Genomic DNA, 90,781 nt, shown 5'->3' with positions numbered 1-90,781 from the left:
TACATCCTCACTGTCAGGCGCTGACCGCCCGTTCGCAACCTGTCAGCTGGCCATGTCCACGAACCGGCTGTAGTGGCCCTGGAAGGCGACGGTGACGTTGGCGGTAGGACCGTTGCGGTGCTTGACCAGCATGATGTCGGCCTCTCCAGCTCGCGGAGATTCCTTCTCGTACATGTCCTCGCGGTGGATCATCATCACCATGTCAGCGTCCTGCTCGATGCTGTTGTGGACGACGATTCCGTCGGCCACGAAGTTGTGGCCGCCGAGCACCGTCGCGTCGTAGACCTCCTCGACCACTCCCTGCTCGATCGAGACGATCTCGTCCCAGAGCAGGTCGTTGACCGCCTGCATCTCCAGCTCGGCGTCACCGAGGATCTCCGCCACCCGGCCGAGCCTCTCCCGACTGGGGCCGTGCTTCCACATGGCGCTGCCGCAGAACGCCGAACCCATCGCCGCCGCGAACGCCCGATGGCTCATCCCGCGCTCGGCGAGGACGTCGCGGACGCGCTCCCAGACCTGTGTGGGGATCGTGTCGACGTTGGTGTTGCCGGACTGCTCTCGGACGATCTCCAGCAGTCGCTCGGCGGCCTCGCCGCGGGCGCCGTGGACGCCGATCTCCCCGAGGAAGCGGCGCTGGTCGTCGCAGCCGCTGATGTCCAGCGTCCAGCCATCGCGGTAGCCGCTCTTCTTGACCCGGCGGATGCGGCTCGAGATGCCGAAGCGGAGCAGCAGTCGAGAGGCGTCATCGACGAGTGCTCGGCTGGTGGATGCGTAGTAGACGCGGCCGCCACGGCCGTTCTCGTTCAACGTCACCGACCCGTCGGTGGCCCACAGGTGACGCAGGAACATCGCGATCTGCTTCTTGGGCAGGCAGAACACCGGCTCCGGAACGAACTTCTCGTGGCTGCGGAGGCCGAACAGCCCGAGATCGTCCAACCACTCGGCGATCGGGTTGCGCCTGCCATGCGTGAGCGGGAACGGCGCACGCAAGCGCAGGGTCGTGCAGCGAGCGGCCGCGTAGTCGTCTCGGACGGCGACCACGCCGAAGTGCAGCGCGGCGTGGGTGACCGCCCGCAGGTTCTCCTCGTCGATCGAGGCGTAGCGCAGTGGCTGGCGCTTCACGAAGCTGCCGTCACCGATCAGGTGGGCAAGCAGCGTGACCTTCTCCTCCTCCCACACCGTCATGCGGTCCGGTGCCGGTACGTGCCTGGGAACGGCGATGCGGTCACCGGGCGCCAACTCACCGAGCGGGCGGAACCCGTCGTAGGTCAGGAATGGGTGGTTGGCGGTGGCCCGGATCGTCTTGCCCGAGGACGTGGTCAGCTGGAAGACCTGCTTCCGCCCTGTCGAGAAGGCGTGGGTGAGGTGCCTGCGCACGTAGCGCAGGTTGTCGTCGAGGGACCACACGGGGACGTCCTTCTCCCCGCGCTCGAACAATTCACCGATCGTCACCTCCGCGCCCGTGTCAGCGCGCAGGATCCGCGTGTCCGCGGTCAGACACCCCGACTCGCGGAGGTCGGAGAGCATCGGCTTCTTGTCCTGGCGCTGCTCCGAGCCACGGTTGAGCTGCGACATCGCGATGACCGGCACCTCTAGCTCCTTCGCGAGCAGCTTCAGGGCGCGGGAGAACTCCGAGACCTCCTGCTGCCGGCTCTCGACGCGCTTGCCCGACGTCATCAGCTGCAGGTAGTCGATGACCACGAGCTTGAGGTCGTTGCGCTGCTTGAGCCGCCGCGCCTTGGCCCGGATCTCCATCATCGTCATGTTCGGAGAGTCGTCGATGAACAGCGGCGCATCGGCGATCTCACCCATCCGCCGGGCGAGCTTCGACCAGTCCTCGTCGCTCAACGTGCCCGCGCGCATGTGGTGCAGCGGCACCTTCGCCTCGGCCGAGAGCAGACGCATCGTGATCTCGTGCTTGCTCATCTCCAGGCTGAAGATGGCGGCAGGCAGGTGGTGCTTTACGGAAGCGGATCGTGCGATATCTAGGCCCAACGTGGATTTGCCCACGCCAGGCCTGGCCGCGATGACGATCATCTGACCGGCCTGGAGACCGTTGGTCAGCTCGTCCAGGTCACGGATGCCGGTGGGCACGCCGCGGCTCACGCCGCCGCGGGACGCGATCGCGTCCAGCTCGTCCATCGTCGGCTGGAGGATGTCCTCGAGGCGCGAGTAGTCCTCGCTCATGCGCTTCTCGGTGACGTCGTAGATCTCCTGCTGGGCGCGGTCGACGATGTCGTCGACGTCGCCCCGCCCACCCGCCGCGCCGTACCCGAGCTGGACCACGCGGGTGCCGGCCTCCACCAGCCGCCGCAGCACGGCCTGCTCGGCCACGATCGCGGCGTAGTAGCCCGCGTTGGCCGCCGTGGGCGTGGAGGCGATGAGGGTGTGCAGGTAGACCGCGCCGCCCATCTTGGACAGCTGGTCGGTCCGGTTGAGCTCGGCGGCGACGGTGATGGCGTCGGCCGGCTCACCGCGGCCGTACAGGTCGAGGATGCAGTCGAAGATCACCTGGTGCGCGGGCCGGTAGAAGTCGTTCCCGTGCAGCACCTCGACGACGTCGGCGATCGCGTCCTTGCTCAGCAGCATCCCGCCGAGCACCGACTGCTCGGCCTGGACGTCCTGAGGGGGCTGCCGGTCGTACTCCGGCGCCGTCGCCGACGGCCGGCTGTACTCGTCGGCCACCGCCACGGGGATACCTCCATCTCCTGCAGGCGCGCCCGCAACCACCACTCACCGTGAGGAAGCCGGGAGTTCGGCGGGCGCCGCCGGTCCGAACGCGTGTTCGGAGCATTGCTACCGCCGGGCACTGACATTTCGCGCCCGGCGGCAGCTGAGGAGGACGTTAGGAAGCCGGACCGTGGCCGTCCAACACCTCGATCTGCACAACATGTGGACAAGTCGGTGGACGGAGGCGTGTCGACATGTGGAGACGGCCGGGGACATCGTGCGGGCGATCCACACCGCTGGGCGGTCCACCTGCGAGAACGCCGTCCTCAGGCTGTGGACGGGAAGTTCTCGGAAACTTTCTTCGCGAGCTGCCACGCGTGTTGCCGACGGGACGGACGGGGGTCGCGCCGCCAGTCCGGAGGACGACGAAGCCGGTGCCGTCCGGCTGGCACATGACGCCCGTCGAGGTCCCGCAGCCGCCCGCTCGGCCTCGCCCCCGCCGACCCACCCCCGTACGCCCGGAGGCGGTTTCCGACGGCGCGACGGCGACTACCGTGCGCATCCGGGCGGCCTCTGGCCTCCCGGAGACCGTCAGAGGCCGGCAGAGGCCGCAGACGCCGCGAGGGGCGCCGGACCGGAGTCCGACGCCCCTCGGGGACGAGTGAGAGCCACAGCCGGCCCTCAGGGGGTTCAGCCCGCGACGACGTCGATCGTCAACGAGCTGCTCACCTCGGGGTGCACTCGCACGGTGACGGTGTGCTGGCCCGTGGTCTTGATGCTGCTGGGCAGCTCGATCCGGCGACGGTCGAGCTCCGGGCCGCCGGCCGCGGTCACCGCAGCGGCGACGTCGGCGGTGGTGACGCGACCGAACAGCCGGCCACCCTCGCCTGCCCGGGCCGGCACCCGCACGGTGAGACCGGCCAGCCGGCCGGCCACGGCCTGCGCCTCTTCCAGCGAGGCCACCTCGCGGGCGGCACGCGCCCGGCGCAGCGACTCGACCTGCTTCTCCGCACCCCGGGTGGCCTTGATGGCCAGCCCGCGGGGCAGGAGGTAGTTGCGGCCGTAGCCGCCCTTGACCTCGACGGTGTCGCCGGAGGACCCGAGACCGGTGACCTCCTGCGTGAGGATCAGCTTCATCGTGCTCATGGTCAGCGCGCCGTCGAGGTGTAGGGCAGCAGAGCCATCTCGCGGCTGTTCTTCACGGCCACGGCGACGTCCCGCTGGTGCTGGCTGCAGTTGCCGCTGACGCGGCGGGCACGGATCTTGCCGCGGTCGGAGATGAACTTCCGCAGCAGGGTCGTGTCCTTGTAGTCGATGTAGGTCGCCTTGTCCTTGCAGAACTGGCAGACCTTCTTCTTGGGCTTGCGAACAGGGGGCTTGGCCACTGTCTCTCTCCAGGGAAAGTGAGCGAACTCAGGAAATCAGGATCAGAAGGGGGGCTCGTCGGACGGGCCGGCGGGCGTCGACCACGGGTCGCTCGCGCCGCCACCACCGCCACCGGAGGAGCCGAAGCCGCCTCCGCCGCCACCGAAACCGCCGCCTCCGTCACCGCGGGAGGCCTTGGTGACCTTCGCGGTGGCGTAGCGCAGCGAGGGGCCGATCTCGTCGACCTCCAGCTCGATGACGGTGCGCTTCTCGCCTTCCTTGGTGTCGAACGAGCGCTGCTTGAGCCGCCCGCTGACGATGACCCGCGAGCCGCGGGTGAGGGACTCGGCGACGTTCTCGGCCACCTGCCGCCAGACGTTGCACCGGAGGAACAGCGCTTCGCCGTCCTTCCACTCCTGCGTCTGGCGGTCGAAGGTGCGCGGCGTCGAGGCCACCGTGAAATTGGCGACGGCGGCACCGGACGGGGTGAACCGGAGCTCCGGGTCTGCCGTCAGGTTGCCCACGACGGTGATGACGGTCTCGCCGGCCATGGTCAGTGAGCCTCGGGGCGCATCAGCTTCGTGCGGAGCACCGACTCGTTCAGGTTCAGCTGGCGGTCCAGCTCCTGGACGGCAGCGGGCTCGGCCTGGATGTCGATGACGGCGTAGATGCCCTCGGCCTGCTTGTTGATCTCGTAGGCCATCCGGCGACGGCCCCAGATCTCGGTCTTGACGGTGCCACCGGACTTGGTGACGACGGTCAGGAACCTGTCGAGCGAGGGCGCGATGGTGCGCTCCTCGAGATCGGGGTCGAGGATGACCATCAGTTCGTAATTGCGCACGGAGAACCCCACCTCCTCTGGTCTCAGCGGCCGCAGCGGATCTGCAGCAGGAGGGTCATGCATGCGTCGCGCGCCCCGGCGAACTCGTTCGTGAGCCGGAACGCGCTCGACCAGGCTACCAGCGGCCGGCCGGCGGGTCCCCCGCCGTCCACAGCCGGAGCGGGTCGGGCCACCGCCCGGGTGGCCCCCACAGCACGCGGCCGCCGTCCCGGGAGGAGGACGGCGGCCGCGAATGACTACCGGGTCACCGCGTGGCGCGTGAGGCCTGGTGGGTGCGGACCAGGGCGGCGGTCACGGCGGCCAGTGCCACGACCGCGGCGAGGGCCGCGGCCGGCAGCGGCGTCGCGGTGGTGGCCGCGGCGTTCTCGGCCGCGGCGGCCTGCGCGGCGCTCTCCTCGTCGAGGGACGTGCCGTTCAGCCCGGCCAGCTTGCCGAACACCGGCACCGTCGCGCCGTCGTAGGTGCCCGGCAGGCCACCACCACCGGAGCGGGTGCCCCGGGCCTCGGCGGACCCGGCGCCGTCGGCACCGGGTGCGAAGAAGCGCTCGGGGTCGAAGGCCGGCGTGGCGCCGCCGTTGCGCGGGTCGAGCTGACCGGCGCCACCCAGTCCATAGGCGTACGGGGTGCCCGTCGGGACCATCTGCTGCGGCAGCGCGGCCTCCGGCGCGGCGCCGAGCCGGTCTGGGGCAGCGGGGCGCCGGGCGTCTGCGGCGGCGCGGGCAGGGCGCCGGACAGCGGCGGCAGCGGAACCGTCACCTGGGGCAGGGGCGGCAGGCCGATGCTAGGCAGGTTCGGCACCGCCGGGGCGATCGTCTGCACGACGTAGGGGATCGGGGCGGGGAGCGGAGGCAGGCTGGCCAGCGTCCGGTTGACGACGTCGTTGACGGTGATGCCCAGCGGGAGGTTCGCCTGCGGGACGACCCGGTAGGTGTAGGTGATCGTCCCGGCCGTGGCGGGGGCGGAGAACTTCCACGACGTGCTCTGCTCGGGCTGCAGCGCCCGCTGCTCGCCGAAGAAGCTCACCGTCACGTCGGTGTAGATCGTGGCGGAGACGCTGAGGATCCCGAGGTCGATCCCGCCGCGGTTCTCCGCCGGGATCTTGTTCACGAACGTCACCGTGCCGCCGGGGTCGACGCTCGCGACGGGCGGCGTCAGGTTCCTGATCTCGATCGTCGCGGACGGCGCAGCACCGGCCGGGGTAGCCAGCACGACGGCGAGGGCGGCGACGGAGAGCCACCCGAGGACCGCCGCGGCGACACCGCGCCGCGCGGTCCGGCGAATACGACCGGTAGCCATGGTGCGAAGTACCTCCGACTCGACCTACTGCTCGGTAACCCCCGTCACGCTGCAAGAACGAACATGTGTGAGCGCGGTTACGGCTAAACCTGGATCGACGGACGAACTAGGGTCGGTGGGCGTGGCTGAACACCCGATCGGCGTACACGTCGGTCCCGGTCTGACCGACGACGGCGAGCTGCTCGAGGGCGGGCCGCTGGCCCGGGCGGCGGAGATGGACGCCGACGGCGTCCAGGTCTTCCTGACCGATCCGCAGAGCTACAAGAACCCGAAGCCGCGCCCCGACCAGGACGCCCTGCTGGCCTCCGACGTCATGGTCGTCGTGCACGCCCCGTACATGCTCAACGTGGCGACGACCAACAACCGCATCCGGGTGCCGGGGCGCAAGCTGCTGGCCGCGCACGCCTCCGCTGCGGCGGCGATCGGCGCGGCGGGACTGGTGGTGCACGGCGGTCACGTGCTCGCCGAGGACGACCCGGCGGTCGGCATCGACAACTGGCGCAAGACTTTCGCCTACCAGGAGAAGGACGGCGGGTTCCCCCTGCCGGTGCTCATCGAGAACACCGCGGGCGGCGGCAACGCGATGGCCCGCGATCTCGACGCGATCGACCAGCTGTTCGACGCCGTCGGCCCGCTCGGCGCCGGCTTCGTGCTCGACACCTGCCACGCGTGGGCGGCGGGCTGGGACCTGGCGACCGTCGTCGACGACGTCCGCGCCCGCACCGGCCGGATCGACCTGGTCCACCTGAACAACAGCCGTGACCCGCACGGCTCCAGCCGCGACCGGCACGCGCCGCTGACCGGCGGTGAGATCCCGACGGAGTTGCTGGTCGAGGTCGCGCGGGCGGCGGACTGCCCGATCGTGCTGGAGACGCCCGGTGACGCGGCGAGTCACGCCGAGGAGATCGCCCTCCTGCGCGAGGCCCTGGGCGGCTGAGGCACTCCTACCTCACCGTTCGGCGTCCTCCCTCGCCGTCGACCACGAGGGAGGACCCCGGACGATCAGCTCTCCTGATCACCATCCGGTGGTCGGGGGCGTGGTCGAGCGGGCCGCCCGCCGGATCGTCCACACCCGGCCAGCTCGTGCGGACGACGTCGCCGTCGGGCCGGAGCACGTCCCGCACCACCAGCGCCATGAGGACGACGACGGCGACGTCCCGCAGCCCCACCGCGAGGAAGAACCACTCGACGTCGATGCCGCCGTTCTCGGTGCCCAGGTACCAGAGCATCCGCGGCACCCAGAGCAGCGCCTCGGTGGCCTGCCAGGCCAGCAGCGAGCGCCAGGCGGGCCGGGCGAGGACGGCGAGCGGCAGCAGCCACAGCGAGTACTGCGGGCTCCAGACCTTGTTCAGCAGCAGGAAGCCCGCGACGAGCAGGAAGGCCACCTGCGGCACGCGCGGACGCACCGGCGCGGCCAGGGTCAGCCAGCCGACCCCCAGGACGAGCAGGAGCATGGCCGCGGCGACGACGGCGTTGAGCACCACCGGCGTCTGCCCCTCGGCGAGGGAGCCGTCGAACAGCTCGCCGTCGCGCACGTGCCGCACGATGTTCCACACCGAGTCCGGATCGGCCGGCCGCACGCTGTTGAGCCTGAAGAACCGGCCCCAGTTCTCGAAGGACGCGAGCGCGACCGGCAGGTTGACCAGGAGCCAGGCGCCGGCCGCGCCGAGCGCCGCGCGCAGCCACGTCCGCAGCAGCCCGGCGCGCAGGCAGAGCAGGAACAGCGCGCCGAGGACGAGGACCGGGTACAGCTTGGCCGCCACCCCGAGGCCGAGCAGGACGCCGGCGAGCACCGGCATGCGGCGGGCCCAGGCCCACATGCCCAGCGTCGTGAGGGCGACCGCGAACAGGTCCCAGTTGGTGAAGGCGTGCACGACCAGGAGGGGCGACAGGCCGATCATCGCCGCGTCCCACGGCCGCCGGCCGGACAGCCCCAGCACGGCGCGCACCGTCACCAGGGCGCAGCACGACAGCAGCAGGCAGGTGACCAGGTAGTAGGCGTGCACCGGCGCCAGTTCGGGCAGCAGGGCGGTCGCCCCGGCGAGCCCGTCGTAGGCCCGGGCCAGCAGGGCGGCCAGCGCCATGAAGGCGCCGGTGAGCACCGGGTACTCGACCGAGGCGTCGAGGTAGGGGAGCGCGCCGCCGTCCAGGCCGTACAGCGAGAACAGCGGCACCGTGTCGGAGTAGCAGAGGTGGGTGTACTGGACGCCGTCCGCCCAGCGCCCGTCGGCGCAGGGCTCCTGCTTGATCCAGGCGAGGCTGAGCCCGAGGACGGCGTACAGCAGGCAGACCCGCAGCGGCGTCCAGAACGGCGCCCGGCCGGTCACCGCGTGCCGGCCCCACGGTCCGCCGACGGCCTCGCTGGCCTGCGCGACGACCGGGTCGGTCCGGGAGGGCACGACCCGGTCCGGGAACGCCTCGGGCCCGTCCGCGGGTGCGGACGGGCCCGAGGGTGTGCTGTTCACCGGGTCAGTGTGCTGGATCCGGTCAGTCGTCCCCGGGAACCCCGGGAAGCGGCCCGCTCCCCGGCTGCGGACCCGGTGCCGGTGTCCCGCCGCCACCGGTCGTGGGGGACGTCGGGGTCGGCGTCGGTGTCGGCGTGGGGGTGGGCGTCGGCGTCGGGGTGGGCGTGGGGGTGGGCGTGGGGGTCTGCGTCGGCTCCGGCGTCGCGGGCGTCTCCTCCGCTGGGGCCTCGGTCGGCTCCGGAGTCGGTTCCAGCACGCCCTCGCCGGTGTCGCCCTTGATGGTCGGCGAGCTGGGCAGCTTCTCCTTGGGGGTGTCCTGCAGAACGCTGTCCATGAACGTCTTCCAGATCTGACCGGGCAGACCGGCGCCGTAGATGATCCGCCCGCGCGCATCCCTGATCGGCTCGTAGGCGTCGGAGCCGATCCACACCGCGGTCGAGATCGACGGCGTGTAGCCGACCATCCAGGCGTCGGCGTTCTCGTCGTCCGACGAACCGACGGTGCCCGTCTTGCTGGCGCTCTCCCGGCCGCCGGCCAGCGCCCGCTTCGAGTACGAGGCGACCCCGCGCAGGGCGTACGTGACGTCGTTCGCCACCCGCGGGTCGATCACCTGCTCACCGGCCTGACCGGTGTTCTCCATCAGCAGGGTGCCCTCGCTGTCGGTCACCGTGGCGACGAAGTACGCGTCGCGGTGGATACCCCCGCTCGCGAACGTGCCGAACCCGACCGCCAGGTCGATGGGCCGCATGTCGTACTGGCCGATGCCCAGCCCGGGGCTCACGCCCGCCGTGGTGGGGTCGGCCAGCGTCCGCGTGTTCACGAACGACCTGTTGCCGCTCTCCCACGTCTCCGGGAGACCGGTGGTCGACAGGATCGTCTCGCGCACGTTCTCCGGGCCCACCTCGTAGGTGAGGCCGTAGAACGTGGTGTTCAGCGAGCGGGTGATCGCCTCTTCCAGGGTGCACGCCGGGCAGGAGGCGCCACCGGCGTTGCGGACCGGCTTGTCCGGCCGGTCGGGGAAGGTCTTCGACGCGCTGCCGTCCCGCCGTGCGGTGACGCTGATGCCGTCGTCCAGCGCGGTGGCCAGCACGAACGGCTTCACCGCGGAGCCCGGCTGCCGCTGGTTCATCGCGTAGTCGATGCCGGTGCCCGAGGCGCCGCCGTAGTAGGCCTGCACCGCGCCGCTGCGCGGGTCGACGGCCACCAGCGCCTCGCGCAGCACCTCGCGGGGTTCGCCCTCCATGACCTCGTTGATCGCCTGGACGGCGAGATCCTGGGAGCGCTTGTCGACGGTCGTGGTGATCTTCAGGCCGCCGCCGTAGATCTGGTCGTCTGTGTAGCCCTTCGCGCGCAGCTCGGCGAGCGCCCGCGTGACGATCAGCCCCTCGGGGCCCGGGGGGATCCCCATCGACGGTGCGACCTTGGGCAGCACCGGGGGGTACACCGACTGGGCCCGCTCCTCCTCGGTGAGCCAGCCCTCCTGCACCATCGCGTCCAGCACCCGGCCCCAGCGGTCCTGCGCGCCCTCGGGGTTGCTCTCCGGGTCGTAGGCGCTGGGGCTCCGGATGAGCACCGCGAGCACGGCCGCCTGCTGGGCGGTCAGCTCGGCGGCCGGCACGCCGAAGTAGGTCTTCGCCGCGGACTCGATGCCGTAGGCGCCGCGCCCGTAGTAGATGGTGTTCAGGTAGTTCTCGAGGATCTGCTCCTTCGAGTAGTTGTTGTCCAGCTTGATGGCCAGGAAGAGCTCCTGGAACTTGCGGCTGAACGTCTGCTCGGAGTTCTGCAGGATCGCGTTCTTCACGTACTGCTGGGTGATCGTCGAGCCGCCCTGCGTGGCGCCGCCGGTGACGTTGTTCCACGCGGCGCGGACGATGCCCGTCGCCGAGATGCCGGGGTCGGTGTAGAAGTCGCGGTTCTCCGCGGCCAGGACGGCGTGCTGCGCGGGCAGGCTCACCTGGTCCAGGCGGACGTTCGTGCGGTTCTCGTCGCCGAGCCGCGCCAGTTCGGTGGTGCCGTCCGCGTAGTAGACGACCGTGGTCTGGGCGTTGGTGATCGAGTCGGGGCTGGGCACGTCCGTGCTGGCGTAGACGACGCCCACGAAGACGCCGAGCAGCACGAACAGCCCACCGAGGACGCCGAAGCCGATCTTCAGCCTGCGTCTGCGGCGCTGCTTCGTGGTCCGCGCCGGGCGCTTGCCGTTGCCGCCAGCGGGGCGTCCACCGGCGGGCGGGCGGCCCGAACCGGGGGGACGGCCACCGGAACCGGGCGGCCGGCCACCTCCGCCGCCACCGGGCGGTCGGCCCCCTCCGGAGGCAGGAGGTCGCCCGCCACCGGCGCCCGAACGGCTCGCGGTCATGCGGCCCCGGCCGCTGGAAGCGGTGGGACGGCGGGCGCCACCACCGCCACCCGTGCTGCGGGTGCGGGAGGGAGCGGGACGGCGCACCGAACCGGAGCGCGGTCCGACGGGGGAGGTCTCGTCGTGGATCGGCACGCGGACGTTCTCCCTTCCTTGCTGTGGTCGGCGACGGGGGGTGCCCGGTCGCAGCGTGGCGTGTTCAGGTGTGGACATGGGTGAGGCGGGGGTCCGGCGGCACCCGCCAGGGACTGCTGTGCCGGGAGGGGCTCGGCGGGACGGCGCCGGCGGGCGGCGCTAGTCGGTCGCGGCGCGGCGTCGCCCCCGTCGGGGCTGCTGCCCCGGGATCGGCTCGACACCGAGGACGTACGAGCACTCGAGGTGGTTCCAGCCGCAGCTCCGGCAGACTTCGACGGCGTACACGGTGAACTCCTCCTGGGCGGCGTCCATCCGGGCCAGCTCGACCGGCGTCTTCGCCTGGCCCGCCACGTGACCCAGGTGGTCGCCGTACACGTAGTTCACCCGGGTGAGCCGCTCCTTGCGGCACACCGGGCACGGGGTGTCGAGTGCCTCGCCGTGGTACTTGGCCGCCCGCGACAGGTAAGGGCTGGCGTCGCAGACCTCGAACAGACCGGTGCGCCCGGACTGCACGCCGGCGAGGACGGCTCGCCGCTGCAGCGAGTAGTCCACGACGGATCGACGTCCGGGCACCGCGCCAGAGTACGTGCCCGACCGGGGTGACCGGGGACTCAGCGATCTGTGCCACACGGTGTCGCGAGCAGAGGGCGGTTCGGAGAACCGCGATCTCGTTGTATCGTCGCGATACATCGGTCGTAGGAGCGAGGGGGCGTGGTGCTCGAGTTCGCCATCCTCGGTCTGCTGCACCAGGCCCCGATGCACGGGTACGAGCTGCGCAAGCAGCTCGCGCAGGTGCTCGGGGGCCTGCGCAGCATCTCCTACGGCTCGCTCTACCCCGCGCTCAAGCGGATGCGGGCGGCCGGGCTCATCAGCACTGACGACCCGGAGCCGCACGCGCTGCTGCCGGCGGACGCTCCGCCGCTCACCGGCCGGCGCGGGAAGGTGGTCTACACGATCACCGCCGAAGGCAAGGAGCGCTTCCACGACCTGGTCAGCCAGACCGGGCCGGAGGCGTACGACGACGGCGGGCTCTTCGGCGTCCGTCTCGCCTTCTTCCGGCACACGGCTGCCGACGTGCGACTGCGGATCCTCGAGGGCCGCCGTCGCACGGTCGAACGGCAGCGGGAAGGGTTGCGGTCCTCACTGTCGCGGACCCGTGAGCGGCTCGACCGCTACACCCTCGAGCTGCAGCGCCACGGCCTGGAGTCGGTGGACCGCGAGGTCCGCTGGCTCTCGGAGCTGATCGATTCCGAGCGCCGCGAGGCGTCGGAGAACACCGCAGGGCGCGAGGAGCCGGACGCCGCACAGGCGCCCTGAGCCGCCGAACGTCAACCGCGGACCGCATCCGGTCCGCGTCCATCGGGCCCACAGGGGGTCCAGGGGAAGGAGAGTCATGGGGTCCGTGAAGGTCGCCATCGTCGGGGTGGGCAACTGCGCCGCCTCACTGGTGCAGGGCGTGCACTACTACCGCGACGCGGACGAGACCTCGTCCGTGCCCGGACTCATGCACGTCCGCTTCGGCGAGTACCACGTCTCGGACGTCGAGTTCGTCGCCGCGTTCGACGTCGACGCCAAGAAGGTCGGCCGTGACCTCTCCGAGGCCATCGTCGCCAGCGAGAACAACACCATCAAGATCTGCGACGTCCCGCCGCTGGGCGTGACCGTGCAGCGCGGCACCACCCTCGACGGGCTGGGCCGGTACTACCGCGAGATGGTCGAGGAGTCCGACGAGCAGCCGGTCGACGTCGTCGCCGCCCTGCGCGAGTCCGGCGCCGACGTCCTCGTCTGCTACCTCCCCGTGGGTTCGCAGGAGGCCGCCGAGTTCTATGCCCAGGCCGCGATCGACGCCGGGGTCGGGTTCGTCAACGCCCTCCCGGTCTTCATCGCCGGCACCAAGGAGTGGGCGGACAAGTTCACCGCCGCCGGTGTGCCGATCGTCGGTGACGACATCAAGAGCCAGGTGGGCGCGACCATCACCCACCGCGTGCTGGCCAAGCTGTTCGAGGACCGCGGCGTGCAGCTCGACCGCACGATGCAGCTCAACGTCGGCGGCAACATGGACTTCAAGAACATGCTCGAGCGCGAGCGCCTGGAGTCCAAGAAGATCTCCAAGACCCAGGCCGTCACCAGCCAGGTCGACCGCGACATGGGCGTCGGCAACGTGCACATCGGTCCCTCGGACCACGTTCCGTGGCTGAGCGACCGCAAGTGGGCCTACGTGCGCCTCGAAGGCCGCGCGTTCGGCGACGTCCCGCTGAACCTGGAGTACAAGCTCGAGGTCTGGGACTCCCCGAACTCGGCCGGCATCATCATCGACGCCGTCCGCGCGGCCAAGATCGCCAAGGACCGCGGCATCGGTGGACCGATCCTCTCGGCGTCCTCGTACTTCATGAAGTCGCCGCCGGTGCAGTACGACGACAGCCAGGCGCGCGACGCCGTGGAGGCGTTCATCCGCGGCGACATCGAGCGCTGAAAGAGGACCTCTCAGCCCCCCACGCCTCGCACGCTCGGCGCGGGACCCTGCTGAGAGGCCGTTCCATCAGGTTCCGGGCCCGCACTCCCGTCACGGGGGTGCGGGCCCTGCCGCGTCGCGCCACGGTCGGCGGTCCGTCGCTGCCTACGCTCGGCGCATGCTCTCCCGGGTGCTCCCCGCCGCCGCGCTGGCGCTGGCCCTGCTGGCCGGCTGCGCGGACGGGGACGGCCGTCGGGAGGCCGGGTCGGCCGTCACCGAGGAGGAGGCCGATCTCCTGGCCGGACTGCTCCACCGCAACCACACCGACGGCGGAGCGGACTTCGTGGTCACCGCCCCCTACGGCCCGGGATCGGTCCTGACGCTGACGGGGGAGGTCGACTTCCGGGAAGGCCTCGGGCGCGCGCAGGCGGTCGTCGACGTCGAGGACGTCGCCCACGCCCGCAGCCTCTTCTTCACCCGCGAGGACCTCTGGATCGGCGATCTGCCCGACGACGAGAGCCTCCCGGCCGACGTGGCCTACCTGCACCGTCCCCTGGCCGGCGCGGACGAGCCCACCCGACCGCTGGTCGACGTCCTGGTCACCGTCCTGCTCGGGCTCTCGGCCGAGGCCGACGACGAGCCGGCCGCCTTCCTCGACGGCGGCTACACGTGGGAGGGGCGGCGCTCGATCGACGGGCGGCCGACGGCCCTGTTCGGACTGCCCGGGGACCGCACCGTCGCCGTCTCGTCGACCGACGACGTCCTCGTGCAGTTCACGACGCCCGTGCCCGCGGAGACCGGTGATCTCGAGGTGACGACGACGCTGGCCGAGCACGGTCGGCGGGCGCTGGACCTACCGGCCGAGACGCAGACGGCGTCGGCGGGCGACCATCCGGAGCTCGCGGCCTCGCTGGGGCTGTAGCGCCCGCACAGCGGCTGGAGACAGTGGGAGGGGGCGGCCTCTTCCCCAGACCGCCCCCACCCGCGTCCTTCCTACCAGACGAGCGCCGTTCTGGCTCGCCTTTCGGTCAGTTCTGCGTCGGGTCGTCCGGCGCGGTGCGCAGGACCGCGAGGCGGCCGGCCTGCCGTGCCATCACCCGCCGCCACAGCTGCGGGCCGGACTCGCCGAGCAGGACGTCGTCCGGATGGCCGGGCACGCAGGCCCACGCTCCCTCGGCGATCTCCTCGGCCAGCTGCCCCGGCGACCAGCCGGCGTACCCCGCGAAGACCCGCAGGCCCTCGACCTGTCCGGTCAGCAGCTCCGGGTCGGCGTCCAGGTCGACGAGGTGCACGTCCCCGACCACCGGGCGCAGCCCGGGCACCGGCGATGCGCAGCGCGCCAGGCACAGCGCGGTGTCGGTCTCGCAGGGCCCGCCCACGTGGAACACGGCCGGGGCGACGGCGAGGTCGCACCACCCCGGCAGGACGTCGCGGATCTCCACCTGGCTGGGCTTGCCGAGCACGACGCCCAGGGTGCCGGTGGCGGAGTGGTCCAGGACGTAGACCACCGCCCCGGCGAAGGTGGGATCGGTGAGCGACGGCATCGCCACGAGCAGTGCTCCGGGACGGACGTCCTCGATCCCGCCGACGGAGAGCGTCGGCACGGCCGGACGGCGGCCACCGGTGACGGGCCGCGCAGGGGGTCCGGAGTCGGGATCGGGCAACGCGGGCGGCGGGCTCATCTCCTCCAGTGTGCCCCACTCCGGCGTCGGTGGCCGGGTCGTCGGAGGGCCGTCCGATCGGCCGTATGGTGACCGCGTGGAGGAGGCGGGGGCTCCGGTGCGCTCCGTCCTGGCCCGGCCGGACTTCCGCCGGCTGCTCGCCACCCGCCTGTCCTCGCAGTTCGGGGACGGCGTCTTCCAGGCGGCGTTGGCCGGCACGGTGCTGTTCAACCCCCAGCGGGCCGCCGACCCCCTCGACGTGGCCGCCGGGTTCGCCATCCTGCTGCTGCCGTACTCGTTCGTCGGTCCCTTCGCCGGCGTGTGGCTCGACCGGTGGAGCCGACGCTCGGTGCTGCAACTGGCCAACGTGACGCGGGCCGGGCTGGTCGCCGTCGTCGCCGCCGTCATCCTGGCCGGCATCGAGGGGGTCGGGCTGTACGTCGCCGGACTCGCCGTCTTCTCGGTGAACAGGTTCATCCTGGCGGCGCTGTCCGCGGGGCTGCCGCACACCACCGACGACCTCGTCCCGGCGAACGCGATCTCCACGACGTCCGGCGCGGTCGCCGCCGTCGTCGGGGGTGGCGCCGCCCTCCTGCTGCTGCCGCTCGTCGGGGCCGGTGACCCTGGCTACGCCGCGATCGCCCTGGCCGCCGCCCTGCCCTACCTCGCCGCCGCGCTGGTGGTGTCGGGGTTCGACCGGGGCTACCTGGGGCCGGACGCGAGCACCCGGCGCGCGGCGCCGTCGGCCCGGAGCGTCCTCGACGGCATGGTCGCCGGTGTCCGGCACGTCTGGGCCCGCCCGCCCGCGGCCGCGGCGCTGGCCGCCATCGGCGTGCAGCGCCTTTCCTTCGGGCTGCTCACGCTGATGACGCTGCTGCTGTACCGCGGCCCCTTCGAGGGCGAGGGCGGGCTCTTCCCCGGGGGGCTGGCCGGCCTCGGCCAGCTGGTCGCGGCGATGGCGATCGGGTCGCTGCTGGCCGCCGTCGTCACGCCACCGGCGGTGCGGCGCCTCGGCCGGGTCCGCTGGATCGTCGTCCTGCTCCTGTGCGGCGCGGTGGTGCAGGTGCTGCTCGGGCTGCCGTTCCGCCCCGCGCCGCTGGTCGTCGGCGGGTTCGTCCTCGGGCTGGTCGGCCAGGGCGTGAAGATCTGCGTCGACGCGACGCTGCAGGACTGCATCGAGGACGACGTCCGCGGTCGGGTCTTCTCCGTCTACGACACCCTGTTCAACGTCGCGTTCGTGGCCGCGATCGCGGCCGGTGCGTTCCTGCTGCCCGAGACCGGCCGCTCGGTGCCGGCCATGCTCACCGTGGGCGCGGGTTACCTGCTCGCCGCGGTCGTCTTCCTCCGCATCCGGCGCCGCCGCACGGTCCCGGCGGGCTGAGCGGACCGGCTCACAGCTCCGGCACGCACGGCCCCGACCCGAGCCGCGCGAGGCCGGTGAGGTCGCCGCCGGCGAGGTAGCCGGGCGCGTTCTCCACCTTCGGGAACATCAGCTGCGCCGCGTCGTCGACGTGGGTGAGCCCGACGAGGTGCCCGAGCTCGTGCAGCACGACCCCGCGCACGATCCCCCGGCCGTCCCGGCGCTCGAGGACGGGGCCCAGCTGCGGCGCGTCGAGGGCCACCGTACCGGTCACGTACACCCGTGGTCCCTCCCCGAGGGAGACGGCCGCGCTCCCGGCCTGCCCGACCACGTCCCCGGCGAGCGCGGGCACCTCCTGCTCGGTCGCCCACCCGATGAGGACCGGCGGCCAGCGGTCGCCGTAGCGCTCCGGCTGGAAGACCGGCCGGTCGACCACCAGCGGCTCGTCGCTGTACCCGTCGTGGACGAACCGCAGCCCGGTCACCTCGGCGATGCGGGCCACCGCCTCGTGGACGATCTCCTCGGCTCCCGGCGGCGCGCCCTGGGGCCGGAGGACGTAGTGCACCGGCCGGCACGGGTCGTACGCCACCGGGGTGACGCCGTCGTCCTGGAAGCTCGTGAAGGCGTGCGTCCCGCCGCCCGGCGGCGGCGGGAGGGGCGTGCCGAGCGGCGTGGCGCTGCGGTCCGCGGCGGGGGTGGGCCGGTCCCGGGGCCGTTCCGGGACCGGGGGCGGGGCTTCCGGGACGGCGGCCGGCGCGCCGACGGGGACCACCCACGGGATCCCGCCGGGGCCGGAGAGGGCGCCGGCGGCGAGGACGGCGGCCACGACGCTGAGCACGGCCAGCACGTCGCGCAGGAGCCGCCGCAGGAACCGCACGGAACCCTTCTCGGCAGCGCGCGCGGGCTCCGCGACCGAGGACATCAGTCCTGCTGCCGGGACCACCACTCGCGCAGGGCCGCCTCGGCCTCGTCCCGCTCCAGCGGACCCCGCTCGAGCCGCAGCTCCTTGAGGTAGCGCCACGCCCGCCCGACGTCGGGGCCCGGCGGCAGGTCGAGCAGCTCCATGATCGCGTTGCCGTCCAGATCGGGGCGCACCCGCGCGAGGTCCTCGGCGGCCGACAGCTCCGCGATCCGCGCCTCCAGCGAGTCGTACGTCTCCGCCAGTGCGGCGGCCCGCCGGCGGTTGCGCGTCGTGCAGTCCGACCGCACCAGCTTGTGCAGCCGGGGCAGTAGCTCACCGGCGTCGGTCACGTAGCGCCGCACCGCCGAGTCGGTCCACTCGCCGCGGCCGTAGCCGTGGAACCGCAGGTGCAGGAAGGTCAGCCGGGAGACCGCCTCCACGACGTCCTTGGGGTACTTCAGCGCCTGCAGCCGCTTGCGCACCAGCTTCGCGCCCACCACCTCGTGGTGGTGGAAGGAGACCCGGCCGCGCGGCTCGTGCCGACGGGTCGCCGGCTTGCCGATGTCGTGCAGGAGGGCGGCCAGGCGCAGCACCAGGTCCGGCGACTCGTGCTCCGGATCGGCCAGCTCCAGGGCGATGGCCTGGTCCAGCACGGTGAGCGAGTGGCTGTAGACGTCCTTGTGCTGGTGGTGCTCGTCGATCTCCATCCGCAGCGCCGAGAGCTCGGGCAGCACGACGTCGGCCAGCCCGGTCTCGACGAACAGCTCGAGTGCCGTGCGCGGGGAGTCCTGCAGCAGCGTCTTCGTCAGCTCCGCCTGCACGCGCTCGGCGGTGATCCGGCTCAGCTCGCCGGACATCGCGGTCATCGCGGCGACGACGTCGTCCTCGGGCTGCAGGCCCAGCTGGGCGACGAAACGGACCGCGCGCAGCATCCGCAGCGGATCGTCGGCGAAGGAGTCCTCCGGCGGGCCGGGCGTGCGCAGCCGCCGGCGCATGAGGTCGCCGAGCCCGCCGAAGGGGTCGGTGACGGTGCGGTCGGGACCGAGGGAGACGGCCATGGCGTTGACGGTGAAGTCGCGGCGGGCGAGGTCGTCGACGAGCGAGCTGCCCCAGGCCACCTCGGGGTTGCGCGACTCGCGGTCGTAGCGGTCGGCGCGGAAGGTGGTGATCTCCAGTCGGGCGCCGCGGACCTCCGCCCCGACGGTGCCGAACGCGATGCCGGTGTTCCACGTGGAACCGGCCCAGCCGTGCAGCAGCTCGAGCACCTGCTCCGGCCGGGCGTCGGTGGTCAGGTCCAGGTCACCGGTGTGCACCGAGAGCAAGGCGTCGCGCACCGATCCGCCGACCAGGTGCACCTGGAACCCGGCCGCGGTGAACCGCCGCCCCACCTCGTCGAGGACGGGGGAGAGGTCGACCAGCTGGCGCACGGTCTCCTGCACGGCGGCCGGAACCGGCTGCGGCTGGGGGCGGGGCGCACCGGTGCTGGCCGGACGACTCGGCGGCGGGGCGGACACGACCAGCCAGAGTAGTGCGACCTCTCGCGCTACCCTCCTGGCATGGCTGGGACGGGCGGACGAGGGCGCCCCGGCCGCCGGCTGCGTCGGGTCGACGAGACGTCCGCCGGGGGCCTGGTGGTCGCCGACGACGGCGTGGAGGGCCCGCGGGCGGCGCTGATTGGCCGCACCGATCGCCGCGGCCGCCTCCTCTGGTCGCTGCCCAAGGGGCACATCGAGGAGGGCGAGACCCCCGAGGACACCGCCGTCCGCGAGGTCGCCGAGGAGACCGGCATCATCGGCGAGATCGTCGCCCCGCTCGGCATCATCGACTTCTGGTTCGTCGCGGACGGGCGCCGCGTGCACAAGACCGTCCACCACTTCCTCCTCCGGGCCGTCGGGGGCGCGCTGTCCGACGCCGACGTCGAGGTGACCGAGGTGGCCTGGGTCCCCCTCGACGAGCTGGGCGGCCGGCTGGCCTACGCCGACGAACGGGCGCTCGTCGAGCGGGCACCCGGACTGCTGGCCGACACCGCGTGAGCCGGTCGGCTGCCGGTGGCGCCGGTGGCCGCCGCCCCGCCCACGGCCCCGTCCGGCTCGGCACCGCCTCGCTGCGTGCCGCGCTGGTCGCGCTCCTGGTGGGTTCGGTCGGTCTGCTCGCCCCCTCCGCCCAGGCGGCACCGGCCCCGCCCCAGCCCCCCGTCCTCGCCGCACCGGCCCCCGACGACACCTCCGCCGACCGCACCTCCGCCGACGACACCTCCGCCGACCGGCCCGTCCGCATCGAGGTCCGGCGGTTCGACCCCCGGACCGTCACCCCGGGGTCCCTGGTCACCGTGACCGGCGTGCTGGTCAACACCGGCAGCTCGCCCGTCACCGACCTCACCGTGCGCCTGCAGCGCGGAGAGGTGCTGGTCACCCGGGCGGAGCTCGCCGCCGCCGACGAGGACCCCGATCCCGCCACCACCGTCGTGCCGGGGTTCCAGCAGATCGAGGGCACCATCGAGCCCGGCGGGTCGCTCGAGTTCACCTACGTCGTCGACTCCGCCGAGCTGCGGCTCGACCGCGACGGCGTCTACCCGGTCCTGCTCAACGTCAACGGCACGGTGGACGGCGACACCCGACGGGTGGGTGAGCTGTCCACCTTCGTCGTCCAGCAGCCGCTCCTGCCCGTCTCCCGCACCGCGGTGGCCTGGCTGTGGCCGCTGACGGAGCGCACGCACCGCACGGCCTCGGGCGGCTTCGCCGACGACGGTCTCGCCCGCTCGATCGCGACCGACGGGCGGCTCGACCGTGCGCTCGCCGTCGTGGAGCGGCTGCCCAGCGGTACGGTCCCGACCCCGGCGGTCACCCTCGCGATCGACCCCGCGCTGGTCGAGGGGCTCCAGCTCCTGGCCTCCGGTGACGTCGACGTCCCCGGCGGCGACGGATCGGAGCGCGCGGACGCCGAGGACTTCCTCGAGCGGCTGCGCGGGGTCGCCGCCGTGCACCCCGTCGTGGCGCTCCCGTACGGCGACGTCGACCTCGACTCGCTCGACGCCGCCGGCCTGGGCGAGGTCGTCACGCGCAGCCTCCCGGGCACGCCGGCCGGGACGGCGCAGGACCCGCCCGGCTCGCCGGCGGACCCCGCCGCGGGGACCAGCGTGCCGCCGGCCGGGCAGTCCGACGCGCCGCCGAGCGACGACGCCCCCGCGCACGACGACGGCGCGGGAGCGCGCATCCTCGCCGAGGCGCTCGACGTCGATCCCCGCACCGACCTGGCCTGGGCTCCCGGCGGCGCCCTGCGCCCGGAGACGTTGTCCCGGCTGCTCGACGGCGGCGTCCAGCAGCTCGTGCTCTCCGCGGGCGGGGTCAGCACCGGCGACTCCGCGGTCGGCCTCGACGACGCCACCGCCGCCGCGGCCACCACGGTCGAGGCAGCGGGACGCTCGGTCGAGGTCCTGGTCGCCGATCCGCGGCTGACCGACGTCGTGGGGCGCAGCGAGCACACCCCCGGCGGCGCGCGCCTCGCCGAGCAGCGGTACCTGGCCGAGCTCGCCGTCCTGACCGCCCAGGCGCCCGAGGCGACCGAGCAGACGGTCCTGGTCACCGCGCCCCGCGACGTCGACGCCGGACCCGACGGGGCCGGCGCCATGATGGCGGCCACCACCTCCCTGCCGTGGCTGCGCCCGGCCGGGCTGGCCGAGCTCACCACCGGGCCCCGGACACCCGCGGGGGAGCTGATCGGACCGATCGACGAGGTCCGGCTCGACATCGCCGGCCTGACCACCGTCAGCACCGTGGTGGCCGGCCGGAACGACCTCGCCGGCGCCGTGGCCGGCGATCCGGGCACCGCCCTCCAGGAGTTCGACGCCGCGGTGGCCCGCGCCACCTCGGTCGCCTGGCACGCGGACCCGGAAGGGTTCCGCGACGCCGCCGGCGATCTCGCCGGGACCCTGCAGCGGCTCCGCGGCCAGGTCACCGTCCTGGCTCCCGCCGACGGCACCTACACGCTGGCGTCCAGCGACGCCCCGCTCGTGCTCACCGTCCGCAACGACCTGCCCTTCGCCGTCCGCGTCCTGCTGGACGTCGGCGTCCGGGGCAGCCGGGGGCTGTCCGTCGGGGACATCGGGCCCCAGGTGCTCGCCCCCGGTCAGCGGGCGACGCTGCAGGTGCCCACGTCCCTCCGCCAGTCCGGCACCTTCGCGGTGAACGCCGGCCTGACCACCCCCGCCGGCAGTCCCCTCGGCGAGCGGGTGCACATGCAGGTCCGCAGCGGCGCCTACGGCCCCATCTCGCTGATCATCACCATCGGGGCGGCCACCCTGCTCGCGCTGCTCTTCCTCCGCCGGCTGGTGAACTACCTGCTGCGCCGGCGCGCCCGCCAGAACGGCCCGCAGCCCGTCGGGCACGACACCGTGGGCCCGCCGACGCGGAGCCCGGTGTGAGCACTCCGCCCGACGACGAGCGGATCGATCCGGACCGGGAGTCCCCGGCGCCCCGGCCGCTGCCTCCGCCGCCCTACCGTGCGACGCCCCCGGCCGGCGCGCCGTTCGCCGCACCCGACGACGGCCGGCCGCCGCTGCCGCCCGTGCCGCCGCCCGTCCCGCGGACGGCGCGGCCCACCCCGCCGTCCCAGGAGCCCTCCCGGCGACCCGCGCCCGGGCCCCTGCCGCCGATGCCACCGCTGCGGCACCGCTGGGTGCCGGCCGCCGACGACACGCAGGTCCTGCCCATGCCGGTGCTGCCGCCGGTCCCGCGGGCGGCGCACGTCAGCGACGCGGAGGCCGAGGAGCGCGAGGGCGCTCCCGGCGCGAGCGGCGGCATCCTGCGCGCCGCGGGCACCATGGCCGTGGCCACGCTGGTGTCCCGGATCACCGGGCTGCTGCGGACGATGGTGCTGGCGGCCGCGCTCGGCGTCGGGCTGGTCAACGACGCCTACAACACCGCGAACACCCTGCCCAACATCGTCTACGAGCTGCTGCTCGGCGGCGTGCTGACGTCCGTCGTCGTCCCGCTGCTGGTCCACGCGCAGGAGCGCGACCGCGACGGCGGGGTCGGCTACGCCCAGCGGCTGGCGACGATCGCCGTGGCCGGGCTGGTGGTCGTCACCGCGGTGGCGGTCCTGGCGGCGCCGCTGCTGACCGCCCTCTACGGGATCACCGACGACCCCGAGCAGGTCCGGCTGGCGAACTGGCTGGCGCGGATCCTGCTGCTGGAGATCGTCTTCTACGGCATCGGCGCGCTGGCCCAGGCCATCCTCAACAGCCGCGGCGTCTTCGGGCCGCCGGCCTGGGCGCCGGTGCTGAACAACCTCGTGGTCATCGCGACCGGCGGTCTGTTCATCGCCGCCAGCGGCCCCGGCGACCTCACCCCCGTCACGATCACCTCCGGCCAGGTGTGGCTCCTCGGCATCGGCACCACGCTCGGCATCGCCGTGCAGGCGCTGGTCCTCCTGCCGCTCCTCGGTCGGGCCGGCGTCCCGGTCCGTTTCCGCTGGGGGCTGCGGGACACCGGCCTGCGCGAGGCGGGCACCCTCGGGCTGTGGGTGATCGGTTACGTGGCGATCAGCCAGGTGGGCGTCGTCGTCGCGACCCGCATCGCCAACGCGGCCGGCCGCGACGGCGGCCTCGGCTCCAGCGCCTTCGCGATCGCGAACCTGCTGTTCCAGATGCCGTACGGGATCATCGGCGTCGCGCTGCTCACGGCGCTGGTCCCCCGCATGAGCCGGGCGGCCGCCCGGTCCGACGTCGACGGCGTCGTCCGGGACCTGTCCCTGGGCACGCGGCTCTCCGCGCTCGGTCTGCTGCCGGTCACCGCGCTGCTCGTCGTCCTCGGCCCGCCCCTGGCCGTCGTCGTGTTCGGCCGTGGCAACACCTCGCTGGCCGAGGCCGAGGGGATCGGCACCGCGCTGGCCATCGGTGCGTTCGGGCTGCTGCCCATGGCGGTGACCCTGCTGCAGCTCCGGGTCTTCTACGCGATGAAGGACGCGCGCACGCCGACGCTGATCCAGCTCGGGATGGTCGCGGTCCGGGTCCCGCTGCTGCTGCTCGTCCCGGCCCTCGTCGACGCCGAGCAGGTGGTGGCCGGGCTCATGCTGGTGACCAGCCTCACCTACGTGGCCGGCTGGGTCCTGGGCGACCTCGCGCTGCGCCGGCGGCTCGGCGCGCTGAGCACCGGCGACACGCTCGCGCAGGTCGCGCGGGTGGCCGCCGTCTCCCTGGTCGCCGGTCTGGTCGGCCACCTTGTCCTGATCGTGACCGACGACCTGCTCGGATCGTCGACGGCAGGCTCGCTCGGCAAGGTCCTGCTCGGTACCGTGGTCATCGGCGCCGCGACCCTCGCAGGTCTCGTGGTCGCCCGCGTCCCGGAGATCCGCGAGCCCCTGGCAGCCGTCAGGGCGCGCGTCCGGCGCGGATGACCCGCTTCCTCCCGGGACGCGGTGCTCCTTCGGTGCGGTCGCACCGGACTCGAGAGCAGGACAGGGGGTCGACAGTGTCGATGACGTCCACGGTCGCCGGCCTCCCGGAGCGCTACCGGCCACTGGACCAGGTCGGCCCCGACGAGCACACCGCGACCGGCGTCATCCAGACCTGGCGCGCCAAGGACCGGATCCTCAACCGCGACGTCGCCGTCCGCGTGCACACCCCCGCCGGGCCGGCAGCGCACGCGTGGATCACCCGCGCGCTCACCGCGGGCGGCCTCGCCACCCCCGCGCTGGCGATGGTCTACGACGCCTCCGAGGGCAGCGGTGACCCGCAGGCGCCCGGGGGCGCCGCCTACGTCGTCAACGAGTGGATCGACGGCGAGTCCCTCTCCGACCGGCTGCTCCAGGGCCCGCTGCCCGAGCGCGAGATCCGCACCGTGCTGCGCCGGCTGGCCGAGGGCGTCGCCGAGGCGCACCGCGTCGGCCTGGCCGTCGGGGGGCTCACCCCCGAGAACGTGGTGCTGCGACCCAACGGGCTGGTCGGTCTGCGCGGCGTCCCCGCGGCCGACGGCACCGTGGACGGCGACGTCTCCGCGCTCGGCGAACTGCTGCACGTCTGCCTCACCGGGCTGCGGCCCGGCGAGCCCGAGCCGCGACCGCTGCACGGCCCCTCCGACCTCGTCGCGCTGGCCCGGCGGGCCCGCTCCACGGAGGCCGGGCAGGGCCTGTCCAGCGTGGCCGCGATGGCGGCCATCCTGGCCGAGCGCCCGCGCACCCGGCCCGCGAGCGGCGGCAGGGCCGAGCCGGGCCGTGCTGAGGAGGCCGACAACGGCTGGCTGGGCCGGCTCCGCGACCGGCGCGTGGACGAGGGCGCGGCCACGGTGAACGGCTCCGACGAGCCGAACCGGGTCGACCCGACCACCCTCCCCCCGGTGCCACCGCTGCGCTCGGCGCAGTCCGGGGACACCGTCCTGGTGGGCGGGCTGGGCGGCGACACCGTCGACGCGAGCTCGGTCGCCCCGCCCCCCGGCGCGATGCGGCCCTGGGACGGCCGGGACGGCGACGCGGGCGCCACGGTCTTCGGCGACGACCTCTATACCGGGCCCTACACCGGTCCGTACACGGACTCCACCGACGTCGCCGACGACGAGGACGGCGCCCGCCGCCGCAAGCTCGTCGTCCTGGGGCTGCCGCTGCTCGCGCTGCTGGTCGTCGTCGGCCTCGCCTGGTGGGTCGGCACCAGCCTGCTGTCGGTGGCCGGCTCCGTCGACGAGGGGTCGACGCCCACCCTCCCCGTGCCGACGCAGAGCGCGCAGGAGGAGGGCGACGCCCCGGCGGCCGGCGGCCCGGTCGAGCCGCAGAGCGCCGAGGTCTTCGACCCCGAGGGCGACGGCGAGCCGGAGAACGACCGCGACGTCCCGCTGACGTTCGACGGCGACCCCTCGACCACCTGGTCGACGCTGACCTACCGGGGCTCGCCGGCCTTCGGCAACCTCAAGCCCGGCGTCGGCGTCCTTTACGACCTGGGGGCGGTGCAGGCGCTCTCCGGCGTCACCATCGAGAGCCCGACCCCCGGCGTGACCGTGGAGATCCGGACCGGGGAGACGCCGGCCGGCAGCCTGTCGGGCTTCGACGTCGCGGCTGACGGCACCCTGGAGGGCACCACCGAGCTGCAGTTCGACGAGCCGGTCGAGGCGCAGTACGTGCTGCTGTGGATCACCGGGCTGGTGGACGGCGGCGAGGGCTTCGTCGCGCGCATCGGCGAGCTCACGGTCCAGTCGGCCGGCTGAGGGACGAGCCGCAGCCGGCCGGAATAGCCCCCCTACGATCCCGGTTGTGGCAGCCGTGAGCGACGTACCGACCCCTGGCCCCGCCGTGACGACGGGTGAGATCACCGATCCGGTCATCCCCCCTGCCGAGCAGGACGGTGTCCGCGACCTGATCATCATCGGCTCCGGCCCCGCCGGGTACACCGCGGCGATCTACGCCGCCCGCGCGAACCTCCACCCGCTGGTGTTCGAGGGTTCGCAGTTCGGTGGTGCGCTCATGACCACCACGGAGGTCGAGAACTTCCCCGGCTTCCCTGAGGGGATCCAGGGCCCGCAGCTCATGGACGACATGCGCACGCAGGCCGAGAAGTTCGGTGCCGAGCTCGTGCCCCGCGACGTCACCGAGGTGGACCTGACGGCCACCCCGAAGATCGTGAAGATCGGTGACGAGGTGCACCGGGCGCACGCCGTCATCGTCGCGACCGGGTCCAAGTACCGGTACCTGGGCCTGGAGAACGAGCAGCGGCTGCTGGGCCGCGGCGTCTCCGCCTGTGCCACCTGCGACGGCTTCTTCTTCCGCGACCAGGACATCGCGGTCGTGGGCGGCGGCGACTCCGCGATGGAGGAGGCCACCTTCCTCACCCGGTTCGCCAAGAGCGTCACCGTCGTCCACCGCCGCGAGGAGCTCCGCGCCTCGAAGATCATGCAGAAGCGGGCGCAGGACAACGAGAAGATCCGCTGGGCGCTGGGCAAGCAGGTGACCGAGGTCCACGGCGACAGCACGGTCTCCGGAGTCGAGCTCACCGACCTCAGCACCGGCACCACCGAGACGCTGCCGGTCAACGGCCTGTTCGTGGCCATCGGCCACGACCCGCGCAGCGAGCTGTTCGTCGGGCAGCTCAAACTCGACGACGCCGGCTACATCCAGGTGGAGCACCCGACCACCCGCACCAACATCGAGGGCGTCTTCGCCTGCGGCGACGTCGTCGACCACATCTACCGGCAGGCCATCACGTCGGCCGGCACCGGTGCGGCCGCCGCGATCGACGCCGAGCGCTGGCTGGCCGAGACGTTCGACGAGCGCTGAACCCGCGCCGGACGGCATAAGACAGTGGTCCCGCCCGTTGCAGCGGGCAGGACTTCGAGCAGAGTGGACGAGAGGGAGAACGACCGATGGCAGGCAACACCGTGACGGTCACCGACACCAGCTTCGCGAACGACGTGCTGGGCAGCGACAAGCCCGTGCTCGTGGACTTCTGGGCGGAGTGGTGCGGCCCCTGCAAGATGGTCGCGCCCGTGCTCGAGGAGATCGCCGCCGAGCACGGCGACAAGCTGACGATCGCCAAGCTCAACATCGACGAGAACCCGCAGATCGCCCGCGACTACCAGGTCATGTCGATCCCGACGATGACGGTGTTCCAGGGCGGCAAGCCGGTGAAGAGCATCATCGGCGCCAAGCCCAAGGGCGCCATCCTGAGCGACCTCGCCGACTTCATCTAGAACAGAGCGTCACGACGGGCCCATCCGACCAGCCGGTCGGGTGGGCCCGTTCTCGTTCGGGTTGACCCGGCTGGGAGCGGGCACTGCGAGGGGGCGACAATCAGCGACACGATGGGAGCCGACAGCCACATGCAGATCCTGCGTCTCGGAGACCGCGGCGCTGCTGTGGCCGACGTCCAGACAGCTCTGCGGAGCCTCGGCCTGCTCCCCGACGACGGCGGCACCGCGGCCCAGAAGCCACCGCACGCCATGTCCACGCTGCCCGACGGCGCGCTGGAGATCGCCCTCTACGACGAGGCGACCGAGCTGGCCGTGCGGCACTTCCAGCAGAACCGCGGGCTGTCGGTCGACGGGCGGGTGGGGGAGGAGACCTACCGGGCGCTCAACGAGGCCCGCTGGTCGCTGGGGGACCGGCTGCTCCGCTACGACCCGGAACGCCCCGTCCGCGGCGACGACGTCGTCAACCTCCAGGAGCGCCTGCACGAGCTCGGCTACGACGCCGGCCCGGTCGACGGCGTCTTCGGCCCCGGCACCGAGAACGGGCTGCGGGCCTTCCAGCGCGACTACGGGCTGACCTCCGACGGCACCTGCGGCCCGGCGACGCTACGCGCCCTGCGCCAACTGGGCCGCAAGGTCACCGGGGGCCGCCCGCAGCTGCTGCGGCAGAGCGCGTCGTTCGTGGAGAGCGGGCCGCACCTGCTCAGCCGGCGGATCGTCATCGACCCCGGCCACGGTGGCAGCGATCCCGGCATCACCTCCGGCGAGACGACCGAGGCCGACCTGGTGTTCGACCTCGCCTCCCGCATCGAGGGCCGGCTGGCCGCGGCCGGCGCCACGGTCTACCTGACCCGGGGGCGCGACCAGAACCCGACGGCGGCCGAGCGGACGGCGTTCGCCAACGACGCCCGGGCCGACCTGTTCCTCTCGCTGCACCTGGACACCCACCACTCGGAGCACGCCCGCGGCGTGGCGTGCTTCTACTACGGCACGGGCTCGGGTGCCTCCTCCACCGCCGGCGAGGAGTTCGCCGACCTCGCCCGCCGCGAGGTGGTCGCCCGCACCGGGATGCTCGACCTGGGGTCGCACCCGAAGACGTGGGATCTGCTGCGGATGACGCGGATGCCCGCCGTGCGCATGGACTGCGGGTACCTGAGCCACCCCGTCGACAGGCTGCTGCTGCTCGACGCCCGGCTGCGCGGTGCGATCGCCCAGGCGGTGCTGGCGGCCGTGCAGCGGCTGTTCCTGCCCGCCGAGGCCGACCCGCCGACGGGGACCTTCACGCTGTCCTCCCTCTGACCCGGCGGGGCGGGCCATGATCAGGTGACCTGATCCCCGCGCGTCCTCCCTCAGCGTGCACGGCCGGGGAGGACGCTCGCCGGTGAGGGAGGACGCCGCTCGACGCCGCGCGCCCGGTGTGACGAAGCGGTCCGCTCGGTGTCGCGGATCTCAGGAGGGCGCAGGCTTAGACTCCCTCGGGTGGCCACTCCTCCGTCCGGCTCGCCCGCCGGTCCCGGTCAGCCGGGGACGCACCTGACCACAGGCGCGCACCCGCACGTCGTCCCGCGGCATCCGCGGCTGGACCCGCTCGCCGACCGGTACGCAGCACGCACCCACGGCATGAAGAGCTCGGAGATCCGGGCACTGTTCTCCGTCGTCAGCCGGCCCGAGGTCGTCTCGCTGGCCGGCGGCATGCCCGCGGTCACCGCGCTGCCGCTCGACGCCGTCGGCTCGATGATCGGCGAGCTCGTCACCGGGATGGGCGCGCAGACCCTGCAGTACGGCTCCGGCCAGGGTGACCCGCGTCTGCGCGAGCGGATCTGCGACGTCATGGCGCTCGAGGGCATCACCGACGCCTCGCCCAGCGAGGTCGTGGTCACCGTCGGCTCGCAGCAGGGCCTCGACCTCGTCACCCGCGTCTTCTGCGACCCCGGGGACGTCATCCTGGCCGAGGGCCCGTCCTACGTCGGTGCCCTGGGCGTCTTCCAGGCCGCCCAGGCGCGGGTGCAGCACGTGGCCATGGACGACGACGGGCTGATCCCGGAGGCGCTGGAGGAGGCGCTGGCCGACTGCCGCGCCCGCGGCGACCGCGTCAAGTTCCTCTACACGGTGCCGAACTTCCACAACCCCGCGGGCGTGACGCTCTCCGAGGAGCGCCGCGAGCGGCTCATGGCGATCGCCGAGAAGCACGACCTGCTGATCATCGAGGACAACCCCTACGGCCTGCTCGGCTTCGAGCAGGAGCCGCTGCGCGCGCTCCGCGCCCGCAACAACCAGCGGGTCATCTACCTCGGCTCGTTCTCCAAGACGTTCTCCCCGGGCCTGCGGGTGGGCTGGGTGCTGGCACCGCTGGCCGTCCGGGAGAAGCTGGTCCTGGCCACCGAGGCGCAGGTGCTCTGCCCGCCGTCGCTGACGCAGTACGCGGTCGCGCGGTACCTGGACACCCAGCCGTGGCGCGAGCAGATCAAGATCTTCGCCGAGCTGTACCGCGAGCGCCGGGACGCCACCCTGGAGTCCCTGTCCGCCCTCATGCCCGCCGGCACCGCGTGGACCCAGCCGCGGGGCGGGTTCTACGTGTGGCTGAAGCTGCCGCACGGCCTGGACGCCAAGCTCATGCAGCCGCGGGCGGTCAACGCGCACGTCGCGTACGTGCCGGGCATCGGCTTCTTCGCCGACGGCAACGGCAGCGAGTTCATGCGGCTGTCCTACTGCTACCCCGAGCCCGACCAGATCCGTGAAGGCGTGCGCCGGCTGGCCCGCGTCATCGAGGCGGAACTGGATCTGCACTCGACCTTCGACCAGGTCGACACCGGTTCCTTCCGCGCCATCACCCCGGGCTCCGGCCACGACGCCGAGTCGATCGTGGGCCCGGCCAACAGCAACGCCTACGAGGACGGCCGATGAGCGAGACCGCGTCCACCACCGGGGAGCTGGCGGCGACGCCGCCGCACCCCCTGCACGCCGTCGTGCTGGCCGGGGGGCTGAACTTCGAGCGCGAGGTCAGCCTCTCCTCGGGCACGCAGGTGGTGGAGGAGCTCACCCGGGTCGGGCTGGACGCCGAGTTGCGCGACGCGGATGCCGAGCTGCTGCCCGGCCTGGCCGCGGCGCCCTCCGACGCCGTCTTCATCGCGCTGCACGGCGCCACGGGGGAGGACGGCGCCCTGCGGGCGGTCCTGGACCTCGCGGGCGTCCCCTACGTCGGGTCGCCGTCGTCCGCCTGCCGGCTGGCGTGGGACAAGCCGGCCGCCAAGTCCGTGGTCCGCTCCGCCGGCCTCACCACCCCGGACTGGGTCGCGCTGCCGCACAGCACGTTCCGCGAGCTCGGAGCCGGCGCCGTGCTGGACCTCATGGTGGCCCGGCTGGGCCTCCCGCTCATGGTCAAGCCGGCTTCCGGTGGGTCCGCGCTGGGCGTGCAGAAGGTGAGCCGGGTCGAGGACCTGCCGGCGGCGATGGTGAGCTGCTTCGCGTACGGCGACACCGTGATGGTCGAGCGGTACGTCGAGGGGGTCGAGGTCGCGCTGTCGGTCGTCGACCTCGGCGCCGGACCGGAGGCGCTGCCGGCCGTCGAGATCGTCCCGGAGTCCGGCGTCTTCGACTACGCGTCTCGCTACACCCCCGGCCTGACCGAGTACCACGTGCCGGCGCGGCTGAGCGAGGACGTCGCCGCCCGGGCCGCCGGTCTCGCGATCGAGGTCCACGAGGTGCTCGGGCTGCGCGACCTGTCGCGCACCGACGCGATCATCAGCCCGGACGGCGAGGTGCACTTCCTCGAGGTGAACGTCTCGCCGGGGCTGACCGAGACCTCGATGTTCCCGATGGCCGTCGAGGCAGCCGGACACGAGCTCGGCGAGGTGCTCGCCCGACTCCTGGCGCGTCGCGCCGGGAGTGCCACGGCCTAGGCCCGCTTTCGTCACGCGACGAAACCGGGCCGTATCAGGTGTCGCGACGGCCGGTGATCTCCGGCGCCATGACGCCGATGATCCGCTGCAGGTCGTCCACCGAGCCGAACTCGACGACGATCTTGCCCTTGGACCGGCCGATCTGGATCTTTACTTTGGTCTCGAACATGTCTGAGAGCCGGGACCCCAGCTCCTCGACCCCCGGGGCGCTGATGTTCCGAGTTCGCCGGCGCGGGGTCGGCTGATCGGCGGCCGCCATGGCCACCGCCTCCTCCGTCGCCCGCACCGACATGCCCTCGGCGACGATCCGGGTCGCCAGCGCGTCCTGGGCGTCGGCATCGTGGAGCCCGAGCAACGCCCGCGCGTGGCCGGCGGAGAGGACGCCGGCGGCCACCCGGGTCTGCACCTTCACCGGCAGCTTCATCAGCCGGATGGTGTTGGTGACCTGCGAGCGGCTGCGGCCGATGCGGCTGGCCAGCTCCTCGTGGGTGGCGCCGAACTCCTCCAGCAGTTGCTGGTAGGCCGCCGCCTCCTCCAGCGGGTTGAGCTGAACCCGGTGGATGTTCTCCAGGAGCGCGTCCCGCAGCATGGCGTCGTCGGTCGTGTCCCGGACGATCGCCGGGACGGCGTCCAGGCCGGCCGCCTTGGCGGCGCGCAGCCGGCGCTCGCCCATGATGAGCTCGTAGCGGACGCCGGAGTCGCCGTCCCGGGTCTCCCGGACGACGATCGGCTGGAGCAGCCCGAACTCGCGCACGCTGTGGGTGAGTTCGTCGAGGGCCTCGTCGTCGAACACCTGGCGGGGCTGCTTGGGGTTGGGGACGACGTCCTCGACCGCCACCTCGCGCAGCTGTGCGCCCGGCACGCCGAGGGCGTCTCCCGTCTCGGCGGGCCGCTCCTGCTCGGCCGACGACTCGGCCGACGACTCGGCAGCGCGCTCGGCGGGCGCCCGGTCGGCGGGTGCCTGGTCGTCCGACGTCTGCTCGGCCGGCGGCGGCACCAGGCTCACCGGCGAGGGCGGGGCGCTCGGTCCGGTCCCGGAGGTTGGGGGAGCGGTCACGGCCGGTGCGGCCGCGGCGGGAGGCGGCCCCGTCGGGATGAGAGCCGCCAGCCCACGACCCAGTCCACCGCGCTTGCTCATCGCTGCTCCTCGTTCGGCGTTCACGCCTGCTGGCCGTCCTGAGTGCCGGGTGCCGCCTGCTCGGCGACGGCGAACGCGGTCGCCGCCCCCGGTGTCACGGTGCGGTCGATCGGCGGCAGATCGACGCCGCGGCGCGCCAGTTCCCGGGCCGCTTCCACGTAGCTGGTCGACCCCCGCGAGCCCGGGTCGTAGGTCAGCACGGACTGGCCGTAGCCGGGGGCCTCGGACACTCGGACGTTCCTCGGGATCACGGCGTCGAGGACGATGTCGCCGAAGTGGTTGCGCACCTCGTCGGCGACCTGGTCGGCGAGCTTGGTCCGGCCGTCGTACATGGTCAGGAGGATCGTGCTGACGGCGATGCCCGGGTTGAGGTGCTGGCGCACCAGGTCGATGTTGTTGAGCAGCTGCCCGAGGCCCTCGAGCGCGTAGTACTCGCACTGGATCGGGATGAGCACCTCGTCCCCGGCCACGAGCGCGTTCAGCGTGAGGAGCCCGAGCGACGGCGGGCAGTCGATGAGCACGTAGTGCGGGCGCTGGTCCTCCGGCAGCGCGGCGATGTACCCCTCGATCGCCCGCCGGAGCCGGTACTCGCGCGCGACCACCGAGACCAGTTCGATCTCCGCGCCGGCGAGGTCGATCGTCGCCGGGACGCAGTGCAGGTTCGGGCTCGCGGTCGTCGGGTGCACGACCTCGGTGAGCGTGCTGTCCCCGACGAGGGCGTCGTACACCGACGGCGTACCGACCGTGTGGTCGACACCGAGCGCGGTGCTGGCGTTGCCCTGCGGGTCGAGGTCGATGACCAGGGTGCGCAGGCCGTACAGGGCCAGCGCGACGCCGAGGTTGACGGTCGACGTGGTCTTCCCGACGCCACCCTTCTGGTTGGCGACAGTCACCACCCGGATCCGGGAGGGCGCCGGGAACGGCTCCTGGTCGGCGGCGTGCAGGACGCGGGTCGCGCGCAGCGCCTCCATCGCGATCGGGCTGTCGAAATCGGCCAGCCCTCCGGCGGACGAGGACGACTGGTCAGCGGCGAGACTGCTCCGCAGCCGCTCGCCCGGGTCGGTCATCGCGGGTCCTTCCGTGGTGGCGTTTCACGTGGAACTGGCTGGGTCGCTGCACCTGTTCCACGTGGAACAGGTGCGGACCGGTGGCGGGGCCGGAGCCCTGCCTCACCGTCCTCCACGCGTCATGACCACCACGGTAGTGGCAGCGTCGCCTAGGGATGCACCGACTGCCCGCGAGTGGATGTCGCGCATGCCGGCCGCCTCCAGTTCCGGCACCAGCGAGGGGAGCTCCTGGAGCGCCCGGGCCCCGACCAGGGCCACCAATTGGGTGCCCGGCCGCAGCAACCCGCGGCACCAGCCCACCAGCCGCGGCAGCGGCGCCACGGCCCGCGCGGTGACCACGTCCACGGCGCCGACCGCCGCCGCGACGGAGCGTTCCTCGGCCCGTCCGCGGACCACCCGCCAGGGAACCCGCGCCGCGCCGGACAGTTCGGCCACCGCCTCCTGCAGGAACTCCACGCGCCGGGCCATGGGCTCGACGAGCGTCAGCGCGACGTCGGGCCGGGCCAGGCCGAGCGGGATCCCCGGCAGGCCGGCGCCGCTGCCGACGTCCACCACCCTGGCGTCCTCGGGCACCGCCTCCGCCACCGCGGCGCTGTTCAGCACGTGCCGTTCCCAGAGCCGGGGCACCTCGCGCGGGCCGATCAGGCCGCGGGCCACCCCGTCCGTCGCGAGCCTGGCGACGAACGCCTCGGCCGCGGCCAGAGCGCTCCCGAAGACCTCGCGGGCGACCGGGGGAGGCGCCGGGACGTCGGGTGCCGCGTGGGCCGGCTCGGTCACGTGTCCGGCAGGACCACGACTCGGCGGCTCGGCTCCTCGCCCTCCGACTCGCTGTGCACGCCGGCGATCCCGGCGACGACGTCGTGCACGACCTTGCGCTCGAAGGGGTTCATCGGGCTCAGCCGCTCCGGCTGCCCGCTCTCGACCACCCGGCGCGCCGTCTCGCCGGCGAGGGCGGAGAGGTCGGCCTTCCGCTTGGCCCGGAAGCCACCGATGTCGAGCATGAGCCGGCTGCGGACGCCGGTCGACTGGGCGACGGCCAGCCGGGTGAGCTCCTGGAGCGCCTCCAGCGTGGCGCCGTCGGGCCCGATCAGATCGCCGAGGCGGCCACCGACGATGGCGACGGAGGCGCGGTCGCCCTCGACGTCGAGGTCGATGTCTCCGTCCACGTCCAGAATGTCGAGGAGCCGCTCGAGGTAGTCACCGGCGACGTCGCCCTCCTGGACGAGGAGCTCCTCCCCACGAGCCACGCCCGACCCACCTGCCACCCCCGTCGCGGTGCGGGCCGGCTCGGCGTCCTCGACGAGGACGTCGTCACCGGCATCGGGAGCCGCCGGCGCGGACTCGGTGCTGGGCTGCTGCGGGGCACTCACGGAGATTCCTCCACTGTCGGTCTGGCATCCGGGTCGAGCCCGGGTCGTCTGGTCCGGACGTCGTCCGGAGGCGCCTCAACGGCGTTTGCGCTTGCCCCTGTTGGCCGGGCCCTGGCCCGCGCGGCTGCCGCCGCTGCGCGGACGGTTCTTGGCGCCGCCGGCCGGTGTCCCGGACGCGCGGTCGGACGCGCGGTCGGACGCGCCGTTGGGCGAGCCGGTCGGCGAGCCGTCGGTCGCGGAGTCGCCGGCCGCCGGGTTCCCGGTGGCCGGGGTGCTCCCCGAGGCCGCCGCAGCGGGACGTCCGGGCTTGGGCCGGACCGGCTTGGCACCCGGCTTCGGCGCCAGGGTCTTCGGGTCGATCGCGGGCTTCTCCGCGGCGGCCTTGGCCAGCGCGGCGGCCGAGCCGGGAGGCGGCATCTTGCGGAGGATGAAGAACTGCTGGCCGAACGTCCAGGCGTTGTTCGTGACCCAGTAGAGGAGCACGCCGATCGGGAAGAAGAACCCGGTGACGAAGAGGCTCAGCGGCATGCCGTAGAGCAGCACCTTCTGGATCATCGCGGCCTGGCCCTCGACCGGGCCCGAGCGCTTCATGATCTGCTTCTGCGTGAAGTACGTCGTCACGCACATGATCACGATGAGGATCACCGCGACGGTGCGGATGCTGCCCTGGGTGACCCCCGGCAGGGCGAGGAGGTCCTCGGCCTTCTGGCCGTCCATGTTGAACGACGAGGAGATCGGCGCCCCGAACAGATCGGCGCGCGCCGCCTGGTCGGTGGTCTCGTCCGACCAGCTGTAGAGGCCTTCCTTGCCCGGGGCCAACCGGCGGAGGACGTGGAAGAGCGACAGGAAGATCGGGATCTGCGGGAGGATCGGCAGGCAGCCGGCCAGCGGGTTGACCCCGCGCTCCTTCTGCAGCGCCATGATCGCCTGGCTCATGCCCTGGCGGTCACTGCCGTACTGCTTGCGCAGCTTGGCGATCTCGGGCTGGAGCTCCTGCATCGCCCGTTGCGACTTCACCTGCTTGACGAACAGCGGGAAGAGCAGCAACCGGACGGTGACCACCAGCAGCATGATCGACAGCGCCCAGGTGAGGCCACCCGCCGGGTCGAGGAAGGTGGAGAGCACGTCGTGCCACCGGGCCATCACCCAGGAGATGCCGGTGTACAGCCAGTCAAGCAACGAAGGTCTCCTCGTTCGCCCGCGGGACATCCGGCGGGGTGGCTCGGTCGGTGCGGGCAGGGGCGGACGGCGCCGGCTCGGGGCGTCCGGCCGCCCGCGGGGTCGCCCAGTCCGACGAGCCATCGTGCCCGTCGGTTCCCCGGCCGCGGGGGGCGGGCACGAGGTCGACCCCGCCGGGGTGCCACGGCGCGCACTTCAGGATGCGGCGCAGCGCCAGCCAGCTGCCGCGGGCCGCACCGTGCCGCTCGATGGCCTCGGCGGCGTACGCGCTGCAGGTCGGGTAGAAGCGGCACCGCGGAGGGAGCGCGGGGCTGATGGCGCGCGAGTAGAACGACACGACGGTGAGCAGGGCCCGCCGCACCGGGGCGCGGCCGCTCATCGCCGTCCCCCGGGCGCCAGCAGCCGGTCGAGCCCGGCGGCGAGATCGCGCCGCAGCGCCGCCGAGTCGGCGTCGGCCGCCTCGGGCCGCGCCCGCACCACGAGGTCCGCGGTGGGGGGCAGCCTGTCGTACTCGGCCCGGACGGCGGCGCGCAGCCGCCGGGTCACCCGGTGACGGACCACCGAGTTGCCGACGGTCTTGCCGACGACGAAACCGGCCCGGGCGCACGGCGGCTGCGGCCGCGGATCGTCGCCGCGCGCCGGTGTACCGCCGTCCGGCGCGGGCCGGTCGGGGAGGAGATGCAGCACCATGGTCGGCCGCCCGGCGCGTCGGCCGGACCGGACGGCCGCGGTGAAGTCCGGGCGCCGGCGCAGGCGTGCCTGCGCGGGCAACACCTCAGGCGGAGAGCTTCTCGCGGCCCTTGCGCCGGCGGCCGGCGAGGATCGCGCGGCCCGCACGGGTGCGCATGCGCAGCCGGAAGCCGTGGGTCTTGGACCGGCGACGGGTGTTCGGCTGGAACGTGCGCTTGCTCACGAGGTACTCCCACTATCACGTTCGGCGGTGCGCGCCGCCGGTGGGCGGACGCGCGAGGGGCCGGCGGAGACGACGCGAGCCGTTCCCCGAACCCCGGAAGCTGGATTCCACGGGCGTCCCTGCCACCGCCGCGCCGCACTCAGCGCGGGCATGACGACAGGATCCGTCCACGGGCTCCGGACAGCATAGCCGAGGTACGCCCGTGGCCGGCGTGCGGGCGCGAGCGGACCGATCATGATCCCGCCCATGCGCCGGGATCCCCGTGCGGCACGCCGACGCGCCCGCACGCGACCGGCACCAGCGTCGTTGCCGGGCTGTGGATGAGGCTGTTAGCGTCGCCGTCGCCCCGCACTGGACGTCAGGGTCACGGCGCGCGGGCCGACCCCTTGGTCACCCGATTCCCCGAAACACCCGTGACACCCGACTGCGGGGCGTCGACCAGCAGGAATGCCGGTCGGGCCCCGGGCAGACGCCGACGTCGGCGAACGTCCCGCCGGTCGTGCACAGCCTGTGGACACTCGTGTGGAACAACTGCGTTCGCACGAGCAGGTCGGAGCACCCTCCGGTGCTCCGACACCGTTCGCGCAGACGGGGTCAGGTCGTCCAGGGGATCGACCGCAGGGAACGACAGCTCGGGGAGGACGACGGCATGGCGGACGCCACGCTCGACCTGGCGACGGTCTGGGACCAGATCCGGGAGCGACTGGCCAGCAGCCTCTCCCCGCAGCAGAACGCCATGCTGAACCTCACCCGCCCGCTGGGCCTGGTCGAGGACACCGCGGTGCTGGCCGCGCCCAACGAGTTCACCCAGACCGTGCTCGAATCCCGCATGCGGCGGGTGCTGTCCGAGGCGCTCTCGGAGCAGTTCGGCCGCGACATCCGCGTCGCCGTCCAGCTGGAGGACGCCCCGCCCCCGGCCGACGAGCCGGACGAACCGGAGCCGATCCGCCGGCCGTGGTCGTCGGCGGAGGCCACCCTCGAGGCCCGCCGGGCCGAGGAGGACCAGGCGACCCGCGACCGCGCCGACGACGGTCGCAGCGCTTTCGGGGTGCGGACCGAGGTCGTCGGCACCGCGCCCTGGGACCGTGACACCGCGGACGCGACCACCGAGCGCGCCCAGGAGGTCCGCGAGCTGCGGCCCTTCGACGGCCCCCGCCCCCCGGCCGATCGCGGCGCCCCCGAGGACTGGAGCACCGCCGCCGCATGGGGCTCCGACACGACCGGACGGTCCGACGGCGCCGACGCGCGCGACTGGGGCGGCGCCGAGGACGGGCCGTCGGCCGACGTCCTGCCCTTCGACGTCGGCTCGTCCGACGACGAGCAGCGCGCCAGGGGCATGGGACGGGGGCGCCGCCCCGAGGCCACCCGCCCGGCCGGCCTGGACCCGGGCATGAACCCGAAGTACGTCTTCGACAGCTTCGTCATCGGCAACAGCAACAGGTTCGCCCACGCGGCCGCCGTCGCCGTCGCCGAGGCACCGGCCCGCGCCTACAACCCGCTGTTCATCTACGGCGAGTCCGGCCTGGGCAAGACCCACCTGCTGCACGCGATCGGCCACTACGCCGCGCGGATGTTCCCGAACGTCAAGGTGCGCTACGTCAGCACCGAGGAGTTCACCAACGAGTTCATCAACCTGGTGCACTCCGGCCGCGCCGAGGACTTCCGCCGGCGCTACCGGGACATCGACTTCCTGCTCATCGACGACATCCAGTTCCTGGAGCGCGCCGAGCGGACGCAGGAGGAGTTCTTCCACACGTTCAACACGCTGCACAACGCCAGCAAGCAGATCGTCATCACCTCCGACCGCGCGCCGAAGAAGCTGACGACGCTGGAGGACCGGCTGCGCACCCGCTTCGAGTGGGGCCTGATCACCGACGTCCAGGCGCCCGACCTCGAGACGCGCATCGCGATCCTGCGCAAGAAGGCGTGGGGCGAGCGGCTGCAGGTGCCCGACGCGGTGCTCGAGTTCATCGCCAGCAAGGTGCAGACCAACATCCGCGAGCTCGAGGGCGCGCTGATCCGGGTCACGGCCTTCGCGTCGCTCAACAAGCAGCAGGTGGACCTCCCGCTCGCCGAACTGGTGCTCAAGGACCTGATCAGCGACGAGCAGGGCCCGCAGATCACCGCGGCGATCATCATGGCCGCCACCGCCGAGTACTTCTCGGTGACGATGGAGGAGCTGCAGGGCTCCAACCGCAGCCGCACGCTGGTCAACGCCCGGCAGATCGCGATGTACCTGTGCCGCGAGCTGACCGAGCTGTCCCTGCCGCGCATCGGTGCCTCGTTCGGCGGCAAGGACCACACCACGGTCATGCACGCGGTCAAGAAGATCACCAACCTGATGAGCGAGCGCCGGGCCACCTACACCCAGGTCACCGAGCTCACCGCTCGCATCAAGAGCCGCGCCCGGCAGTAGAAGGGCCGCACCGCCTCCGGGAGCCGTTCCCGACCTGCACCGAGCCCTCATCGGGAGACCCTCCGGGCCCCCTCGTCGCCCGGGTCGACATGTCGCTGTCCACAGTTGTGGGCAACCCGGGGGACAGCCGATGGGCCGACGAGAGGCGTCACGACGGGGGATGAGCCGGTCGACGCCGTCGACGAGTCGAGAAGTTGTCCCCAGGGATGTGCACAGGTTGGGGAGATCTCTCCCCGGACAGAGGTCACCGGACGGTCCGCGCCGGACGACCCGTGGGCTCCCCGACCGGCGGCGGGACCCTTCTCCACCGCACGAACACCCCGTTGACCAGCGGTTACACCCCGTACGCCGCCGTTCCGGCCGGATCGTGTGCTCGAGCCGCGCGCCGTCGCTGCACAGGGGGTGGGGACGGGCAGGGGAGCCGCGGGGGACAGACCGTGGACGCACGGGCGACGCTGTGCACGGCGGTCGAGTTGTCCACGTGTCGACAACAGGACGACGCTGACCACCCACAGCGCACCAACATCCCTGTCGAGGCGCTGACCTGCGGGAAGAGCCTCGATCCCCAGCTTCCACACCAGTGATGACGAGGATGAGGTATTTCAACCCAGAATTTCTCGAACCACATTCAGGGTGGGGACGCTCCGCTTGGCCGGCCCGACCCACCGATCGCTCCGCAGGCCGCAGAGGCGGCTGGGACGGTGGAGCACTCATTCAGGGACGGGGTTTCCCCCGAGGGCATCCCACCAGGCACCATGAGCACCGCACCGCTGCGCGAGGCCTTCCCTCGCCCGGTCGCACCGTGGACGCAGAAGAGATCGGGTGGGTCGACAGATGAAGTTCCGGGTGGCACGTGAGGTGCTCGCCGACACGGTCGCGTGGACGGCACGCAGCCTTCCGGCGCGGCCGTCGGTCCCCGTCCTCGCCGGCATCCTGCTCGAGGTCGACGGCAGCCAGCTCTCCGTCTCCGGCTTCGACTACGAGGTGTCCGCCCGCGCCGAGGCCGACGTGCAGGGCGGGGAGAGCGGCCGCGTCCTGGTTCCCGGCCGGCTGCTCGCCGAGATCACCCGCGCGCTCCCGCCGCACCCCGTCGACGTCGTCGCCGACGGCCCCCGGCTGGCCCTCACCTGTGGCAACGCCCGGTTCAGCCTGCCCACCCTGCCCGTCGAGGACTACCCCTCGCTGCCGTCGATGCCCTCGTCGGCCGGCGTCGTCGACAGCGACGTCTTCGCCGAGGCCGTCGGCCAGGTCGCCGTCGCCGCCGGCCGGGACGACACGCTGCCGATGCTGACCGGCGTCCGGCTGGAGATCGAGGGTGACCAGATCACCCTGGCCGCCACCGACCGCTACCGGCTGGCCGTGCGCGAGTTCGCCTGGCGTCCCGACACCTCCGGGGTGTCCGCGGCCGTGCTCGTCCCTGCCCGCACGCTGGCCGACGCCGCCAAGACGCTCACCAGCGGACCGGAGATCACGCTCTCGCTCTCCTCCGGCAGCTCGGGCGAGGGCATCCTCGGTCTGTCGAGCAAGGACCGGCAGACCACCACCCGCCTGCTCGACGCGGAGTTCGTGAAGTACCGCGCGATCATGCCCAGCGAGTCCGCCGCCAGCGCCACGCTCCCGGTCGGGCTGTTCACCGACGCGGCCAAGCGCGTCGCCCTCGTCGCCGAGCGCGGCACCCCGCTGCGCTGCGAGTTCACCCCCGGCCAGGTCACGCTGCGAGCCGGCGGCACCGACGACGAGGGCCAGGCCGAGGAACGCTGCGACGTCGAGTTCGACGGCGAGCCGCTCACGATCGGCTTCAACCCGACGTTCCTGCTCGACGGGCTGGCCGCGGTGCACACCGAGCGCGCGCGGATGGACTTCACCAGCCCGCTCAAGCCGGCAGTCCTGTCCGGGGTGGACGAGCCCTCCGAGGACGGCGACGCCCCGGCTCCCCGCCCGGGCAGCTACCGGTACCTGATCATGCCGGTGCGCCTCCCGGGCTGAGAGAGGACCCTGCCGCCCCCCATGCCTCGCTCCGCTCGGCATGGGACCCTGCGACAGGGCCTTCCAACCAAGACCAGGAAGCCGTGTCACCGAGGGAGCAGGCGTGCAACTGGGGCTGATCGGGCTGGGCAAGATGGGCGGCAACATGGCCGAGCGGGTCCGCCGCGCCGGCCACGAGGTCGTGGGTTTCGACCACCATCCGGAGCGCCGGGACGTCGACAGCGTGCCCGCGCTCGTCGAGGCCCTGAGCGCGCCGCGGATCGTCTGGGTCATGGTCCCGTCCGGGGAGCCGACCCGGGCCACCGTGAAGGAGCTCGTCGACCTGCTCCAGCCCGGTGACGTGATCGTCGAGGGCGGGAACTCGAAGTACACCGACGATCAGGTGCACGACGTGATGTGCCGCGAGAAGGGCATCGGCTATGTCGACGCCGGGGTCTCCGGGGGCGTCTGGGGCCTGGAGAACGGCTACGCCCTGATGGTCGGGGGCACCGCGGAGGACGTCGCCAAGGTCCAGCCGATCTTCGACGCCCTCAAGCCGCCCGCGCCCGCGGACGAGTCGGGGCAGGCGATGCCGGGTGCCGGCTTCGTGCACGCCGGGCCGGTGGGGGCCGGGCACTTCAGCAAGATGGTCCACAACGGCATCGAGTACGCCCTGATGCAGGCCTACGGCGAGGGGTACGAGCTGCTGACCGCCGTCGACCTGGTCGAGGACGTCCCGGGCGTCATGGCCTCCTGGACGCAGGGCACCGTCATCCGCTCCTGGCTGCTGGACCTGCTGGTGCGCGCCCTGGACGAGGACCCGGCGCTGGAGCGGGTGCGGGGCTACGCCGAGGACTCCGGCGAGGGCCGGTGGACCGTCGAGCAGGCGATCGAGAACGCCGTCCCCATGCCCACGATCGCCGCCTCGCTGTTCGCCCGCTTCTCCTCCCGGCAGGACGACTCCCCGACGATGAAGGCGGTCGCCGCCCTGCGGAACCAGTTCGGCGGGCACACCGTCCGCGCGGTCGAGCAGGCCGAGGCCGAGCGCCCGGCGTGAGCTGAGGCATGTACGTCCGTCATCTGCAGGTCGGCTCGTTCCGGAGCTGGGAACGGGTGGACCTGGCGCTCGGCCCCGGTCCGACGGTGCTGGTCGGGCGGAACGGCGAGGGCAAGACCAACCTCGTCGAGGCGGTCGGCTACCTGGCCACGATGAGCAGCCACCGGGTCTCCGGCGACGCGCCCCTCGTCCGGCACGGGGACGCGCAGGCCGTCGTCCGGGCGGCGCTGCGCCGGGGGGACCGGGAACTGCTCGTCGAGATCGAGATCAACCCGGGGCGGGCGAACCGGGTGCGGGTGAACCGGGCGCCCCTGCAGCGGCCGCGCGACCTGCTCGGCATGGTGCGCACCGTGCTCTTCGCCCCGGAGGACCTCTCCCTGGTGCGCGGGGACCCGACCGAGCGGCGGCGCTTCGTCGACGAGCTGCTCGTCAGCCGCACTCCGCGGCTGGCCGGCGTCCGAGCGGACTACGACCGGGTGCTCAAGCAGCGCAACGCGCTGCTCAAGACCGCGCGGATGGCCCGCGGCCGCGCCATCGAGACCCTCGACGTCTGGGACGGGCACCTGACCGAGCTCGGCGGCCAGCTGCTGTCGGCCCGGCTGGGGCTCATCGCCGACCTGGCGCCGCAGCTGGCGGAGGCCTACGCGACGGTGTCCGGCGACGACGCGGTGACCGCCGGGCTGGGGTACTCCTCGACGGTGCCCCTGGCCGGCGACGGGTCGAGGCTGGTGCAGGGCGCTCCGCTCCCGGCCGCGGACGAGCTGATCGCCGCGATGCGGGAGCGCGTCGCCGAGCGCCGGGACGACGAGCTGGACCGCGGCATGACCCTGGTCGGGCCGCACCGCGACGACCTCGTCATCCACCTCGGGCCCGCGCCGGCCAAGGGGTTCGCCAGCCACGGGGAGTCCTGGTCGCTCGCCCTGGGCCTCAAGCTCGGCACGTTCGCCCTCTTGAGGGCCGAGGGCGAGGACCCCATCCTGATCCTGGACGACGTCTTCGCGACCCTGGACGCCCAGCGCCGGGCCGCCCTCGCCGCGGTGGCCCGCTCCGCCGAGCAGACGCTGATCACCGCCGCCGTGGTCGACGACGTCCCCGAGGAGCTCCGCGCCGTCCGCGTCGAGGTCGGCGACGGATCGGCGATCGTGGTGAAGGACGGCGCCGGCTTCGTCGAGGGAGGAGTGGCATGAGCGAGGACCGGCCGGCCCGCCCCAGCGACGTCGCCCGTGCCGCCCTCGAGGCGGCCCGCGCGGCGTCCGCCGCCCGCCCGCGGCCGACCCGCCGCCGGATCGCCGGACCGCGGCGCACCTGGACCGGGCCCCGGCCCGGCGCCGACGATCCCCAACCGCTGGGCCGCCTGGTCGACTCCCTGGTCGACGCGCAGGACTGGTCCGAGCGCACGCGGGTGGGGTCGGTGTTCGGCCGCTGGGACGCGCTGGTGGGCCCGGAGATCGCCGCCCACTGCACGCCGCAGACCCTGACCGAGGGCGAACTGCTCGTCGTCGCCGAGTCCACGGCCTGGGCGACCCAGCTGCGGCTGCTGGCGCCGAGCATCCTGGCCAAGCTGCGCGCCGGTGTCGGCGGGGACGTCGTGACCCGCTTGCGCGTTGTCGGACCGACGGCCCCGAGCTGGAAGAAGGGTCCGCGCTCGGTGCGCGGGCGCGGGCCGCGGGACACCTACGGTTAGCAGCACACCACGACGGAAGGCCAGAGATGAGCACCCCCCGGGACCGCGACGGGTTCGACGACGACGCCGGCCGCTCCTGGCAGGAGCCGGCCCACCTCGGCGGGGACGAGCCGGCCGAGGAGCCGCCGAACATCGCCGACCGCCGGCAACGGCCGCGCGACGGCGACCACTCCAGCGACCCGGACACCTGGCGGCCGGCCGGCTGGGACCTGCCGCCGGCCGAACCCGACCGCCCCGCCCAGGACCGGGGCGGCGACCAGGGCACCGGCGTCGACCCGGCCTGGGCGCCCCCGGGCGCACCCCCCCAGCCGGCGCCGCGGCCGGAGCGGCGTGGCCTGTTCGGCGGGCGGCGGCAGAAGGACCCCGAGATGGAACGGGCGTTCACCTACCAGGGGGACCTGGTCGGGGCGCAGAGCTGGGCGCTCCAGCGGGGGTGGACGCTGTCGGACGGGAGCTCGCCCGAGGACGCCGCCCTGCAGCCGCTGATCGAGTCCGCTCCGGTGCGGCTGACCAAGGACCACCGGCCGGCGAGCGTGCTGCGCGGACGCGGGGGCTCGCTGGACCTGATCGCCTTCGACGCCGTCTACGCGTCCGGGCGGTACCTCGTCCCGGAGTACGCGATCACCGCCGCACCGCTGCTGGGCACCCCGCCGGCGCTGCGCCTCTCCCCGGCCCGGCTGTGGAAGCACGGCGTCGGGGGCATGGTGCAGATCCCCTCCGACGACGCCGACTTCGAGCGGCGCTGGACGCTGCTCGCGGCCGAGGACGGCCCGCAGGTGCGCCGGCTCGCCGCCGACACCGACCTGCACCGCCTGCTGCTGGGTACCGACGACGGCGACGAGTTCTGGACCGCCGGCGGCTACCTGGCCGCGATCCGACCGGACGGGCACCGGCCCGAGCTGATCGAGCACCACACCCGGTTGCTCACCGCGCTCGTCGCCGCCCTCGCCACCGGCTTCTGAGCAAGGACCCTCCTGCCCCCCACCACTCGCAAGCTCGCGGCGGGTCCCTGCAGGAGGGCCGGGTCACATCCGCGGCACGTCAGCCGCGCTGCTCCGCGGCCCGCGCGATGCCCTTGACCATGCCGCCGAACACGAAGCCGTGGAACGCCGCCACCGCCCACCAGTAGAGGTGGCCGGCCAGCCCGTGGGGTGCGAAGGTCGCCCGCTGCCGCAGCACGGTCCCGGCGCCCTCGGCCGCGTCGTGTTCCACGTGGAACTCGAGCCAGGCCAGCCCGGGCAGCCGCATCTCCGCGCGCAGCCGCAGGAGGCGGCCCTTCTCCAGCTCCTCGACCCGCCAGAAGTCCAGCGCGTCCCCGACGTACAGCCGCTGCGGGTCCCGCCGCCCCCGGCGCAGCCCCACGCCACCGACCGCCCGGTCCAGCCAGCCGCGCACCCGCCAGGCCAGCGGGAAGGAGTACCAGCCGGCGTCACCGCCGATCCCCTCGACGACGCGCCACACCTCCTCGGGAGCCGCCGACGTGGCCCGCGTGCGCTCGTCGACGTAGAGGCTGCCGCCGGCCCAGTCGGGATCCGTGGGCAACGGGTCCGACGGCGCCCCGGGGGTCGAGGCACTGGCCCAGCGCGTGGCCACCGTGGAGTCGCGGACCCGCGCGACCGCCAGGCGGACCGCCTCGTCGAAGCCGATCAGGCCGTCCGGCGGGTCCGGGATGAACTCGGCGATGTCGTGCTCGCCGCAGACCACCGTGTTCCGCAGCGACTCGACCAGCGGCCGGGCGATCCCGGCGGGGACCGGGGTGATCAGGCCGACCCAGTGGCTGGACAGCGACGGCGTGAACAGCGGAACCGGCAGGATGCGCCGCCGGGGCAGGTCGGCGACCGCGGCGTACCGCTGCATCATCTCCGCGTAGTTCATGACGTCGGGGCCGCCGATGTCGAAGGACCGGTGCACCGACGCCGGGAGCTCCGCGCACCCCACGAGGTAGCGGAGCACGTCGCGGACGGCGATCGGCTGGATCCGGCTGTGCACCCAGCGGGGCGTGACCATGACCGGCAGCCGCTCGGTCAGGTGGCGCAGCATCTCGAACGACGCCGACCCCGAGCCGAGGACGACGGCGGCGCGCAGCACGGCAGTGGGCACGCCCGAGGCGAGCAGGATCTCCCCGACCTCGGTGCGCGAGCGCAGGTGCGGCGAGAGCTCCTCGCCCTGCGGTTCCAGCGCGCCGAGGTAGACCAGCCGGCCGACGCCGGCCTCCCGGGCGGCCCGGGCCATGACCCGTGCGGTCCGCCGATCGGTCTCCTCGAACTCCGGGCCGGTCCCGAGGGCGTGGATGAGGTAGTAGACGACGTCGACCCCGGCGCAGGCCGCGGCGACCTGCTCGGCATCGGCGGCGTCGGCCCGGGCCACCTCGACGTCCCCCGCCCACGGGTGGTCGCGGATCCGCTCGGGCGAGCGGGTCATGACCCGGACCTTGTGGCCGGCGGCGAGCAGCTCGGGGACCAGTCGCCCACCGATGTAGCCGGTCGCACCGGTGACCAGGCAGAGCTTCGATCCCTCGGACGCCATGTCCCGAGTGTCGGCGGGATCGGCGCCGCGCGCTCGACTCGCTGCGAGGCAGGCGGCACAGGACGATCAGGTCCCGCCGCGATGGTCGCCACGCACCAGCCCGACGAGGAGAACCGATGGCCGACACCGCCGCCACCGAGGAGCAGTCGCCGGACGGCCGGCCCACGCTGAGGCGGGTCATGGGTCCGGGTCTGCTGCTGTTGTTCATCGTCGGCGACGTCCTGGGCACCGGCATCTACGCGCTCACCGGGACGGTGGCCGCCGAGGTGGGCGGCGTCGTCTGGCTGCCGTTCCTGGTCGCCTTCCTGGTCGCGATGGTGACGGCGCTCAGCTACCTGGAGCTGGTGACGAAGTACCCGCAGGCGGCGGGCGCGGCGCTCTACGCGCACAAGGCCTTCGGCGTGCACTTCCTGACGTTCCTCGTCGCGTTCGCGGTCATGAGCTCCGGCATCACCTCGGCCTCCACCGCCGCCCGGGCCTTCAGCGCCAACGCCGCGGAGGTCTTCGACCTCGACCTCGGCGACGGCATCGGCATCACGCTGATCGGCCTGGGGTTCATGGCGCTGGTCGGCCTGATCAACCACCGCGGCGTCGGGGAGAGCGTCAAGGCCAACGTCGTGCTGACCTGCGTCGAGCTCAGCGGGCTGCTGATCATCATCGCGATCGGCGCCTGGGCGCTCGGGATCGGCGAGGGCGACTTCTCCCGGGTGGTCGAGTTCGACACCGGAGAGCGCTCGGCCCTCAGCGGTGTGATCGCCGCGACCGGGCTGGCGTTCTTCGCGATGGTCGGCTTCGAGGACTCGGTCAACATGGCCGAGGAGACCAAGGACCCGCGGCGCACGTTCCCGAAGATCCTGCTGCTCGGGCTGGGGCTCACCGGGGTCATCTACGTCCTGGTGTCCATCTCGGCGATCGCCCTCGTCCCGGCCGACCGGCTCAGCGAGGGCGAGACGCCGCTGCTGCAGGTGGTCGAGGCCGGTGCGCCGGGCTTCCCGCTCGGCCTGTTCGGTGCCATCACCATGTTCGCCGTCGCCAACACCGCGCTGATCAACATGCTGATGGCCAGCCGGCTGGTCTACGGGCTCGGCCGGGAAGGCGTGCTGCCCCCGCTGCTCGGCCGGGTCCACCGGTCCCGCCGCACCCCCACCACCGCCATCCTGTTCACCACCGCGCTCGCCTTCGGCCTGATCACCTTCGTCGGCGCGGTGCCGGCGCTCGGCGGGACGACGGCGCTGCTGTTGCTCCTGGTGTTCACCGTGGTGAACGTCGCCGTCCTCGTGCTGCGCCGCGACCCGGGCGACGGCGACCACTTCCGCACCCCGACGGCGCTCCCGGTGATCGGCGCGCTCGCGTGCGGATTCCTCGCCACGCCCCGGGCCGGTCGGCCGGCAGAGGAGTACCGGATCGCCGGGATCCTGCTCGTCATCGGCGTCGTGCTGTGGGCGGTCACGGTGCTGCTGCACCGACGGGGTGCGGCCGACCGGCCGCCCCGCGACCCGGACGCGCTCAGCGGCGAGCGCCCGCGCGGCCCCCGGCCGGAGGGCCGCTCACGCGCCCGGTAGACCCCGCAGGCGCGCCGAGGACGACGCGGCGACCCCCGAGCCAGCATCGGGGGTGGCTCAGGTGCTGCGAGTGGCGCAGAAGTGACGTCAGGCCGTGGACGACGGCGTTCCTGTCGTACCACCCGGTATCCTCGGACGGAGAAACCGCCAGCATCCGGCTCAGCGTCGTCCTGCGCCTCGAAGGTACGTCTCCTTCGGCGTCGTTCCGCCCCCACCATTCCGTGGGTGCATGCCGCCGGGTGCGCGAGAGGAAGGCCCCCAGTGGTCGCAGCACCCCAGACCGAGAACGCCTACTCCGGCAGTTCCATCACCGTCCTCGAGGGGCTCGAGGCGGTCCGCAAGCGCCCCGGCATGTACATCGGCTCGACAGGCGAGCGCGGTCTGCACCACATGGTCTGGGAGGTCGTCGACAACTCCGTCGACGAGGCGCTCGCCGGGCACGCCGACCGCGTCCACGTGACCCTGCTGGCCGACGGCGGGGTGCGGGTCGAGGACAACGGCCGTGGCATCCCGGTCGACACCCACCCGGTGGAGAAGCGGCCCACCGTCGAGGTGATCATGACGACCCTCCACGCCGGCGGGAAGTTCGACGGCAAGAGCTACGGCGTCTCCGGCGGTCTGCACGGGGTCGGCGTCACCGTGGTCAACGCGCTGTCCACCCGGCTGGAGGTCGAGGTCTGGGCGCCCGACGGCAACGAGTGGCGGCAGAGCTACACCTACGCCAAGCCCGGCCCGCTGGAGAAGGTCGGCCCGACGAAGAAGCGCGGCACCGCGATCACCTTCTGGGCCGACGGCGAGATCTTCGAGACGACGCACTACTCGTTCGACACGATCAACCGCCGGCTGCAGGAGATGGCCTTCCTGAACAAGGGGCTGACGATCGTCCTGCGCGACGAGCGCCCCGGGCAGACCAAGGCCGAGACCGGCCTGGCCGACGAGGTCTCCGTCGCCGAGGAGGCGACGCCGGCCGGCCACGAGGCCGAGGCCTTCGAGCCGACCGAGATCACCTACCGGTACGACGGCGGCCTGGTCGACTACGTCGCGCACATCAACCGCCGCAAGACCGCGATCCACAAGTCGGTGATCAGCTTCGGCGCCGAGGGCACCGGCAAGAACGACACCGCGATGTCGCTCGAGGTCGCCATGCAGTGGTCCGACTCCTACTCCGAGTCGGTGCACACCTTCGCGAACATCATCAACACCCACGAGGGCGGCACCCACGAGGAGGGCTTCCGCGCGGCGCTGACCTCGATCGTCAACCGCTACGCCCGCGACAAGGGCCTGCTCAAGGCCAAGGACGAGGCGCTCACCGGTGACGACATCCGCGAGGGCCTGGCCGCGATCGTCTCGGTGAAGCTCGGCGACCCGCAGTTCGAGGGCCAGACCAAGACCAAGCTCGGCAACACCGAGGTCAAGGGCTTCGTCCAGCGGGTCTGCAACGAGCAGATCGGGCACTGGCTGGAGGCCAACCCGACCGAGGCGAAGACGATCATCAACAAGGCGTCGTCCGCCGCCCGGGCCCGCCGTGCCGCCCAGGACGCCCGCAAGCTGGCGCGCAAGAGCCTGCTCACCGTGAGCGGCCTGCCGGGCAAGCTCGCGGACTGCCGCTCCACCGACCCGCGCAACTCCGAGATCTACATCGTGGAGGGCGACTCGGCCGGCGGATCGGCCAAGTCCGGTCGCGACTCGATGTTCCAGGCGATCCTGCCGATCCGCGGGAAGATCATCAACGTCGAGAAGGCCCGCATCGACAGGGTGTTGAAGAACACCGAGGTCCAGTCGATGATCACCGCCTTCGGCACCGGTATCCACGACGAGTTCGACATCACCAAGCTCCGCTATCACAAGATCGTGCTGATGGCGGACGCCGACGTCGACGGCCAGCACATCAGCACGCTGCTGCTGACGCTGCTCTTCCGCTTCATGCGGCCGCTCGTCGAGGGGCAGTACGTCTACCTGGCCAAGCCCCCGCTGTACAAGATCAAGTGGGGCGGGAAGGTCGGCGACGAGTACGCCTACAGCGACCGGGAGCGCGACGCGCTCGTCAAGGCCGGGGCCGAGAGCGGCCGCAAGGTCAAGGACGAGATGATCCAGCGGTTCAAGGGGCTCGGCGAGATGAACGCCAGCGAGCTGTGGGAGACCACGATGAACCCGGAGACCCGGGTCCTGCGCCAGGTCACGCTCGAGGACGCCGCCGCCGCCGACGAGCTCTTCAGCATCCTCATGGGCGAGGACGTCGAGGCCCGCCGCAGCTTCATCACCCGCAACGCCAAGGACGTCCGCTTCCTCGACGTCTGAAGGACCCCGTCCTCCCCGCCCTTCGCACGCTCAGGGCGGGGCCCTGGGCGGGGCCGCCGCCAAGACTTCGCACTTCCGCTCGAGTTATGAGGATCTGACACCGTGACCGAGACACCCGCGCGCGACCGGATCGAACCGGTCGACCTCCAGCAGGAGATGCAGCGCAGCTACATCGACTACGCGATGAGCGTGATCGTCGGGCGCGCGCTGCCCGAGGTGCGCGACGGCCTCAAGCCGGTGCACCGGCGGGTCCTGTTCGCCATGTACGACCAGGGCTTCCGTCCCGACCGCGGGTACGTGAAGTGCGCCCGCCCGGTCGCCGAGGTCATGGGCAACTACCACCCGCACGGCGACTCGGCGATCTACGACGCCCTCGTGCGGCTCGCCCAGCCCTGGTCCATGCGCTATCCGCTCATCGACGGGCAGGGCAACTTCGGGTCACCGGGCAACGACCCGGCCGCCGCCATGCGGTACACCGAGTGCCGGCTCACCCCGCTGGCCATGGAGATGCTGGCCGGCATCGACGAGGAGACCGTCGACTTCCAGGGCAACTACGACGGCCGCACCCAGGAGCCCGTCGTCCTGCCGGCGCGCATCCCGAACCTGCTGATCAACGGCTCCTCCGGCATCGCGGTCGGCATGGCCACCAACATGCCGCCGCACAACCTGCGCGAGGTCGCCGAGGCGGCCTACTGGATCCTCGACCACCCGGACGCGGAGGCCGAGGAGGCCCTCACCGCGTGCATGGAGCGGATCAAGGGCCCGGACTTCCCCACCCACGGCCTCATCGTCGGCCGGGAGGGCATCGAGGACGCCTATCGCACCGGCCGCGGCTCGGTCCGCATGCGCGCCGTCGTCACCGTGGAGGAGGACGCCAAGGGGCGCGTCCAGCTGGTCGTCACCGAGCTGCCCTACCAGGTCAACCCGGACAACCTGGCCGAGAACATCGCCGAGCTGGTCAAGGACGGCCGGCTGCAGGGCATCACCGGCATCGACGACGAGTCCAGCGACCGCGTCGGGCGCCGGCTGGTCATCACCCTGCGCCGCGACGCCGTCGCCAAGGTGGTGCTGAACAACCTCTACAAGCACACCCAGCTGCAGACCTCCTTCGGCTGCAACATGCTCTCGATCGTCGACGGCGTGCCCCGCACGCTGCGGCTGGACGAGCTGGTGCGGAACTGGGTCGACCACCAGATCGAGGTCATCCAGCGCCGGACCCGGTTCCGGCTGCGCAAGGCCGAAGAGCGCGCGCACATCCTGCGCGGCTACGCCAAGGCCCTCGACCACCTCGACGAGGTCATCGCGCTCATCCGCCGCAGCCCGTCGGCGGAGGAGGCCCGCTCGGGCCTCATGGAGCTCCTCGACATCGACGAGATCCAGGCCGTCGCGATCCTCGACCTGCAGCTGCGCCGGCTGGCCGCCCTCGAGCGGCAGCGGATCCTCGACGAGCTGGCCGAGATCGAGGCCCGGATCGCCGACCTGCAGGCGATCCTCGACTCGCCCGAGCGGCAGCGGCAGATCGTCCGCGACGAGCTGGCCGAGATCGTGGACAAGTACGGCGACGACCGGCGCACCCAGTTCGTGGCGAACGAGGGCGACGTGTCGATGGAGGACCTCATCGCGGAGGAGGAGGTCGTCGTCACCATCACCCGCACCGGGTACGCCAAGCGGACGAAGAGCGACCTCTACCGGTCGCAGCGCCGCGGCGGCAAGGGCGTGATGGGGGCTCAGCTCAAGCAGGACGACATCGTCGACCACTTCTTCGTGGGCTCCACCCACGACTGGATCCTCTTCTTCACGAACAAGGGCCGGGTCTACCGGTCGAAGGCCTACGAGCTGCCGGAGGCCAATCGGACGGCCCGCGGCCAGCACGTGGCGAACATCCTCGCGTTCCAGCCGGACGAGAAGATCGCCCAGGTCATGCAGATCAAGGACTACACGGTCGCTCCGTACCTGGTCCTCGCCACCGCCCGCGGGCAGGTGAAGAAGACTCGGCTGACCGACTTCGACTCCCCCCGCCAGGGCGGCGTCATCGCGATCAACCTGCGCGAGGGTGACGAGCTCGTCGGTGCCGCGCTGATCGACGACCAGTCCGACCTGCTGCTGGTCACCCGCAAGGCGATGTCCATCAGGTTCACGGCCGACGACACCGCGCTGCGGCCGATGGGCCGTGCCACCGAGGGCGTCCGGGGCATCTCGCTGGGCGAGGACGACCGGCTGCTGTCGATGATCGTCGTCCAGGACGGCGTCGACGTCCTCGTGGCGACCGAGCGCGGCTACGCCAAGCGCACCGGGATCGAGAACTACCCGAACCAGGGCCGGGGCGGCAAGGGTGTGCTCACCGCTGACCCGAAGGCGCGCAAGGGCGCCCTGGTGGGAGCACTCGCCGTCACGCTCGGGGACGAGCTGTACGCCATCACCTCCGGGGGCGGCGTCATCCGGACGCCGGTCAACGGGGTGCGGCACAACAAGGATCGCGCGACGATGGGCGTCAAGCTCATGAACTTGCCCGAGGACGTGTCGATCGTGGCGATCGCGCGTACGACGGACAACGACGAGCCGTCGGCCTAGGCTGGCAGCTGATCACCACCGATCGGGCCCGGGCGCGCACCAGCGCGACCCGGGCTCCGGTCCCGAAGGAGCGGTCCGTGCCGCAGGCGAACGGGAGACTGGCATGAGCGACCGGCCGCAGGGTTCGGTGCGCACCGGGTCCCCGAGCGGAGACGCTCCCACGGGAAAGCCCGCCGGCTCCGGGAAGCCCGCCGGCTCCGGGAAGCCGCAGCAGGCTCCGTCGACCGGGACCCAGACGATCCCGGCCACCGGCGCCCAGCGGGCCGCCGGTCAGGCCGCGGACGGCGGTGCCGCGACCGGTGCAGCGCCTGGCACCCCCGCAGCCGCCGGCACTCCCGCCGCCGGCTCCCCCACGGCCGCACCTCCGGCCGGGTCCACGAAGGGCCGGGGTCGCACCGCCGGGCGCGGCCCGCGGCGGGCCCGCCTGCAGCTGCGGCACATCGACACCTGGTCGGCGCTGAAGATCTCGCTGGTCCTGTCGATCGCGCTGTTCTTCATCTGGATGGTCGCCGTCGGCGTGCTCTACGGCGTGCTCAACGCGCTCGGCGTCTTCGACACCCTGAACGAGCTCTTCGGCCAGCTCGGCACCGACGGCGAGGACGGCGGCGGCAGCGACGTGCTGACGCCGGGTGTGGTGTTCGGCGGCGCCGCGGTCATCGGGGCGATCAACATCGTGCTGCTCACCGCGCTGTGCACCGTGGGCACGTTCATCTACAACATGTGCTCGGACCTGGTCGGTGGCCTGGAGGTCATCCTCTCCGAGCGCGACTGACGGAGGACCCGCTCGCAGGCCCGTGGCGGGGCCCTGCAGAGGGTCGAAACCGGGCAGGTAGAGTTGCCCCCGGTTCACGGGCCTGTAGCTCAGGCGGTTAGAGCGCATCCCTGATAAGGATGAGGCCGGAGGTTCAAGTCCTCCCAGGCCCACCCGTGTGCCCGGATCTCGGCGCGGTATCCCGTGCGGAGGGGTTGCACCGAGCGTCCGAGGAGGTCATCGGCTTGCTGAAGAAGGTCGCGCTGGTGGCGTTGGCAGCCGGTGCCTTCGTGGCGGTCCGCAAGCGCTCGGCCGGCAAGGCGGAGGGCGCCGACCTGTGGCGCGAGGCGACCAGCGGTCCCGACGCCGTCAGCACTCCCACCGCACGCTGATCCACCCCGGGGCTCCGGCCTCGCCGGGGACGTAGCTCAATTGGCAGAGCACCGCCTTTGCAAGGCGGGGGTTAGGGGTTCGATTCCCCTCGTCTCCACTCCTGTGACCTGCGGATTCCCCTCCGTCGGGGGTTCCGGGAAGCCCTCCGACGGGGTCTCAGTCCGCAAAAAGTCCGCAACTCGTCCGCGGGATGCGGCCCGCAGGGCGTCCAGCCGGTCGGCCACGTCGTCCAGGTCGTCGTCGAACAGGTCGGCGTAGCGGTCCAGGGTCATGGCCGCCGAGGCGTGCCCGAGCATCCGCTGCACCGCCTTGACGTTGGCGCCCGCCTTGATCGCCAGCGAGGCCGCGGTGTGCCGGAGTTCGTGCGGCGTGAGCCCGGGCTCTCCGATGGCCCGAGCCGCATTGTCGAACCAGGCGGACCGGGCGTTGCGGTTGCGCAGCACCGCCCCCTGCGGCGAGGGGAAGGCCAGCTCGCCGGCGGGGCGGGTCACCACCGTCCTGGCGAGTTCGTCGACGAGGAAACGCGGTAGCGGCACCGAGCGGCGGCCGTGGCTCTTGGGGGTTCCCCACACCAGGCGGGAGCCGTCGACCTCGGTGACCGCCTCCTCAACGAGTACACGCCGGCGCAGCAGGTCGAAGTGCCGCACCCGCAGCGCCGCCAGCTCCGACCAGCGCAGCCCGCAGTAGCCGAGCACCAGCACGGCGACCCGGCCGGGCCCGGCGGCGTCGGCGAGTGCCTCGAGCTGCTCGGCGGTCAGGTACCGGCGGCGCTTTTCCTGCAGCGGGGGCAGGGCGACGCCGAGCGCGGGGTTGACGGCCAGGCGCCGGTCGCGCACCGCGAGGCCGAGGATGCCGGACAGGACGCCCTGCGCCTTGCGGACCGAGGCCCCGGCCAGCCCCCGGTCGGAGAGCTCGGACAGCCAGGCCTGCACGTCGCCGTGGGTCACCCGGATCAGCGCGACGTTCCCCCAGCGCGGCAGGACGTGGGTCTTGAGGACGTCGGCGTAGCGGGCCCGACTGGTGGGCTTGAGGTTGATCTTCCCGGCGAGCCAGACGGGCGCCAGCTCTCCCACGGTCGTCCTGGCCCGCTTGGGGTCGACGTAGGTGCCCGTCTGCACGGCCGCGGTGACCTCGTCGAGCCATCGCTGAGCGTCGACCTTGCGCTTGAAGTGGCGGGCGTGCTCCTTGCCGTGTTCGTCGCGGTACCGCGGCCGGTACGTGCCGTCAGGTCTCCTCGCGATCGACGCCATCACCGACCACCTCCATCTCCTCGATCCCCGGCCGCGGCCTGCGGAGGCGGCGCTTCATCACCGGCGCGCTGATCACGGGAGCCACTTTGCCGTCAGCCGCCTGCTTCGCGGGTGGGTTGACCGCATTCTGTGGACTGCCGTCCGCGCCGGCGGTCGGGCAGCTCATGGCCGGTTTCCCGGGCCGGGGACGGCCTCGCCATGCCGGGTCTCTATCCAGCTGTGCAGGTCATCGGAGCGGTAGAGGACGCGGCGGCCGAGGCGGAAGCTGCGCGGACCGGTGCCCAGGTGGCGCCAGTACCGGAGCGTGGCCACCGGAGCGCGGAGCAGCTCGGCGGCCTCGGTGATGGTGAGCAGTTCGGGCTCGCGGCGGGCGGGATCGTCGGACATGGCTGGCTCCGATCGGCTCGGGTGGGCTGTGCTCCGTCACGGGAGAAGGCGCCATTCGGGCGCGATTGGTGACAGCCGACCACCGATGGCTCCCGAAATTCTCCAGTTCTCCTCCTGTTGCTGGTGTCCGGGCCCGCGGCCGGCCCGGTGGAAGCGGCCCTGCTCATCGACCAATGCCCGGCGCTGCGCCTCCACGGGCGAGGGATGGTGCCCGCCGCTCTGCCTCGGGCCGGGGGACGCTCGGTACCGGCGCGACCGGCCGCGGCCGAGCGGCTGCCGTCCGGTAGCGCGACCGGTCCTGGCGGTCGCGGGCGGCCTCTCGAGCGGCCAGCCCGGCGGCGTGCCCGGGGCCGAGGTCGGCCCGGTCGCGGCCGAAGACGGCGATCCACTGGGCCCGGGCCTCAGCCACGTCGGCCGCGACGAGGTGCGCGGTGTTGGACAACCGTCCGCGGGTCATGCCGACGTAGGCCGAGGCCGCGCCGGTCTGGTCACCGATCACCACGTGCGCCGCGGGAACGGTGTCACCCTGCACGCCGTACGCGGTGCTGGCGTAGGCCAGCTCCACGTGCTGGGTGACGTAGTCGGCGGGCAGCACCCGGACCCGTGTGCCGGCCGGGGTGACATCGCCCCGGGAGACGTCCCCGGTGGCCGTGCCGGCGGTGACCAGCAGTCCACCGCGCCGGCCCACCGCGGTGACGGTCCACGTGTCCCGGTTGGCGACCTCCAGGTCACGGTCGTTGCGCCGGGTGGCGATCCTGTCGCCGGCGCCGATCCGCTGGCCCGCCCGCGTGGTCACAACCCGGACGTCGTCGACGCGGCCGTCGGCGACCAGCCGATTGCGGATGGCGGCGTTGAGCTCGTCGACCTGCTCGCGGGTGTCCGCCACCACTGCGACGTCGGCCGCCTGGGCGTCGTGGGCGGCGGCCGCGGCCAGGGCGTCCTGCAACGCTGCGTGGTCGGAGTGCAGGCGGATCCGGCCGCGGGCGAAGAGGGCGTCGAACACCACACCGGGGGTGTCACCCCGGCGCATCGCCAACGTCAGCTCGGCGTACTCACCGTCCGGAACCGACCGGCCGGTGCTGTCGGTGCGGGTGAAGCGGTGCACCGACTCCAATGTCAGGCAGGCGGCCGGATCGACCTGAGCGGCGGCCAGGTCCAGGACGCCACCGCGGCCGACCGCCGCGAGCTGGTGGCGGTCGCCCAGCAGCGCGAGCCGCGCCCCGGCCTCGTCGGCCACGGTGAGCAGAGCGCGGGCGGTGTCCTGGTCGAGCATGCCGGCCTCGTCGACAATCAGCAGATCGTCGGGCCGCAGCCGGCTCCCCTCCGCCGGCCCGGTGTGGATGCGGCCGGTGACCGGGTCGACCTCGCCGACGACGAGTCGGGTCCACTCGCCGTGCTCCGTCCAGCGCCAGCCGTGCGCGAAGACGAGAGACGCGGCCGATTTGGCGGGCACGCCGACGTCGGTACGCGCGACTTTGGCGGCCTTCAGCGTCGGGGTGACAACCACCAGTCGCCGCCCCTGCCGCTGCAGCAGCTCACGGGCAGCGGCCAGCGTGGTGGTCTTGCCCGCCCCGGCCGCGCCCTCCACGACCATCAACCGCCGGTCGCCGGTCAGGACGGCGACCACGGCGGCCTGACCGGCGTCCAGGCCCCGGACAACGCCGGCCGGCAGCGGCGCCGGCCGCGGTGCACCCAGCGGTGGCCGACCGGCGCGGGCGGCGAACCGGGTACGCAGGTCGGCCTCCACGTCGAGCACCGGCCGCGAGGTCCAGGACCGGACGTGTTCCGGCACTCCCTCCCGATCCACCAGGGGAACGCACCGGTCCAGAGCACGGGCGGCGAGGTCCTCGGCCAACTCCAGGCGCACCGCCGTGTCGGCGATGATGCCCACCGCGGCGACCAGCCGCTCAACCTCGCCGCGCACGTCGGCCGCGTTCCAGGCCGAACGGCCGGCGGCCAGCCGGGTCAGCACGGTGTCGACGGCAACCTCGCGGTCGAGCGCGCCTACCGGAGTCGACGCCAGCGAGACGGGGTGGGCCGGATCGCGATAGCCCAGTGACCCCAGCTCGGCTCGCCACCGCGCCACGAGGTCGGCCCCGGAGCGGGGGATGACCTTGTCCGGGCGCCCTTCGGCCCAGGCGCGGGCGTCCCAGGCCCGCCGCAGCGCCGGACCGGGCTGTTCTCCGGGGTGCGCCGCCATCCAGTCGCGTTCGTAGCGGTCTAGGTTGCGACCGATCTGCGCCGCCCTTGCGCTGAACGGACCGACGTAGGCGCCAAGCTCCAGTATTTCTCCAGTCCCATCCAGGGTGTAGCCGTGCGCGGCGAGTGTTGCCCGGAACTGCGGATCGCAGGCGACCGCGGCATGCCCGATTCCGTTGATGGCGGCGAGGAAGTCGCGCACGCCGACGGTGTGCAGCCCGCGCCATCGTTCGGCGGCGAACACCCGGGCACCGATCTGCAGGTGCAGATGCCGGTGCGGGTCTCCGGCGCGGGAGGTGTAGTGCCGCACCGTCACCGCCTCCAGGATCTCCACCGGCACCTGGACCTGGCCGCCGCGCGGGCCGACCCGGGTGGTCGCGTGGGCGGCGAGCCAGCTGATGATCTGGGCGGCGGCGCGGTCCTGCGCGGCGTCGTAGGCGACCGCGACGTCCTCATGCATCGCGGCGGCCAGCGACCAGGACTTCGGGCCGTTGACCACCACCTCGACGAAGCGCACCGCGTGGGCGTCGGTGCGCAGCCGCCCCCGCGGGTCGCCGGTGTCCGGGTCGCGGCCGGCCACCCAGGCTTCGTAGGCGTCCCCCGTGAGCGGCGCCTGCTCGGCCACCCGTCCGTCCCGGGCCACGAAGCGGCGGGCCAGCCCGGTCCCCTCGGTCAGGTAGTAGTCATCGGCCCGGCCGCGGTCGGCCTCCAGGTACGCCCGGGCGGCCGCCGCCGATCCGGCGTATACCTTCATTCCACCGTGCATTTCCAGCGCCACCCAACAATGACCAACAGGTCACCCCTAGAAACGGCGATGGGCCCCGCGAAGCAGGGCCCGACCTACCTCTATTGGTAGCATGCGTGCCGTTTCTTGGCGAGGACCTGGCTAGCCCGCAGAAGACCATAATGGCGGGCGAAAAGTCTACGCGGTGGTCACATTCGTTGATTATTTGCGGCAATTGTCGGTTGCGAAGCCCTGTGCGTCGTTCGTCTCAGCGAGCGGTGTCGACCCCGATAACTTCCGCGCTGCGCAGGCTCGCGTCATCAACCTCCTGTGACGCGCTGTCGTGGGCGCTGAGCGCCCCCACCGGACGGGACTGTGGGCGGCCGACAGGGTGTCCCGGTTGTCCTGCCCGTGCGGGAAGGCTCGCCGGGCGGGTCGTACGGGACGGCGGCCGAGGGGCGCTCGCTCTGTCCTGCGGCGTTCCCGACTGGGGTTCGGCTTGCACTTCAGTGACCAGCGCGTCTGCAAACCGGCTTGTCGGTCAGAAGTCACCGGCACCTACAGGCATTCTCAATCCCGTGGAATTCTTGCAGGACCAGCTGCCCAACCTCGTCGTGGGGATCGTCAGCGGTCTGCTCGCCGGTGTGATCAGCGGCCTATGGGTCGCGCGCATCATCGAGCGCCGAGAGCAGCAGCGTCAGGCCCGGCTCGTGACCGCAAGCATCACGCCGATCTGGGAGTCACGTGGTGGCTTGGGAAACACCAGGGCGCTAACCGGCGGCTACCTCACCGTCAAGAACAGCAGCGACTGGCCGGTGAGGAACGTCCACGTGCTGGAGCCGGAGTGGATTGGACATCCCCACTGGCCGTACCTGGGTCCGGGTCGTGAGCACGTCGACCCCGTCTCGCTCGACCTGATGGAGGCGAACGGTGGCACCGTGGACCTGCCGGTCACGCTGCAGATCACCGACGTGCGGGGCCGGACCTACCAGTGGCGGGCGACCACTGACGAACTCTTCGACTCGTCATGGATCCCGGTGCATAGTCGCCCGGTCCAGTGGCTCGCACGCCAGCTGCCGCCGAAGGCGGAGCACATCCTCAACAAGGTCCTGTTCAAGCTCCCGGAGCCGGTGATGATCTGGCTGTGGGGGTACCACCCTGCGACCGGTGAGCGGCGCTCTAAGAACTCCAAGGGGCAGCCTCTGATTTGACCGCCCAGATTCCGACGCGGTCGCACGGCACTAGCCGCAGGCCGCGGACTGATCCGCTGGAAGATCGGCCTACCGGACGCCTTGATGCCGATGAGCGGTCGGGGCACTCCGCCCAGACTGTCGGCGGTCCATGGGAGCATCCGGGAGAAGGCGGCAGGGAGTCAACGGGCAGGAGCGTGCTACATGGCCAAGAAGGTCTTTCTGAGCTTCCACTACGACGGTGACGTGACCCGGTGTCAGCGCATCCGAAACATCGGCGCCATCGAGGAGGATCGCGAGGAGGTCAGCGCCCAGCGTTGGGAAACGATCAAGGCGGGCGGCGATCAGGCGGTCAAGAACTGGATCGCGAATGAGATGGCCGGCAAGGACGCCGTCGTCGTGCTGGTCGGCGGCGAGACGGCCTCCCGCAAGTGGGTCAGGTATGAGATCGAGAAGGCGTGGCAGGACAGGAGGCGTCTCGTTGGCATCCGTGTCCACGGAATGCTTGACCTGAACGGCAACAAGGGTTCCTACGGCGAGAACCCTTTCGATAAGGTTTTCGACGCTGATGGCATGGCGCTCAGCCGCCACGTCACCCTCCACAATCCCAGCGGCACCGACAGTAAGGCTGTGTACGCCACCATCCGGGACAGTTTCGAGTCTTGGGTGAACGGCGCCGTCAAGCGCGCCTGATGAATCCCATACGCGACCCGGACTGCGCCTTCTGCGACATCATCGCGGGGGACGCGCCGGCTCGCATCGTCTCCCGGCGACTCGGTGTCACTGTGTTCCTGCCGGACGAACCGGCAACGCGGGGGCACGTCTTGGTGGTGCCAGACGATCACACGGTCGACATATGGGCTCTATCGCAGGGAACAGCCCGAAATCTCGCCTCGGAGGTGTTGCGCGTTGCTGCCGCGGCGCGCGACGCCATGCGGCCCGAGGGTCTCAACGTGATCCAGTCGAACGGCCGGGCTGCCACTCAGACGGTCAACCACCTGCACGTCCACGTCGTGCCTCGATGGGCGAGCGACGCCGTGGAGGACTTTTGGCCGTCGCCGAACCCCACGTGGTCAACAGCAGACTTGGATGCGATGCGGTCCAGCCTTGAAGCCGCTGTGGCGACGTCCAAGCTTGCCGGATATGACATGGCCAGCGAGCAGGATCGAGAAGATCGACGAAAGCATCTTGACCTGATCTCGGGAGCCATTGGGCGGATGGCGGGGTCGTCGGCCGCGGCGAAGGGTTGGTCGGTTACGCTCGCCGGCGCAGCATTCGGAGTAGCCCTAGTGCGCGAAAGTTGGCCATTCATCGCGCTCGGCATTCTGACACTTATAGCATTCGGAGCCCTTGATGCCCGGTATCTCAACGCCGAGCGTCGGGCCAGAGATGTCTACGACTCGGTTGCCGACGACAACTCGGTTGTTCCGTTGTCGATGAAGGGCTTAGCGACTCAGGCTCGCCCCCCTCGCTGGTGGTGGCCGAATCACTTCCGCAATTGGTCTGTCTGGCTGTTCTATGGTCCGCTCGCGGTCGTCGGAGGCGCGCTCTTGGTCATCGCACTATTGACGGGCCCGGCGGAAAAGCCTGCGGGTTCGGAAGCGCCCGGAAACATGCCCAGCCAGCAGCCGTAGCGCTCGGCAGAGAAGTTCGTCGCGATTAGTAGAACAGGGAGAGATCGCTTGTCTCGTTGAGGTCGCGGAAGCGCCTATCCCATGCCGTCTCGCCTCGCCGCCGGATGCGGTCCAGTGCTTCTGGCGTCAGAAGCTCTGCGAGCGCGATCTCCTCGATGATGGCCTCGGTGACCTCACGGCCCTGCAGCGCTAAGCGCGCTGCGTTGCTGCTGCGGGGCTCGTCGAAGCCGACGAATTTGCGGCGGGCCTGCACGTCGTCGTCACCATCGGCGGCGACGAAGACGAGCAGGTGCCGACGCGCTCCGCCCTCGCTCTTCTGCCACAGGCATCGGCCGAATCGCACCTGGAGTGGCTCGTCCTGTACCCCGACCCGCCGGAGACCGAAGTAGTGGGCGGTCTCGCCGTCGTTCCGCAGCCTCTGCTCAGTGATGTGGCGCTCGAGCGCCTCGCTGTCCTCGAGGCTCGGCGCGACCTCTGCGACGATCATTAGTACGTCGTTGCCGGATGCCTCGCGCTCGTCGTAGTGCGACGGCGACAGCACGAGTCCGAGGAACTCCAGGCGCTCCGCGCGCACCTCCTCGACCTCGCGCAGCGCAGCCGTGATCCGCCAGGTCCCGCCGTTGACGTTGGAGTGACTGTGCAAGCCGACTACCCATCGGGTGCCGTCGTCGCCCTCTAACGCGGCGCTCTCTTCACGAGCGGCGTTCAGCTCGTCTGTGACCTGCTCGGTCACTGCGTCGCCGACGCGGAAGCTGATTTCGACCTGACGCAGGAGCCGGCCCGAGTGCCGTGACGTCTTGCCCTCGCCCTCCGTTGAATCCACCTCGCGGAGCTGGCCCAAGAGTTTCAGCATCATCTCAACAGGCTGACACGGGGTACCGACAGTCATGGCACCGTGGCGCTTCCGTGCGATCCGAGCACGCCCACCGGGCGCGCGCAGCAGGTCCCTTGCGGTGGCCTCCCTCCCAGGTCATCTTGGGATCTTTCGCCCCTCGGATGCGGGTCCAGGCCGCCGCGTGTCGCAGCGCAGTTGGCTAAGCCGCGCCTTGGCGCCAGGCAGTCCGTCACGGCATGCCGGGGACAAGAGCTGGGGAGGGTCCTCCCTACGGAACGCCCGGGACTACCGATGACCCGTCCCGCTCAGGTGAGACCTTCTCGCCGCACGTGTTGTCGGTGAGGTTGTCCCGCCACCCCGGTGACCTGGACATTCTTGCCCGCTCGCCGATTGTGTGACCCCCATAGGTAAGACTGCACGCGTGGTACTCCGGTCGGCCTCTGCAGATCTTGATACGGCGGCCCTCCGGAAGGCCCGGGGCGCCTTCTTCACCCCGGAACCGCTCGCGCGCTACATCACTGACTGGGCGGTTCGTTCCGTCGAAGACCGGGTCCTCGAGCCCTCGTGCGGCGAGGCTGCGTTCCTCCTAGCCGCGGTCGATCGCCTGGCCGCCCTGGAGGCCACCAACACCGGACAGACGTTTCTCCCCCACCTCGACGGCGTTGAACTCCACGAGGACTCAGCTCAAGCAGCAAGGGACCTGCTGGCAGCCGCTGGCGTGGAGGCAACCGTCACCGTCGGCGACTTCTTCGGGGTCAAGCCGAGCCGGCAGTACGACGCGGTAATCGGAAACCCGCCTTACGTCCGGTACCAGGACTTTTCCGGCGAAAGTAGGGCCCGGTCACGCGCTGCGGCGCTCCGCGGCGGTGTCTCCCTGACTGGCCTGGCGTCGTCATGGGCCGCCTTCACGGTGCATGCGGCACAGTTCTTGAAGCCCGGTGGTCGTCTCGGCTTGGTGCTGCCGGCCGAGCTCTTGACGGTCAACTACGCGGCCGGGGTGCGCACCTTCCTGCTGCAGAATTTCGAGCGGGTCGATCTCGTCGCCTTCGACGAGCGCGTCTTTCCCGGGGTACTGGAAGAGGTCGTCCTGGTTTTGGCCGATGGTTACGCCAACGGCCCCACCGACCACTTCCGGCTGTACCAGGCGAAGAACGCCGACGACCTGGCGAACACGACGACGCCACGGCTGTGGCGGCCGATCCCGCCCGCCGGCAAGTGGACTGCCAGCCTGCTGACCAGCGAGACCCTCGGTGCCTATTCCGAGCTTCTGGCGACTGAGTCCTTCACGCTGCTGGAGACGTGGGGCGACACCACGCTCGGCATGGTCACGGGCAACAACAAGTACTTCACCTTGAGCCCAGCGCGCGCCGCTCAGCTAGGCCTGTCCAGGTCAGACCTGCTGCGGTTGTCGCCTCCTGGGTCGCGGCACCTGCGGGGCCTCAGCCTCACCACCGCGGCGCTCACTGAGTTGGGAGACGCCGGCGCAGCGGTCTGGTTGTTCCGACCGGCTGGCGAGCCGTCTGCGGCTGCGTGGGCGTACATCTACGAGGGCCAGGAGCAAGAGGTCGATCAGGCCTACAAGTGCCGGGTACGAAAGCCGTGGTGGCGGACGCCGCTGGTGAAGCCGGCCGATCTCCTGCTGACCTACATGAACGCCGATACACCGCGGCTGTCCGCCAACAAGGCCCGGGCGCACCATCTCAACTCGGTGCACGGCGTCTATCTGAAGCCGGAGCACCGGGCGCTCGGTAGCGATCTCCTGCCGATGGCGTCCTTGAACTCCATGACGCTGCTCGGCGCAGAGATGGTTGGTCGCGCCTACGGAGGCGGGATGCTCAAGCTGGAACCCAAGGAAGCCGACCTCTTGCCCGTGCCGTCGCCCGCCCTGACCAAAGCCGCCGAGACAGCCCTACGGAAACTTCGGCCGCAGTTGGTCCGCTTCCTGGCAAGCGGTCAAGTCGTGTCGGCGGCCCGCGCGGTCGATGAGGTGCTTCTCATTGGTGAACTCGGGCTACCAGACGCTGAGGTGAAGGCGCTGCGCCAAGGACACGAGGAGCTGACGGCCCGACGCGTCGCAAGAGGTGGCTCGCCGCATGTTCATCACGGTGGCGGCGGCACAGCCAGCCGGAGAGCCAACAGCAACAAGCTGCGGCGTCCCTGATGGCTGTTGAACGCAGTCTCAAGTCCGAGGCATGGACCCTGTTCGACCGGATCGTTGAGCGAGAGACCGGCGGGGAGCTGCAGGACTACAGCAACCCGTGGAACCGCGAGTCCGAAGACGGGCCCCTCCGCTACAACCCCGACTACGACGTCCTCCAACAGCTGCTGGGCGTGCCGCTACTGCTGCAAGCGGCCTCGCAGTCCGGTGTGCCGGCGTTAGCCCTCGACGTCTGGACTGCCTACGAGCTGCGCCGAGCCGGCTTCGAGCCCGATCTGGTGTGGCCCCGGGCAAATCCACCACGCATCCTGCCGTCGACGCTGGTGGCGCTACGGCGGGAAGCAACTCGTGAACAGCTGCGCGTGCTCGATGCCATGCTGCAGTCCGGTAAGACGTACAGCAACGAGACCGGCGCGAACGCGAACATCCTCGGCAAGAACTACGTCAAGCAGGTCGACGTTGTCATGTCCGCCTGGAACACAGGTCCCGAGATCATGATCTCGACCAAGCGGATGGACTCGTCGTTCGGCAAGAACGCCGCCAACCGTGTCGAAGAGAGCTACGGCGACGCCAAGAACCTGCGCAGTCGGCACCCGCAAGCGGCACTTGGTTTTCTCTACAGCCTGCGCTCGACCGCGCTGACGCCGCAGTTCGCCGACATTGCCGCCTGGATCATCGACCTTCTCGGCAAGCTCGGCCGCGAGGACGACGCCTACGACGCAGTCTGCCTCGTCATCCCTGACTGGTCGGACGAATTGCCGCCCCCGCCGGGCGGCGACGAGGACGACGAAGACCCTCTTGTCTCAGCCGGCGTACAGGCCGACCCCTCCGCCGAGGAGGAGCCGCTGCCGCTCCCGCTGCCCGAAGACGAGCTGGATCAACGGCTCCGGGACCTCCCGCATGTCGGACTACGTCGCGACGCCGTACCGCCGAACCTCTCCCCAGAGGTCTTCTTCCCTACGATCGTCAACCGCGTGCTCGACAACAGCCCAGTGAACTTCCACCGCGAAGCGCGGCTACGCCGGGAGGAGGCTTCCGCGTAGCTGAAGAGTGACAAGGAGACGAGGCATGGCGCCGAGCGGCAGGGGTGGCGCGCTTGACGTCAGTTGACGACCCTCCGCCCCGATCGTGTGACGGCGCATGCGCCCCGGCTCGCCGCGGGGTTTCCGTCGGTGGCACCCTGTAGACAGATGGGTGTGGACGTCTTGTGGACAGCTGTGTGGATAAAGGAGGGGTGACCATGTCGATCGCAGAGAGCAGCGCGTCTGTCGAGGTCAGTGAGCTCACCCCCGAGGAGGCCCGCGCGGCCTTCGACCGAATCGCCCACGCCGCGATGGACGTGAGCGGCGAGGAGTTCCTCGCCGCCCTCGATGAGGGCAAGTTCGACGACGTCGATCCCGATGACCACCCAGGGCTGCTCGACGTGCTCATGGCTCTGCCCCTCGTACGCTGACGACTCGTGCCGGGAGCTTCGCCGTATCAAGCGGTCGAGGCGTTTCTGGCCCCTCTCGAACGAGCGATGGCCTGCCTCGGCACCGGCAAGATCGTCGTCTCGCCTGGCGGGCGTGCGGCGACGGACAAGACGCACCTCTGGAGACTCAATGGCGGAGACGGCCTTGTCCTACGTGGTGATTCGGCCGGCTGCCGGTTCCTAGCGTCCATGCACTACCGGATCATCCCGACCGATCCCGAGAAGTACGACGTCGAGCAGGGGCGCTGGCGGGTGACGACGTCGGCCTACCTGTATGAGTTCCGGACGCCGGACAACGCAAAGCTGTGGGCGATGCACTGGCACCCGGCCGGCAAGAGCCACGCCACCTTCCCGCACCTCCACCTGTACACCGTCCGCTCCGAAGGGCACTTCGTCACGCCGCGACAGACCCTCGAGTCGGCGGTGCAGTGGTGCATCGAGATGGGAGCAGAGCCGCAGAACCCCCAGTGGCGCACCGTGCTGGCCGAGTCGGAGGGCATCCACCAGCTCTACCGATCGTGGTCGGAGGACCCGCCACCGCCAACCACTGATCGGTGACGCCGGGCCTCACCTCGCCGATCTAGGACGTGGACGTGGGTGGTCAGCCGAGGGTCCACCCCGCTTCCCATAACCCGCCCTGCTCCGACTGCACCGGCCGGGGGAAGGGTGGGCCGGAGGCCCATCCCGGAGGGACGCGCAAGCGCCCTTCCGGCGGCCGGCGCGGTCGGAGACAATCCCGCGGGGATGGGGCGGGTGCCGCCTCCCGGAGCGGCGTCCGACGCAGCGGCGGCCGGTCCCCGCAGTCCGCACACAGTCCGCAGATGGTCCGCAAAACGGCCGAAATCGGCCGACGGCGCCCGACAACTGCCAACGGTTAAAGGCCTGCTCAAGACGGGTTTTCAGTCACAGCCCACTGTGCCAAACCGCCCCTCGGACGATTTTGCAAGGCGGGGGTTAGGGGTTCGATTCCCCTCGTCTCCACCCACTCGCACCGGCTCGTGACCACGGCTGCTCGGCCCATCAGGCCAGCGCGGTCAGGCCAGCGGCGTCAGGCCAGCGCCGCGCTGCGGCCCCACTCGACCACCTCGCGCACCGGCTCCGGGGCTCCGGCGACCAGCTCGGGCTCGGGGCGCACGCCCAGGGCGTCGTTCACCGTGGAGAACGCCGACCGCAGCGCGACGAACGCGGTGATCGCGAGGATCTGCGCCTCGGTGAAGCCGGCGTCGCGAAGCTCCTGGACGTCGTCGGGCTGCGTGCCGTTGGGATCCCCCACCACGAGCCGCGCCCAACGGGCCAGCGCCTGCTCCTTCCGCGTCAACCCGCGGTCGGTGCCCTCGAGCACGCCCGCGGCGACGTCCCCGCCCGCCTCCCGCGCCAGCTTCGTGCCCCACGCCAGGGAGCAGTAGGAGTCGCCCAGCGTCGAGGCGGACGCCGTCACCAGGACACCGCGCTCCCGGAGGCTCAGTCCGGCGTCACCGGACGCCCGGGCCAGGAGGGCGAAGAGCTCGTCGTGCAGCAGCGGGTCGTGCGCCCACAACCGGGAACCGTTCATGACGAAACCCATCGCCCGGCGGTCCTCCTCGTACAGGGCCTCGGCCTCGGGCGACCCGGGTGGCGACGTCAGGAACATGCGCACGGACGCTAGGGAGCAGTGCCCGGCCTGACAACGGCCCGCTGCGCGGCTGACATGCCCTGATCACGGTTTCACGTGGATCCGAACCACCCGAGGCGCGTGCCCGGTACCGAGCGTCACCCGGCCACGACCTCGGGACCACGCGGCGCGTCGGCGGAGGAGCGGCCGGCCTCCTCAGTAGCGTCGGTCTTTCCGCTGTCCCACCACCCCGGAGGGTCCGACGTGAGCACCGAGCCGCCGCCGGCACCCCAGGCGAGGCCGCCGTCCGGACCCGTTCCGCCGCCCGGCTGGCGGCCGGGCCCCATGCCGCCACCGCCGCGGGAGCCGAGCCAGTTCCGCCGCGGCTTCGGCCTGGGCTTCGGGGCGAGCCTCGGCGCCGGACTCGGGCTGGCGGCCGTCGGCGTCGTCATGGTCGTGCTCCTCGTGGTCTCCCTGGTCGGGCTGGTGTCCGGCAGCGGCTCCAGCGGGCAGGCCCAGCCGATCACGGAGACGGTCTGGGGGGAGCCGGGCGCCGAGGGGCGGCTGCTCGCCATCCCCGTCACCGGCGTGATCCTGGGCGGGGAGAGCGACGGCGCCACGTTCGGCGGCACCACCTACGGCTACGAGGTGGCCGACACGATCGACGCCCTCGACGAGGACGACGCCGACGGACTCATCCTGGAGCTCAACACCCCGGGCGGGACGATCTACGGCTCGCGCGCCATCGCCGACGCCGTCGAGCGCTACCGGGAACGAACCGGTCACCGCGTCATGGCGCACGTGCAGGGCATGTCGGCCTCGGGTGGCGTGTACGCCATGGCCGGGGCGGACGAGATCGTCGCCGACCACGGCAGCCTGGTGGGCAGCATCGGCGTGATCATGGGCCCGTTCGAGCGGTACCGGGACGTCACCGCGATCCCGGGGACCCTCCTGGAGCCCGGCGTCACCACCGAGGGAGGCATCACCGAGGAGTACCTCTCCCGCGGCCGCGGCAAGGACCTCGGGAACCCGTACCGCGACATGACCGACGAGGAGCGCGCGGTCCTGGGCGCCGGCCTCGAGCGCGAGTACGCGGAGTTCGTCGATTGGGTCTCCGAGACCCGGGGCATCCCGGCGCAGACCATCGTCGACGAGCTAGGCGCCTTCGTCTTCGACGGGCAGACGGCTATCGAGCGCGGCCTGGTCGACCGGGTCCTCGGCCGGGAGGAGGCCTACCGGTTCGCCGCCGAGCTCAACGACATCGACCCGGACGACACCCGGGTCGACCGCGTCCGCGGGCCCGGCCTGCTCGACCTGCTGCTCGCGGCGCAGACCCCGGCGGACGGCGTGGCCGCCGTCCGGCCCGGCCGCAGCACCGTCTGCACCGGCGCGCCGCTGGTCCTCGCCTTCCACGGCGACCTCGCCGCCGTCTGCACGGGGAACTGAGCTGCCGCTCCGCGCGGGTGCTGCGCAGGCGCGGCCGGGACCGCGGCGTCGTCGCCCCGGCGTCGGTGGGAGAGTGGAGGGGTGACTGAATCGACTCCCGCCCGCCGCGCGGTCCTCCACACCAACCACGGCGACATCACCGTGGACCTGTTCCCCGACCACGCACCCAAGACCGTCGCCAACTTCGCCGACCTCGCCGAGGGCCGTCGCGAGTGGACGCACCCGCAGACCCGCGAGAAGACCACGGCCAAGCTCTACGACGGCACGATCTTCCACCGGATCATCTCCGGCTTCATGATCCAGGGCGGCGACCCGCTCGGTCAGGGCATCGGCGGACCCGGCTATCAGTTCGGCGACGAGATCCACCCGGAGCTCGCCTTCACCAAGCCCTACCTGCTCGCCATGGCCAACGCCGGCCCGGGCACCAACGGCTCGCAGTTCTTCATCACCGTGGCCCCCACCACCTGGCTGACCGGCAAGCACACGATCTTCGGCGAGGTGGCCGACCAGGCCGGCCGCGACGTCGTCGACCGCATCGCCGCCGTCCCGACCGCACGGGGTGACCGTCCGGTGGACGACGTCGTCATCGAGTCCGTCGAGGTGCAGCGCAGCTGACCCAGGACCCGGCAGACGGGGGCGCCGGCCCGCAGGACCGGCCGGCGCCCCTGCCCGCGAACTGCTACCGGCACCCCGACCGGCCCACGGGGATCCGCTGCACCCGGTGCGGCCGGCCGATCTGCCCGGAGTGCATGATCCCCGCCTCGGTGGGCTTCCAGTGCCCCGAGTGCGTGGCAGCCGGACAGGCGTCGATCCGCCAGGTCCGCAGCGGCGGTGGCCTCCGGACGGCGGGACGCCGGTGGGGTGTGGTCACCCTGGCGCTCATCGCCCTCAACCTGGCGATGTTCGTCGTCACCGCGGCGTCGGCGGCCCTGGACGGCGCCCCGCTGCTCGAGAACTACGACTCACCCGTCTTCGACCGGCTCTCGCAGTGGCCCAACGGCGTGATCCACCTCGACGAGTGGTGGCGCGTGCTCACCGCGGCCTTCCTGCACATCGGCCCGGTGCACCTGGCGATGAACATGCTCGCCCTGCTGATCTTCGGCTCCGAGCTCGAGCGGCAGCTCGGCCGGGCGCGGTATCTCGCCGTCTACCTCGTCTCGGCGCTGGGCGGCGCCGTGGCCATCCAGCTGCTCGGCGACCCGCGGGTTCCTGTCGCCGGCGCCTCGGCGGCGATCTACGGCCTGCTCGGCGCCCTCGGTGTGCTCATGCTGGCGAGCCGGCAGGACGTCCGCGGGCTGCTCACCCTGCTGGCGATCAACGTCGCCATCAGCTTCCTGCCCGGCGTCTCGCTGCTCGGGCACCTCGGCGGACTGGCCGCCGGCGCGCTGGCGGCCGGGTACCTCGTGCTGACCCGCCGTCGCCCCGCGTGGCACCTGCCCGGGCTGGTCGGTCTCGGCGTCGTCCTGCTCGTCGTGGCCCTGACCGTGCCGACGGTCGTGGTGCTCTGACCGGTCCCGGAGGAGCACCGGTCAGCCGTCCGGGTGGCCCAGATCACGACCGTCGGACACCTGCCTGACCGCTCGTCCTACGATGCCGGGAGGGCCGGCCGCCTGGCCGGGCCCGCGATCGTCGTCGAGGAGTAAGCCCATGCGGGACGCCGTCATCTGTGCAGCCGTGCGCACGCCTGTGGGGAAGCGGGGTGGCGGCCTCTCGGGCGTCCACGCCGTCGACCTCTCCGCCCACGTGCTCGAATCCCTGGTCGAGCGGGCGGGGATCGACCCCGCCGTGATCGAGGACGTCATCTGGGGCTGCGTCAGCCAGGTCGGTGAGCAGACCTTCAACATCGCCCGCAGCGCCGCTCTCGCGGCCGGCTGGCCCGAGTCGGTCCCCGGCACCACCGTGGACCGCCAGTGCGGCTCCTCGCAGCAGTCGGTGGCGTTCGCCGCCGCGACCGTGGTCAGCGGCCAGGCCGACGTCGTCGTCGCCGGTGGCGTGGAGATGATGAGCCGCGTCCCCATGGGCTCGGCCAGCAAGCCCGAGATCGGCGCCGGCCGCCCGATGGGCCCCCGCTTCATGGAGCGCTACGCGGGTCAGCCGATCAACCAGGGCCTGGGCGCGGAGATGATCGCCGAGCGCTGGGGCTTCTCGCGCACCCAGCTCGACGAGTTCTCCGTCGCCTCCCACGAGAAGGCCGCGAAGGCGCAGGCCGACGGCGCCTTCGAGGAGGAGATCGCCCCGGTGACCCTGCCGGACGGCACCGTCATCAGCGCCGACGAGGGCATCCGCGCCGGCAGCACCGTGGAGAAGCTCGGCACGCTGAAGACGCCGTTCAAGGAGGACGGGGTCATCAGCGCCGGTAACGCGAGCCAGATCTCCGACGGCTCCGCCGCCGTCCTGGTCACGACCAGCGAGAAGGCCAAGGAGCTGGGGCTCACCCCGCTCGTCCGCATCCACACCACGGTCATGGCCGGCGACGACCCGATCATCATGCTCACCGCCCCCATCCCGGCGACCAAGAAGCTGCTGGACCGGTCGGGCCTGAAGATCGACGACATCGGCGTCTACGAGGTCAACGAGGCCTTCGCGCCCGTCCCGATGGCCTGGCTGGCCGACATCGGTGCCGACGCCGACCGGCTGAACCCGCACGGCGGCGCCATCGCGCTGGGCCACCCGCTGGGTGGCTCCGGCGCCCGTCTGATGACCACGCTGATCCACCGGATGCGCAACACCGGCACCAGGTACGGCCTGCAGACGATGTGCGAGGGCGGCGGCATGGCCAACGCCACCATCCTGGAGCTGCTGGACGCCTGATCCACAGCTGACCGACAGCCCCCGACACCGCGCCGGTGTCGGGGGCTGTCGCGTTCATCGGCACCCTCGCGGCCCGCGAGGCGACCCGCGGCGTCCGGGGTGTAGGCGCAGGTCGCGCCGGGTATGCCTGCGCGCAGCCATTGCTCCGGGACGACGGACTTGTCGACTCGTCCACAGGTGGGTACACAGCTGGGGACAGACTCACACAGGTGTAGTTACGCGCGTGCAGCGCACGTCACATCCGCCCCATGCCCCGAGAAACCGCAGGTCAGCGGCGAACGGGCCCGGTCCGTCTCTCCACACTCGGTGGACAACTCTGGGGGCGGGCGCCTTGTCGACCTGTGGATGCAGCTCACGGCTGTGCACATCCCCGCCGTCCGGTTCCCTCGCCCGGTGCCCGGAACGGCCGAGGCCCCCGTCCCAGGAGGGACGGGGGCCTCGCGCGGGCAGTGGTGGCTAGCGCCAGTTCATGGACATGATCAGGCCGGTGACCATGGCGCCGAACCCGATGGCGAAGTTCCACGCGGAGAGGTCGCGCATGAAGCCGATCTGGTCGCCGGCGACGTAGTAGACGACGATCCAGAGCAGGCCGACCACCATCAACCCGACCATCAGCGCCACGTACCAGCGCGGGCTGGGCTGCGCGGCGCGGGCGGCCTGTGCCGAGCGGGCCTGCAACACCCCCTCGGGAGGCGTGTAGACCGACTTCTTGCGCACCTTCGACTTGGGCACCGTGCCTGTCTCCCTCCGGGTGGCCGTGCGTCTTCACCGGCCGGTCGTCGACCAAGCCTAAGCTGTGGAGCGACAGGGACGGCGGCGCCACGGTGGCGGAGCCCGTCCCGAGCGCTGGAGGTGCCGTGGCCCGCTCGCCGCTGCGCCGTCCCCAGCTGTCGGCCTGGGGCGCCCTGGTACCCGTCGTGGCGTTGGCCGCGGGGCTGCTGTTCGCCACCTCGGGCGCCACGGCGCAGGGCACCGATCTCCGGGCCGGCGAGGTGACCGAGCTGTCGGCGCTGATCCGCGAGCGCGACAGCGCGATCGCGGCCCAGGAACGCCGGCTCGCCGAGCTGCAGCGCACCTCGGAGCAGCTCACCGCGCAGGCGGCCTCGCGGGACGACGCCGTCGCCGATGCCCGCCAGGCGGGCGAGCGGGGGGCCCCCGCCGCGGGGCTGTCCGAGGTGAGTGGCGCCGGCGTCGTCGTCACCCTGGACGACGCCCCCCAGCGGCCCGACGGTGGCCTCCCCGTCGACGCCCGGCCCGACGACCTGGTCATCCACCAGTCGGACGTCCAGGCGGTCGTGAACGCCATGTGGGCCGCGGGCGCCGAAGGCGTCGCGGTCATGGACCAGCGGCTGATCTCCACCAGCGCCGTCCGCTGCGTCGGCAACACGCTGCTGCTGCAGGGCCGCACCTACTCGCCACCGTTCGTCGTGACCGCCGTCGTCGACGCCGCGGAGGTCCGCGAGCAGCTCGCCGCCTCCCCGCAGATCGCCGTCTTCAAGCAGGTCGTGGAAGCCTACGGGCTGACCTACGAGGTGCGCGAGCGCTCGTCGGTCGAGCTGCCCGCCTACGATGGCCCCCTCGCGCTGCAGTACGCCACCGCCGGCTGAGCTGCCGCCCCGTCCGAACCCCCGGGAGAACCGTGCCCGCCGAGAGCCGCCCCGCCGGCACCGCCACCGAGCGGCCGGTGCTCGTCGTCGACAACTTCGACAGCTTCGTCTACAACCTCGTCCAGTACCTCGGCCAGCTCGGGGTCCGCTGCATCGTGCGGCGCAACGACGCGGTGACGGTGGACGAGCTGGCCGAGCTCGACGTCGCCGGGGTGCTGCTCTCCCCCGGGCCGGGCACCCCGGCCGATGCGGGCGTCTCGGTGCCGATGGTGCACGCGGCGGCCGAGCAGGGCGTCCCGGTGCTGGGTGTGTGCCTCGGCCACCAGGCGATCGCGGAGGCGTTCGGCGGTGAGGTGGTCCGGGCCCCCGAGCTGCTGCACGGCAAGACCAGCCAGGTCGTCCACGAGGGCCAGGGGGTGCTCGCCGGTCTGCCCTCGCCCTTCACCGCGACCCGGTACCACTCGCTGGCCGTCGACGTCGCCACCGTGCCCGAGGAGCTGGAGGTCACCGGTACCACGCCGTCGGGCATCGTCATGGCGCTGCGGCACCGAGAGCTGCCGATCGAGGGCGTGCAGTTCCACCCGGAGTCGGTGCTCACCGAGGGCGGTCACCGGATGCTGGCCACCTGGCTGGAGACCTGCGGCCTGGCACCCGACCCGGCCGCCCTGGAGGCCGCCGTCGTGGCGGCGGAACGGCTGAACACCGCCACCGCCTGACCTTCTCGGCGACGATCAGGTGACCTGATCATCGAGCGTCCTCCCTCACGGTCGACCGCGAGGGAGGACGCCGGACGATCAGGTCACCTGATCATGACCGGGCGCAGCGGTCAGCCGCCGCCACCACCACCGCCGCCGCCACCGCCGCTTCCTGCGGGCGGCTGCACGATGAGCACCAGCCGGTCGTCGGGCTCCAGCTCGGTCCCGGCAGGGGGGTCGGTCCGGACGGCGGTCGCGTTGTCGGGCGAGACCTCCGCACCATCCGCGGTCTGGATGGCGATGTTCTGGAAGCCGGCGGTCACCAGCTGGTTGTAGGCGTTCCTGGCGGGCGCGCCGGTCGTCACGGACGGGACGCGGATCGTGGTGGGCTCGGCGGGGCCACCGGAGATCTGCAGGACGATCCGGGTGTCCGAGGACGCCGCGCTGCCCGCACCCGGCGTCGCGGCGACGACGCTGCCGGGCGGCTGGGGCGAGTCGACCTCCTCGGTGCTGATCTGCCCCTCGCTGAACCCGGCCGCGGTCAGCGCGGCACGGGCGTCGGCCTCGCTGCGGCCCACCACGTTGGGCAGGTCGACGGTGCCCGTGGAGATGCCCAGGGTGATGGTGCCGTCGGGCGAGATGGACTGGCCTTCCTCGGGGCTCACCGAGGCGACCGTGCCCTCTTCCTCCAGGGAGTCCTCCTGGCGGGTGTTGATCGTCCCGCGGAAGCCGGCCTGCTCGAGCGTGGACCGCGCCCGGTCCTCGTCCAGCCCGACCACGTTGGGCACGAGCAGGGTGTCCGGTTCGACGCCGACGACGAGGTCGACCTCGCTGCCCTCGTCCACCTGCGCACCGCTGGCCGGGTTGCTGTCCAGCACCGTGCCGACCTCGTCGGGCTCCGTGGTCTCCCGCGGGGTCACCTCGTCGACCACCAGGCCCGCCTCGTCCAGCGCGGCGCGCGCCTCGGCCTCGGGCAGGCCCAGCAGCGGGGGCACCTGCACCTGGGTGGCGACCGGCTCCTCGTCGTCGCTACCCAGGGCGAGCGCCAGCGCGATGGCCCCACCGAGCAGGAGCACGGCCACCACGGAGACGACGGCGATGATGGTCCGGCGCTTGCGACGACGGGCCTGCTCGTCCTCGTCGTCCCAGTCGTCGTAGCCGTAGCCGGCCGGTGCGGCGCCGATGATCGCGGTCTTCTCTGCGTCGCCCATGACGGGGGTCGCCTCCACCCGCTGACCGGCCAGCGCCCGGAGGAGGTCGTTGCGCATCTCCGCGGCCGACTGGTACCGGTTGGCCGGGTTCTTGCTCATCGCCTTCATCAGGATGGCGTCGAGCTCGGCCGGGATCTCCGGATCGATCGAGGAAGGCAGGCGGGGGTCCTCGCGGACGTGCTGGTAGGCGACGGCGACGGGGGAGTCGCCGGTGAACGGCGGTGCGCCGGTGACCAACTCGTAGAGCAGGCAGCCGAGGGAGTACACGTCGGAGCGGGCGTCGACGCTCTCGCCGCGGGCCTGCTCGGGGGAGAGGTACTGGGCGGTGCCTATGACGGCTGCGGTCGAGGTCATCGTGGCCGCCGAGTCCGACACCGCCCGGGCGATGCCGAAGTCCATGACCTTCACGGTGCCCTGGGGCGTGATCATCACGTTCCCGGGCTTCACGTCGCGGTGCACGATGCCGTTGCGGTGGCTGAAGTCCAGGGCGCCGCAGATGTCGGCGGCCAGGGTCATCGCCCGCTCCGGGGAGAGCCTGCCCTCCCGGCGCAGCACGTCGCGCAGGGTCTCGCCCTCGACGTACTCCATGACGATGTAGGGCGTCGCGCCCAGCACGGTGCGGTCCTCGCCGGTGTCGTACACCGCCACGATCGCCGGGTGGTTCAGCGACGCCGCGGCCTGCGCCTCGCGGCGGAAGCGCACCTGGAAGGACGGATCCCGGGCCAGGTCGCTGCGCAGCACCTTGACCGCCACCTCGCGGCCCAGTCGCAGATCCCGGCCGTGGTGGACCTCGGCCATCCCCCCGCGGCCGAGCACCCCGCCGATCTCGTACCGCTCGCCGAGCACCTGCGGCGTGGTCATCGGAGGTCCTCTCGAACAGTTGCGTACCGCGTCCGGGGCCGGGCCGCGGGACGCGGGCGGTCACCGTGCGACGCTGCGGGCAGGACGCCGACGGCGAGCCTAGCCGCGGCGCAGCCCGTTTCCGGGGATCTTGCGGCAGTCGACCGGCTCACCCGGTCCCACCCGGAGCAGCCGCCCCAGCCGGCGGGTCGGCCGGATCACCAGGCGGGTCCGGATCGGGGTCCGGGTCCGGATCCGGCGGGTTCGGTGGGCCGGGCGTCCCGGACTGGGTGGCCGTGGAGCTGCTCGACGACGAGGTCGTGGGGGAAGGCGGCTTGGAGGTGGTCGTCGTCGGCGCCGTGGTGGTGGGTGCGGGCTCCGGCTCGTCGGCCGTGGGCTCCGGCTCCTGGGTGGGCGCCGGCGCCTCGACGACGGTCCAGCCGTCCTCGGCCACGGTGAGGGTGACCGTCGCGCCCTCCGGCACGGTGACGCCGACCGGCAGGATCGTCGCCACGGCGTTCCGGCGCAGGTCCAGGCCGAGACGCTCGAGCAGGTCGTCGTCGGCGGACTCCCGCTCGACGACGAGGCCGAGCCCCTCCAGCTCGGCCTCCACCTCGTCGGCGTCGCGGCCCACGTAGGCGCTGGCACCGCGCAGGGTGACCTCGCCCGCCGGTGCGCTCGCGGAGGTCGAGGTCGCGGTGGGATCGGCCGACGCGCCGTCGTCGTCCCCGCTGCGCGAGGCGACGAGCAGCCCGAGCCCACCGCCGACGAGCAGCAGGACGAGCAGGCCGGCGACCAGCCAGGCCCAGCGGCGCCGGTCGCGGACGGGGGGCTCCTCGTCGGGGAGCCATTCGTCGTCGTCCGCCGGCCCGTGCAGCGGCGGCATGGGCGCGCCCGGGCCGGTGCCCGGCCCCCGGGTCCGGGTGCCGGTGAGCGGGCCGGAGGCGGGGAGGACCGTCGTCGCCCCCTCGGCGAGCGTGCCACCGCCCACGACCCGGGTCGGCGCCGTCGGCGGGTCCACCGGGAGCGGGACCGGCGTGCCGCCGGACGCCACCCGGCGGACGGCCTCGGCGAAGGCGCCGCCGTCGGCGAACCTGTCGCCCGGGTCCTTGGCCAGCGCGCGTTCGATCAGCAGCCGGACCGCCGGCGGGACCTCGCCCGGCAACGGCGGAGGTGGGCGGTTGATGTGCGCGAGCGCGATCGCCACCTGGGAGGCGCCGTCGAACGGGCGGGCACCGGTGAGGCACTCGTAGCCGACGACGCCGAGGGAGTACACGTCCGACGCCGCGTTCACCTCCATCCCCTGCGCCTGCTCGGGGGAGAGGTACTGCGCGGTGCCCACGACCATGCCGGTGCGGGTGAGCGGGGTGGCGTCGCGGGCCTGGGCGATGCCGAAGTCGGTCAGCTTCACGACGCCGTCCGGGCGGACCATGAGGTTGCCGGGCTTGATGTCGCGGTGGACGACACCGGCCCGGTGCGCCGCCGAGAGCCCCTCGCCCGCCTGCTCCAGCACGTGCAGCGTCCAGTCGACCGGCAGCCGGCCCTCGTCGTTCAGGATCGTCACCAGCGGCTGGCCCTCGACGAACTCCATGACCAGGAACGCCAGCTTCTTGCCCGAGTCGTCGACGATCTCGCCGTAGTCGTAGACCGAGGCGATGTTGGGGTGCGACAGCGCCGCGGTGTGCCGGGCCTCGTTGCGGAACCGGGCCAGGAAGCTCGGGTCGTCGGTGTACTCGCTCTTGAGCACCTTGGCCGCGACGAGGCGGTCCAGCACCTGGTCCCGGGCCTGCCACACCTCGCCCATGCCCCCCACGGCGATCGGCGCGGTGATCTCGTAGCGGCCGGCCAGCAGACTGCCGGTGGCGAGGGTCATCCGCCGCCCTGCCCGTCGACGTAGGCCTGGATGACCTGGCGAGCGATCGGCGCGGACATGTCCCCACCGGTTCCCCCGCCGTTGCGGATGAACACGGCGACGGCGATCGACGGGTCGTCGCCCGGTGCGAAGCCGATGAACCAGTTGTGGTCGGGGCCGTCGTTCTCGGCCGTGCCGGTCTTGCCGGCCACCTGCAGGCCGGCGATCCGCGCGCCCCGGCCCGAACCGTTGGCCACGACGCTGGTCATCATCTCGGTGAGCTGGGCGGCCACGGACGAGGAGATGGGCTGGGAGAACTCCTCCGGATCGGTCTCGTCGATGACCGTCAGGTCGGGCGCGAGCAACTGCTCCACCAGGTACGGCCTCATCAGCGTGCCGCCGTTGGCCACGGCGGCGGCCACCATCGCGGCCTGCATCGGCGTCATCTGCACGTTCTGCTGACCGATGGAGGCGATCCCCAGCTGCGCGTCGTTCTCGATGTCCCCGACGGTGCTCCGTTCCACCGTCAACGGCATCTCGAAGCGGTCGCCGTCCATGCCGAAGGCCTCCGCCATGTCGCGGACGGCGTCCTCGCCCAGGTCGATGCCCAGCTGGGCGAAGGCGGTGTTGCAGGAGATGGTGAGCGCGTCGATGAGGCGTTGCTCACCGGACGGGCTGCAGGCGGAGTCGCCGTAGTTGCGCAGCTGCGTGTTGGTGCCCGGCAGGGTGAGCGTCTGCGGAGCGGGGACGACGGTCTCCGGGGTGTACCCGTCCTCGAGCGCCGCCGCGGACACGATCACCTTGAACACCGAGCCCGGCGAGTAGCGCTGGCTGATCGCCTGGTTGGTCCGCGGATCGGGGGTGGCGAGGCTGAAGAGCTCGGCGGTCTCCCGGACCGCGGCCTGGTCATGGCTGGCCATGCTGTTCGGGTCGTAGGTCGGCGTGCTCGCCAGCCCCAGGACCGCGCCGGTCGAGGGGTCGAGGGCGACGACGGCGCCCACCTGGCCGGCCAGCCCGCTCATCGCCGCCTGCTGGACCGCGGGGTCCAGGGTGAGGACGACGTCGCCGCCGGACGGGTCGCGGCCGGTGAACAGATCGGAGATCCGCCGGACGATCAGCCTGTCGTCGGTGCCGGCGAGGATCGAGTTCTCCGCCCGCTCGATGCCGGTCGCGCCGTAGACCACCGAGTAGTAGCCGGTCACCGGCGCGTACAGCTCGCCCTGCGGGTACTGGCGCAGGTACTGCAGCCGCCCGTCGGTGGGCTCCGACAGCGCGATCGGCTCGCCGCCCACGATGATCGAGCCGCGCTCCCGCGAGTACTCCTCGGCCAGCACCCGCTTGTTGCGGGGGTCCTCGCGCAGCGAGTCGGAGCGCACCACCTGGATGTAGTTGACGTTGACGATCAGCAGGGTGAAGAGCACCAGCACGCTGATCGCGACGCGGCGCAGCGGGGCGTTCACTGCTGCACCACCTCGGTCGGGGCGTCGGTGAGCCGCGGCTGGACGACGGCGGGCGCGGCCGGGCGGCGCGCGGCGTCGCTGATGCGGGCCAGCAGGGCCACCAGGCCGAAGTTGGCGACCAGCGACGAGCCGCCGTAGGCGAGGAACGGCGTGGTGAGCCCGGTCAGCGGGAGGAGCCCGGTGACGCCGCCGAGCACGACGAACAGCTGCCAGGCGACGGCGAAGGAGAGGCCGGCGGCCAAGAGCTTGCCGAACGGGTCGCGGACGATGAGCGAGGTCCGCAGGCCGCGTTCGACCAGGATCAGGTAGATCAGCATCACCGCGGCCAGGCCGAACAGCCCCAGCTCCTCGCCGATCGCGGCGGCGATGAAGTCGCTCTTGGCGATGGGCACCTCGTCGGGACGTCCGCCGCCGAGCCCGGCGCCGAACAACCCGCCGGTGCCCAGGCCGAACAGCGACTGCGCCACCTGGAAGCCCGAGCCGTCGTAGTAGGCGAACGGGTCCAGCCAGGTGTCCACGCGGGCCCGGACGTGGCCGAACACCTGGTAGGCGATGAACGCGCCGCCGGCGAACAGGGCCAGGCCGATGACCAGCCAGCTCGCCCGCTCGGTGGCGATGTAGAGCATCACCACGAAGATGCCGAACAGCAGCAGCGAGCTGCCGAGATCGCGCTCGAAGACGAGCACGAGGATCGACACGATCCACACCACGAGCACCGGCCCGAGGTCGCGGCCCCGGGGCAGTTCCAGCCCCATCACCTTGCGGCTGGCCAGTGCCAGGACGTCGCGCTTGTCCACCAGGTAGGCGGCGAAGAAGATGATCAGGCAGATCTTGGCGAACTCGCCGGGCTGGATGGAGAAGCCGGCCACCCGGATCCACAGCTTGGCGCCGTAGACCTCCGAGATCGAGGCGGGGAGGAAGCCGGGGAGCGCGAGCAGCACCAGGCCGGCCAGCATGAGGACGTAGGCGTAGCGGGCCAGCAGCCGGTGGTCGCGGACCCCGACCAGCACCGCGACGAAGAAGACCAGCCCCACCGTCGCCCACAGCAGCTGGACGGGCGCGTCTCCGTCGCCGCCGGAGTCGGCCAGGTCCAGCCGGTGGATCATCACCAGCCCAAGCCCGGTGAGGACGGCGACGCAGGGCAGCAGCAGCGGGTCGGCGTACGCGGCGAACTTCCGGACGACGAGGTGCGCGACGGTCCACAGCGCGGTGAACCAGATGCCGAACGTGGCGAGCTCGGGGCGCAGCGAGCCGGTGACGGTCAGGTCGACGATGCACTGCGCCGCCAGCGTGATGACGACGGCGAACACCAGCAGCAGCGCCTCGGTACCGCGACGGGTCGGTACGGCGGCGCCGGTGACGGCGGCGCGCGGATCGGTGGTCGGGCCGGCCATCACTCGGCCTCCCGGCAGTCCACCCCCGGGCGGGGCGACGACGTCGTCGCGGCGGCCCGGTCCTCCTCGACCGGCGGCTCGGACTCCTCCGGCGCCGCGCTTTCGGCCCCCGGCGTGCTCGGGTCGGGCGGCGGGAGCGGTGCGCCCGGGACCGGCGGCGCGGTCTCCTCGGGGGCGACGGTCTCCTCGGGCGGGGTGCCCGCGTCCCCGGCGTCGTCGACCGGCTCCTCCTCGCGGCAGACCGGCAGCCGCTGGGCGCGCAGCGCGGCGACGATGCGGTCGGCGTGAGCGGAGTCGTCGGCGGTGATGCCGCCCTCGACCCGGTTGCGGGCCGCCGGCGTCAGGTCCGCGAGCGGCAGATCGGAGTGCCGGTCCATCCGGTACAGGTCGAGGCCGAGGACGGAGACGTCCAGGCCGCGGAACACCGCGACCTCGGCGCTCCCCTCGTCGCCGTCGACCCCGACGAACCAGTTCTGCAGCGCCCACACGTAGCCACCGATCGCCCCGGCCAGCACGAGCACCAGCACGAGCCCCGCCCCCAGGAGAAGTCGCAGCGGGCGGCGGCGGGCGGAGGGGCCACCGCCCGTCGGCGGTGTCGGCGGGTCGGGGGGCGGTGGGGGATCGGCGAGGGCTGCCCGTCCGGCGGCGGAGTTGCCGTCCACCTGGCGTTGCCCGATGTAGTCGCCGGCGGCGCCGTCGATGACCGGCTCCATCGGCACACCGTGGCCGTCGTCGTCGACCACGTCGGCGACGATCACCGTGATGTTGTCCGGGCCGCCGCCGCGCAGCGCGAGCTCGACCAGCCGGTCGGCGGTGGTCTGCGGGTCGGGGTCGGTGAGCGCATCGGCGAGGGTGTCCTCGCTGACCACGCCGGAGAGGCCGTCGGAGCAGAGCAGGTACCTGTCGCCGGCCCGCGCCTCGCGCATCGACAGGTCGGGCTCGACCTCCTGGCCGTTGAGGGCGCGGAGCAGCAGCGAGCGCTGGGGGTGGCTGTTGGCCTCCTCCGGGGTGATCCGGCCGTCGTCGATCAGCGTCTGCACGAAGGTGTCGTCGTGCGTGATCTGGGTGAACTCGCCGTCGCGGAGCAGGTAGGCGCGGGAGTCGCCGACGTGGCAGAGCGCCAGCCGGCCGCCGGCGAACAGGATCGCCGTCAGCGTCGTCCCCATGCCCTCGAGCTGGGGGGAGTCGCGGATGACCTCGCGCAGGTGCTCGCTGCCCTCGAAGACCGCCTCGCGGAGCGCCTGCAGCATGTCGCCGGAGGGGGCGTCGTCGTCCAGGTGCTGCAGCGCGGCGATGACGACCTTGCTGGCGACGTCGCCCGCGGCGTGCCCGCCCATGCCGTCGGCGACGGCGAGCAGCCGGGGGCCGGCGTAGACCGAGTCCTGGTTGTTGCCGCGGATCAGCCCGCGGTCCGAGCGCGCCGCGTAGCGCAGGGCGAGGGTCATGAGCGGAGCTCCAGCGCCGTCTGGCCGATGCGGATCGGCTGACCGGGGCTGACCAGCAGCGGGCCCTGCACGCGCTGCTGGTCGAGGTAGGTGCCGTTGGTGGAGCCGAGGTCCTCGACGTACCACTGGCCGCCGCGGTTGGTCAGGCGGGCGTGCCGGGAGCTGGCGAAGTCGTCGGTGAGCACGAGCGTGGAGTCGTCGGCGCGGCCGATGAGGATCGGCTGCTCGCCCAGCGTGATCTTGGTGCCGGTGAGCGGCCCGGCGGTGACCACCAGCGTGCGCGGACCCTTGCCGCCGCGCTTCTTGCTCGGCGCGGCCGCACGCGGGGGAACCGACGCCACCCGGCCGGCCCGGCCGCCGAACAGGTCCGCCCGGACCACGCGGAACGCGGCGAAGATGAACAGCCACAGCAGCAGGAGGAAGCCGAAGCGGAACGCCTGCAGCACGATCTCCGCCATCAGCCGGTCACCTCGCTCGCCATCGGCGACTGCGTGCCCGGTACCGCCCTGCTCATGCGTGACTTCGGCGACCTCGTCACGCGCCGTCCCGCCGGTACACCAGCACCGAGTGCCCGATCCGGATGACGTCGCCGTCGGCGAGCGGCTGACGGCTGATCCGCCGGCCGTTGACCAGGGTGCCGTTGGTCGAGCCGAGGTCCTCGGCGGTGGCGACGTCGCCCTCGAGGACAACGTCGACGTGCTTGCGGCTGACCCCGGTGTCGGGGAGGCGGATGTCGGCCTCGGTGCCCCGGCCGATGACGTTGCGCCCGCGGGAGAGCTCGTGGCGGGTGCCGGGACCGTCGACGACCAGGGCGTGGGTGACGGTGCTCCGGGCGCTCGGGCCACGGGGGGACGGCGGGACGTTGCCGGTGTCGCCGACGTGGCCGCGCAGCGGAGGCAGCGGCGGGAGCGGGGGATGGCCCGGGACCGGAGGGGCCCCGGCGGCGGCGAGGTCACCTCGGGAGGCCGGCCGGGACGGGTCGGCGACCTCGGAGGCCACCTCGAACACCCCGGTGGGCAGGTCGGAGTCGAGCTCGAGGCGGACGCGGACGGCGTCGAAGATCTGGTAGCCCTCGTCCTCGATGTGCTCGGCGACCATGTCGGCGAGCTCGCCGGCGAGCTGCTCGGACCACTGACCGAGGTGCTCGTAGTCGGTGTCACCGAGGCGGACGACGTAGACGTTGGGCGCGAGGAGGCGGCCCTCGCCGACCACGGTGGTCTGCTCGTCGGCCTCGCGCTGCAGGGCCTGGGCGATCTCGGCGGGGTGCACCTTGCCCTTGAAGAGCCGGGCGAAGGCCAGCCCGACCATGCCCTCCAGCCGTCGCTCGAAGCGCTGCAGCACACCCACAGTCGCTCCTTCGCGCTCGCCGGACGTCCTGCCGTGTTCGCATGATCGTAGCCGGGTGTCGCATCGCGGAACGGCAAACGCGCGACGCCCGGGACGATTGTGCAGGTCCCCCGGGGAACGACCGACCCCCTCCTCTGGTGACGGCTCCCGGCTGCTACTGTCGTCGCTCGCCGGGCAAGTGGCGGAATGGCAGACGCGCACGGTTCAGGTCCGTGTGTCCGAGAGGACGTGGGGGTTCAACTCCCCCCTTGCCCACAGCAGCGAAGGGCTCCCCGATGGGGAGCCCTTCGTCGTTCCCGGAGATCCCGCCGCAGGCTCACATCGCCGACCGGCCCAGCGGCCGGCTCCGTCCGCGGCCGCCCCGGCTCTGCGCGAGCAGCAGCGCGCCCCACGGCCCGATGACCCACATCGGCCAGAAGTAGAGCAGCTGCGCGCTGGCCAGCGAGGTGAGCGCCCAGATGGTCAGGACGATCGCGGCGGTGCTCGCCCACGACCGCCAGGCTCCGGCGTCCGCACCGTGGCACCCCCAACCGTGACGGGCGGCCCGGCTGTGGGCGCGCCGAGCAGGCTGCTCGGGCGGCGCGCCGCGCGGGAGGTCAGCGGTCAGCTCGCCGAGCTCGCCGTAGGTGGTCGCGGCGTAGGCGCGGGCCAGGCGCTCCTCGTACTCGGCGACGGTCAGCCGGCCCGCCGCCATGTGCTCACCCAGCACGGCGGCCAGCGCCGCGCGGACGGCGTCGGCGGCACGCAGGTGCGGTGCGGGCAGGTGCGGTGCGGGCAAGCGGTGGTCGGACACGGTGCCTCCTGGAGTCCGCTTCGCTCCAGTCTCGCCGTGGGCCGTCGTCGCCGCGTCCACCGATCGGTGGGTTCCACGTGGAACCGCCGGCGGGTCAGCCGGCCGGCGGTACCGCCTCGGCGGTGAGGTGCCGGCCGATGACCATCCGCTGGATCTGGTTGGTCCCCTCGAAGATCTGCATGACCTTCGCCTCGCGCATGTAGCGCTCGGCCGGGTGGTCGCGGGTGTACCCGGCCCCGCCGAGCACCTGGACGGCGTCGGTCGTCACCTTCATCGCCGCGTCGGTCGCCACCAGCTTGGCGATGCTCGCCTGCCGGGAGTACGGCTTGCCGGCGTCCTTGCGCCGCGCCGCCACCAGGTACATCGCCCGGGCCGACTCGACCGCCGCGGCCATGTCGGCGAGCAGGAACGACACCCCCTGGTGCTGGGCGATGGGCCGGCCGAACGCCTCCCGCTCCACCGCGTAGGAGACCGCCAGGTCCAGCGCCGACTGCGCCAGCCCCACGGCGACGGCGCTGACGCCCAGCCGCCCGGAGTCCAGCGCGGCCAGGGCGATCCCCATGCCGCGGCCCCGCTCGCCCACGAGCCGGTCGGCCGGCACCGGGACGTCGTCCAGCCGGATGGCGGCGGTCGTGGAGCCGGTGAGCCCCATCTTCTGCTCGGGCGGCGCTGCGCTGAACCCGGCCAGGTCGGGCGTGAGGTGGAAGCAGGAGATCGCCCGCTCGCCGTCGTCGGGCGTGCGCAGGAACGTCGAGTAGAAGTCGGCGTGCCCGCCGTGGGTGACCCAGGCCTTCTCGCCGGAGGCCACCCAGCCGTCGGCACCGGCCCGGGCGCCCGCCCGCATCGCCGCCGGGTCGGAGCCGGCGTGCGCCTCCGACAGGCAGTACGCGCCGAGCAGCTGCCCGCCCACCATGTCCGGCAGCAGGTCGCGGCGCTGCGCCTCGGTGCCGAAGTTGTCCACCGGGAAGCAGGACAGCGTGTGCACGCTGACGCCCAGCGCCACGCTCGCCCACCGGGCGGCGAGCTCCTCGACCACCTGCAGGTACACCTCGTACGGCTGGCCCCCGCCGCCGACGTCCTCGCCGAACGGCAGCCCCATCAGGCCGGCGTCCCCCAGCAGGCGGAACACCTCGCGCGGGAACCGCTCCTCGCGCTCGTACTGCGCGGCCCTGGGCGCGAGCTCCGCGTCGGCGATCTCGCGGGTGAGGGCCAGCAGGTCTCCGGCCTCGGGGGTGGGCAGTTCGCGCTCGACGGGCACGGTTCTCCTTCGGCAGGCTGCTCCGGACGGTACCTGCGGTCGAGCCGGGCACCGGTGGAGAGGATCCCCGCGCTCACGATTCGCTCGTCGCGAGCGCACGCTGGCGTCGCCCGGTCTCCCGGCGATGCCGAGTTCTGCGATCTCGTGGCCATCAGGGCCTGGACGGCCACGAGATCGCAGAAGTCGTGGCGGCTCAGGCGGGGAGGAGCACCTCGAGCCGGGCCGGCCCGCGCAGGATGCGGTTGGGCTTGTAGGTCAGCTCGCCCAGCCGGGCGCCGCCCAGCCGCCGCGCCAGTGCCTGCAACGCCACCCGACCTTCCAGCCGGGCCAGCGGTGCGCCCAGGCAGTAGTGGTGGCCGATGCCGAAGGCCAGGTGCGGGCTGGTCCGCGTCGGGTCGAGGCGGAGCGGATCGGCGTGGTGCTCCGGATCCCGGCCCGCGGCGGCGATGAGCAGCACCACCCGGCCCCCGGCGCGGACGGTGCCGCCCGGCACCGGGAGGTCCTCCCGCGCCACGCGGGCGGTCATCTGCACCGGCGGATCCAGCCGCAGCACCTCCTCGACGACCCCGGCGGCGCACGTCGCGTCGGCGGCCACCTGGGCGCGGAGGACGTCGTCGCGCAGGAGCGCCAGGGTCCCGTTCGCGATCAGGTTGACGGTCGTCTCGTGCCCGGCGACGAGCAGCAGCTGCGCGGTGTTGAGCAGCTCGTCGTTGGTGAGCCGGTCACCCTCGTGCTCGATCTGCACCAGCGCGCTGAGCAGGTCGTCCCGCGGCTCGGCGCGGCGCTGCGCGCACAGCTCGGTGAAGTAGGCGCGGAACTCGTCGCTGGCGTGCCGCCGCGCCCGGGCGTCCTCGCTGTCCTCCGTCGCCGGCCCGTCGTCCAGGCTCTTGGCCAGCACGTCGGACCAGGCGGAGAACCTGACGTGGTCCTCCTCGGGCACGCCGAGCATCCGGCTGATCACGGTGACCGGTAGCGGGTAGGCGAGGTCGCCGACGACCTCGAGCGCTCCCCGGGCGACCGCGGCGTCCAGCAGGTCCTCGGTCAACTGCTCGACGAACGGTGTCAGCTCGGCGACGGTCCGCGGCGTGAACGCCTTGCTGACCAGGCGGCGCAGCCGGGTGTGGTCCGGCGGGTCGAGGAACAGGAAGCTGCGTTGCCGCTCCTGCCGGGCGAGCTCCTCGGGCGGCAGCGTCGCGGCGATCTCCTGCCACGTCGTGGAGTGGTTGCGGTCGACGCTCACCAGCGGGGAGCGCAGCACGGCGTCGCAGTGCTCGTGCGCGGTGAGCAGGGCGAAGGAACCGTCGGGCGCGACGATCGGACCGCGGTCGAGCAGCGACTGCCAGACCGGGTACGGATCGGCGACGTCGATGTCCCGGACCAGGTTCTCCAGATCGCTCACCGGAACATCAGCCCTTCGTAGGTGCCGGAGGAGCGCCAGCCGTCCAGGTAGGAGAAGTACGCGGCGGCCCCGGCCGGGTAGCCGACGTTGAGCCTGGCGCGCGGGCCGGCGTCCTGGCCCTCGTTGTTGTAGTAGCCCGGCGTGCAGTCCGGAGAGCTGAGCATCGTGCCCGGATGGGTCAGCAGGAGGTCGACCCAGGCCTGCTCGGCCTCGGCGGTGACCTCCACCGCGGCGGCGCCGACGTCGAGGGCGTGCCGGACGACGGCGGCGATCGTGCGCCCGGACTCGGTGAGGTTGTGCGGCACGTTGCTGATCAGGTTCGCGCCCTGCGTGGGCTGGACGACGAACAGGTTCGGGAAGCCGTGCACGTGGATGCCGTGCTTGGTGCGCATCCCGTCGGCCCAGTGCTCCGACAGGCGGACGCCGTCCCGGCCGGTCACGTCGTAGCCGGCCCGCCGCGTGTACTCCGTGCCCACCTCGAAGCCCGACGCGTAGATGATGCAGTCGACCTCGTACGCCCGGCCGTTGGCGACGACGGCGGTCTCGGTGATCCGCTCGACGCCCTTGCCGTCGGTGTGCACCAGGTGGGTGCTCGGCCGGTTGAACGCGTCGAGGTACTCGTCGTGGAAGCACGGCCGCTTGCACAGCTGCCGGTACCAGGCCTTGAGCCCGTCGGCGGTCTCCCGGTCGGCCACGATCGCGTCGACGCGGGCCCGGATCTCCTCCATCTTCTCGAAGTCAGCGTCTTCGAACGCCGCCCGCATGCCCTCGGGGGTGAGCTGCTCGGGCGGCAGCGCGGCGATGCGGCTGCGCATCCGGCGGGCCAGGTCGGTCCAGCCGTCCATGACCAGGTCCTCGCCGGTGCCGTTGCCGGTCGACGTGGCGGTGAAGTTCTCCAGCCAGCGCTGCTGCCAGCCCGGCGTCGCGATCGAGGCGAACCACTCGGGGTCCAGCGGCGCGTTGTCGCGCACGTCGACCGACGACGGCGTGCGCTGGAAGACGTACAGCTCACCGCAGGCGGCGGCCAGGTGCGGCACGCACTGCACCGCGGTGGCGCCGGTGCCGATGATCGCGACCCGCTTGTCCGCCAGCTTCTCCAGCGGCGCGCCGAAGGGGTCGCCGCCGGTGTAGTCGTAGTCCCACCGGCTGGTGTGGAAGCTGTGTCCCCGGAAGTCGGTGATCCCGGGGATGCCCGGCAGCTTCGGCACGTGCAGCGGGCCGGTGCCCATGGCGAGGAACTGGGCGGTGAAGGCGTCCCCGCGGTCGGTCCGCACGATCCAGACCGAGCGCTCGTCGTCCCAGGCGAGGTCGGTCACCTCGGTGTGGAACAGCGCGTCGTCGTACAGGCCGAAGTGCTTCCCGATCCGCTGGCAGTGCTCGAGGATCTCCGGCGCGTGCGCGTACTTCTCGGACGGCATGTAGCCGGTCTCCTCGAGCAGCGGCATGTAGATCAGCGACGCCGTGTCGCACTGGGCGCCGGGATAGCGGTTCCAGTACCAGGTGCCGCCGACGTCCCCGCCCTTCTCGACGATCCGCACGTCGCGGACGCCCGCTTCCTTGAGCCGGGCGCCGGTGACCAGGCCGGCGAACCCGCCGCCGATGAAGGCGAACGTCACGTGGTCGGTCCTCGGCGCGCGCTCGACCCGTGGCGTGTACGGGTCGGTGAGGTAGCCGGCCAGCTCGCCGGTCAGGCGTAGGTACTGGTCGTTGCCGTCGGCGCGCAGGCGCTTGTCGCGCTCCTCCAGGTACCTGCGGCGGACGGCGTCCTTGTCGATCGGGGTGCCGTCGGGGCGGACCGGTCCTCGCACGGACGTCATGACGGGCTCCCTCCCTCGGCCGCGTCGGACGTCACGGCGCAGAGACCTGCGCCACACTAACCGAACCGAACTCGATTCTGGTTTGGGCGACGGGCGCAGTGCGCGGATCCCGCGCGGCGTGGTGAGGTGGCCGCATGCCCGATCTCTGGCCGGACCAGCCGCGCGAGGTGGAGCTGACCGCGGGGGACGCCTCGCTCGCCATCGACCTGCGCGGCGGGGCGCTGCGCCGGCTCACCGTCGGCGGCTGGGAGGTGCTCGACGGCTATCCGGCCGGCGGCACGCTCCCCGGCCGTCGCGGTGGCGTGCTGCTGCCCTGGCCCAACCGGATCCGGGACGGCCGGTGGGCGTGGGAGGGCGAGCAGCTCCAGCTCGAGGTGGCCTCGCCCGAGGCGCCGAACGCCCAGCACGGCCTGGTCACCTGGCAGCCGTGGTCGGTGCTGGCGTCGACCGGGACCACCGCCACGGTGGGGACGACGATCCTGCCCCGGCCGGGCTACCCCTTCCGGCTGGGCGCGGCCATCGACCACGTGCTCACCCCCGACGGGCTCACCGTCACCCTGCGGGTGCGCAACGACGGCGACCGCCGCGCTCCCTTCGGCGCCGGCTTCCACCCGTACTTCTCGGTCGGCGCCACCGAGGACGGTGGCATCGCCGACGCCGAGGTGCAGCTGCCCGGCCGCACCGAGCTGCTCGTCGAGGGCGGCCTGCCCACCGGCGGACGACGTCCGTTCGACGGCGCCGTCGGCCGGATCGGCGACCGCGCCTTCGACACCCCGCTCACCGACCTGGCCCGGGACGACGACGGCTGGGCCCGCACCCGGCTGCGCGGCGCCGCGGGGCAGCTGGAGCTCGCGCTCGACGAGGCCTGGCCGTGGCTGCTGGTCTACAGCGGCGACTCGCTCCCGGAAGGTCAGCGCCGGCGCAGCCTGGCGCTCGAGCCGATGAGCTGCCCGGCGAACGCGCTGGCCGACGGCGTGGACGTCGTCGTCCTGGAGCCGGGGGAGACCTGGTCCGGCTCGTGGACGCTGACCTGGACCCCGGAGAGCTGACGTGCGCGTGCTGGAGCTGTGGCGCTATCCGGTCAAGTCGCTGCAGGGCGAGCGGCTGACCGAGACCTGGGTCGGCCCGCTCGGCATCCCCCGCGACCGCGGCTGGGCGCTGTTCGACCGCGCCACCGGCATGGGGCTCACCGCCCGGCGGGTGCCCGAGCTGCTGTTCGGCGCGGGCCGGGTGACCGCCGACGGCGGGGTGGAGATCGTGCTGCCCGACGGCACGGCCACCGCCGACGAGGCCGTCCTGTCCGACTGGCTGGGCCGCCGGGTGGAGCTGCGGGCCGCCACCGAGAACGTCGACGCCCCCACCTACGAAGACCCGGGGGACGAGGAACCGGACGGGCCCACCGAGTGGATGCAGTGGGAGGGGGCGACCGGCCCGTTCCACGACAGCCCCCGGATCCGGCTCTCGCTGGTGTCGACCGGGACGCTCGGCACCTGGGACCGCCGCAGGTTCCGCGCCAACGTGCTGCTCGACGGCGCGGGGGAGGACGACCTGGCCGGACGGAACGCCGTCCTCGGGGAGTCCGAGCTCCGCTTCGGCGCGCCGATCTTCCGCTGCGTCATGACCACGCGGCCGCAGCCCGGCGGCATCGCGCGGGACACCTCGGTGCTCAAGACCATCCACCGGGAGCGGGACGGCCTGCTCGCCGTCCGTGCCGCCGTGCTGCAGCCGGGCACGGTCCGGGTCGGCGACGTCCTGGCGCCGGCGGCAGACTGAGCGGCATGCGCACCGTCGACCTGCGGCCCGGCGAGGACACCATCCGGCTGGGTCAGCTGCTCAAGCTCGTCGACGCCGTCCCGACCGGCGCGCAGGTGAAGGACGTCCTGGCCACCACCGACATCCGGGTCAACGGCGAGGCCGAGGACCGGAGGGGCCGGCAGCTGCGCTCCGGGGACGTCGTCGCCATCGAGGGCTTCGGCGACGTCCGCATCAACTAGGTGTACTGCCCAGCGAG

The 90,781-nt window shown here is 72.5% G+C and carries 79 protein-coding genes, 3 tRNA genes and 2 pseudogenes; 44 read left to right on the top strand and 40 right to left on the bottom strand.

Annotation, left to right across the window (positions count from 1 at the left end; translation table 11 throughout):
• Positions 1 to 42: 42 nt before the first annotated feature.
• The 7 genes from A6V29_RS09310 to A6V29_RS09280 form a co-directional block, all read right to left on the bottom strand.
• Positions 43 to 2,691: a replicative DNA helicase gene (locus A6V29_RS09310; RefSeq protein WP_137160031.1), complete on the bottom strand. Its 2,649-nt coding sequence runs from the start codon at positions 2,689 to 2,691 to the stop codon at positions 43 to 45.
• Positions 2,692 to 3,360: 669 nt separating this feature from the next.
• Positions 3,361 to 3,807 carry a 50S ribosomal protein L9 gene (rplI, locus tag A6V29_RS09305; protein WP_137160030.1) on the bottom strand — a complete coding sequence of 149 codons (447 nt, stop codon included), beginning with the start codon at positions 3,805 to 3,807 and terminating at the stop codon, positions 3,361 to 3,363.
• An 11-nt stretch (positions 3,808 to 3,818) separates the two neighbouring features.
• The gene (gene rpsR / locus A6V29_RS09300; protein ID WP_091377883.1) at positions 3,819 to 4,055 is read right to left on the bottom strand and encodes a 30S ribosomal protein S18; all 237 of its coding nucleotides are present in this window, start codon (positions 4,053 to 4,055) and stop codon (positions 3,819 to 3,821) included.
• A 42-nt stretch (positions 4,056 to 4,097) separates the two neighbouring features.
• Positions 4,098 to 4,586, bottom strand: a complete 489-nt coding sequence (locus tag A6V29_RS09295) for a single-stranded DNA-binding protein (RefSeq protein WP_137160029.1) — start codon at positions 4,584 to 4,586, stop codon at positions 4,098 to 4,100.
• Between the two features lie 2 nt (positions 4,587 to 4,588).
• A complete protein-coding gene (rpsF, locus tag A6V29_RS09290; RefSeq protein ID WP_137160028.1) occupies positions 4,589 to 4,876 on the bottom strand; it encodes a 30S ribosomal protein S6 in 288 nt (95 codons plus the stop codon).
• Between the two features lie 244 nt (positions 4,877 to 5,120).
• Complete coding sequence (locus A6V29_RS09285) at positions 5,121 to 5,315, bottom strand: hypothetical protein (protein WP_137160027.1); 195 nt, start codon at positions 5,313 to 5,315, stop codon at positions 5,121 to 5,123.
• Positions 5,291 to 6,172 carry a hypothetical protein gene (locus A6V29_RS09280; RefSeq protein ID WP_137160026.1) on the bottom strand — a complete coding sequence of 294 codons (882 nt, stop codon included), beginning with the start codon at positions 6,170 to 6,172 and terminating at the stop codon, positions 5,291 to 5,293. The genes A6V29_RS09285 and A6V29_RS09280 overlap by 25 nt, the downstream gene beginning before the upstream one ends.
• A gap of 121 nt (positions 6,173 to 6,293) precedes the next feature.
• On the opposite strand from A6V29_RS09280, the gene A6V29_RS09275 reads away from it, so the two are divergent.
• Entirely contained in the window at positions 6,294 to 7,109 is an 816-nt protein-coding gene (locus A6V29_RS09275; protein ID WP_137160025.1) for a deoxyribonuclease IV, read from the top strand.
• 7 nt (positions 7,110 to 7,116) lie between these two features.
• On the opposite strand, the gene A6V29_RS09270 is transcribed toward A6V29_RS09275, so the two are convergent.
• The 3 genes from A6V29_RS09270 to A6V29_RS09260 all read right to left on the bottom strand — a co-directional run bounded on the left by A6V29_RS09270 (position 7,117) and on the right by A6V29_RS09260 (position 11,701).
• On the bottom strand, positions 7,117 to 8,637 hold the full coding sequence (locus tag A6V29_RS09270) for a glycosyltransferase family 87 protein (protein ID WP_137160024.1): 1,521 nt from the start codon (positions 8,635 to 8,637) through the stop codon (positions 7,117 to 7,119).
• A 22-nt stretch (positions 8,638 to 8,659) separates the two neighbouring features.
• Positions 8,660 to 10,753 (bottom strand): transglycosylase domain-containing protein, encoded by a 2,094-nt coding sequence (locus A6V29_RS09265; RefSeq protein ID WP_249933137.1) that lies wholly within the window; start codon positions 10,751 to 10,753, stop codon positions 8,660 to 8,662.
• A gap of 534 nt (positions 10,754 to 11,287) precedes the next feature.
• Positions 11,288 to 11,701, bottom strand: coding sequence for a DUF5318 family protein (locus A6V29_RS09260; RefSeq protein WP_137160022.1), 414 nt, complete (start codon positions 11,699 to 11,701; stop codon positions 11,288 to 11,290).
• Between the two features lie 138 nt (positions 11,702 to 11,839).
• Here A6V29_RS09260 and A6V29_RS09255 point away from each other — a divergent pair, with 138 nt between their 5' ends.
• From A6V29_RS09255 to A6V29_RS09245, 3 genes are all read left to right on the top strand, one after another.
• Complete coding sequence (locus tag A6V29_RS09255) at positions 11,840 to 12,445, top strand: PadR family transcriptional regulator (protein ID WP_249933136.1); 606 nt, start codon at positions 11,840 to 11,842, stop codon at positions 12,443 to 12,445.
• 76 nt (positions 12,446 to 12,521) lie between these two features.
• Positions 12,522 to 13,601 (top strand): inositol-3-phosphate synthase, encoded by a 1,080-nt coding sequence (locus A6V29_RS09250; protein ID WP_137160021.1) that lies wholly within the window; start codon positions 12,522 to 12,524, stop codon positions 13,599 to 13,601.
• Positions 13,602 to 13,758: 157 nt separating this feature from the next.
• Positions 13,759 to 14,502, top strand: coding sequence for a hypothetical protein (locus A6V29_RS09245; RefSeq protein ID WP_137160020.1), 744 nt, complete (start codon positions 13,759 to 13,761; stop codon positions 14,500 to 14,502).
• Positions 14,503 to 14,608: 106 nt separating this feature from the next.
• Here A6V29_RS09245 and A6V29_RS09240 read toward each other — a convergent pair whose 3' ends face one another.
• The gene (locus A6V29_RS09240) at positions 14,609 to 15,262 is read right to left on the bottom strand and encodes a YqgE/AlgH family protein (RefSeq protein WP_137160019.1); all 654 of its coding nucleotides are present in this window, start codon (positions 15,260 to 15,262) and stop codon (positions 14,609 to 14,611) included.
• A 76-nt stretch (positions 15,263 to 15,338) separates the two neighbouring features.
• Here A6V29_RS09240 and A6V29_RS09235 point away from each other — a divergent pair, with 76 nt between their 5' ends.
• A complete protein-coding gene (locus A6V29_RS09235) occupies positions 15,339 to 16,622 on the top strand; it encodes an MFS transporter (protein ID WP_137160018.1) in 1,284 nt (427 codons plus the stop codon).
• Positions 16,623 to 16,632: 10 nt separating this feature from the next.
• Here the strand turns inward: A6V29_RS09235 and A6V29_RS09230 are convergent, their stop codons facing one another.
• Both A6V29_RS09230 and A6V29_RS09225 read right to left on the bottom strand, forming a co-directional pair.
• Positions 16,633 to 17,523, bottom strand: a complete 891-nt coding sequence (locus A6V29_RS09230; protein ID WP_137160017.1) for a matrixin family metalloprotease — start codon at positions 17,521 to 17,523, stop codon at positions 16,633 to 16,635.
• Positions 17,523 to 19,016, bottom strand: a complete 1,494-nt coding sequence (locus tag A6V29_RS09225) for a CCA tRNA nucleotidyltransferase (protein WP_249933135.1) — start codon at positions 19,014 to 19,016, stop codon at positions 17,523 to 17,525. Before A6V29_RS09225 ends, A6V29_RS09230 begins: the two co-directional genes overlap by 1 nt.
• Before the next feature lie 42 nt (positions 19,017 to 19,058).
• Here A6V29_RS09225 and A6V29_RS09220 point away from each other — a divergent pair, with 42 nt between their 5' ends.
• The 9 genes from A6V29_RS09220 (at position 19,059) to A6V29_RS09175 (ending at position 31,066) form a co-directional block, all read left to right on the top strand.
• A complete protein-coding gene (locus tag A6V29_RS09220; RefSeq protein WP_137160016.1) occupies positions 19,059 to 19,535 on the top strand; it encodes an NUDIX hydrolase in 477 nt (158 codons plus the stop codon).
• On the top strand, positions 19,532 to 21,922 hold the full coding sequence (locus A6V29_RS09210) for a DUF6049 family protein (protein ID WP_170977794.1): 2,391 nt from the start codon (positions 19,532 to 19,534) through the stop codon (positions 21,920 to 21,922). Before A6V29_RS09220 ends, A6V29_RS09210 begins: the two co-directional genes overlap by 4 nt.
• Positions 21,919 to 23,895, top strand: a complete 1,977-nt coding sequence (murJ, locus tag A6V29_RS09205; protein ID WP_249933134.1) for a murein biosynthesis integral membrane protein MurJ — start codon at positions 21,919 to 21,921, stop codon at positions 23,893 to 23,895. The genes A6V29_RS09210 and murJ overlap by 4 nt, the downstream gene beginning before the upstream one ends.
• 80 nt (positions 23,896 to 23,975) lie before the next feature.
• Entirely contained in the window at positions 23,976 to 25,691 is a 1,716-nt protein-coding gene (locus tag A6V29_RS09200; protein WP_137160013.1) for a protein kinase family protein, read from the top strand.
• Positions 25,692 to 25,746: 55 nt separating this feature from the next.
• Positions 25,747 to 26,757: a thioredoxin-disulfide reductase gene (gene trxB / locus A6V29_RS09195; RefSeq protein WP_249933133.1), complete on the top strand. Its 1,011-nt coding sequence runs from the start codon at positions 25,747 to 25,749 to the stop codon at positions 26,755 to 26,757.
• 86 nt (positions 26,758 to 26,843) lie between these two features.
• Positions 26,844 to 27,170, top strand: coding sequence for a thioredoxin (trxA, locus tag A6V29_RS09190; RefSeq protein WP_137160012.1), 327 nt, complete (start codon positions 26,844 to 26,846; stop codon positions 27,168 to 27,170).
• Positions 27,171 to 27,299: 129 nt separating this feature from the next.
• Positions 27,300 to 28,466, top strand: coding sequence for an N-acetylmuramoyl-L-alanine amidase (locus A6V29_RS09185; protein WP_137160011.1), 1,167 nt, complete (start codon positions 27,300 to 27,302; stop codon positions 28,464 to 28,466).
• A gap of 180 nt (positions 28,467 to 28,646) precedes the next feature.
• On the top strand, positions 28,647 to 30,071 hold the full coding sequence (locus A6V29_RS09180) for an aminotransferase-like domain-containing protein (RefSeq protein ID WP_212719168.1): 1,425 nt from the start codon (positions 28,647 to 28,649) through the stop codon (positions 30,069 to 30,071).
• A complete protein-coding gene (locus tag A6V29_RS09175; protein WP_137160010.1) occupies positions 30,068 to 31,066 on the top strand; it encodes a D-alanine--D-alanine ligase family protein in 999 nt (332 codons plus the stop codon). Before A6V29_RS09180 ends, A6V29_RS09175 begins: the two co-directional genes overlap by 4 nt.
• A 34-nt stretch (positions 31,067 to 31,100) precedes the next feature.
• Here A6V29_RS09175 and A6V29_RS09170 read toward each other — a convergent pair whose 3' ends face one another.
• The 8 genes from A6V29_RS09170 to rpmH all read right to left on the bottom strand — a co-directional run bounded on the left by A6V29_RS09170 (position 31,101) and on the right by rpmH (position 36,733).
• The gene (locus tag A6V29_RS09170; protein ID WP_137160009.1) at positions 31,101 to 32,204 is read right to left on the bottom strand and encodes a ParB/RepB/Spo0J family partition protein; all 1,104 of its coding nucleotides are present in this window, start codon (positions 32,202 to 32,204) and stop codon (positions 31,101 to 31,103) included.
• Between the two features lie 20 nt (positions 32,205 to 32,224).
• On the bottom strand, positions 32,225 to 33,271 hold the full coding sequence (locus A6V29_RS09165) for a ParA family protein (protein WP_249933132.1): 1,047 nt from the start codon (positions 33,269 to 33,271) through the stop codon (positions 32,225 to 32,227).
• Positions 33,272 to 33,373: 102 nt separating this feature from the next.
• Positions 33,374 to 34,048 (bottom strand): 16S rRNA (guanine(527)-N(7))-methyltransferase RsmG, encoded by a 675-nt coding sequence (rsmG, locus tag A6V29_RS09160; protein WP_137160008.1) that lies wholly within the window; start codon positions 34,046 to 34,048, stop codon positions 33,374 to 33,376.
• Positions 34,045 to 34,641, bottom strand: coding sequence for a Jag family protein (locus A6V29_RS09155; protein WP_137160007.1), 597 nt, complete (start codon positions 34,639 to 34,641; stop codon positions 34,045 to 34,047). Before A6V29_RS09155 ends, rsmG begins: the two co-directional genes overlap by 4 nt.
• Before the next feature lie 75 nt (positions 34,642 to 34,716).
• A complete protein-coding gene (yidC, locus tag A6V29_RS09150) occupies positions 34,717 to 35,820 on the bottom strand; it encodes a membrane protein insertase YidC (protein ID WP_170977793.1) in 1,104 nt (367 codons plus the stop codon).
• Positions 35,813 to 36,199: a membrane protein insertion efficiency factor YidD gene (gene yidD, locus A6V29_RS22150; protein ID WP_137160005.1), complete on the bottom strand. Its 387-nt coding sequence runs from the start codon at positions 36,197 to 36,199 to the stop codon at positions 35,813 to 35,815. The genes yidC and yidD overlap by 8 nt, the downstream gene beginning before the upstream one ends.
• The gene (gene rnpA, locus A6V29_RS09140) at positions 36,196 to 36,594 is read right to left on the bottom strand and encodes a ribonuclease P protein component (protein ID WP_137160004.1); all 399 of its coding nucleotides are present in this window, start codon (positions 36,592 to 36,594) and stop codon (positions 36,196 to 36,198) included. Before rnpA ends, yidD begins: the two co-directional genes overlap by 4 nt.
• 1 nt (position 36,595) lies before the next feature.
• Positions 36,596 to 36,733, bottom strand: coding sequence for a 50S ribosomal protein L34 (rpmH, locus tag A6V29_RS09135; RefSeq protein WP_137160003.1), 138 nt, complete (start codon positions 36,731 to 36,733; stop codon positions 36,596 to 36,598).
• 649 nt (positions 36,734 to 37,382) lie between these two features.
• Between rpmH and dnaA the strand changes: the two genes are divergently transcribed.
• The 6 genes from dnaA (at position 37,383) to A6V29_RS09105 (ending at position 44,817) form a co-directional block, all read left to right on the top strand.
• Positions 37,383 to 39,149, top strand: a complete 1,767-nt coding sequence (dnaA, locus tag A6V29_RS09130; RefSeq protein WP_137160002.1) for a chromosomal replication initiator protein DnaA — start codon at positions 37,383 to 37,385, stop codon at positions 39,147 to 39,149.
• 822 nt (positions 39,150 to 39,971) lie between these two features.
• Positions 39,972 to 41,135 carry a DNA polymerase III subunit beta gene (gene dnaN, locus A6V29_RS09125; protein ID WP_249933131.1) on the top strand — a complete coding sequence of 388 codons (1,164 nt, stop codon included), beginning with the start codon at positions 39,972 to 39,974 and terminating at the stop codon, positions 41,133 to 41,135.
• A gap of 40 nt (positions 41,136 to 41,175) precedes the next feature.
• The gene (gene gnd / locus A6V29_RS09120) at positions 41,176 to 42,171 is read left to right on the top strand and encodes a phosphogluconate dehydrogenase (NAD(+)-dependent, decarboxylating) (RefSeq protein WP_137160000.1); all 996 of its coding nucleotides are present in this window, start codon (positions 41,176 to 41,178) and stop codon (positions 42,169 to 42,171) included.
• An 8-nt stretch (positions 42,172 to 42,179) separates the two neighbouring features.
• Complete coding sequence (gene recF, locus A6V29_RS09115) at positions 42,180 to 43,358, top strand: DNA replication/repair protein RecF (RefSeq protein ID WP_137159999.1); 1,179 nt, start codon at positions 42,180 to 42,182, stop codon at positions 43,356 to 43,358.
• Positions 43,355 to 43,855, top strand: a complete 501-nt coding sequence (locus A6V29_RS09110) for a DciA family protein (protein ID WP_137159998.1) — start codon at positions 43,355 to 43,357, stop codon at positions 43,853 to 43,855. The genes recF and A6V29_RS09110 overlap by 4 nt, the downstream gene beginning before the upstream one ends.
• Positions 43,856 to 43,881: 26 nt before the next feature.
• Entirely contained in the window at positions 43,882 to 44,817 is a 936-nt protein-coding gene (locus A6V29_RS09105; RefSeq protein WP_137159997.1) for a hypothetical protein, read from the top strand.
• A 79-nt stretch (positions 44,818 to 44,896) separates the two neighbouring features.
• Here the strand turns inward: A6V29_RS09105 and A6V29_RS09100 are convergent, their stop codons facing one another.
• Entirely contained in the window at positions 44,897 to 46,381 is a 1,485-nt protein-coding gene (locus tag A6V29_RS09100) for an SDR family oxidoreductase (protein ID WP_137159996.1), read from the bottom strand.
• Positions 46,382 to 46,497: 116 nt separating this feature from the next.
• Here A6V29_RS09100 and A6V29_RS09095 point away from each other — a divergent pair, with 116 nt between their 5' ends.
• From A6V29_RS09095 to A6V29_RS09070, 7 genes are all read left to right on the top strand, one after another.
• Complete coding sequence (locus A6V29_RS09095; RefSeq protein ID WP_137159995.1) at positions 46,498 to 47,943, top strand: APC family permease; 1,446 nt, start codon at positions 46,498 to 46,500, stop codon at positions 47,941 to 47,943.
• Positions 47,944 to 48,204: 261 nt separating this feature from the next.
• Positions 48,205 to 50,241: a DNA topoisomerase (ATP-hydrolyzing) subunit B gene (gyrB, locus tag A6V29_RS09090; RefSeq protein WP_137159994.1), complete on the top strand. Its 2,037-nt coding sequence runs from the start codon at positions 48,205 to 48,207 to the stop codon at positions 50,239 to 50,241.
• Positions 50,242 to 50,343: 102 nt separating this feature from the next.
• Positions 50,344 to 52,812, top strand: coding sequence for a DNA gyrase subunit A (gene gyrA / locus A6V29_RS09085; RefSeq protein WP_137159993.1), 2,469 nt, complete (start codon positions 50,344 to 50,346; stop codon positions 52,810 to 52,812).
• Positions 52,813 to 52,915: 103 nt separating this feature from the next.
• Positions 52,916 to 53,584, top strand: coding sequence for a DUF3566 domain-containing protein (locus tag A6V29_RS09080; protein WP_137159992.1), 669 nt, complete (start codon positions 52,916 to 52,918; stop codon positions 53,582 to 53,584).
• Positions 53,585 to 53,662: 78 nt separating this feature from the next.
• Positions 53,663 to 53,736: transfer RNA gene (locus A6V29_RS09075), tRNA-Ile, on the top strand.
• 72 nt (positions 53,737 to 53,808) lie between these two features.
• Positions 53,809 to 53,955, top strand: coding sequence for a DLW-39 family protein (locus A6V29_RS20810; RefSeq protein ID WP_170977792.1), 147 nt, complete (start codon positions 53,809 to 53,811; stop codon positions 53,953 to 53,955).
• A gap of 25 nt (positions 53,956 to 53,980) precedes the next feature.
• Positions 53,981 to 54,053, top strand: a tRNA-Ala gene (locus A6V29_RS09070).
• A gap of 205 nt (positions 54,054 to 54,258) precedes the next feature.
• On the opposite strand, the pseudogene A6V29_RS09065 reads toward A6V29_RS09070, so the two are convergent.
• The 4 genes and pseudogenes from A6V29_RS09065 to mobF form a co-directional block, all read right to left on the bottom strand.
• A pseudogene (locus A6V29_RS09065) lies at positions 54,259 to 55,206 on the bottom strand (tyrosine-type recombinase/integrase); the annotation flags it as partial.
• Complete coding sequence (locus A6V29_RS09060; protein WP_137159991.1) at positions 55,181 to 55,372, bottom strand: hypothetical protein; 192 nt, start codon at positions 55,370 to 55,372, stop codon at positions 55,181 to 55,183. The pseudogene A6V29_RS09065 and the gene A6V29_RS09060, both read right to left, overlap by 26 nt.
• Positions 55,369 to 55,593: a helix-turn-helix transcriptional regulator gene (locus A6V29_RS09055; RefSeq protein WP_137159990.1), complete on the bottom strand. Its 225-nt coding sequence runs from the start codon at positions 55,591 to 55,593 to the stop codon at positions 55,369 to 55,371. Before A6V29_RS09055 ends, A6V29_RS09060 begins: the two co-directional genes overlap by 4 nt.
• A gap of 307 nt (positions 55,594 to 55,900) precedes the next feature.
• Positions 55,901 to 58,546: pseudogene (mobF, locus tag A6V29_RS09050) on the bottom strand (MobF family relaxase); the annotation flags it as partial.
• Positions 58,547 to 59,094: 548 nt separating this feature from the next.
• Here mobF and A6V29_RS09045 point away from each other — a divergent pair.
• The 3 genes from A6V29_RS09045 (at position 59,095) to A6V29_RS09035 (ending at position 61,340) form a co-directional block, all read left to right on the top strand.
• On the top strand, positions 59,095 to 59,727 hold the full coding sequence (locus A6V29_RS09045; protein WP_137159988.1) for a hypothetical protein: 633 nt from the start codon (positions 59,095 to 59,097) through the stop codon (positions 59,725 to 59,727).
• A gap of 183 nt (positions 59,728 to 59,910) precedes the next feature.
• Positions 59,911 to 60,399: a TIR domain-containing protein gene (locus A6V29_RS09040; RefSeq protein WP_137159987.1), complete on the top strand. Its 489-nt coding sequence runs from the start codon at positions 59,911 to 59,913 to the stop codon at positions 60,397 to 60,399.
• Positions 60,399 to 61,340, top strand: coding sequence for an HIT domain-containing protein (locus A6V29_RS09035; protein WP_137159986.1), 942 nt, complete (start codon positions 60,399 to 60,401; stop codon positions 61,338 to 61,340). Before A6V29_RS09040 ends, A6V29_RS09035 begins: the two co-directional genes overlap by 1 nt.
• Positions 61,341 to 61,365: 25 nt before the next feature.
• On the opposite strand, the gene A6V29_RS09030 is transcribed toward A6V29_RS09035, so the two are convergent.
• Positions 61,366 to 62,196 (bottom strand): hypothetical protein, encoded by an 831-nt coding sequence (locus A6V29_RS09030; RefSeq protein ID WP_137159985.1) that lies wholly within the window; start codon positions 62,194 to 62,196, stop codon positions 61,366 to 61,368.
• A gap of 400 nt (positions 62,197 to 62,596) precedes the next feature.
• On the opposite strand from A6V29_RS09030, the gene A6V29_RS09025 reads away from it, so the two are divergent.
• From A6V29_RS09025 to A6V29_RS09010, 4 genes are all read left to right on the top strand, one after another.
• A complete protein-coding gene (locus A6V29_RS09025) occupies positions 62,597 to 64,336 on the top strand; it encodes an HsdM family class I SAM-dependent methyltransferase (RefSeq protein WP_137159984.1) in 1,740 nt (579 codons plus the stop codon).
• Positions 64,336 to 65,376, top strand: coding sequence for a hypothetical protein (locus A6V29_RS09020; RefSeq protein ID WP_137159983.1), 1,041 nt, complete (start codon positions 64,336 to 64,338; stop codon positions 65,374 to 65,376). The genes A6V29_RS09025 and A6V29_RS09020 overlap by 1 nt, the downstream gene beginning before the upstream one ends.
• A 197-nt stretch (positions 65,377 to 65,573) precedes the next feature.
• Entirely contained in the window at positions 65,574 to 65,786 is a 213-nt protein-coding gene (locus A6V29_RS09015) for a hypothetical protein (RefSeq protein ID WP_117377953.1), read from the top strand.
• 207 nt (positions 65,787 to 65,993) lie between these two features.
• Positions 65,994 to 66,362, top strand: coding sequence for a hypothetical protein (locus tag A6V29_RS09010; protein ID WP_137159982.1), 369 nt, complete (start codon positions 65,994 to 65,996; stop codon positions 66,360 to 66,362).
• A gap of 490 nt (positions 66,363 to 66,852) precedes the next feature.
• Here A6V29_RS09010 and A6V29_RS09005 read toward each other — a convergent pair whose 3' ends face one another.
• Positions 66,853 to 67,434, bottom strand: coding sequence for a carboxymuconolactone decarboxylase family protein (locus A6V29_RS09005; protein WP_137159981.1), 582 nt, complete (start codon positions 67,432 to 67,434; stop codon positions 66,853 to 66,855).
• 225 nt (positions 67,435 to 67,659) lie between these two features.
• Between A6V29_RS09005 and A6V29_RS21915 the strand changes: the two genes are divergently transcribed.
• The 4 genes from A6V29_RS21915 (at position 67,660) to A6V29_RS08980 (ending at position 71,652) form a co-directional block, all read left to right on the top strand.
• The gene (locus A6V29_RS21915; protein WP_170977790.1) at positions 67,660 to 68,841 is read left to right on the top strand and encodes a S49 family peptidase; all 1,182 of its coding nucleotides are present in this window, start codon (positions 67,660 to 67,662) and stop codon (positions 68,839 to 68,841) included.
• An 81-nt stretch (positions 68,842 to 68,922) separates the two neighbouring features.
• Entirely contained in the window at positions 68,923 to 69,456 is a 534-nt protein-coding gene (locus A6V29_RS08990; protein WP_137159978.1) for a peptidylprolyl isomerase, read from the top strand.
• A 134-nt stretch (positions 69,457 to 69,590) separates the two neighbouring features.
• Positions 69,591 to 70,349, top strand: a complete 759-nt coding sequence (locus tag A6V29_RS08985) for a rhomboid family intramembrane serine protease (RefSeq protein WP_137159977.1) — start codon at positions 69,591 to 69,593, stop codon at positions 70,347 to 70,349.
• A 139-nt stretch (positions 70,350 to 70,488) separates the two neighbouring features.
• Positions 70,489 to 71,652 (top strand): thiolase family protein, encoded by a 1,164-nt coding sequence (locus tag A6V29_RS08980; RefSeq protein WP_137159976.1) that lies wholly within the window; start codon positions 70,489 to 70,491, stop codon positions 71,650 to 71,652.
• Between the two features lie 456 nt (positions 71,653 to 72,108).
• Here A6V29_RS08980 and crgA read toward each other — a convergent pair whose 3' ends face one another.
• Positions 72,109 to 72,384: a cell division protein CrgA gene (gene crgA, locus A6V29_RS08975; RefSeq protein ID WP_137159975.1), complete on the bottom strand. Its 276-nt coding sequence runs from the start codon at positions 72,382 to 72,384 to the stop codon at positions 72,109 to 72,111.
• 125 nt (positions 72,385 to 72,509) lie between these two features.
• Here crgA and A6V29_RS08970 point away from each other — a divergent pair, with 125 nt between their 5' ends.
• Positions 72,510 to 73,259, top strand: a complete 750-nt coding sequence (locus A6V29_RS08970; protein ID WP_137159974.1) for a DUF881 domain-containing protein — start codon at positions 72,510 to 72,512, stop codon at positions 73,257 to 73,259.
• 32 nt (positions 73,260 to 73,291) lie between these two features.
• Positions 73,292 to 73,975: an aminodeoxychorismate/anthranilate synthase component II gene (locus A6V29_RS08965; protein WP_170977789.1), complete on the top strand. Its 684-nt coding sequence runs from the start codon at positions 73,292 to 73,294 to the stop codon at positions 73,973 to 73,975.
• 110 nt (positions 73,976 to 74,085) lie between these two features.
• Here the strand turns inward: A6V29_RS08965 and pknB are convergent, their stop codons facing one another.
• The 7 genes from pknB to A6V29_RS08930 all read right to left on the bottom strand — a co-directional run bounded on the left by pknB (position 74,086) and on the right by A6V29_RS08930 (position 83,503).
• Positions 74,086 to 76,026, bottom strand: a complete 1,941-nt coding sequence (pknB, locus tag A6V29_RS08960) for a Stk1 family PASTA domain-containing Ser/Thr kinase (RefSeq protein ID WP_137159973.1) — start codon at positions 76,024 to 76,026, stop codon at positions 74,086 to 74,088.
• A gap of 148 nt (positions 76,027 to 76,174) precedes the next feature.
• A complete protein-coding gene (locus A6V29_RS08955; protein WP_137159972.1) occupies positions 76,175 to 77,878 on the bottom strand; it encodes a protein kinase domain-containing protein in 1,704 nt (567 codons plus the stop codon).
• Positions 77,875 to 79,317 (bottom strand): peptidoglycan D,D-transpeptidase FtsI family protein, encoded by a 1,443-nt coding sequence (locus A6V29_RS08950; RefSeq protein ID WP_137159971.1) that lies wholly within the window; start codon positions 79,315 to 79,317, stop codon positions 77,875 to 77,877. Before A6V29_RS08950 ends, A6V29_RS08955 begins: the two co-directional genes overlap by 4 nt.
• Complete coding sequence (locus tag A6V29_RS08945) at positions 79,314 to 80,711, bottom strand: FtsW/RodA/SpoVE family cell cycle protein (RefSeq protein ID WP_137159970.1); 1,398 nt, start codon at positions 80,709 to 80,711, stop codon at positions 79,314 to 79,316. The genes A6V29_RS08950 and A6V29_RS08945 overlap by 4 nt, the downstream gene beginning before the upstream one ends.
• A complete protein-coding gene (locus A6V29_RS08940) occupies positions 80,711 to 82,156 on the bottom strand; it encodes a PP2C family protein-serine/threonine phosphatase (RefSeq protein WP_137159969.1) in 1,446 nt (481 codons plus the stop codon). The genes A6V29_RS08945 and A6V29_RS08940 overlap by 1 nt, the downstream gene beginning before the upstream one ends.
• Positions 82,153 to 82,614 carry an FHA domain-containing protein FhaB/FipA gene (locus A6V29_RS08935; protein ID WP_137159968.1) on the bottom strand — a complete coding sequence of 154 codons (462 nt, stop codon included), beginning with the start codon at positions 82,612 to 82,614 and terminating at the stop codon, positions 82,153 to 82,155. Before A6V29_RS08935 ends, A6V29_RS08940 begins: the two co-directional genes overlap by 4 nt.
• A gap of 76 nt (positions 82,615 to 82,690) precedes the next feature.
• On the bottom strand, positions 82,691 to 83,503 hold the full coding sequence (locus A6V29_RS08930; protein ID WP_137159967.1) for an FHA domain-containing protein: 813 nt from the start codon (positions 83,501 to 83,503) through the stop codon (positions 82,691 to 82,693).
• Positions 83,504 to 83,675: 172 nt separating this feature from the next.
• Here A6V29_RS08930 and A6V29_RS08925 point away from each other — a divergent pair.
• A tRNA-Leu gene (locus tag A6V29_RS08925) sits at positions 83,676 to 83,758 on the top strand.
• Between the two features lie 61 nt (positions 83,759 to 83,819).
• Here the strand turns inward: A6V29_RS08925 and A6V29_RS08920 are convergent.
• The 4 genes from A6V29_RS08920 to A6V29_RS08905 form a co-directional block, all read right to left on the bottom strand.
• Positions 83,820 to 84,296 (bottom strand): DUF1707 SHOCT-like domain-containing protein, encoded by a 477-nt coding sequence (locus A6V29_RS08920; protein ID WP_249933129.1) that lies wholly within the window; start codon positions 84,294 to 84,296, stop codon positions 83,820 to 83,822.
• A gap of 94 nt (positions 84,297 to 84,390) precedes the next feature.
• The gene (locus A6V29_RS08915) at positions 84,391 to 85,554 is read right to left on the bottom strand and encodes an acyl-CoA dehydrogenase family protein (RefSeq protein WP_137159966.1); all 1,164 of its coding nucleotides are present in this window, start codon (positions 85,552 to 85,554) and stop codon (positions 84,391 to 84,393) included.
• Positions 85,555 to 85,747: 193 nt separating this feature from the next.
• Positions 85,748 to 86,953 carry a cytochrome P450 gene (locus A6V29_RS08910; RefSeq protein ID WP_137159965.1) on the bottom strand — a complete coding sequence of 402 codons (1,206 nt, stop codon included), beginning with the start codon at positions 86,951 to 86,953 and terminating at the stop codon, positions 85,748 to 85,750.
• Positions 86,950 to 88,770, bottom strand: a complete 1,821-nt coding sequence (locus A6V29_RS08905; protein ID WP_137159964.1) for a flavin-containing monooxygenase — start codon at positions 88,768 to 88,770, stop codon at positions 86,950 to 86,952. The genes A6V29_RS08910 and A6V29_RS08905 overlap by 4 nt, the downstream gene beginning before the upstream one ends.
• Positions 88,771 to 88,904: 134 nt before the next feature.
• On the opposite strand from A6V29_RS08905, the gene A6V29_RS08900 reads away from it, so the two are divergent.
• The 3 genes from A6V29_RS08900 to A6V29_RS08890 are packed head-to-tail and all read left to right on the top strand — an operon-like array spanning position 88,905 to position 90,764.
• Positions 88,905 to 89,819, top strand: a complete 915-nt coding sequence (locus tag A6V29_RS08900) for an aldose epimerase family protein (protein WP_137159963.1) — start codon at positions 88,905 to 88,907, stop codon at positions 89,817 to 89,819.
• 1 nt (position 89,820) lies between these two features.
• Entirely contained in the window at positions 89,821 to 90,543 is a 723-nt protein-coding gene (locus A6V29_RS08895; protein WP_137159962.1) for an MOSC domain-containing protein, read from the top strand.
• 5 nt (positions 90,544 to 90,548) lie between these two features.
• A complete protein-coding gene (locus A6V29_RS08890) occupies positions 90,549 to 90,764 on the top strand; it encodes an RNA-binding S4 domain-containing protein (protein ID WP_137159961.1) in 216 nt (71 codons plus the stop codon).
• Positions 90,765 to 90,781 lie beyond the last annotated feature (17 nt).

Origin of the sequence: Blastococcus sp. CCUG 61487, from assembly GCF_005222955.1 — a bacterium.
GTDB lineage: Bacteria > Actinomycetota > Actinomycetes > Mycobacteriales > Geodermatophilaceae > Blastococcus.
The sequence above is the reverse complement of the archived record's forward strand: the minus strand, read 5'-3'. Positions and strand labels throughout refer to the sequence as shown.

Excerpts from the sequence above, each read along its gene's own strand:
- rplI (WP_137160030.1), bottom strand. The coding sequence starts at position 3,807 with ATGAAGCTGATCCTCACGCAGGAGGTCACCGGTCTCGGGTCCTCCGGC.
- A6V29_RS09295 (WP_137160029.1), bottom strand. The coding sequence starts at position 4,586 with ATGGCCGGCGAGACCGTCATCACCGTCGTGGGCAACCTGACGGCAGAC.
- A6V29_RS09280 (WP_137160026.1), bottom strand. The coding sequence starts at position 6,172 with ATGGCTACCGGTCGTATTCGCCGGACCGCGCGGCGCGGTGTCGCCGCG.
- A6V29_RS09250 (WP_137160021.1), top strand. The coding sequence starts at position 12,522 with ATGGGGTCCGTGAAGGTCGCCATCGTCGGGGTGGGCAACTGCGCCGCC.
- A6V29_RS09245 (WP_137160020.1), top strand. The coding sequence starts at position 13,759 with ATGCTCTCCCGGGTGCTCCCCGCCGCCGCGCTGGCGCTGGCCCTGCTG.
- A6V29_RS09240 (WP_137160019.1), bottom strand. The coding sequence starts at position 15,262 with ATGAGCCCGCCGCCCGCGTTGCCCGATCCCGACTCCGGACCCCCTGCG.
- A6V29_RS09230 (WP_137160017.1), bottom strand. The coding sequence starts at position 17,523 with ATGTCCTCGGTCGCGGAGCCCGCGCGCGCTGCCGAGAAGGGTTCCGTG.
- A6V29_RS09220 (WP_137160016.1), top strand. The coding sequence starts at position 19,059 with ATGGCTGGGACGGGCGGACGAGGGCGCCCCGGCCGCCGGCTGCGTCGG.
- A6V29_RS09200 (WP_137160013.1), top strand. The coding sequence starts at position 23,976 with ATGACGTCCACGGTCGCCGGCCTCCCGGAGCGCTACCGGCCACTGGAC.
- trxA (WP_137160012.1), top strand. The coding sequence starts at position 26,844 with ATGGCAGGCAACACCGTGACGGTCACCGACACCAGCTTCGCGAACGAC.
- A6V29_RS09185 (WP_137160011.1), top strand. The coding sequence starts at position 27,300 with ATGCAGATCCTGCGTCTCGGAGACCGCGGCGCTGCTGTGGCCGACGTC.
- A6V29_RS09175 (WP_137160010.1), top strand. The coding sequence starts at position 30,068 with ATGAGCGAGACCGCGTCCACCACCGGGGAGCTGGCGGCGACGCCGCCG.
- A6V29_RS09170 (WP_137160009.1), bottom strand. The coding sequence starts at position 32,204 with ATGAGCAAGCGCGGTGGACTGGGTCGTGGGCTGGCGGCTCTCATCCCG.
- A6V29_RS09165 (WP_249933132.1), bottom strand. The coding sequence starts at position 33,271 with ATGACCGACCCGGGCGAGCGGCTGCGGAGCAGTCTCGCCGCTGACCAG.
- yidD (WP_137160005.1), bottom strand. The coding sequence starts at position 36,199 with ATGAGCGGCCGCGCCCCGGTGCGGCGGGCCCTGCTCACCGTCGTGTCG.
- dnaA (WP_137160002.1), top strand. The coding sequence starts at position 37,383 with ATGGCGGACGCCACGCTCGACCTGGCGACGGTCTGGGACCAGATCCGG.
- gnd (WP_137160000.1), top strand. The coding sequence starts at position 41,176 with ATGGGACCCTGCGACAGGGCCTTCCAACCAAGACCAGGAAGCCGTGTC.
- recF (WP_137159999.1), top strand. The coding sequence starts at position 42,180 with ATGTACGTCCGTCATCTGCAGGTCGGCTCGTTCCGGAGCTGGGAACGG.
- A6V29_RS09110 (WP_137159998.1), top strand. The coding sequence starts at position 43,355 with ATGAGCGAGGACCGGCCGGCCCGCCCCAGCGACGTCGCCCGTGCCGCC.
- A6V29_RS09105 (WP_137159997.1), top strand. The coding sequence starts at position 43,882 with ATGAGCACCCCCCGGGACCGCGACGGGTTCGACGACGACGCCGGCCGC.
- A6V29_RS09100 (WP_137159996.1), bottom strand. The coding sequence starts at position 46,381 with ATGGCGTCCGAGGGATCGAAGCTCTGCCTGGTCACCGGTGCGACCGGC.
- A6V29_RS09095 (WP_137159995.1), top strand. The coding sequence starts at position 46,498 with ATGGCCGACACCGCCGCCACCGAGGAGCAGTCGCCGGACGGCCGGCCC.
- A6V29_RS09080 (WP_137159992.1), top strand. The coding sequence starts at position 52,916 with ATGAGCGACCGGCCGCAGGGTTCGGTGCGCACCGGGTCCCCGAGCGGA.
- A6V29_RS09060 (WP_137159991.1), bottom strand. The coding sequence starts at position 55,372 with ATGAGCTGCCCGACCGCCGGCGCGGACGGCAGTCCACAGAATGCGGTC.
- A6V29_RS09055 (WP_137159990.1), bottom strand. The coding sequence starts at position 55,593 with ATGTCCGACGATCCCGCCCGCCGCGAGCCCGAACTGCTCACCATCACC.
- A6V29_RS09040 (WP_137159987.1), top strand. The coding sequence starts at position 59,911 with ATGGCCAAGAAGGTCTTTCTGAGCTTCCACTACGACGGTGACGTGACC.
- A6V29_RS09035 (WP_137159986.1), top strand. The coding sequence starts at position 60,399 with ATGAATCCCATACGCGACCCGGACTGCGCCTTCTGCGACATCATCGCG.
- A6V29_RS09030 (WP_137159985.1), bottom strand. The coding sequence starts at position 62,196 with ATGATGCTGAAACTCTTGGGCCAGCTCCGCGAGGTGGATTCAACGGAG.
- A6V29_RS09020 (WP_137159983.1), top strand. The coding sequence starts at position 64,336 with ATGGCTGTTGAACGCAGTCTCAAGTCCGAGGCATGGACCCTGTTCGAC.
- A6V29_RS09015 (WP_117377953.1), top strand. The coding sequence starts at position 65,574 with ATGTCGATCGCAGAGAGCAGCGCGTCTGTCGAGGTCAGTGAGCTCACC.
- A6V29_RS09010 (WP_137159982.1), top strand. The coding sequence starts at position 65,994 with ATGCACTACCGGATCATCCCGACCGATCCCGAGAAGTACGACGTCGAG.
- A6V29_RS09005 (WP_137159981.1), bottom strand. The coding sequence starts at position 67,434 with ATGTTCCTGACGTCGCCACCCGGGTCGCCCGAGGCCGAGGCCCTGTAC.
- A6V29_RS08985 (WP_137159977.1), top strand. The coding sequence starts at position 69,591 with ATGATCCCCGCCTCGGTGGGCTTCCAGTGCCCCGAGTGCGTGGCAGCC.
- A6V29_RS08980 (WP_137159976.1), top strand. The coding sequence starts at position 70,489 with ATGCGGGACGCCGTCATCTGTGCAGCCGTGCGCACGCCTGTGGGGAAG.
- pknB (WP_137159973.1), bottom strand. The coding sequence starts at position 76,026 with ATGACCACGCCGCAGGTGCTCGGCGAGCGGTACGAGATCGGCGGGGTG.
- A6V29_RS08955 (WP_137159972.1), bottom strand. The coding sequence starts at position 77,878 with ATGACCCTCGCCACCGGCAGTCTGCTGGCCGGCCGCTACGAGATCACC.
- A6V29_RS08945 (WP_137159970.1), bottom strand. The coding sequence starts at position 80,711 with ATGGCCGGCCCGACCACCGATCCGCGCGCCGCCGTCACCGGCGCCGCC.
- A6V29_RS08940 (WP_137159969.1), bottom strand. The coding sequence starts at position 82,156 with ATGACCCTCGCCCTGCGCTACGCGGCGCGCTCGGACCGCGGGCTGATC.
- A6V29_RS08935 (WP_137159968.1), bottom strand. The coding sequence starts at position 82,614 with ATGGCGGAGATCGTGCTGCAGGCGTTCCGCTTCGGCTTCCTCCTGCTG.
- A6V29_RS08905 (WP_137159964.1), bottom strand. The coding sequence starts at position 88,770 with ATGACGTCCGTGCGAGGACCGGTCCGCCCCGACGGCACCCCGATCGAC.
- A6V29_RS08900 (WP_137159963.1), top strand. The coding sequence starts at position 88,905 with ATGCCCGATCTCTGGCCGGACCAGCCGCGCGAGGTGGAGCTGACCGCG.
- A6V29_RS08890 (WP_137159961.1), top strand. The coding sequence starts at position 90,549 with ATGCGCACCGTCGACCTGCGGCCCGGCGAGGACACCATCCGGCTGGGT.